This window comes from Micromonospora sp. NPDC002296, from assembly GCF_040296145.1.
In the GTDB taxonomy this organism is placed as follows: Bacteria; Actinomycetota; Actinomycetes; order Mycobacteriales; family Micromonosporaceae; genus Micromonospora.
The window spans coordinates 1-104,789 of sequence record NZ_JBEOWQ010000020.1 but is presented as its reverse complement, the minus strand read 5'-3'; the positions used below and the strand labels follow the sequence as shown (position 1 = coordinate 104,789).

General features: G+C 71.3%; 75 protein-coding genes and 1 pseudogene. 36 read left to right on the top strand and 40 right to left on the bottom strand.

Translation table 11 applies throughout. The annotated features are described in order from the left end of the window. Positions 1-252: 252 nt before the first annotated feature. Together ABT023_RS17710 and ABT023_RS17705 are read left to right on the top strand one after the other, a co-directional pair. A complete protein-coding gene (locus tag ABT023_RS17710; protein ID WP_350886668.1) occupies positions 253-861 on the top strand; it encodes a LysE family translocator in 609 nt (202 codons plus the stop codon). A 16-nt stretch (positions 862-877) separates the two neighbouring features. Then, positions 878-1,552: a B3/B4 domain-containing protein gene (locus tag ABT023_RS17705; protein ID WP_350886665.1), complete on the top strand. Its 675-nt coding sequence runs from the start codon at positions 878-880 to the stop codon at positions 1,550-1,552. Between the two features lie 90 nt (positions 1,553-1,642). Here the strand turns inward: ABT023_RS17705 and ABT023_RS17700 are convergent, their stop codons facing one another. The 6 genes from ABT023_RS17700 to ABT023_RS17675 all read right to left on the bottom strand — a co-directional run bounded on the left by ABT023_RS17700 (position 1,643) and on the right by ABT023_RS17675 (position 6,507). Then, the gene (locus ABT023_RS17700; RefSeq protein ID WP_350886662.1) at positions 1,643-2,926 is read right to left on the bottom strand and encodes an NAD(P)/FAD-dependent oxidoreductase; all 1,284 of its coding nucleotides are present in this window, start codon (positions 2,924-2,926) and stop codon (positions 1,643-1,645) included. Between the two features lie 152 nt (positions 2,927-3,078). Next, complete coding sequence (locus tag ABT023_RS17695) at positions 3,079-3,363, bottom strand: TraR/DksA family transcriptional regulator (protein WP_350886659.1); 285 nt, start codon at positions 3,361-3,363, stop codon at positions 3,079-3,081. Between the two features lie 92 nt (positions 3,364-3,455). After that, a complete protein-coding gene (locus ABT023_RS17690; RefSeq protein WP_350886657.1) occupies positions 3,456-3,737 on the bottom strand; it encodes a cation:proton antiporter regulatory subunit in 282 nt (93 codons plus the stop codon). A 278-nt stretch (positions 3,738-4,015) separates the two neighbouring features. Continuing rightward, entirely contained in the window at positions 4,016-4,219 is a 204-nt protein-coding gene (locus tag ABT023_RS17685; protein ID WP_350886654.1) for a hypothetical protein, read from the bottom strand. A 145-nt stretch (positions 4,220-4,364) separates the two neighbouring features. Continuing rightward, on the bottom strand, positions 4,365-5,561 hold the full coding sequence (locus tag ABT023_RS17680; RefSeq protein ID WP_350886651.1) for a PucR family transcriptional regulator: 1,197 nt from the start codon (positions 5,559-5,561) through the stop codon (positions 4,365-4,367). Positions 5,562-5,922: 361 nt separating this feature from the next. Then, on the bottom strand, positions 5,923-6,507 hold the full coding sequence (locus ABT023_RS17675; RefSeq protein WP_350886648.1) for a pyridoxamine 5'-phosphate oxidase family protein: 585 nt from the start codon (positions 6,505-6,507) through the stop codon (positions 5,923-5,925). Between the two features lie 494 nt (positions 6,508-7,001). Between ABT023_RS17675 and ABT023_RS17670 the strand changes: the two genes are divergently transcribed. Beyond that, positions 7,002-7,517, top strand: a complete 516-nt coding sequence (locus ABT023_RS17670) for a winged helix-turn-helix domain-containing protein (RefSeq protein WP_350886645.1) — start codon at positions 7,002-7,004, stop codon at positions 7,515-7,517. Between the two features lie 90 nt (positions 7,518-7,607). On the opposite strand, the gene ABT023_RS17665 is transcribed toward ABT023_RS17670, so the two are convergent. Further along, positions 7,608-11,888 (bottom strand): S8 family serine peptidase, encoded by a 4,281-nt coding sequence (locus ABT023_RS17665; RefSeq protein ID WP_350886642.1) that lies wholly within the window; start codon positions 11,886-11,888, stop codon positions 7,608-7,610. A 395-nt stretch (positions 11,889-12,283) separates the two neighbouring features. Here ABT023_RS17665 and ABT023_RS17660 point away from each other — a divergent pair, with 395 nt between their 5' ends. The 3 genes from ABT023_RS17660 (at position 12,284) to ABT023_RS17650 (ending at position 15,565) form a co-directional block, all read left to right on the top strand. Further along, complete coding sequence (locus ABT023_RS17660) at positions 12,284-12,844, top strand: winged helix-turn-helix domain-containing protein (protein WP_350886639.1); 561 nt, start codon at positions 12,284-12,286, stop codon at positions 12,842-12,844. Positions 12,845-13,367: 523 nt separating this feature from the next. Continuing rightward, positions 13,368-13,547, top strand: a complete 180-nt coding sequence (locus ABT023_RS17655; RefSeq protein WP_350886635.1) for a hypothetical protein — start codon at positions 13,368-13,370, stop codon at positions 13,545-13,547. A 314-nt stretch (positions 13,548-13,861) separates the two neighbouring features. Then, entirely contained in the window at positions 13,862-15,565 is a 1,704-nt protein-coding gene (locus ABT023_RS17650; protein ID WP_350886633.1) for a tetratricopeptide repeat protein, read from the top strand. Positions 15,566-15,852: 287 nt separating this feature from the next. On the opposite strand, the gene ABT023_RS17645 is transcribed toward ABT023_RS17650, so the two are convergent. The 3 genes from ABT023_RS17645 to ABT023_RS17635 form a co-directional block, all read right to left on the bottom strand. Beyond that, positions 15,853-16,107 (bottom strand): superoxide dismutase, encoded by a 255-nt coding sequence (locus ABT023_RS17645; protein ID WP_350886630.1) that lies wholly within the window; start codon positions 16,105-16,107, stop codon positions 15,853-15,855. A gap of 5 nt (positions 16,108-16,112) precedes the next feature. Then, positions 16,113-16,727 (bottom strand): superoxide dismutase, encoded by a 615-nt coding sequence (locus tag ABT023_RS17640; protein WP_350886627.1) that lies wholly within the window; start codon positions 16,725-16,727, stop codon positions 16,113-16,115. A 299-nt stretch (positions 16,728-17,026) separates the two neighbouring features. Continuing rightward, entirely contained in the window at positions 17,027-17,890 is an 864-nt protein-coding gene (locus tag ABT023_RS17635) for a hypothetical protein (RefSeq protein WP_350886624.1), read from the bottom strand. 214 nt (positions 17,891-18,104) lie between these two features. Between ABT023_RS17635 and ABT023_RS17630 the strand changes: the two genes are divergently transcribed. The 9 genes from ABT023_RS17630 (at position 18,105) to ABT023_RS17590 (ending at position 25,916) form a co-directional block, all read left to right on the top strand. Further along, positions 18,105-19,052: an ABC transporter ATP-binding protein gene (locus ABT023_RS17630; RefSeq protein ID WP_350886621.1), complete on the top strand. Its 948-nt coding sequence runs from the start codon at positions 18,105-18,107 to the stop codon at positions 19,050-19,052. Continuing rightward, positions 19,049-19,825, top strand: coding sequence for an ABC transporter permease (locus ABT023_RS17625; protein WP_350886619.1), 777 nt, complete (start codon positions 19,049-19,051; stop codon positions 19,823-19,825). Before ABT023_RS17630 ends, ABT023_RS17625 begins: the two co-directional genes overlap by 4 nt. 86 nt (positions 19,826-19,911) lie before the next feature. Further along, positions 19,912-20,652, top strand: coding sequence for an ABC transporter permease (locus tag ABT023_RS17620; RefSeq protein WP_350886616.1), 741 nt, complete (start codon positions 19,912-19,914; stop codon positions 20,650-20,652). A gap of 55 nt (positions 20,653-20,707) precedes the next feature. Next, positions 20,708-21,721, top strand: a complete 1,014-nt coding sequence (locus ABT023_RS17615; RefSeq protein ID WP_350886613.1) for a hypothetical protein — start codon at positions 20,708-20,710, stop codon at positions 21,719-21,721. Between the two features lie 34 nt (positions 21,722-21,755). Beyond that, a complete protein-coding gene (locus ABT023_RS17610; RefSeq protein WP_350886611.1) occupies positions 21,756-22,667 on the top strand; it encodes a class-II aminoacyl-tRNA synthetase family protein in 912 nt (303 codons plus the stop codon). Then, positions 22,664-23,791: a nucleotidyltransferase family protein gene (locus ABT023_RS17605; RefSeq protein WP_350886608.1), complete on the top strand. Its 1,128-nt coding sequence runs from the start codon at positions 22,664-22,666 to the stop codon at positions 23,789-23,791. Before ABT023_RS17610 ends, ABT023_RS17605 begins: the two co-directional genes overlap by 4 nt. 20 nt (positions 23,792-23,811) lie before the next feature. After that, positions 23,812-24,081, top strand: a complete 270-nt coding sequence (locus ABT023_RS17600) for a phosphopantetheine-binding protein (RefSeq protein ID WP_350886605.1) — start codon at positions 23,812-23,814, stop codon at positions 24,079-24,081. After that, the gene (locus tag ABT023_RS17595; RefSeq protein ID WP_350886602.1) at positions 24,078-24,899 is read left to right on the top strand and encodes a putative capsular polysaccharide synthesis family protein; all 822 of its coding nucleotides are present in this window, start codon (positions 24,078-24,080) and stop codon (positions 24,897-24,899) included. The genes ABT023_RS17600 and ABT023_RS17595 overlap by 4 nt, the downstream gene beginning before the upstream one ends. A gap of 15 nt (positions 24,900-24,914) precedes the next feature. Further along, positions 24,915-25,916 carry a methyltransferase gene (locus ABT023_RS17590; protein ID WP_350886599.1) on the top strand — a complete coding sequence of 334 codons (1,002 nt, stop codon included), beginning with the start codon at positions 24,915-24,917 and terminating at the stop codon, positions 25,914-25,916. A gap of 26 nt (positions 25,917-25,942) precedes the next feature. Here the strand turns inward: ABT023_RS17590 and ABT023_RS17585 are convergent, their stop codons facing one another. The 6 genes from ABT023_RS17585 to ABT023_RS17560 all read right to left on the bottom strand — a co-directional run bounded on the left by ABT023_RS17585 (position 25,943) and on the right by ABT023_RS17560 (position 33,613). Then, on the bottom strand, positions 25,943-26,983 hold the full coding sequence (locus tag ABT023_RS17585) for an aminotransferase class I/II-fold pyridoxal phosphate-dependent enzyme (RefSeq protein ID WP_350886596.1): 1,041 nt from the start codon (positions 26,981-26,983) through the stop codon (positions 25,943-25,945). A 77-nt stretch (positions 26,984-27,060) separates the two neighbouring features. Continuing rightward, a complete protein-coding gene (locus ABT023_RS17580) occupies positions 27,061-28,545 on the bottom strand; it encodes a condensation domain-containing protein (protein WP_350886593.1) in 1,485 nt (494 codons plus the stop codon). A gap of 4 nt (positions 28,546-28,549) precedes the next feature. Then, the gene (locus tag ABT023_RS17575) at positions 28,550-29,323 is read right to left on the bottom strand and encodes an SAM-dependent chlorinase/fluorinase (protein ID WP_350886591.1); all 774 of its coding nucleotides are present in this window, start codon (positions 29,321-29,323) and stop codon (positions 28,550-28,552) included. Positions 29,324-29,389: 66 nt separating this feature from the next. Beyond that, positions 29,390-30,586 (bottom strand): hypothetical protein, encoded by a 1,197-nt coding sequence (locus tag ABT023_RS17570; protein ID WP_350886588.1) that lies wholly within the window; start codon positions 30,584-30,586, stop codon positions 29,390-29,392. Then, positions 30,583-32,352: a PEP/pyruvate-binding domain-containing protein gene (locus tag ABT023_RS17565; RefSeq protein WP_350886585.1), complete on the bottom strand. Its 1,770-nt coding sequence runs from the start codon at positions 32,350-32,352 to the stop codon at positions 30,583-30,585. The genes ABT023_RS17570 and ABT023_RS17565 overlap by 4 nt, the downstream gene beginning before the upstream one ends. A 298-nt stretch (positions 32,353-32,650) precedes the next feature. Further along, entirely contained in the window at positions 32,651-33,613 is a 963-nt protein-coding gene (locus ABT023_RS17560) for a tryptophan--tRNA ligase (protein ID WP_350886583.1), read from the bottom strand. A 239-nt stretch (positions 33,614-33,852) separates the two neighbouring features. On the opposite strand from ABT023_RS17560, the gene trpS reads away from it, so the two are divergent. From trpS to ABT023_RS17540, 4 genes are all read left to right on the top strand, one after another. Further along, positions 33,853-34,938 carry a tryptophan--tRNA ligase gene (trpS, locus tag ABT023_RS17555; protein ID WP_350886580.1) on the top strand — a complete coding sequence of 362 codons (1,086 nt, stop codon included), beginning with the start codon at positions 33,853-33,855 and terminating at the stop codon, positions 34,936-34,938. Between the two features lie 72 nt (positions 34,939-35,010). After that, positions 35,011-36,303: a condensation domain-containing protein gene (locus ABT023_RS17550; protein WP_350886578.1), complete on the top strand. Its 1,293-nt coding sequence runs from the start codon at positions 35,011-35,013 to the stop codon at positions 36,301-36,303. 201 nt (positions 36,304-36,504) lie between these two features. Beyond that, positions 36,505-37,578: a GNAT family N-acetyltransferase gene (locus ABT023_RS17545; RefSeq protein ID WP_350886575.1), complete on the top strand. Its 1,074-nt coding sequence runs from the start codon at positions 36,505-36,507 to the stop codon at positions 37,576-37,578. A 9-nt stretch (positions 37,579-37,587) separates the two neighbouring features. Further along, on the top strand, positions 37,588-37,827 hold the full coding sequence (locus ABT023_RS17540; RefSeq protein WP_350886572.1) for an acyl carrier protein: 240 nt from the start codon (positions 37,588-37,590) through the stop codon (positions 37,825-37,827). A 3-nt stretch (positions 37,828-37,830) separates the two neighbouring features. On the opposite strand, the gene ABT023_RS17535 is transcribed toward ABT023_RS17540, so the two are convergent. The 4 genes from ABT023_RS17535 to ABT023_RS17520 all read right to left on the bottom strand — a co-directional run bounded on the left by ABT023_RS17535 (position 37,831) and on the right by ABT023_RS17520 (position 51,330). Continuing rightward, positions 37,831-42,648 (bottom strand): non-ribosomal peptide synthetase, encoded by a 4,818-nt coding sequence (locus ABT023_RS17535; RefSeq protein WP_350886569.1) that lies wholly within the window; start codon positions 42,646-42,648, stop codon positions 37,831-37,833. Beyond that, a complete protein-coding gene (locus ABT023_RS17530) occupies positions 42,635-43,594 on the bottom strand; it encodes a quinone oxidoreductase family protein (RefSeq protein ID WP_350886566.1) in 960 nt (319 codons plus the stop codon). Before ABT023_RS17530 ends, ABT023_RS17535 begins: the two co-directional genes overlap by 14 nt. 175 nt (positions 43,595-43,769) lie before the next feature. Continuing rightward, complete coding sequence (locus ABT023_RS17525) at positions 43,770-45,953, bottom strand: lantibiotic dehydratase (RefSeq protein WP_350886563.1); 2,184 nt, start codon at positions 45,951-45,953, stop codon at positions 43,770-43,772. After that, complete coding sequence (locus ABT023_RS17520; protein ID WP_350886560.1) at positions 45,940-51,330, bottom strand: type I polyketide synthase; 5,391 nt, start codon at positions 51,328-51,330, stop codon at positions 45,940-45,942. Before ABT023_RS17520 ends, ABT023_RS17525 begins: the two co-directional genes overlap by 14 nt. Before the next feature lie 119 nt (positions 51,331-51,449). On the opposite strand from ABT023_RS17520, the gene ABT023_RS17515 reads away from it, so the two are divergent. Then, the gene (locus ABT023_RS17515) at positions 51,450-52,514 is read left to right on the top strand and encodes a thioesterase domain-containing protein (protein ID WP_350886557.1); all 1,065 of its coding nucleotides are present in this window, start codon (positions 51,450-51,452) and stop codon (positions 52,512-52,514) included. Here the strand turns inward: ABT023_RS17515 and ABT023_RS17510 are convergent. From ABT023_RS17510 to ABT023_RS17475, 8 genes are all read right to left on the bottom strand, one after another. After that, the gene (locus ABT023_RS17510; RefSeq protein ID WP_502890701.1) at positions 52,471-53,529 is read right to left on the bottom strand and encodes an LLM class flavin-dependent oxidoreductase; all 1,059 of its coding nucleotides are present in this window, start codon (positions 53,527-53,529) and stop codon (positions 52,471-52,473) included. The two genes, ABT023_RS17515 and ABT023_RS17510, sit on opposite strands and share 44 nt — an antisense overlap. Before the next feature lie 2 nt (positions 53,530-53,531). Beyond that, on the bottom strand, positions 53,532-56,582 hold the full coding sequence (locus ABT023_RS17505; RefSeq protein WP_350886553.1) for a non-ribosomal peptide synthetase: 3,051 nt from the start codon (positions 56,580-56,582) through the stop codon (positions 53,532-53,534). A 532-nt stretch (positions 56,583-57,114) separates the two neighbouring features. After that, positions 57,115-57,534 (bottom strand): VOC family protein, encoded by a 420-nt coding sequence (locus ABT023_RS17500; protein ID WP_350886551.1) that lies wholly within the window; start codon positions 57,532-57,534, stop codon positions 57,115-57,117. Positions 57,535-57,673: 139 nt separating this feature from the next. Then, positions 57,674-58,891: a PP2C family protein-serine/threonine phosphatase gene (locus tag ABT023_RS17495; RefSeq protein ID WP_350886548.1), complete on the bottom strand. Its 1,218-nt coding sequence runs from the start codon at positions 58,889-58,891 to the stop codon at positions 57,674-57,676. A gap of 199 nt (positions 58,892-59,090) precedes the next feature. Continuing rightward, the gene (locus tag ABT023_RS17490; RefSeq protein ID WP_350886547.1) at positions 59,091-59,480 is read right to left on the bottom strand and encodes a hypothetical protein; all 390 of its coding nucleotides are present in this window, start codon (positions 59,478-59,480) and stop codon (positions 59,091-59,093) included. 161 nt (positions 59,481-59,641) lie between these two features. Next, positions 59,642-60,298, bottom strand: coding sequence for a response regulator (locus ABT023_RS17485; RefSeq protein WP_350886544.1), 657 nt, complete (start codon positions 60,296-60,298; stop codon positions 59,642-59,644). Continuing rightward, positions 60,295-61,569 carry a sensor histidine kinase gene (locus ABT023_RS17480; RefSeq protein WP_350886541.1) on the bottom strand — a complete coding sequence of 425 codons (1,275 nt, stop codon included), beginning with the start codon at positions 61,567-61,569 and terminating at the stop codon, positions 60,295-60,297. The genes ABT023_RS17485 and ABT023_RS17480 overlap by 4 nt, the downstream gene beginning before the upstream one ends. 139 nt (positions 61,570-61,708) lie before the next feature. Continuing rightward, complete coding sequence (locus ABT023_RS17475) at positions 61,709-63,769, bottom strand: serine hydrolase domain-containing protein (RefSeq protein ID WP_350886538.1); 2,061 nt, start codon at positions 63,767-63,769, stop codon at positions 61,709-61,711. 341 nt (positions 63,770-64,110) lie between these two features. On the opposite strand from ABT023_RS17475, the gene ABT023_RS17470 reads away from it, so the two are divergent. The 4 genes from ABT023_RS17470 to ABT023_RS17455 all read left to right on the top strand — a co-directional run bounded on the left by ABT023_RS17470 (position 64,111) and on the right by ABT023_RS17455 (position 71,038). Beyond that, positions 64,111-65,433, top strand: a complete 1,323-nt coding sequence (locus ABT023_RS17470) for an NAD(P)/FAD-dependent oxidoreductase (protein ID WP_350886536.1) — start codon at positions 64,111-64,113, stop codon at positions 65,431-65,433. 23 nt (positions 65,434-65,456) lie between these two features. Continuing rightward, positions 65,457-67,019: an aminotransferase class I/II-fold pyridoxal phosphate-dependent enzyme gene (locus tag ABT023_RS17465; protein WP_350886534.1), complete on the top strand. Its 1,563-nt coding sequence runs from the start codon at positions 65,457-65,459 to the stop codon at positions 67,017-67,019. A gap of 242 nt (positions 67,020-67,261) precedes the next feature. Next, positions 67,262-68,152 carry a universal stress protein gene (locus ABT023_RS17460; RefSeq protein WP_350886531.1) on the top strand — a complete coding sequence of 297 codons (891 nt, stop codon included), beginning with the start codon at positions 67,262-67,264 and terminating at the stop codon, positions 68,150-68,152. A 144-nt stretch (positions 68,153-68,296) separates the two neighbouring features. Then, on the top strand, positions 68,297-71,038 hold the full coding sequence (locus tag ABT023_RS17455; RefSeq protein WP_350886528.1) for a cation-translocating P-type ATPase: 2,742 nt from the start codon (positions 68,297-68,299) through the stop codon (positions 71,036-71,038). Between the two features lie 93 nt (positions 71,039-71,131). On the opposite strand, the gene ABT023_RS17450 is transcribed toward ABT023_RS17455, so the two are convergent. Beyond that, a complete protein-coding gene (locus ABT023_RS17450; RefSeq protein ID WP_350886525.1) occupies positions 71,132-73,225 on the bottom strand; it encodes an amylo-alpha-1,6-glucosidase in 2,094 nt (697 codons plus the stop codon). A 3-nt stretch (positions 73,226-73,228) separates the two neighbouring features. Next, on the bottom strand, positions 73,229-73,594 hold the full coding sequence (locus tag ABT023_RS17445) for an SCP2 sterol-binding domain-containing protein (RefSeq protein ID WP_350886523.1): 366 nt from the start codon (positions 73,592-73,594) through the stop codon (positions 73,229-73,231). A gap of 304 nt (positions 73,595-73,898) precedes the next feature. On the opposite strand from ABT023_RS17445, the gene ABT023_RS17440 reads away from it, so the two are divergent. Continuing rightward, complete coding sequence (locus ABT023_RS17440) at positions 73,899-74,633, top strand: SDR family oxidoreductase (RefSeq protein ID WP_350886520.1); 735 nt, start codon at positions 73,899-73,901, stop codon at positions 74,631-74,633. Between the two features lie 93 nt (positions 74,634-74,726). Here the strand turns inward: ABT023_RS17440 and ABT023_RS17435 are convergent, their stop codons facing one another. Both ABT023_RS17435 and ABT023_RS17430 read right to left on the bottom strand, forming a co-directional pair. Next, positions 74,727-76,946, bottom strand: a complete 2,220-nt coding sequence (locus ABT023_RS17435; protein ID WP_502890700.1) for a S8 family serine peptidase — start codon at positions 76,944-76,946, stop codon at positions 74,727-74,729. Positions 76,947-77,334: 388 nt separating this feature from the next. After that, on the bottom strand, positions 77,335-78,261 hold the full coding sequence (locus ABT023_RS17430) for a quinone oxidoreductase family protein (protein WP_350886517.1): 927 nt from the start codon (positions 78,259-78,261) through the stop codon (positions 77,335-77,337). A 376-nt stretch (positions 78,262-78,637) separates the two neighbouring features. Between ABT023_RS17430 and ABT023_RS17425 the strand changes: the two genes are divergently transcribed. From ABT023_RS17425 to ABT023_RS17410, 4 genes are all read left to right on the top strand, one after another. Then, entirely contained in the window at positions 78,638-79,117 is a 480-nt protein-coding gene (locus ABT023_RS17425; RefSeq protein ID WP_350886514.1) for a MarR family winged helix-turn-helix transcriptional regulator, read from the top strand. A gap of 249 nt (positions 79,118-79,366) precedes the next feature. Then, on the top strand, positions 79,367-79,864 hold the full coding sequence (locus ABT023_RS17420; protein WP_350886511.1) for a SigE family RNA polymerase sigma factor: 498 nt from the start codon (positions 79,367-79,369) through the stop codon (positions 79,862-79,864). Next, positions 79,861-80,751 (top strand): hypothetical protein, encoded by an 891-nt coding sequence (locus ABT023_RS17415; RefSeq protein ID WP_350886508.1) that lies wholly within the window; start codon positions 79,861-79,863, stop codon positions 80,749-80,751. Before ABT023_RS17420 ends, ABT023_RS17415 begins: the two co-directional genes overlap by 4 nt. A 476-nt stretch (positions 80,752-81,227) precedes the next feature. After that, positions 81,228-84,065: a M48 family metalloprotease gene (locus ABT023_RS17410; protein ID WP_350886505.1), complete on the top strand. Its 2,838-nt coding sequence runs from the start codon at positions 81,228-81,230 to the stop codon at positions 84,063-84,065. 108 nt (positions 84,066-84,173) lie between these two features. Here the strand turns inward: ABT023_RS17410 and ABT023_RS17405 are convergent, their stop codons facing one another. Next, positions 84,174-85,160 carry an Lrp/AsnC family transcriptional regulator gene (locus tag ABT023_RS17405; protein ID WP_350886502.1) on the bottom strand — a complete coding sequence of 329 codons (987 nt, stop codon included), beginning with the start codon at positions 85,158-85,160 and terminating at the stop codon, positions 84,174-84,176. 133 nt (positions 85,161-85,293) lie between these two features. On the opposite strand from ABT023_RS17405, the gene ABT023_RS17400 reads away from it, so the two are divergent. Genes ABT023_RS17400 through ABT023_RS17375 form a run of 6 tightly spaced genes read left to right on the top strand, consistent with a single transcriptional unit; the run spans position 85,294 to position 93,357 of the window. Continuing rightward, the gene (locus ABT023_RS17400) at positions 85,294-86,631 is read left to right on the top strand and encodes an alkaline phosphatase family protein (protein WP_350886500.1); all 1,338 of its coding nucleotides are present in this window, start codon (positions 85,294-85,296) and stop codon (positions 86,629-86,631) included. Positions 86,632-86,665: 34 nt separating this feature from the next. After that, a complete protein-coding gene (locus ABT023_RS17395; protein WP_350886497.1) occupies positions 86,666-88,042 on the top strand; it encodes an ABC transporter substrate-binding protein in 1,377 nt (458 codons plus the stop codon). Next, the gene (locus ABT023_RS17390) at positions 88,039-88,995 is read left to right on the top strand and encodes a carbohydrate ABC transporter permease (RefSeq protein WP_350886494.1); all 957 of its coding nucleotides are present in this window, start codon (positions 88,039-88,041) and stop codon (positions 88,993-88,995) included. The genes ABT023_RS17395 and ABT023_RS17390 overlap by 4 nt, the downstream gene beginning before the upstream one ends. After that, complete coding sequence (locus ABT023_RS17385) at positions 88,992-89,852, top strand: carbohydrate ABC transporter permease (protein ID WP_350886491.1); 861 nt, start codon at positions 88,992-88,994, stop codon at positions 89,850-89,852. Before ABT023_RS17390 ends, ABT023_RS17385 begins: the two co-directional genes overlap by 4 nt. 53 nt (positions 89,853-89,905) lie before the next feature. After that, positions 89,906-91,207, top strand: coding sequence for a Gfo/Idh/MocA family protein (locus ABT023_RS17380; RefSeq protein ID WP_350886489.1), 1,302 nt, complete (start codon positions 89,906-89,908; stop codon positions 91,205-91,207). A 2-nt stretch (positions 91,208-91,209) separates the two neighbouring features. After that, a complete protein-coding gene (locus ABT023_RS17375) occupies positions 91,210-93,357 on the top strand; it encodes an alpha-N-acetylglucosaminidase (protein WP_350886487.1) in 2,148 nt (715 codons plus the stop codon). 121 nt (positions 93,358-93,478) lie between these two features. Here ABT023_RS17375 and ABT023_RS17370 read toward each other — a convergent pair whose 3' ends face one another. Continuing rightward, the gene (locus ABT023_RS17370) at positions 93,479-94,126 is read right to left on the bottom strand and encodes a CHAP domain-containing protein (protein ID WP_350886485.1); all 648 of its coding nucleotides are present in this window, start codon (positions 94,124-94,126) and stop codon (positions 93,479-93,481) included. A 504-nt stretch (positions 94,127-94,630) separates the two neighbouring features. Between ABT023_RS17370 and ABT023_RS17365 the strand changes: the two genes are divergently transcribed. Next, positions 94,631-97,291: an ATP-binding protein gene (locus tag ABT023_RS17365; protein WP_350886483.1), complete on the top strand. Its 2,661-nt coding sequence runs from the start codon at positions 94,631-94,633 to the stop codon at positions 97,289-97,291. An 83-nt stretch (positions 97,292-97,374) separates the two neighbouring features. On the opposite strand, the pseudogene ABT023_RS17360 reads toward ABT023_RS17365, so the two are convergent. The 6 genes and pseudogenes from ABT023_RS17360 to ABT023_RS17335 form a co-directional block, all read right to left on the bottom strand. Further along, positions 97,375-98,088 (bottom strand): annotated as a pseudogene (locus ABT023_RS17360) (YoaK family protein). Between the two features lie 275 nt (positions 98,089-98,363). Further along, positions 98,364-100,001 (bottom strand): ribosomal protection-like ABC-F family protein, encoded by a 1,638-nt coding sequence (abc-f, locus tag ABT023_RS17355; RefSeq protein WP_350886481.1) that lies wholly within the window; start codon positions 99,999-100,001, stop codon positions 98,364-98,366. A gap of 309 nt (positions 100,002-100,310) precedes the next feature. Beyond that, a complete protein-coding gene (locus ABT023_RS29140; RefSeq protein ID WP_502890699.1) occupies positions 100,311-101,387 on the bottom strand; it encodes a T3SS (YopN, CesT) and YbjN peptide-binding chaperone 1 in 1,077 nt (358 codons plus the stop codon). After that, positions 101,374-101,733 (bottom strand): hypothetical protein, encoded by a 360-nt coding sequence (locus ABT023_RS17345; RefSeq protein WP_350886479.1) that lies wholly within the window; start codon positions 101,731-101,733, stop codon positions 101,374-101,376. Before ABT023_RS17345 ends, ABT023_RS29140 begins: the two co-directional genes overlap by 14 nt. Positions 101,734-102,293: 560 nt before the next feature. Further along, complete coding sequence (locus tag ABT023_RS17340; RefSeq protein WP_350886478.1) at positions 102,294-104,024, bottom strand: ABC transporter ATP-binding protein; 1,731 nt, start codon at positions 104,022-104,024, stop codon at positions 102,294-102,296. Next, the coding region (locus tag ABT023_RS17335) for an ATP-binding cassette domain-containing protein (protein ID WP_350886476.1) at positions 104,021-104,789 on the bottom strand (769 nt) is incomplete at its 5' end. The genes ABT023_RS17340 and ABT023_RS17335, both read right to left, overlap by 4 nt.

Genomic DNA, 104,789 nt, shown 5'->3' with positions numbered 1-104,789 from the left:
CCGGCAGCCGCCCGCCGACGGGGAGCCGCCCGCCGGCGATGGCCTGCCGGAGCTGGGCCGAGAGCCAGTCGGCCCGGCCGCCGGGTGGGGCGTCGGCGATGTCGAGGTGCAGGAAGTCCGACCCGGCAGTTATGGACCTCTGCGGCGATGGTTCTTTGGCCCTGCCCATCGGGCCATCATGACAGCAGAGTGGTGGTGACGACAGCCTGCGGCCCGGACCAGGGCCGCGGACAACTCACCGGAAGGACTGTCGTGACCATCGCTTTCCTGATCGCCGCCCTCGTCGTGGTGGTCACCCCGGGCGCCGGGGTGTTGTACACCGTGGCCACCGGGATGGGCTGGGGACGCCGCGCCGGGCTGGTCGCCGCGGTCGGCTGCACCCTCGGCGTCGTACCGCACCTGGCCGTCGCGCTGGTCGCCGTGGCCGCGCTCCTGCACACCGCCGCGCCGGCCTTCCAGGCCCTGCGGTACGCCGGCGCGGCGTACCTGGTCTGGCTCGGATGGACGACGCTGCGGGACCGCGGCGCGGCGGACCCGGACGCGACGCGACCCGCGCCGTCGGCCCGGCAGGTGGTCACCGGCGCGGTGCTGACGAACCTGCTCAACCCGAAGCTGACGATCTTCCTCGTCGCGTTCCTGCCCCAGTTCGTCGGTGCCGACGACCCGCACCGGCTCGTCCGGATGCTCGGCCTCGGATCGGTGCTCATGGTGCTCACCCTCGTCGTGTACGCCGGTTACGGCGTCCTCGCCGGCACGGTGCGCGACCACGTGCTCGGCCGGCCCTGGGTGAGCACCTGGCTGCGGCGCGGGTTCGCCGGCTCGTTCCTCGCCATGGGTGCCGCGCTGGCGCTCACCCGCTGATTCGTCAAGGAGTGTCATGCGTTTCGAGCACGCGCCGCAGATCCGGTCGGCGTACCCGGAGTTGGTGGCCGGGACGATCACGGTCGACGGGGTCGACGCGGACGCCGACGTGACCACGGCGGTGGCCCGGCACCTGGCGACGGCCCGGGCCCGGTTGGCCGGCGGCACCGAGGCCGGCTTCCCCGAGATCCAGGCGTGGCGGCGGGTCTTCGCCCGGATGGGGCTGCCGCCGACCCGCTACCGGTGCGCCGCGGAGTCGCTGCTGCGCCGGTTCCGCCGCGACGGCGCCCTGCCCCGGCTGCACCCGCTGGTCGACCTGTGCAACGCGGTCTCACTGGCGTACGCCATCCCGATCGCGGTCCTGGACGTCGAGCGGATCGACGGAGACCTCGCGGTACGGCCCGCCCGGGGCGACGAGGAGTACCTGACCCTCGCCCGCGAACCCGAGCACCCCGAGCCCGGAGAGGTGATCTTCGCGGACGACGCGGGCCGGGCGCACTCCCGGCGCTGGACGAGCCGGCAGAGCGGCTGGTCGGCGATCCGGGCCACCAGCCGGTCGGTGCTGATCGTGGTCGAGGGGGTGCACGCCCGCGCCGGGACGGACGTGCCCAGCCTGCTGGACACCCTGGTGGTGGAGCTCGCCGACGCCTGGTCGGTGCGGGGTCGTGCGGCGCTGCTCCCGACCGGGTGACCGTCGACCGGGGGCGGCGGGGCTGCCGGAGAGCACCACGCACGCCCGTACCCGGGGTAGGTGGCCCGGGTACGGGCGTGGGCGGCGTGCTCAGCGCAGCGGGTCGAACGGCGCCAGCTCCGGCGGCACCTCCCCCTTGAGCACGGTCTGGGCCATCAGCTGTCCGGTGATGGGGCCGAGCGCGATGCCCCACATGCCGTGGCCGCCGGCGACGAACACCCGGGGGGAGGCGGTGACCCCGGCCAACGGCAACCCGTCGGGCGTGCAGGGCCGGGAGCCGACCCACTCGTCGCGCCGGTCGTCGAGGTCCACGCCCGTCAGGAACGGGCGGACGGCGTCGACGATGGCGGTGATCCGCCGCGGGTCGAGGGGGTCACCGGGACGACGGAACTCCATCATCCCGGCCACCCTCAGCCGATCGCCCAGCGGCGTGCACGCCACCCGTTGCTTCGGGAAGTAGAGCGGGCCGCGCGGCATCTGCCGGACGGGCACGCTGAAGCTGTAGCCGCGGCCCGCCTGCACCGGCTGCCGCACGCCGAAGCGGGTGGCCAACCCCCCGAGCAGCGCGCCGGTGGCGACGACCACGACGTCGTGCTGTCTCTCGCCGGCGCCGGAGAGCACCGAGACGCCACCGGCCCGGGGCCGCAGGTCAGCCACCTCGACGCCTTCGACGATCTCACCGCCGCGCTCCCGCACCGCCTCGGCGAGGGAGCGCACGAACTCGGGCGGGTCCAGGTAGCGCTGACCGTAGATCTGGATCGCGACACCCACCCGGTCGGTCAGCGCCGGCTCCAGGGCGCGGGCCCGCCAGCCGGTGACCGGGTGGAAGCTGACCTCCTGACCGGCGTCGCGGATCTGCTCCAGCTCGGCCAGCAGGCCCCCCGCGTCGCGTTCCCCGGCGAAGCAGGCCAGAAAGCTGCTCGCCCGGTACGTCTGCGCGGCCACCCCGCCCGCGGCCAACACGTCGAACGCCTCCAGCGCCCGCTCGTTGAGCGGCACGTAGGCGGCCATCCCCCGCCGCCACCGCCGCGCCGTGCTGTGCGCCACGAAAGAGGTGAGGAACCGCAACAGGCCACGGTCGGCACGCAGCGGCAGGTAGACCGGCGACCGGGGACTGAGCACCGCCCGCAGCCCGTACCGCAGCACCGCGGGCTCCGGCAGCGGCGCGGTCAACCCCGGCGTCAACCAACCGGCATTGCCCCAGGAGGCCCCGGCACCCACGTGGTCCCGCTCGTACACCGTGACGCGCACGCCCGCCTCCTGCAGGAACCAGGCGGTGGACAAACCGACCATCCCGGCCCCGACGACCGCGACGTCACGCGGTGCGTCGGTCACGAACGCCGGCGCGTGCTGCTGATCGGGTTCCGGTGACATTGCCTGCTCCTTCCCTGGGGCGGGCACACGCCCGCGTCGCAGATGGGCCAACCATGTCCGGCGCCACCCGCTCCGGCCAGAGCCGCCGCCGGTCAACCTGGGCCTGCCGCCTTGCCGACGCCCGGCAATCTGGGCCGGCAGCGCCGGCCGGCTCAACGGCGAGTGGACGCGGCGTCGCAGCGCGGGCAGAACCTCGCGGCGGGCCGGTGGGCCAGGCACTCGATGGGAATGTCGGCCCGGCATCGTCGGCAGGTGCCGTACCGGCCCTGCTCCAGGTGGCGCAGGGCGCGGGCGAGGTCGTCGAGCGCGCGACGCGACGCGGCCGTCACCGCAGAGGCGGTGTCCGTGCCGGCGGCCGGGTGGTCGGGCCGGTCGCCCTGCCGGGCGAGCAGGGCGAGTTGCGTGTGGTGTCGCGCGTACTGTTCCTCCAGCACCATCCGCAGCACGTCGAGCTCGCCCTGTCGACTGACCGGACGCCTCCGCGTCCCGTTCTCCTCTCGCGGCCGGCGGGGAGCACGCGGAACGGCGGTCACGATCCGGGTCCGGTCGGCGGTTCGTGGTCGGCGCCCCTCCGAGCCGGGCCGGCGGCCACATCGACGATGTCCAGGATGCCGAGCAACCCGGCGAGCGCGATCGCCTCGGCGCGGGTCAGGGTCAGGCTGCAGGCGCTGTCGGGGTCCATGCCGTCGTCGTGTACCAGGTCGCGACGGCCGCCGGCGTGGTGGGTGACGACACCGACCCGGCGCCCGCGCTCCGTGGTGAAGCAGTGGCGCAGGCCGATACCGGGCAGTGGGGTGCGTTCGAACTCCATGGGGCAGCTCCGCAGAAGGTGTGACGGGTGAGGCGTCGGTCCGCCGGGCGGCCACGCGGGGCTCGCCGACGGTCGCGCTGAACACCCGGCTGACGTGCCGAGACCGATGAGTGGCTGAGGACTTCGGGCCGGAGGGCCGCCGAGGTCCGACAGGTCAACGGGCCGGCAGGACGCGAGCAACCGGCAGCGCCGCGCGGGCAGGTGTCGACGCGGGCCGTCGACGTCGCCGGCCCGGACGACGATCGGCCCGGTCGCGGTCGGTGCGCGGCGAGCAGGTGTCAGGCGACGGCGAGCTGCGGCGGGGCGCGGTCGGCGGACCAGGCCGGCACACAGCCGGGCACGGCACGGCGGCCCAGTCGAAAGACGATGCACAGGCCCACCGCCAGTGCCGCGCAGAGGACGACCACGAGCACGGCCAGCACGAACAGCGTCGACAGCGGTCTACGCTCGCCGACGCCGACGTAGGCGTGCCCGGCGTGCATGCGGCGACTATAGCCCACCCCCTCGGGCCGTACCCGATCGCCGTTTGCGCTGGCGGGAGCCGCTTCGTGTCCGCCGCAGCCCGTCAGGCGACCCGAACTCCGGGCCGGGATCCCGGTGCAGCGCCGGCCGGCGGGTCGGCGACGTTCAGCCGGAGGTCGGCAGGGGTCGCGCCGGCCAGTTGAGGGCCTTCGCGCCGAGCACGGCCGCCTGCAGGGTGAACCGGTGGGCCGGGTCGGCGGGGTGGTAGCCGGTCAGCCGCCGGACGCGATCGAGCCGGTAGGTGACGGTGCGTACCGACACGTGCAGGCGCTTGGCCGACTCGGTGGCCACCGCCCCGGTGTCGAAGTACTCCCGCAGGGTGTCCAGCAGCGGCTGGGCGCCGCCCCGGGCGTCCACCAGCGGACCGAGCACGGCCTGCACCAGATCGACGATCGCCGGCTGATCGCGTAGCAGCACCCGGTACACCAGCAGGTCATGGGCGTCGACCACCGGGGCGGTCACCTGCAACCGTCCCGCCATCGACAACGCCTCGCGCGCCTCCTCGTACGAGCGGGCGATGCCGTACAGCCCGGGATGGGCCCGGCCCACCGCGATCCGCCACGCGTCCCCGCGCGGCAGCCGGGTGAGTTCCCGGTGCATCAGCCGTCCCAACTCGCCGCTCGGCTCGGGAGACGGCGCCACCCGTTGCCCGGTGGTCGCGTCGGCCGGCGCGATGACGACCAGCAGGCCCTCCTTGGTGGCCACGAGCACGTCGCGGTCGCCGAGCCGGTCGAAGATCACCGCTTCCAGCGCGCTGATCGCCGCATCGGCGTCGGGCAGCCGGCTGCTCGGCGCGGCCAGGGCCACCCGGTGCGCCCGGGCCAGGTCCAGACCGAACGGCTCGGCCCGTTCGACCAGCGCGCCCAGGTCGGAATCACCGCGCAGCAGGTCGTCGACGAGTTCGCGCCGCAGCGTCTCCTCGCGGCGCACCAGGTCGCGCCGCGCCACCGCGTAGCCCTCGGCCAGGGTCGCCACCGCGTCGTCGACCACCTGCAACACCGCCGTCGCCGCGACCCGCACCGCCTCGCAGTCGCGCGCACGCGCCACGGCCGGCAGGTCGTGCCACAGCCGGCGGGCCGCCGACAGGTACAGCTGCACCACCCGCCCCGCCGATATGCCCTGTTCCGCGGCCCGCCTGCCGAGCGCCTCCACCCCGTCCAGTTCCGCGCGCCGCGGACGGCGTCCGTGCACCGCCGCGTCGGCCAGCATCGGCAGATACTCCCCCAGCAGTTGCACGTCAACCCCGCCGGCATCGCGGCTCGCGCCCGCCGCCACCTCGGCCAGCCAACGGTCCTCGGGCACGGCGGCAGCCTCGGGGCGCCGGCCGGTCGGCCGAACGTTGTCCGCCACTCCGCCTCGCCCTCACGCGTGACCGCCACAGGCCCGCCGCGTTCCCGGCGGCAGCGCCGCCTGCGGTCCCGGACGACCACGGTCGGCCCGGTGGGCGAGACCGCCCGGACGTGCCCGGCGCTTCATTGCCGTGCACCGGCAGTCTAGCCCCGGCCGCGGTGCCTCTGCCGGGGTTGTCTCGGCCAGAGGACCGCGGCGCGGTCCCCGCGTCCGCGCGGTGCTCGACGCGCAGCGCCCGGGCCGTGGGTCTCCCGTCGCCGGAGCGTCAGCCCTGCGCCGTCGGGGGCGGAACCCGTGGCGCTCAGCACCCTGGTCAGTCGACGGGAAGCGGCGAGCTGCCGGCCCCTCCGTGGGCGGGGTTGTGGGCGGGGGCGTTGATCTCGACCGGCGGCGGGAAGCGCGTCACGAAGTCGCACAGCGTGATGTGGGTCGGGACGATCGTGACCACCACCATGTCCGTCGTGTGCGCGCGCTTCTGGCTTTCCCACCCCGGCGCCAGGCTCTTGTCCGCGAACATCCGCCAGGATGCCTCGACGTGCTCGTCCGGGACCCCCGGCCGAAGCTCGATCGACGCCGTGCCGCGCACCAGCATGACGACGGGCGTGTAGTCGGCGACCGGCTCCGCCCCGAGCCTCGCCGCCACCTTCCTGCGCACCTCGGCCGAGTACGTGTCGACGCTGAAGGACACCTGCGGGTGTGCCGCGATCGCCTTGACCTTGTACGCGGTCGTGGGGCTGGCGAAGACGAACGCCTTGCCGTTCCACAGGTAGGCGACCGGCACCGTGCGCGGGTGGCCGTCCAGCCCCACGTACCCGAGCCGCATCGCGACCGGCGACTCCAACAGGGTCTGTGCCACCGGGTCGGTGTTCACCAGGTGCACGATGTCCGCGTAGTCCACGGCTGTCCCTTCCTGCGAGCGGATGCCGGCACCCGCTCCGTCATGGTGCTCACCCTGGCGGCCGCGGTCTTCCACGTCACCGGATGTAGCCTGATCACTACATGGCAAGTATCTGCAGCGCGCTGCGCCCACGTCTATACGGCTGATTGCCATTACGGTTGCAGGGGCCCCAGCCGTAGCCGGCGGAAGCGATTGCCGCAGCCGAGCAGAGACGCCCGTGCCGGCAAGCGCCGACAGGTCAGCCATCCGCATCGATGCCGTCGCTCCGCGCCCGCCGGGGCATTTCGGGGCAACCGGCGCGGGGCGTTGCCGACTGCATAGACGTGCATTACTATACCGATGCTCGGGAAGCGATCACGGCGTCACCGGTCCACTGCGGACCGTTGGCGCGCCGACCGGCTTTGCCCCCGTTTCCACCACACCGCCACCACCGGGCGATCGAGCGGCGTCAGGAAGACACCATCGCGCGAGCGGTGAATGGGGAAGGGCGAAGGTTGAGCGGGATCGCGTCCCTGGTCATCGGCATCGCCTCCGCACCGGCGCATCGCCGGCAACTCGCGCAGTTGTTCGGCGGCACCGAGGCGTTCCTGATCGTGTCGAGCGTCGACCAGGCCCGGCGGTTCCTCGGGGTGGCCCGCCGGCCCGACGCCGCGGAGCCGGTGGCGTCCGCACCGACCGAGCGGACCGAACCGGCCGAGCGGGTGGCCGTCGGTGGTACGCCGACGCCGGAGCTGAGCATCGACTCGGACCGCCGGGTGCTGTGCTGGCGGGGCCGCGAGGTCGACCTGACCCCGCTGGAGCACGACTTTCTGCGCTGCCTGGTCGGCACTCCCGGCCACATCTGGAGCTACCAGCGGCTGCACCGTGAGGTCTGGGGCACCGAGCACCTGGGACGGGGCTCCGACCTGCACTCGGTGGTGCGCAGGGTACGGCGGAAGCTGGTCCGACTGGGCGCTTCGGCGACGATCCACACGGTGCGTGGGGTCGGCTTCCGCCTCGCGGCGTCCTGACCGCGAGACCGGATCGCCATCCCCTGGACGGGTCCGGCCCGCCCGGTCGGGTGACCAGGCGGGCCGGATCTGTTCGTCAGCGGTCAGTTGTCAGCAGCGGACCGGGGACAGGGCGAAGTTCTCCACGGTGGGCGTGGCGGTAGTGATCTTCGTCTGCCGGGTCTGCGGCTTCCAGTTGTCCTTGGCGACGATCATGGTCAGCGGGTTGTTCCGCTTGTCCAGCCAGTAGGCGTACCGGCCCTCGGCGTCGGTGGTGAAGGTCAACGACGTCGCCCACGAGTCGACCTGGACCAACGCGCCGGCGATCGGCGCGCTGGCACCCTGGCAGCTCGTCCCGGTGACCGTACCCATCAGCTTGCCCCAGGTGGTCGGCTGCTGCGCGGTCATCTTCACCGACACCGGCTGCACCGTGTAGGGGGTGTCCTCCTTGATCAGGATCGACGCCGAGTAGGTGCCCGGCTGGTCCACGGTGGCCGCGATCCCGACGGTGAGCGTGACCTTCTCGCCCGGCGCCAGGGTGGCCGCCGTCTTGTCGATCGTCAGCCAGCTGACGTCCGCGGAAGCCTCGGCACACTCCTCGAAACCGGGAAGGGCCTCGCTGTCCGCCGTGGCCGTGAAGCCACCGGACGAGCCGCCGACCTTGTAGAAGCCGCACGCCGCGCCGCCGCGGTACCGGGCGGTGTTGGCGTTGGGCAGGTTCGACCACGAGTTGGCGGTCGGGTCGTAGGCGAAGCCGGCGTTGGTGATGGCACCGCCCTGCGAACCGCCGACGACCAGGAGCTTGCCGTTGGCGACGGCGAACGAGCTGGCCCAGTTGTCGACCGGCGCGTCGGCGATCGCGGTCCAGGCGTTGGTGCCCGGGTCGAAGGCGTAGCCGGCCTTCTGCGCCGCCGTTCCGTCGTTGCCACCGGCGCAGTAGACGATGCCGCCGATCGCGCCACAGGACAGGAAGGCCACCGCCTTCGGGTAGTCGGGCAGCGCCTCCCAGCTGTCGCTGCCCGGGTCGTACCGGACGACGTCGTTCGACATCGGCGTGCAGCTCGCCGTGGTGCACCCGCCGATGGCGTACAGCTTGCCGTCGGCGACCGCCTGGCCGGCGGCGGACCGCGGCGCGGGGTTGTTCGCCTTCTTGGTCCAGGTGTTGGCCGCCGGGTCGTACGACCAGGTCGCGGCGTCGGGGCCGGAGGCCCCCCAACCGCCGGTCACGAGGATCTTCCCGTCCACGACGCCCGCCGTCACGGCGTTACGCGCGCCGGGGAGGTCGGCGATCGGCTTCCAGCTCTGCGCGATCGGGTCGTAGACGTAGTTCTTCGCGCTCGACGCCGAGCCGTTGCCGCCGGCGATCGAGTACACCTTGCCGTCCAGGTTGACCACCCGGTTGTCCATCACGTTCGTCGGGTGGTCGGCGATGTCCGTCCAGGGCTCGGCCTGCGGGCCGACCGGGGCGGAGGTGGCCGTGCTCGCCTTGTCCGACGCCCGAGCGGCGAACGACGTGGCGGCGGTGAGCCGCTGCGGAGGCGCGCCGACGGAGCCCAGGATCTGCTGCTTGGTCAGCCGGGACCCGTCGGCCCGCAACAGCTCGAAACCGTCGTCCCGCTCGCTGAACTTGACGTTGACGGGGGCGCCGCCGGTGTTGGTCACCGTGACGGTCTTGGTGGCCTTGCCGCTGGGCATCCGGACCGTGGCGGTGACCGCCGCCGGCTGCACCGACAACCGGCCGGCAGCAAGCTGGAAGGTGACGGGCGTGGCCCAGTCGGTCTGGACGTCGACCGGCTTGGTCTCGCTGACGTAGTTGCTGGCCTTCGCGGTGAACGGGTGCTCGCCGGTCTGCGACGAGAACAGCCAGAAGAAGCCGTCCGCCAGCTTGGTGTCGTCGGGGGTGGCCACGGTGGTGGCCGTCTCCGTCGGCTTGTCGCCGCTGGTGACGGTGGCGCCGTTGACGTAGCCGTTGTCGTTCTTGTCGCGCACGTGCCCGAGCACCAGGCCGCCGTTGGTCGGCTTGCAGGTGACGGCGCTACCGATCAGCACGTTGTCGACCTGCCACCACCACTCGTAGGAGGCCTCGTAGTAGTGGAACCGGACCTTGACCTCCGACTTGCCCGCAGCCTGCGGGATCGGCACCTGGGTCACCCGGGGGCCGCGGAAGTCCGCCGCCTGCCGGAGCACGTTGGCCCAGGTCGCACCGCCGTCGAGGCTGAGGTCGACGTCCGCGCGGTCGGAGTTCAGCCAGTTGTAGTCCTGGTTGAACCGGATCACCGGGGTCGCGACGTCGGTGAGGTCGACGACCGGGCTGACCAGCGAGGTGTCCTGCCGGCCACCGGCTGCGTAGTTGTCACTGTCGATGATCGCGAAGTTGCCGGAGCCGCCGGTGAGGTTGCCCCGGTCGCCGGCGTCGGTGAAGTCCCACACCTGACCGGTGCCGGCGTTGTCCACCACCGACCAGTCGGTCGGCACGCGGTTGCCGTCGAAGGTCTCGTACACGCCGTCGGAGCCGTACTTGTAGCCGGGCGCCGTGGCGCAGGCGGTGGGGTCGACGGGCACCGCGACGTTGTGGACGGCGTTGCCCGAGCCGACCACGACATCCTTGGTCACGGTCTGGTAGCCCGCGTACTGCGGCTCGACCTTGACCTGGTACGTCGCGCCGGCGGGGAGCTTGAAGCTGTACCGGCCGTTGGCGGGCGTGGTGTAGTCGGACGCCGACAGACCCACGACGCTGACCTTGGCGTACAGCGGCCAGCCGTGGCCGGAGCCGTCGGTCACCGAGCCGCTGAGCGTCACACTCGGCACGGCGGTCAGGGCGACGTCGATCGTCGTGGTCACGTTCTTGGCGACCGTCGCCGACACCGTCTTGCGCGCGTAGCCGAAGGCGGTCACGGCGGCCTGGTAGTCGCCGACCGGGAGCAGGGTCGAGTACGTGCCGTCGGTCCCGGTGGTCAGCTCGCGGGTCGCCGGGCCGGTGAGGGCCACCGTGGCGCCCGGCAGCGGGTTGCCGGTGTCCGCGTCGGTGACCTTGCCGGCCAGGGTGCCGGTTTCGCCGATGGGGGCGGCGTCGAGCAGCGCGAGCGCGTCGAGCCGGCCCTCGCCGTACACGTTGTTGTCGTCCGCGGTGCCGCCGCACTGGGTGTCGGCCTTGTCGATCGCCGAGTTGTCCAGCAGGGCGCGCGTCGCGGTGACGTCACCGGCCAGCGCGGGTGCCGCCGACCACAGCAGCGCGACCGCACCCGCGAGGTGCGGCGCGGCCATCGAGGTGCCGCTGTAGCTGCCGTAGCTGCTGCCCGGAAGGCTGGAGCGGATGTTGACGCCGGGCGCCGAGATGTTGGGCTTGATCCCGCCGTCCTGCCCGCTCCCGCGGGAGGAGAAGCTGGCGATGTTGTTGTTGACGTCGTACGCGCCGGTCGAGTAGTTGCTGGTCCGGCTGCCCGGTGAGCCACTGGTCTGGCAGGCCGGGCCCTTGTTGCCGTTGGACCAGGTCCCGAAGATGCCCGACGCGGTCCAGGCCAGCGTCACATCTTCCATGAACGGGTCGTTGGAGGGCAGCGTGGTGCCCCACGAGTTGTTGATGATGTTGGGCCGCTTGCTGGCGTCCGGGTTCTCGCCGTCGAGGTCGGTGGGCTCCAGCATCCACTGGCCGGAGGTGACCAGCGCGGCGTCGCTCGGGCAGCAGCCGTTCGCCGCGATCCACTTGACCCCGGGCGCGACACCGATCTGGTTGGCGCCGGCGGCGCCGGCCATCGTGCCCATGGTGTGCGTGCCGTGGCCGTCGCTGTCGCAGGGCGCGGTGGCGCACTCGCCGGCGGCGTCGAACCAGTTGTAGTTGTGGTCGAAGGTGCCGTCGCCGTTGTTGCCGCGGTAGGCGCCCACCAACGCCGGGTGGTTGTACTGCACCCCGGTGTCGATGTTCGCCACCGTGATGCCCGCGCCGGTGACGCCGTACTCGGACCAGACGTCGTCAGCGTTGATGTTGGCGATGCCCCACTCGAGGGCGTTCGTCGCCTTCGCGTCGGCGTCCTTGGTGACCTTGGGCACCTCGTAGGCCGTCGAGGCGTAGATGCCCTCGACCTCGGCGTGCTGGGCGAAGTTCTGGGCCATGGCCAGGGAGCCGCTGCTGACCTTGATGGCGTTGGTCGCCCAGAAGGACTGGTACTTGGCACCTGATCCGTCGAGCTCGGAGCGGACCTTGGTCTGGCTGTCGACGGCGGTCTTGCGCAGCGCGTCGGCGACCGCCGCGCCCCGCTCGGTCCAGTCCTTGATCGCGCTGGCCTTGCTCAGGTCGGCCCGGTCGGTGAAGCGGATCCAGAAGTCGCTCTCGCTCTTCGCCTGGAGCTGGTTCATCAGGTCGGGTCGGATCTTGTCCGCCGGTGCGGCCTGCACGCCGGAACCGGTTGTCGCCAAACCTGCTGCGGCGAGGGCAATCGCCGCGCCTGCGCTCGCCAAGCGCCTGAACAGGCGCGTCCCGTGTGGACGTCTCAGCATCGGTGCTGTCTCCTCCAGAAACGACCCGCGGTTAATCAAGCCATGGCGAAGGGTGCAAAGACCCATCTCCTGTCTGGATCACACCGGAATGAACGAACCCCCCAGGCCCCAGGCGCCGTGCGGGTCACGCCGGCTGCCTGTGTGGACACTATGATCGAAAAAGATGAACGATCAAGCACGGCACGTGAGCAACTTGTCGCTAGGAGTTGCCCGCCTGGCGGCGGGTTTGACAATTACTGTCACGGCCATGACCAAGTCGGGCAGAAACTGCCCAACGCTTCCGGGTGGGTGCGGTGACCGAGGACGACGACAGCACGGTGCCTGCCGGGTTCGACGAGACCGGCAGCCCGTTCCCCCTGGTGATCGCGGTGACACCGTCACCGGCCGAACGGATCCGGCTCGCCGAGCACCTCGACGGCATCGCGCCGCTGCTGCTGGTGGCCGACCTTGACGAGCTGCGCAGGCTGATCGCGAGCGCACACCCACAGCCCGGGGCGGTGCCTGCGCAGCCCCCCGCCGCCGCGCAGGCGGCTCCGGACGACACCCTGCGGATCGACCCGGCCCGGCTCACCGCCCGCTGCCGGGACCGCGAGGTCCCCCTCACCCGGCTCGAACACGACCTGCTGGCCTGCCTGATCAGCGAGCCGGTCCGGGTCTGGAGCTACGCCGAGCTGCACCGGTCGGTCTGGCGGGCCGAGGGACGCCAGCGCACGGCGGACGTGCAGTCCCTGGTGAAGCGGTTGCGGCGCAAGCTCGGCGAGCTCGGCACCGGCGTCACCATCGTCGCGGTGCGCGGTGTCGGGCTCCGGGTGACCGATCACCGACGGCCGAGGGTCAGCGGCGCCGACGGCTGACCCTCGCCCGGCAGCCGTGGGCCAGCCGCCCGTGACAGCCCGACGGGCGGGCGCCCCGTCGCGGCTGCGCGACCACCTCGCCGACCGGACACCGGCATCGGCCGGATCACGCCCCGAGGCCCGTGGTCACCCAGGGCCGGGCTCGGGGTGACCACGACCGGCTGGGCCCACCCCGGGAGCACGGGAACCGCACCGGCCTCCGTCAGCGGCCCGCCGGATCGGCCAGCAGGGCGGCCACCGTACGGGCCATCACCGCGCGGGCCTGGTCCACGCCCAGACCCGGACCGTCCCGCAACATCGACCCGGCCGACCGCATGCTCGCCGCCGGGTACGCAGGGAGATGCCGGCCCGCTCGGCTGCGAACCAGGGGAAGCCGGCGCGGCAGGCCGCCCCCGAGCCGCCGGGGCCGAGCCATGTCCCGCGAGAGTCGCCGATCGTGCCTGTGGGCGAGCGCGGCGTCGTAGCGTTGTCGGTGGGCACGCCCCGGTCACGGGGCCGGAGACTGAGCAACGGGAGGCGACTGATGACCGAGCCGGAGGAAGAGCAGGAGAAGAGCGCCAAGACCGACCGTGTCCTCTTCTCCCCCGACGGCGACCCGCACCACACCCTCGCGGAGGCGAAGCAGCCGGACGAGCACCTGGCCGTGCGCTACCAGCACGACGGTGAGATCGAGACGGTGGGCGACGACGAGCAGCGGCCCTGACCGCGCCGGCCGACCAGGTCGGCACCGACCATCGTCAGCGGCTACGCACCGCGCACCCCACCTGGCGGTTCCTCGGACGGGCTACCCCAGAACAGTCGCGAGCGCTCTTCATATTCCTCTTGATCGGGTTTACGCTCTGCCTCAGTCCTGAAGCGACTCATAGTGGAGGTTCCCCATGAAGAAGATGACTGTCCGCCGCACGAGCGCGCTGCGCCTGGTGTCCGGTGCCCGTCGGCTCTGGATCGAGTGGTGCTGGTAGTACCCGGCACGGCGGGCGCCCTCGGGCGCCCGCCACTGCGGCGACGGGCCCGGCCGTGACCGGCGATCCGGGCGGCTACGACTGCCACCGCGCCTACGGGCCGTACGCCGGGGTCGCGGACTTCCTCGGCCGGATCGCCGCCGAACAGCCCCGCCTGGCGTCCCGCCACGAGGTCGAGCTGCACTCCATCGCGCCCCGGCTCGACCACGCGGCACGCCCGGCCGCCGAGGAGGAGCCGATCCGGTTCCATCCCGCCCGGCGCACCGCCTGCCTGGCCTACGGCGCGACGGAGTTCGTGGCTGCCTGGGCGGGCAAGCTCCGACGCCCGGTCACGGTCCGGTTCGACCACGTCGCCGGCGCCGACGAGACCACCCGCGAACTGCTGGACGCCCTGGCCCGCCGGCTCGGGTCGTCCCCGGTACGCCTGGACCTGCGCGACGGCGGCGACCGTGAACCGGCCGCGGCCGACCCGACGCCGGAGGCGACCCGCACGGCCCTCGGCGAGGGCCTGGCCCGCGGCTTCTACCACCACGCGGCCCGGGTGGCACGGCGCGGGCGCGCCACGGTGACCCCGGACGGCGACCTGCCGCACTGGTGGGCGTTCACCACCGGCCTGGCCACCGCCCTGGCGGCGCTGGGCGAGGCCACCGAGGCGCTCGACCTCTACCGGGAGGCGCGCGCCGCCACCGACGACCCGAAGATCACCATGTCGGCCGCGTACGCCACCGCCATGCTGTACGCCCGGCACCTGCCGGCGGCCGACCAGGACCCGGCGCAGGCGCGGCAGTGGCTGGAGCGGGCGGTCCACCTCGCCGCCGGCCTGGACGACCCGCGGCAGCGGATGCTGTCCACCGTCTTCTACGAGCAGGGCCTGGCGCTGCTGGACAGCAGGGCGGGCGAGCCCGCCCGCGCGCTGCGGCTGATCGACGACGGGTTGGCCAGGCTGACGGCGGCGCTGGGCCCCGGCGAACGCCCGCAGGACCTGGCCCGGCTGCGCCACAACCGGGCGCAGGTGCACCTGGCCCTCGGCGATCCGGCGCAGGCGCTGGCCGATCTCGACACCGTGATTGCCCACGATCCCGGCAACTGCGAGTACTACGTGGACCGGGCCGCCCTGCACCGCGCGGCGGGGCGGGCCTCGGCCGCGATCAGGGACTACGACACCGCGATCCGCCTGGGACCGCACCTGCCCGAGGCGTACTACAACCGGGCCGTGCTCCAACAGGAGCGGGGCCGCACCGAGCGGGCGCATGCGGACCTGGACCGGGTGCTCGCCATCGACCCCGGGCACCTCGACGCCCGGATCGCCCTGGTCAACCTGCACCTGGAGCGCGGCGCGCTCGACGCGGCCGAGGCGGGCGCGCGGGCCGGCCTGGCGCTGGTCCCGCAGGAGCCGGCGCTGCTGTGCACCCTCGGTTTGATCCGTTCGGAGCGCGGCGGCCTCGCCGAGGCCGACGAGCTGCTCACCCGGGCCCTGGCCGGGGATCCGGAGCTGGTCGAGGCGTGGACGAACCGTGCCGCCGTCCGGTTCGAACGCGGCGACGTGGCCGCCGCCGTGGCCGATCTGGACCGGGCCGTGGCGCTGTCGGCCGCGCCGGTGCCCCGCTACAACCGGGGCACGGCGCTGATGCGGCTGCGGCGGTGGGACGAGGCCGCCCAGGACTTCACCCAGGCGCTCGCCCAGCCCGGCCTGGACCGGGCGCTTCGGCGCGACCTGCGCGCGGAACTCGACCGCTGCCGTCGCGCGATGGCCGGATGACGGCGAGCAGAGCGGGTTGACGGTCACTACCGCGGCACCACCGGGCGCAACCACCCGGGCGGCGCACCCGCCCGCAAAGCGCTTGCTGCGCGCGGCGGGCTCCGGGAGGGTGTGTCCATGACGTTCTGACGGACCGCACCCAGTTGCTCCACGGCCGCACGGCGCCGACCCCCGCCGTCATGCCGTCCGTCCATGACCGCTTTCGGCGAAGTGAGCGTCCTTGTCTCAGCCACCCTCCCGGCGGGGGTCCCTGCCGGGGTCCGCCCCGGCCCCGGGTTCGGCCACCGTCATGGCGCCTGCGCGCGCTCGGCCACGAGCAGCGACAGCTCCCGGACCAGCTCGTCCATGGTCTGGCCGCTGTGCGCGCGGACCAGGCTGAGGGCGAGGTCGGCCAGGAGGTAGAACCCGAGGGTGCGGGCCTGCTCGGTGGGAAACACCGAGAGCAGTTCCTCGGCGCCGGCAGGGTCGCCGCGGCGGGTGGCCGCGACGACCCCGGCGGCGCGTTGGACCAGTTCCGCCGCGTCCGGGACGGGGCCGGTCACGCCGGTCAGGGCCTCGGTGCTGCGGCGCGGGCGGCGTCGAAGCGGGCGGTGACGTCGGCCCAGTCGACGATGTTCCACAGCCGGTCGACGTAGTCGGGGCGTACGTTGCGGTACTGCAGGTAGTAGGCGTGTTCCCAGGCGTCGAAGACCAGCAGAGGGGTGGTGCCCTGCCCGACGTTGCCGTGGTGGTCGTAGACCTGTTCGACGATCAGCCTCTGCCCCAGGGGCTCCCAGGCGAGGACGCCCCAGCCGGAGCCCTGCACTCCCTTGGTCGCGGCAGACAGTTGGCCGGAGAAGCCCTCGAACGAGCCGAAGTGCTCGTCGATCGCCGCGGCCAGGTCGCCGTCGGGGCGGTCGCCGCCGTCCGGGGAGAGGTTGTTCCAGAAGATCGAGTGCAGTACGTGCCCGGAGAGGTTGAACGCGAACGTCTTCTCCAGGCCGACGAGACTGCCGAAGTCGCCCTTGTCACGGGCCGCGGCGAGCTGTTCGAGGGCGTCGTTGCTGCCCTTGACGTACGCGGCGTGGTGCTTGCTGTGGTGCAGCTCCAGGATCTCCCCCGACATCGCCGGTTCCAGCGCGCCGTAGTCGTAGGGCATGTCGGGCAGGGTGTAGGCGCCCACCAGCAACTCCTCGCATCGCAGCCGTAGGTCAGGTACGGACGGGGCTCGAACGAAGGCATGGACCATCGGGCCGAACCAGCCGCCACTGATGCCAGGATTGCGTAGTTGCCAAGATTTGGCAATAAGACTCGCCAGCGTGTCGGCCTCGGGGGTGACGTGGCCGAGTTCGTGCGGCTGCTCCTCACAGCCGGTGCGGCACCCGACACGGAAAGCGGGCGAGGCCAGGAGGGAACGCCCCTGTCGTCGCCCGCCGGACAGGGTGCTGCGTCACGCCTCGCGGACGACAGGCCCCGCGTCCGTCACCGCGACGAATGGGCGGGCGGGAACCCGGTCGCGTCGCGGCTGCGGCCGGCCAACAGCCGCGTCACCAGGTCGGCCGCCTCCTGGTTGCGGAGCAGCTCGACCCGTGGCGTGTCGAGCTGTCGGGCGTCGACGCGTTCCAGCTGCCGCGCGTCGGCATGTTCCAGCAACGCGGGCGGTACGGGCTCGTGCGATCGCAGCACGAGCGCCGGTGCGCGGCCCGACGACAGCGGCGCGGCCGCCGCGATTGCCAAATACCGGAGGTACCCGGTCAGCCGGCTGATCAGCTGTTCGGCGAACTCCACGTCGACGCCCAGTTCCTCGCAGCCGCGCGGCGCGAGTTCGGCGTAGGACTCGCCGAGCCACCGGGCCAGCTCCTCGACGCTGGTGGCGGCATCGGCCCGGGCCCGGGCGCGCTCGGTGGCCTGGTCGACGACGTCCTCCCCGAGACCCGGCGCCAGCTGCGTGACGGCTTTCGCGTACTCCTGCCAGAGCGACTGCGGCACCACCGGCAACGGGTCGAAGAGGACCACCTCGGGCGGGATCGGGCCGGCGATCCGGTCGGCGAACGCGACGGAGAGCCGGCATCCGGCGCAGTACCCGAGCACGGCCACCACCTCCGGCCCGAACAGGTCGGCCGTCGAGAGCCACTCCTGAAGCCGGGCGCTCGGGTCGACCGCGCCGTCGGCGTCGTCGGTCCAGGTGGTGCGGCGCGGCGCCTGGACCGTGTAACGGTCGGGAAGCAGCGGGACCAGATCGCTGAACCCGGCGGCCTCGCGGCCGGCGTCGGCACTGAAGTCGACCACGAGCACGATCTCGCTGCCGGTACCGACCCTGAGCGTATGCCACATTGGATTGTTCACGCGTTCCGCCCTCCCGCGCCGCCAACAGCGGTTTCAGTATCGCAAGAATTGCGCTGAGTAACTCCCGATGCAGAAGTCGGGACGACAGTATCAGCGACTTCCCAACCCCCGCGCCGCCGTCTATATTGGCCAAGCCAACCGGGCCGACTGTCAGGACGGCGGGTGCCCACGCGGCGAGCGCCGGACAGACCAGTAACGCGACAAAGGAATCTGGATGCCAGCGGTTGTTGAAATCCGCGAGTTGGTCCGCACGTACCGAACACGGCGCAAGGCCGAGGAGACCGTCGCTCTTGGTGGCGTCACGCTGACTGTCGATGACAGCGAGGTCCTCGGCCTGCTGGGGCCGAACGGAGCAGGTAAGACCACACTTGTCAAGATCCTCTCCACCGTCCTCCTGCCCACCTCCGGTACCGCGAGGGTGCTCGGGAAAGACCTGGTCACCGATCCGCAGACGGTCCGGGAGAACGTCGGTGTCGTATTCGGTGGAGAGCGGGGGCTGTATCCCCGGATCAGCGCGCGACAGAATCTAGCCTTCTGGGCCGCGCTTTATCGGCTGGACCGCCGTACCGCCCGGACTCGCTGCTCCGAACTGCTTGAGCGGATGGGGCTCGCCGACCGGGCGGATGAACCCGTGGAGACATTCTCCCGCGGTATGAAACAGCGACTGCACCTTGCTCGTGGGCTGATACACGGGCCCCGGATTCTGTTCCTCGACGAGCCGACCACCGGTATGGATCCGGTCGCCGCCCGTGATTTCCGCGCACTCGTGCGGGAACTGCGGCAGGAAGGGCGTACCGTTTTTCTCACGACGCACGACATGGCCGAGGCCGAGGCCCTCTGTGACCGGGTCACCCTCATCGACCGCGGCCGGCTCGTGCTCGATGAACCGACCAGACACATCGGCCGGTACCTGGATGCCCGCGAATGCGTCGACTTCACCTGCGACGACCCGGCGGTGCTGGCCCAGGTGCCGGAGTTGGCGTTCGTGGAGAGCGTCGAACCACGTGACGGCGGCCACCGGGCACTGCTGAGGGACCCCGCGGATGTGGCACGGCTGCTGATGTGGCTGATCGAGCGGGGTGTGCTGTCGGCGCGCCGGAGCGAGCCCACGCTCGAGGACGTGTACCTGCGACTGATCGGCACGAGAGCGATGTCGGTGTGAACGCGCTACGTGTCATCGCCGCGGCCTTCCGGTTGCAGCTCGCCATCACCCGGCGCAGCCCGGGGCACCTGATGATCCTGCTGACCTCGCCGCTGTTCAGCGTCATTTTCCTGTCCCTTGTCGTGAGCGGCCAGCGGTCGGGGACGCTGGTGAACGGCGTACTCGCGCCCGGTTTGATCGGGCTCTGGCTGATGTCGCTGGACCTGGCCGCCTCGATCATCGAGGAGGAGCGGTGGGCCGGGCGGATGGAGCTGCTGGTCGCCTCGCTGACTCCGGTGAGTCTCGTGGTGTTCGGGCGGATCGGAGTCGTCATCCTGGCCGGCGCGCTGACCTTCTTCGAATCGTGGTTGGTGGCAGTCGTCGGATTCGGAGCCGACGTACCACTCGAACGACCTGGCGTGTTCGTCCTGGCCATCCTGGCCACCTGCTTCGCGATGGCCGGCACCGCAACCCTGCTCGCCGCCGTGTTCATCAAGTCACGCGCGCTGCACGTGTTCCAGAACGCGCTCACCTACCCGTTCTACATTCTCGGCGGGGTCCTGGTGCCGGTCGCGCTCCTGCCGGGCTGGCTGGAACCGATCAGCCGGGTCATCTTCCTGTCCTGGAGCGCCGATCTGCTGCGCGGCTCGATGAGTGGGGACCTGCCGGAGGCATGGCCGGCCTGGATCGCCATGACGGTCGGTCTCGGCGCGGCAGCGCTGGTCGCCGGGGCCCTGCTCATCAACCGGATCATCGATCAGAGTCGCGAGACCGCACACGTGGGCCACGCATGAACAGTCCTTCTTCTTTCCGAGCTTCTTCGTGGGGTACCGGATGGCTGCGCCTCGGGCACCAGTCGCTGCTGTTCTCGATCGCGGAGATGCGAACGGTGCACACGTGGCGCACCTGGCTGTTCGGCTGGGTGGCCCGGCTGCTGACCCAGGTGACGTTCTTCGCGTTGATCGGGAAGTTCGTCGCCGACGACGCCACCATGCAGTTCGTGCTGGTGGGCAACATCGTCGCGCTCTCGTGCCTGGAGTCGATGATCGTCGTGCTGACGATGGCCGGTGAGCGCCGGCTGGGCACCCTGCCGCTGCTCGCGATAGCCCCGGCCAGCCACGTACCCGTGTACCTCGGGCGCGGTCTGCACTGGCTCGCCAGCGGCATCGCCAGCTCGGTCATCGGCTGGCTCGTCCTGCCGCCGGTGCTGGGGGTACCGCTGCCGTGGCCGGAGGCGTTGCCGGCGGTGGCGATCATCCTTCTCGTCGCGCTCAGCTGCTACTGCTACGGCTGTTTCCTGGCCGGTCTCGCCGTGCGCTACCGCAGCCTGCAGGTGATCGTGCTGAACCTCGGCTACCTGCCCATCATGGCCTTCTGCGGCGTCAACGTTCCGATCTCCTTCTGGCCCGCCTGGCTGCAACCGGTTCTCCACCTGTTCCCGTTGACCAACGGACTGCAGGCCATCCGCGCCGTTCTCGCCGGTGGCGCCTGGTCCGAGGTGTGGCCGAGGCTCGCGCTGGAGGCGCTCGTCGGCGTCGGCTGGTTCGCCCTGGCCACCGTCTCGATCAACCGCGTGGTCACCAAGGGTCGCGCCGACGGCAGTCTGGAGTTCGGAAGTTGAGGGCACAAGTGCAGCTGCGACAAACGGGTGCGGGCCGGAGGCTGAAGTGCACTCGATGAACCTGACGTCGAGCCGGGGCGTCGTCACCGCCGATCTCCCGGGCCTGCCTGCGGACGACGGGCTCAGGGTCTTCGCCGACGTCCTCTCCCAACTGTCGACGAGCATTGCGACCGACAACAGTTTCACGATCGATCTGTTGCTCAGCGACGATGTCGACGAGGACTGGCGCGGGCTGGTCGACGGTTTCGAGCCCCCGTCGGGAGGCGTCCTGGCGCAGCTACCCACGCCCGCCCACATCGCGATCCGTGAGCGCGGCGACGTGAGCGCGGTCCGGTGGCGGGACGGCGGGGTGGTCCATGGCACCCGGGGAACGGACCGGGTCCAGCTCATCGCGTCGCGCGACGCCACCGACCTGGCCTGGCTGCTGCGGTATCTCATGGCGACCCCGTTGGTGCTCTGGGGTGCGCTCGACGTCGCACACGGCTGTCTGGTCGAGTGGCAAGGGCACAACCTGCTCATCGCCGGGCCGAGCCACAGTGGCAAGAGCAGTCTCAGCATCCTGTTCGCCCTCAACGGGGGCGTGATCAGGACAGAGGACGTCACCTACATCGACGACGCGGGGCGGGCCGCGCCGGTGTCCACCAGGACGATGATGACGATGCGGCAGGGCACTTATGACGCATTCGCTCCGCGACTGAGGCAGGTGCTGGGCGAGGCCGCGGTGGCCGCCCTCGGGGCGACGATGCCGTCCGGCCGTTTCGACCTCTCGCCGTTCATGAACGATGACTGCCGCACGGTGCGTCCGATCGACGCGGTTGTCTTTCCCCGCATCGTGCCCGCCGCGTCCGACGTGCGAACCGTGCCGCTGACCGACGCGACGCAGGTCAACGCGCGATGCTTCGAACGGGACTTCCCCTCGGTCGTCGAGTGGCTCGGCGTCTACATGAGCTCCGACTGGGCGTATGCCTCGCGAGGGGACGTGGGACACCACGCTCCCGCATTCGACCTGGAACTCCCGCTCAGCTACCCGCACCGATTCCAGGAGATCGTTGCGTCGCTGGGACTTTGATTCCACGACTTCTGCGAAAGATGGTGACTGCAAGTTGGAGAACGAAGCACCGATCGCCGACGCCTCGCTGAGAGAGCAGTTGTGCGATGAGAGCTTCCTGCTGCCCACCGGCGTGCCCGGCGTGTTCGGCTACGGGAGACCGATGGTCCTTGCCCTCGCGGCCGTGCGGCAGGCCATCGTCGACGCCTGGGGCGAGCCGACGATGACCGTGACGGAGTTCCCGGCGGTGATGTCCCGGGCCACGTTGACGCAGGCCGGCTATGTAGCATCGTTCCCGCACCTCGTCGGCAGCATCCGCGCCCTGCCCGCCGGCGCCGGCGAGCCGGAGGCCGACGGCGAGGCCTGGGAGAAGGCCCTGGCCGCCACGGACTACGTCCTCGCCCCCGCGTCGTGCTACCCGGTGTACCCGCTGCACTCGGGGAAGCTGCCCGCGGCGGGTGCACTGGTCCAGGTGACCGGGAACTGCTTCCGACACGAGCCCTCCGAGGACCCGGACCGGCTGGTTTCCTTCCGGCAGCTTGAGTTCGTCCGCATCGCCGACCGCGACCAGACCACCTCGTGGTTCGAACAGGGCCGCGAGAAGATGCGGCAGATCGGGGTCGGCCTGGGATTCCAGGCGACGGTCGACAGCGCCAGCGATCCGTTCTTCGGGCCCGCCCGGCGGATCCTGTCCGCGATGCAGAAGAACGACGGGTCCAAGTTCGAACTCCTGACCCGGGTCGGGAAGCGGGACGACGTGGCGGTGGCGTCGGCCAACAGCCACCTGACCCATCTGACCCGCAAGTTCGGCATCCACACCGCCGACGGCGAGGAGGCCACCAGCGCGTGTGTGGCGTTCGGGCTCGAACGCCTCGTGTTCGCGCTGGTGACGCAGCACGGAACGGATCTGCGTGACTGGCCTGCCGGGTTGGGCGCAGCGAACACGGCGGGAACGGGAAGACCATGAGTGATGTCGTAGTCTCGCCCGGCTTCGAGAAGCCGGAGGAGCGGCTCCTGCTCAGCCTCGCCCGCCCGACGGTGCCGGTTGAGGATGGGCCCGCCCTCCGGGAGTTGCTCGCGTCACACCCCAGGTTCGACTGGGCGTTCTTCCATGACCAGGCGATCCGCCACCGGGTGACGAGCATCGTGGCCCGCAACATCGAGATCCACGGGCTGCCGTACCCGTCGGCGGCACTGCGGGAGAGCTTCAGAGCCAACTGGATCTACAACCGGCAGCGGAACAACGCACTCTGCGAGGAGGCCGACCAGATCCTCGCAGGTCTCCACGGTGCCGGAATCCGCCCGATGGTGCGCAAGGGCCAGTACCTCGCCCGTGCGCTCTACCCCGAGCCAGGCCTGCGCCCGATGAGTGACCTCGACCTGATGGTCAGGGAGAACGACATCGGGGCCATCTCGTCGATTCTTCGCGAGCTCGGCTACGCGCAGGGACGCGTCGCCCCGAGCCTTCGGACGATGCAGCCCCTGACCCGGTTCGACGAGATCTACTGGAAGATGAACGCGTCTTCCCAGCCGCCGTTCGTCCGACTGACCAGCGACCAGTTCGTCCAGGCGTTCGTCGTCGATCTCAGGCAGGGCATCCTGGAGCCGGCGAGCAACCGGTCGGTCGACGTCTCGGAGTGGTTCGACCGGGCCGTGCTCGTCGACCCGCGCCTGGGCATGTACGCGCCGGGCGTCGAGGACTTCCTCATCGACATCTGCGTCCACCTGCATCGGGAAGCCACCACGCTGACGGCCATCGAGGGGCGCAAGGACCTTTGGCTGCTGAGGTTCATAGACATGTTGTTGCTGTTCGGGCAGGAGCAGCTCTCGCCGAATTCCCTCGCCGCCCGCACGCTTCACTACGGCGTGGCGGCGGAGGTCGGGTACGCCCTGGCGTTGTTCACGCAGCTCTACGAGCACCCCGGAGCGGCGGAGACACTGCGGGCGCTCCCCGCGGTTAGCGCCGAGTTCCTCAACCAGTACGGAGCCCTGGACGGCGAACCGGCACAGTGGTCCGCCGACTTCAGGACGCGACTGTTCGACAACTACCGCTTCCTGGAACCTACTGCCACGGCAAAGCTGGTTCCCTGACCGGTACGGAGGAGAGTGACATGAAGTCCCCAGAGGTCGTTGCCAGGGTTCGCCGTGTGCTTGCCGCGAAGACACGGCTGGTCGGCGTCGACGAGATGGCCGTCGACCAGGATCTGTTCGCGGCCGGGCTGGACTCTCTCGGCGCGGTGAACCTGATCATCGGGATCGAGGAGGAGTTCGACGTCGTCATCCCCGACGACATGTTGAGCCGGGAACGCACCGGCTCGATGGCGCGCATCGCCGAACTCGTCGACACCCTGCTGAGCGCATCGAGCGGGAGGACACCGTGAAACACGGCGGCGCGGTGACGGCGCCACCGATCCTCATCTACCAGATGGGCAAGGTGGGCTCCACCTCTCTGTGGGAGACGCTCACGCGTTCGGGGATACCCAACCCGGTCTACAAGGTGCACTACCTGTCGGACCACGGCATCAGGGAAGGCGGGGCAGTCTTCACGCACCTGCTCGGCGTGCCGGGCACGCTGCCGCACTCCGACGCGGTGCGGGAGGTCCGGGAGTTGCTCACGGACGAGCCGGACCGGCCGTGGAAGGTCGTGTCGGTCGTGCGTGACCCGATCGCCCGGGATGTGTCCAGCTTCGTCCAGCTCGTTCACTTCGCGCATCCCGAACTGACGCGGCCGACGATCCAGGAAGACAAGATCGCCAGAGCGGCGTCGTTGCAGTTCGCGATGTACTCCGAGTCGGACAGCTACCACAGCCGTTGGTTCGACACGGAGATACGCGACATGTTCGGCATCGACGTGTTCGAGACCCCGTTCGATCACGAACACAGGCGGCTTCGCGTGTCGCGGGGCAACGTCGATCTGATGGTCCTGCGGCTGGAGGACCTGACCGCAACGCTGAGCGGGAACCTCTCCTGGTTCCTCGGGGTGCCGCCCAGCGACATCCCCGCCGTGTACGCGTCCTCGCGGCATCCGGAGAAGCAGGCTCCGGCGTACGACCCGGACGTCTACCGCCGGATCGTGAAGCGGGTGCGTGTCCCGCTCGCGCGTTCACGACCGATCTATGAATCACGATTCGCGCGCCACTTCTACACGGACGACGAGATCGGCAGGTTCGCTGCCGGTTGGGCCGAGGGCAGGGACTAGGAGAGTGGTCCGGCAATGAACCAGCTAATCAGCGACCCCCGTCAGCTGGCCGACACGATGCGGGCGTTCTCGCTCAGCCGTGTGCTCACGACCGCGGTGACCAGTGGGGTCGTCAACGCCGTCGCCGAGGCGGAGCCGGCAACCAGCGCGCGGCTCGCCACGAACCTCAAGTTGGCCCCGCCCCACCTGGACCGGCTGGTGGCCGCGCTCGTCGCCGTCGGCGTTCTCGAACGGCACGACGGCGACGCCGTGAGCCTGACCCCGGTGGGCAGGCTCCTCGCCGACGGCGAGACAGGCTCGCTGGCCCCGATGGCGCGGATGCTGCACGAGGAGGGCTGGTCGGCGTGGGCCGACTTCCCCCGGTGGCTGGAACAGTCCGAAGCCGGCGGCGACGTGTTCGACACCTTCGACGCGGAACCGGAGACGTACGAGGTCTTCGAGCGGCAGATGCTCACCGGCACGACGCGCCACGCGGCGGGTGTGGCGGCGGCGGCGGGGCTCACCGGTGACGAGTCCGTCCTCGATGTGGGGGGAGGATCGGGGGGGATGGCACGCGCGTTCCTCGCCGCGTACGAGGGCGTGCACGTCACGGTCGGGGACCGTCCCTATGCGCGCGCCGGCGCCCTGGCGTACCTCGGCGATGTCGCTCGGGACCGGTGGCGCTTCGTCGACCTCGACTTCTTCGACACGGTTCCCCCCGGGCATGACGTCTATCTGCTGTCGCGGATCCTGCACGACTGGAGTGACGACAAGTCCCGCCGGATCCTACGGGCCTGCGCGGACGCCATGTCGGACGAGGGCCGCCTGCTGATCTTCGAGCGTTCGGTGGAGGGTGCCATGACGGCCTCGTTGGCCATGGCCGACCTGAACACCGGCCTCATGTGCGGTGGCCGTGAGCGGGGCCTGGCCGAGTTCTCCGACCTGCTCGCCGCCGAGGGGTTACGGGTGGTACGCACCGTCGCCGTCTCCGGCGACCACTGGCTCATCGAGGCACGCGCCGGCGCGGCCGGACGGTAGGCGGTCGGCGGTCGGGCGTCACGACGTCAATGGGCACCCAGGCGCTCCACCGCCGCCCGCAGCAGGGCCGGGTCGGTGGCGTAGTTCCAGCGGACGAAGCCGTCGTAGCCGGAGCCGAACTCGGTGCCCGCGACGACTTCGACACCGCGCTCGGCGAACCACCTGTCAGCGGGCCCGGACGTATCCAGGCGGCGGCAGTCGATCCAGGCCAGGAAGCCGGCCGTGGGCCGCATGACCGTCAGGCCGGGGACCGTCGCCAACTCGGCCAGCAGCGTCGCCCGCAGCCGGCGCAACTGTCCGAGAAGCTGGTCGAGCCAGGCGGTCTCCGCCGTGTACAGGTGCACCATCATCGCGTCGGTGATGAGGGAGCCGGGGTGCACTCCCCAGGTGTTGAGCTGTCCGCGTACGGCCCGGGTGACGGCCTCGTCGCCGCCGATGACGAACGACGACGGCACCCCGGAGACGTTGAAGGTCTTGCCGGGGCTGGAAACGATCACGACCTCGGCCCCGGATCGGACGGAGGTGGCCGGTGTGTGCGTCCGGTCCTCGTCCAGTACGAGATCGCTGTGGACCTCGTCGCTGACGACGGCGACACCGTGGCCGGCGCACAGTCGTAGCAGCTCGTCGAGCTCCGCGGCGTCCCACACCCGCCCCAGGGGGTTCTGCGGGCTGCACAGCAGGATGGCCCGTGGCCGGTGCCTGCGCAGCACCTCGTCGAGCGCGGCGAGATCCCGGCGGTAGGTGCCGTCGACGAGCGACAGCGGCGCGGGCACGCAGGAGGCGCCGACGGCCACGGCGGCGTTGCGGAATCCGCCGTAGACCGGGGGCTCGACGACGACCGCCCGCCCACCGCAGCCCAGCGCGGCCAGCACCGCGCGAAGCACCACCTTCGGCGGCAGGGCGGCGGTGAGCACGCAGTTCGGCGCGACGGCCACCCGGTGACGGTCGGCGTACCAGGCGGCGACGGCTTCCACCACCGCCGGATCCTGGTACGTGTATCCCCAGGTGGACTGCCCCAACGCCCGTGACAGCGCCGGCCCGAGGCCCGGCGGGCTGCTGATGTCCATGTCGGCGATGGTGAACGGGAGATTCCGCGGCTCGCTCAGGAAGTCCCACTTCACCGAGCGAGTCCGCCGACGGTCGTTCACCTGCCTTCCGGGGAGAGGACCAACCGCCGCGCCAGCGACCGCACCAGCTCGTCGAGGTCGGCGGCACTGATCGTGTCGGCGCGGCCGACGGCCTCCAACCGGAGTTCGCGCTCTCCGAACCGCAGCCACACGCTGACGTCGAAGAGTGCATCCTGCGGCAGGGCCACGCACGGCCGGAGGGACACCTCGCCCAGCCGAAGCCGCGGATCGCTCTCGGCGGCGAGGTACAACAACCGGGGCGGCTTCTCCGCTCCGAGGGCCCGTCCGATCTCGTTCAGCCGTAGCCCGGTGTGGGCGCGTCCGTCGGTGACCGCCTGCTTGACGGCCTGGTCGTTGGCGGCGACCGGTCCCGCCGGGTCGACCTCGACCCGGATCGGGACCACCGTCGACAGGTTGCCGACCACGTCGGCGAAGGCCTCGATCGGGCGGCCCGCCACCGGCGTCAGCGCGAAGACAGGGCCCGGCCCCAGAGTCGCCCGGAGGTGGTACGCCGCCGCCCGGACCAACAGCATGGGCGCGGTCAGCTTGGTGTCGGCGATCTCCCGCTGGAGCGCGTCCCGCAGGTCCGTGACGTCGAGGGAGGCACGCACCGCGGTCGTCCGCCGCGAATGCGGCTGGCCGCGCCGGATCGGTTGGTCGGGCACCGACCCCAGGTACCGCCGCCAGAAGGCGACGAGTTCCTCCTTCGCCGCCGGGGTGTCCCAGTGCGTGCGGCGCCAGGCGAGGTAGTCGGCGTACTGCCACGGCGACGTGCCCGTCAGCGCGTCGCCGTCGCGGTAGAGCTGCTCGAGCTCCTGAAGGATGACGAGCATGGAGACGCCGTCGACGGCGAGATGGTCCGCGTCGACGAACAACACGTCCCCGTCCGGGCCACGGACGACACCCCACCGCAGCATGGGGCCCTGTTGCAGGTCGAAGGGCCCGGCCGCGTGCTCCCTCAACCAGCCGCTGAGCCCTCCGGGGGGCAGGTCCGGCGGCTGCGTCGTCAGGCTGCCCGACACCGGCTCCGCGCCGCGCACGACCACCTCGCCGGTCTCGTGATGCAGCACCGTGCGCAGGATGTCGTGCCGTGCCACGATCTCGGTGAACGCACGGGTGAGCCGATCGAGGTCCAGGCTCTCACCGGCGGTGCGGAACGCGACCTGGACCGCGGAACGTCCACCGGTGTCGGGCTTCCGGAGCAGCCGGAGGTGCCGGTCCGACGCCGCTCCCGGGCCTCCTGGCACCGGCCTCGGCAGCTGCCGCAGGGGCCCCTCGCGGTCGGCGGCCAGACTGGCCACCCGGGACAGGAACTCCTCCCGACGAGGGCGGTCGAGCACCTGGTCGATCGTGACCAGCAGTCCCAGTTCCCGGCGTATCCGGGTCGCCAGCAGCGCGGCGGTCAGCGACGGGGACCCGGCCTCGAAGAGGTCGTCGTACGGGCCGACGACCTCTCCCCACAGGACGCCGACCCGTTCGACGAGGTCGACCGAGGCAGGCACCGACCTACTCCCCCTGCGCCGCGGGGCTGTCGAGAGCCTCGATGGTGAGGACCGTGCCGGGCGGGGCGTCGGCCGCGCTCACGCCCCGACCACGCACCTCGCCCAGCTCCCACAGGTCGAGCGAGCTACCGGGGTAGATGATCCACTCGCCGTCCTCGCGTTCCATCATCCGCCGCCAGAGCACGGCCTCGACGCTGTGTCCGGGCCAGCTCACCCGGTAGCGGCGTCCCTTGTTGTTGATGTCGCCCTCCGGCCAGGGGAACTTGAGGTTGCCGAAGTTGTCGACGTGCACGACGAGCTTGCTCGTCCGCTCGACGCGGCGCAGCCGCTCCAGCGGGAACGGGTTCCCGAGGTCGGCGAGAGCCGCGCCGGCGGCCAGCTTCCCCACGGCCGGGGCGTGGACGTACTTCCCACCGAACGGGACGAAGCCCGGGTCGTGCAGCTCGTACAGCTCCTCGCAGCCGAACTCGTCCACCAGCCAGCCGGCCACACCGGTGTTCGTACCCTCGAAGAGGATGTCCTTGTCCTTGGTGCGGCCGACGATCCGCTCGGTCCGGAGCTTCAACGGGTTGACGACGAAGCTGATGATCGTCTCCGGCGGGTAGGCCTCGGCCATCATGCGCACCGCGAACGCGGCGTTGATCACGGACATCGGGTGGGTGAAGACGGTCGGTTCGATCGCCAGCGGCGCCCCGCCCGCCGCCGCCCACATCGCGCCCCGCATTTCCGCGAAGGCGAGATCGTTGCAGTCGGTCACAAGCACAATGGGTCTGGTCATCGTTCTACTTCCGAAGCTGAGAGGTTGTTGACAGGTGATCGCGTAACTGTGGTCGTGGTGCGTGCGTCAGTCGGACGCGGAAAGCCGGCTCACCGCAGGCCTTCCCCGGCCCTCCGCCGCGAACATGTCGGCCAGGAGCAGGCCCGCGTCGACGCTGTCGGCGCCGACGTCGGCCCAGCGGCGACCGGGAGTGGAGCGCAGGAACGCGCGCAGCTTCTCCCACCGCCTGTCGGCCTGCCCCTGCACGACCTGCCCCAGAGGCTGGTGGCCGGCGGTCGACAGCAGTGTCGTGAGCCGGCTGATCCACTCAGTGACGAATGGTCCGAGTGAGCCGGTCGTGATCCTGGCGTCGGGGTGGGCCGAGAGTTTCTCCCGTAGCTGCTCCACCGCGCCCGCGCCATCGGTCGACGGCCCGAGCGCCGCCGCCTGCATCGCCGCCAGCAGGTCCCGCTCGTCACCGGAGGACAGCAGGATGTCGGCCACCGCGCCGGCGACCTCCTCCTTGGTGATGGCGCCCATCATGGCGGGGTGGGTCATCAGCAGGATCTCCTGCAGCGAGTAGACCTTGCCCTCGCCCGCCGCGACGAGGCCGTCCGTGCTGGCGCCCTCGAAACCCACCGCGGCGGCCGGCACCACCAGGTGGACCCGGCCCGGATACGAGCGGGCCATGGCCCACAGGCCGTGGTGCTCCACCCCGGATATCTGCAACTTCCGCCACAGCGCCGTCGACATCACGGATTCGTTCTCGTCGCCGTGGGTGAACGGGAGTTCGAGGCCGAGCCCGCCGAGCCCGGTGGTCGAGACGCGGACGTACCGGAGTCCGGAATCCTCGCGAAGCAGCCGGTTCAGCGTGGTGAGCCGGCCGCACAGCCCGTTCAGCACGGCCTCGATGCTGGAACTCTGATGCTGGCCGCCGAGTTGGGTCGCGACATTCGTGGCGTCGACGATGTCGTCGGCCGCCGTGGCGGCGATGACGGCGGCGAGCAGCCCGCCCGGCGCGTCGGCGACGATCGGCGCTCTCCCACCGTCCAGGAAGGTCAGGTCCGGACCGGACATCATGTCCCCGTACCCGATCACCGCCCGGCCCGAACCGGTCTCGTTACGTACCCAGTCGACCTCCGCCAGCCGGGTCGCGGAGTCCCGGGTGCGGGTGACCATGACGATCTGGGACCACGCCCTGCCGAGCAGTTCCCGGCTGACGGCTGCGCCGATCTGTCCCGCGCCGATCACCAGGGCCCGACGGGACGTGGCCGCCCGACTCACCACGGGCCTTCGTCCACTCGCACTTCGCCGGCCGCCACCGCGGCCCGGTCCGGGAACAGGCAGTCGTCGAGCGACAGGCCCAGCTCCGCGAAGATCTGCACGCCGTCGGCCACGCGGAACCGCGCGTCGAGCTGGTGGCCGAGCTCCTTGATGGCCGTCTCGACCATCGCCCCGTCGGGGCCGTCGATGCCGACGTAGCAGCGCCGCGACGTGGGCCAGCGCATGAACGAGAACGTGCATCCCGCGAAGTGGTGAACTTCCAGGGCCCGTTCCTGACCGGGCATTTCCGTGAGACCGAGCCGGCCGAGGTGTTCCCGGGCCGCTGCCAGGGTCTCGACGTGGACGTGCACCTCGTAGTCGTGCCGGAAATTGCCCACCGGCTTCAGCGCTCGTTTGTACTGCACCCGAACGGTGTCCCCGGTGACTTGGGCCCGGACGCTGTAGGAGCAGTACTCGCGGGGAAGGTAGTCAAAGGGAATGATGTTCTGGACGCCGCTGAACGCCGGCGTTCCGATACTGCGCAACCGGGCGAGAATGGCGTTGACGGAGCCCTCGTCGAAGAGAACCGTCTCGACCTTCTCCTCGGTGCTGCAATTCGCCCGCCGCGCAGATCGCGCCGACTCGAAGATCAGTTGCTTGGCGTTTGTCGGCGGCACGTCGGCAAGTCGGCACAGGGTGCCCGAAACCGCATCCACCACGACTACGTCGCCATCGACCACGTCCGTGTCGGCTATTCGCAGCGCGGGTCGACTGATTTCCCGCACCACCGTGGCAAGATGACTGAGCACACCGCCGGAGGTCAACAACACTCCCGCGCCGGACCAGACCGCGTCGACGATTCCGTCGACCGACTGGTCCTCGACCAGTACCACGCTTTCGTGAAATGAGCCCGCGCCGGGATAACGACGTACCGGTCCCACCGCGATTCCGCGCGAGACAGCCACAGCCGGAAGGGACTTCTCCGTGACCGGGGCGGGCAGCTCGAAGGCGTACGGGTCGATGGGCGCCTTCAGCGTGATGTCCCGCGACTGGAATATGTAGAGCTGTCCGTCGGAAACTCCCCACTCGATGTCCTGAGGCGCACCGAAGGCCTCCTCCAGCCGAAGCCCGACGGATCGCAACTGCTCCAGGCCGGGGTCGCGGCTCTCCTCGTCGCGGGAGAACCGCACCCGGAGCGGCTCCCCGCTACCGGCCACCACCGGCGTTCCGAGGCCGGGCACGGACTCGGCGATCATGACCTCCGTGGACGCCACCGGGTCGCGGGTGAACAGGACCCCGGCGTGGTCCGGCCACACCATCGCCTGGATGATGACTGCCATTTGCTCCAGACTGGCGTCCACGCCGTGGAGGTCCTGGTACCTGCGGGCATTGCGGGAGTTCAGCGAGGCGTAGCAGTCAGAAATGGCTGCCACCACTTCCTCGGCGCTCGTGCGATTGAGGAACGAGTCGTACTGGCCGGCGCAACTGGCAAAAGCGTTGTCCTCGGAAAGCGCCGAGCTGCGGACGACGACGGGAGTGCCCCGAAAAACGGTGTCATACACTTCCGTCACCGCATCGACAAGCTCCGGCGGAAGGTCCGGCTTTCCGGCCAGGTCCCGCGAGTCACCCATTTTGTTGTGGGCCAGCACCCGACGGTAGGACTCGAACGGCAGAATCCACGACGGCGGGACGCACTGTCCGGCTTGAGCAATCAGTCGCAGCCGGTCCGCCTTCCGCCCGCATTCTGCGGGCGCTTCGGCAATCGGCACAAGCCATGCGTCAGACATTCGTCGCCTTCCGTTGACGCTAGTCGAATCCGGCTAAGTCGATTCGCGGGGTGCGACGATGCTACCAACGCGGCGGGGACCTGCATAGTTGCGGCGATCTTGGTTTATTCGTTCGTGATCACCCTCACCACGAAAGGCGCACGTACGGTCACCCCGCACATCCGGACCGGTAACAGACGACGGACGCGGCTACTCTTTGTGCGCGCGCCGGTTGCTGGGAGTTCCCAATAATTGCGAATCCCAAAACCATGCCGATATGACAAACTGTTCCGGTCAGCTCACCGAGCGCACAGGCGAATTATCTGACACCGAAGTGCAGTGCTTCGCGAACCTGCTCGACGGTGGCTCCGGTGAGGGCCTCGGCACGCTGCGCGCCGGCGCGGAGCACATCACGCAGGTGGTCCGGCTCCCACGCCGTACGGCGGGCGCGGATCGGCTCGAGGAACGCCTCGAAGGCCCGCGTCACCAGGTCACGAGCGGCATTCCACGACAGGGTTCCTGACTCGAGGCCGACCCGGACCTCCGCCGCCGACTCCGGCGAGCCGATGACGTCGAGCAGGGCCGGAGCGAGCAGTTGGCCGTCCGATCGCCGGTAGGCCATCGCATCCACCGCCTTGGCAACGTCCTCAGAGGTGGCCGAGAGTTCGATGGCGTTGCCGAGGCTCTTGCTCATCTTGTTGGCACCGTCGAGACCGATGAGATCCCTGGTCTCGCGGAACACCGCGGTCGGCGCGGTGAGGTGCAGTCCGAACTCCTGCCCCAGCTCCGCGACGACCTCCCGCGCGATCGTCACGTGATCGACGTTCTGGTCGCCGACGGCCACATCGGTCGCGCCGAGCCCGATCACGTCCGCCGCCTCGAGCACCGGGTAGCCGAGCAGGCCGAGCGCCGCGTCCTCAATGGCGCGATCGCCGAGCATGGCCTTGAAGCTGGTCTGATCCCGCAGCGCCCGGACCCGAACCAGGCTCTGGATGATGGCGTACAGGCGAGCCTGGCTGGGGACGTCGGACTGGACGTAGAAGGTGCACCGGTCCGGGTCGAGACCCACCGACACGCAGTCCGCGACCAGGTTGAGGATTCGGTCCTGGATGACATCGGTCGAGGATCGGGCCGCGTTCGTGGTGAACATGTGCAGGTCCGCGACGACGAAGAACAGTTCGGAGTTTTTGTCGTCGGCCTGCCGCACCAGCGAGTCCAGCATGCCGTAGTAGTGCCCGACGTGAAGTGATCCGGTCGGGCGTGCGCCCGCAAGGAACCGCATCTGTGCTCCCTTTCCCTACGCGCGAGTCGCTTGATGCGCGCAGGCCACTGCACTTGCGCGACCGGAGGCGTCACGGCGAGGTTTTCATTACGTTGGGTGATGGGGCGGGAACAGATTCCCGACGCTGCCTGCCGCCCTGCTGGGCCAGCCTGCCGGGTGCCAGCCCGCGAATGGCAGGCACACCCTACCTGACCACCCTCCCGTCGACCACACCTGAACGACACGATTACACTTGCCTGATGACTGAGGCCCCAAATGCCCCGCTCGCTGCGGCGATAGCCCGTAACCCCGCCCTGGTGCGGGAGATTTCGGAACATCCCGAGCGGTTTCGGATGCTGACGGGGGAGCGCCCCACCGGCCGGCTGCACGTCGGTCACTACTTCGGCACACTGGAGAACCGGCTCCGCCTGCAGGACCTCGGCGTCGAGCTGTTCGTCCTGCTCGCCGACTACCAGGTCTTCACGGACCGTGACATCAGCACCGAGCTCGGCCAGAACGTTCTCGAATGCATGGCCGACTATCTCGCCATCGGGCTCGATCCCGAGCGGTGCACGATCTTCGCGCACAGTTATGTACCTGAGCTGAATCAGTTGATGTTGCCGTTCCTGAGCCTGGTTTCGGTCAGTGAATTGCAGCGGAACCCGACTGTCAAGGAGGAGATTCGTTCCTCCAACCGGCCGCAGGTGAATGGCTTGATGTTCACCTACCCGGTTCACCAGGCCGCAGACATTCTGTTCTGCAAGGGAAACCTGGTGCCCGGTGGGAAGGACCAGTTGCCGCACGTGGAGGTGACCCGGGACATCGCCCGGCGGTTCAACGAGCGGTTCGGTGCCGGTGAGGCCTACTTCCCGGAGCCTGAGATCCTGCTCAGCAACGCCCCTCTGCTGTTGGGGGTCGATGGCAAGAAGATGGGCAAGAGCCTCAACAACTCCGTCAACCTCGGCGCCACGGCCGAGCAGACCGCAAAACTGATCAAGGGTGCGAAGACCGACTCGATCAGGGAGGTCACCTACGATCCGGATCAGCGGCCGGAGGTCGCCAACCTGGTGCTGCTGGGCTCCCTGGCGGCGGGCCAGAGTCCCGAGGAGTTCGCGGCGGCCTGCGCCAACGGTGGCGCTGCCGGGCTGAAGAAGGCCGTGACGGAGGCGGTGAACGAGTTCTTCCGCCCGATCCGCGAGCGGCGCAGCGCGCTGCTGGCTGATCCGGGCCACCTGATGTCAGTCCTCAGGGCGGGCAACGAACACGCTTCCGGGATCGCCCAGCAGACCCTCACCGACGTGCGCCGGCTCATGGGCACCGACTACTACCCGTTGGGGAACGCCTGACCCTGGTCCGGGCCGCCGGACGTCGCTTCGGACCTCGCAGAACCCGCACGGTGGCACCACGAAGGAACAGCGTTGGATCATTACGGGTTCACGCCGGCTCAGGAGATGTTTCTCCGGCACGGGCGGACCGGCAGGGCCGAGGGTGTCCTCGATGTGACGACGTGGTTCGCCGGGCACATTGACCGCGGCCCGGGTGCGGAGGCGATGTCACGCGCGGTTTGCGCGTTGCTCCGCCGGCACGAAGTCCTGCGGTTACGCCTGGCGCGGGACGGTGATGCCCTCGTCCAGCACTTCGAATCGGGCCCCGACGACGAGATCGTGCGGTGGTGCGACGGCGGAGCCGGCGCGCTCCGCGCCATCGACATCGATCGCACCGGCCCCCTCGCGGTCCTCATCGAGCCCGATCACGAGGGCCGGGGCGCGCTCGCCCACGTCGGACTGCACCACCTGGCCTACGACGGTTGGTCACTCGCCACGATCAAGCGCGAGCTCTCGGCCCTGTATGCCGCCTGCGTCGCGGGTACTGACCCCGCGGACCCGCCTCCGGTCAGCTACGCCTCGCTCCTGCCGAGGACGACCGGCCCCAGCGGCCTCGACGAGGCGAGACTGGGCTATTGGAAGTCCCAACTGCGCGGGGCTCGGCCGTGGCGGCTGCCGCGGCGTGGCGTGCCGGCGTCCACCGGCCTCGCCGTCCGGCCGATCCCCGGACAGGGGGTCGGCGACTTCGCGTCGGCCGCACGACGGTTGGGCGAGCCACCGTCGGTGCTGCTGATCGGAGCCGCCGTGCTCGCCTGCGCCGCCGTCACCGGCGACGACGAGGTCACCCTGTCCCATCTCTACGGTGGGCGCGGGCCCTCGACCCCGCCGGTGGTGGGCCCACTGGGGCTCAGGCAGATCTATCTGCGGCAAGGGGTTCCCCGGGATGAGGACCTGGGCACGTTCCTTCGTCGGCTGCACACGGGCTGGTTGGGGGGCATCCTCCGGTCGGAGCCGCCGTACTCCGCGCCGCGCCTGTTCCGCATGTTGGACCAGGGGAACGACTTCGCGTACCTCGGTGACTCGACCTGCGTTGGTGGCGGCGAGGTCGTGGTCAATGTCTCCGGATCGGTTGGCCACCACCGTCGTGGTGCCACCGACGAGATCACCTGGTTCGGAGGCGGCGGCGCCATGGCGACACATTCGGCGGCCCCGCTGTTGATCGACGCCGACCTCGGCGCATTCGAGGAATCACTGCGCGTCCACTGGCGTACCGACGTCCATGCCGCAGCGGATGTCGAGCGTTACCTCACCGCTCTCACGCAGGTCGTCGCCATGCTTCAACATGCCGAAAGCGTTACGCCGGTGGCCGCGCTCGTCAGTTCCTGATGCAGACCGATGCGATCGGGAACTCTTTGGCAGGCCCCTTTCCGGGTCCTCGCTTTCGTCTTCGAGGTCGCACCTCTCCCCCAGCCGTCGCTAACCCAACGCACCGGCCCCGTCACCGGATAATGAGGCGTTCTGGAATACGACCCACGATGTGGGTGACATCATTGACAGTGCCGAGGGCAGACCTTAGCATTTCCCACAATGTCGCAGCCTGATGATAGCCATGTAACAGTCAGCACTGATTTGTTCACGGTTCTGCGTGACGTGGGGCCGGCGTTGGTGGGTCAAATCGACCAGCTCGAAATGACGCGGGTGGACAGCGCCCTGGCGGCCATGGGCCACGTCGCGAGGTATGTCGTCGTCGGGGCCGGGAAGCCGGGCCCGAAGGGCCTCCTTCCGATTTATCCGGTCGGGCAGCCGTACGCCGTGGCGCCTCATCCTCGGCTGGTGCTCGACGGCTCGGAGGCGACCCGGGGATGGCGCACGGGCTGCTACCTCGGTTCGCTCGGCCGGGCACCGGCGATGGCTGCGGTGAGCCCCGCCGCCGAGTCGGGCCCCGTGCGGGCCGCCCTGCTGAGAACCGGCTGGAAGCTGGTGACGGAACAGTCCGAGCGGCTGGACTTCGCGTGCTTTCCGCTGTTGGACGACGATCTGCTGGCGGCGGTGCTGCCGTTGGTCGCGGCCGACGACCCGGTGCTGGTGGAGAGCAACGAGGCGTTCATCCCGGTGTCCTTCGACTCCTTCGCGGGATACCTGACGGCGCAGTCCTCGAGTCGGCGGGAGATGATCCGCAAGGAGCAGCGGCGGTTCCGGGCGGCGGGATTACGGGTCGTCGAGGTCGATCTGTCGGCATGGCACGGACGTCTGGCGCCACTGCTGCGGAATGTGGAACTGAAGTACGGGGTGGCCGGCACCGTCCAGGACTACGAGAACTACCTGGCCAGCATCGCGCAGACGCTGGGCGATCAGGCGACCTGCCTGGCGGTGTTCGGCGACGACGATCCGGACCGCGGCGACCCGGTCGCGTTCACGATCGTCTGGCGGCAGGACAAGATGTGGCGGGTGCGGTGCTGGGGCTGTGACTACGAGCGGACCGCGGGCACCTACTCGTACTTCAATCTGGTCGTGTACGAACCGCTGCGCCTCGCGATCGAGGCAGGGGCACAACGGCTGATACTCGGTCGCGGAAGCCTGGAGGCGAAACTCGCACGAGGCGCCGAACTCCTGCGACTGACCAGCGTCGCCGTGCCACTCGGCACAATGAGCACAAGATAGAGGGAACCCATGTCTGGCGATGTCACTGCACAACTGGTCACCATCTGGCGAACGGCGCTGAAGAACGACGCGCTCGGCGCGGAGAGCGATTTCGTGGAATTCGGTGGCACGTCACTGACGGCGGTGCGTATCCGGGCCCTCATCCGGACGGATCTGGCGAAGGACGTCGATCTGCTCGACATCCTCGACTTCCCCACCCCGGCGACGCTGGCCCCCGCCGTCGCGGCGGCCCCCGCCTGGAGCGGGTAGCGGTCAGGTGGCCAGCGCCGCCGCGAGGCCCGCGATCGTCGGATAGCGGAACAGGTCCAGCAGCGCCACCTCCCGCGACAGCCGACGGGACAGCTCCGTCTGCACCTTCAGCAGGTCGGCCGACGTACCGCCGCAGTCGAAGAAGTTGACCTCCGGCCCCGCCGGTCGCGTGCCCAGCACCGTGCTCCAGACCTGCGTGATCGTGGCCACCAGCGCGGCGGCTCCCTTGACGGGAGTGGCCGGCGCGCTGGTGGCGGTCTTCGCGATGTCCACCAGCCGGGCCAGGTCCGGCTTGCCGTTCGGGGTCAACGGGAACGCCGGCAGAACCATCACCCGGGTCGGCACCATGGTCGGCGGCAGCCGCTCCGCGAAGTGCCGGAGCACGGTGTCGCCGGTCAGCGCCCCCGGGTCGCCTTCCACGAAGGCGATGACCTCGGTCGATGACGACCGGACCGCCGTCGTCACCACGCAGTCGCGCACCAGGGGGTGTTCCCGGGCGACGAGTTCCAGTTCCGCCGGCTCCACCCGGAGACCGTTGACGGTGATCTGCCGATCCGCCCGCCCGCTGATCACGACGGTGCCGTCCGGCCGGGTGTGTCCCACGTCGCCGGTGCGGTACTCGCGCACACCGTCGCTGAGCCGGAACTGTCGCGCCGTCCGGGCGGGGTCGCCCAGGTAACCCAGGGCGAGGTACGGGCTGCGTACGACGATCTCGCCCGCGCCGTTCACCGGTGCCGGCGCACCGGAGGGCGTGACCACCGACACCTGCGCGGTCGGTCCACCGGAACCGATGCCCGCGTCGGTCCCCAGGTCGGCCACGCTCACCACCTGTGGCGTCTCGGTGGTGCCGTAGTACGACATCAGCCGCGCCTGCGGGAACAGGACCCGGGCATCGGCGGTTCCCACGCGCGTCATCGCGGCGCCGCCGAACCCCACCAGCCGCACCGACGGCAGCGTGATTCCCTCGACGACCGCCGCGGCACTCAACAACCGTGCCAGTGCGGGTGTCAGGTGCAGGACCGTCGGCTCGATCCCGGCGAGCCACCGCACCATGGCGAGCTGTGACTCCACCGCCGCCCGCGGAGGCACGAAGAGCCGCGCGCCGATGGACAGCGGCGTGAGCACGTCGCGGAAGAGCGGGTCGTGTCCGACCCCGGACAACAGGACGAACCGGTCCTGCGCGGTGAGGCCGAACCGCGGCACGTACCACTGCAGGAATGCCCGCAGCGGTTCCTCTCCGGCGGCGATGGCCGTGGGCGCACCGGTGGTGCCGGACGTGAAGGCGACGTACGCGGTGCCGTCAGCGACGTCGGCACCCGCGTCCCAGTCACAGCCGTCGAGCTGCCCGACCAGTTCCGGGTACTGCCCGTCGGTGGCGTCCCACCAGTGGCTGAGCCGCGCCTGCGCGATCATCCGGCGCAACCGGGCGAGCGGCTGCGCCGCGTCGAACAACACGAACGGAACGCCGGCGGTGAGCGCCGCGAGCACGCCGACCGGCAGCGCGGGGGTCCGCCCCGCCACGATGCCGATCGGCCCCTTCCCGCGCCAGCCGGCGGCGAGCTCCGCGACCGCCGCGTCCAGCTCCGCGTACGAGTACGAGTCGTCGATCGCGGGTGCCGCCCCGTCCCGCGCCGCGGCCTGCCGGAACCGGTCCACGATGCGCGGGCCCGGCGTGACGAACTGTCGCGGTGCCCGGCCGGGGTCGTGCAGTCCGAAGTCGAGGTCGCGGATCGCCCCGTCCGGCGCGGTGGCGGCCAGTGGCAGCAGCGTGCGCAGGTGCTCGGCCATCGCCCGGGCGTGGCCGGCCTCGAAGAGCTCCGCGTCGTAGACGACCTCGACGTTCAGGCCCGCGCCGTCCTCGACGAAGTACCAGGACAGGTCGAACAGCGCCCCGGCCAGCGGCACCGGCAGCGGCTCGACCACACAGCCGGGCAGCCGCAGCGGCGCCGGCGGGTAGGAGAGCATGTTGCACCACATCTGGAACAGCGGGTTCGCGCCCGGCGTACGGGGGGCGTTGACCTCGCGTACCAGCACGTCGAACGGGACATGCGGGTGCGCCAACGCCCCCATGAGCCGCTCGTGCGTGGCGGTGGTCAGCTCCGCGACCGTCGCGTCGTCGGCCACCTCGCAGCGCAGCGCCAGCGAGTTGTTGAAGAACCCGACCGCGTCCTCGGCCCGCAGGTCGTCACGCCCCGCCACCGGCATGCCCAGCAGGAACTCGTCGCGACCGCTGTACCGGGCGACGATCACCTGGACGCAGGCGACGAGCACGGCGAACACCGTGGTGTGCAGCGCCCGCGCCAGTTCCCGGACGGCGTCCATGGTGGACTCCGGCACCGGCACCGTGACCCGGCCGCCGCGAAACCGTGGCCGGGCCGGCCGTACCCGCTGCACCGGCAGTCGCAGCGGCGCCGGGATCGCGGCCAGTTCCCGCCGCCAGAAGTCCAGCTCGGCGGTGACTGTCTCCTGGTACCCGGGGGTCTGCTGCTCGGCCGCCAGGTCGATGAACTGCGCCGGCAACGGCTCCCACGCCGGCGGCCGACCGGCCCGTACGGCCTCGTACGCCAGCCCGAGATCGCGCTGGATCACGTTGAACGACCAGCCGTCGGTGACGATGTGGTGCGCCAGCAGCAGCAACGCGTGCTGGTCGGCTCCCATCCGGAACAGCACCGCCCGGAACAGCCGACCCCCGGACAGGTCGAAATCCGCCGCCGCGACCTCGGCCGCACAGTGCTTCGCCAGCTCCGCCTCCGGCACCGTCACCACCGGCAGGTCGATCGGCTCGTGGTCGACGACGCGCTGGACGTCCCGGTCGGCCACCGTCGTGATGATCGTGCGCAGCGCCGAATGCCGTTCCACCAGCAGGTTCAGCGCCGTCGAGAGGGCGGCGACGTCGAGGTCACCGGTCAGGCGGTGCGGCACCGCCAGGGTGTACGCCTGGCAGTTCGGGTACAGCCGGTGCAGCAGCAACAGCGCCTGCTGCGCCGCCGAGAGCGGCCCGATCCGCCGGCTCGGCCGCGCGGCGCTCGGCACCGCGGTGGTGGCCGCCTGAGCGTCGACGGCCGCGGCGACGGCGGACACGGTGCGGTGCCGGTAGACGTCGGCCACGGTCAGGGTGACCCCGAAGTCGCGTCGGATCCGCCCGCCCAGCCGCACCGCCGCCAGCGAGTGCCCGCCCAGCGCGGTGAAGTCGGCGGCCACGTCGATCGCCTCGACGCCGAGCACCTCCGCCCACAGGCGGGCCAGCGTCGCCTCGGTCGGCGTCCGTGGCGCGTTGTCGCTGGTCGCAGCGATCGGCGGAGGACGCCGGGCAAGGGCTGCCCGGTCGAGCTTCTCGTTCGCCGTCAACGGGAACTCGGCGACGAAGACCGCCCAGTTCGGCACCATGTAGTCCGGCAGCAGCTCCCGCGCGTGGGCGAGAAGGGAGTCCGCGGTGCCGGCACCGGTGACGTAGGCGCAAAGCGTCTCGGCGGCCGACTCCGGCTGCACGACGACGACGCCCGTCACGCCGGGGTGGCGTTCGAGCACCGCCTCCACCTCGGCCGGTTCGACGCGGAATCCGCGCAGTTTGATCTGCCGGTCGGCGCGTCCGCAGTAGACGAGGTTGCCGTCGGGGCGGTGTCTCACCAGGTCGCCCGTGCGGTACAGGCGGGCGGATCGGGCGGGGTCGAAGGGGTCGGGGACGAAGCGTTCCCGGGTGAGTTCCGGCCGCCGGTGGTACCCGAGCGCCACCTGGACCCCGCCGACCCACAGCTCGCCGACCTGCCCGGGGGCGACCGGGCGACCGTCGGGGTCGAGGACGTGCGTGGTGACGCCGCGTACCGCCGTGCCGATCGGGGTCCGGCCGTCGTCCGGCTCGGGGTCGTCGCCGGTGATGTCGTACGCGGTGGCGATGACGTGGGCCTCGGTCGGCCCGTACGAGTTGATGATTTTCAGCCCCGGGACGGCGGCAGCGATCCCGTGCAGCAGCCGCTGCGGGATCGGCTCCACGCCGACCATCAGCCGTCGCGGCGTGAGCGCACCCGGGTGCGCGTCCACCCACGTGCGCAGCGACGGCAGGACGGCCGGTGGCAGGTAGGCGGTCGCCACCGCGTGCCGGGCCATCAGCGCGAACATCGCCCCCGGCTCCAGCCGCACGTCGTCGGGTACGACCAGCAGGGTGCCGCCGGCGAGCAGCACCGAGAAGATCTCGTACACCGACGCGTCGAACCCGACCGACGACCACATCGTGCCGACCGCGCCCGGGGCGAGCGGCTGCCGCGCCGCGAAGTCGGCCAACAGGTTGATGATCCCCCGGTGGTGGCAGAGCACCCCCTTGGGCGTACCGGTGGAACCGGAGGTGTAGATGAGGTACGCCGGATCGTCCCCGTGCGCCGTCGGTTGCGCCACCGGGGCGTCGGCCGGCGCCGCCGCCCAGTCCAGGTCGATGACCGGCGTCGTCGTCCCCGGCAGGGGGGACGTGGGTGCCCGCAGGACGGCGGCCGGCGCGGCCTCCTCGAGAACGGCGGCGACCCGGCCCGGGGGCGTGTCCGGGTCGATCGGCAGGAACACCGCGTCGGCGGCGAGCGCGGCGAGGATTCCGAGGAGGTACTCGGTCGACCGCCCGGCGCAGACCGCGACGACGTCGCCCGGCCCGACACCGACGGCGCGCAACTGCCCCGCCAGCCACGACGCGGTGGTGAGCAGCCGCGCGTAACTGATCGACCGGCCGCCGGAGCGGATCGCGGCCAGCTCGGGGTCGCGCTGCGCTGCCGCGCCGATCAGCGAGAACAGCCCCTCGTCGGTCGGTGACGTGAACGGTTCCCCGTCAGCCGGTGACATCGAGGATGAGCTTCCCTGTCGTCTCCCGGTTGGCCAGCGCCGTCAGCGCCCTGCCCGCCTCGGCCAGCGGATACACGTGCTCGGTGACCGGGGTCAGGGTGCCCTTGCTGATCATCGCGAACAGACCGGTCATCGTCTCCGCCGTGATCCGCGGATAGCGGGTGACCAGGTCGTTCGCCCAGAAACCGACGACGCTGCGGGAACCCTGCATCAGCGACTCGGAGCGGATCGGTGTGCTGCCCCGGCCCGATGCCGCGCCGTAGGTGACCAGTCGGCCGAGCCGCCCCAGCGACGCGAGCGCGGTGTCGAGGCCGGCACCGCCCGACATCTCCAGGTACAGGTCGACCGGCTTGCCGTCGTTCGCGGCGGCCAGCTCGTCGGCGAGGTCCTCGGAGGTCGGGTCGAGCGCGACATCGGCGCCGAGCCGGACCGCGAGGTCACGTTTGGTCCCGGTGGACGCGAGCGCGATCACCCGCTTGGCGCCCCAGGCCCGGGCCAGCTGCACCGCCAGCGATCCGACGCCGCCGGCGGCGGCGGTGACCACCACGGTGTCCTGCCGGGTCATCCGGCCCGCGGTACGCAGGATGTGCCACGCCGCGAACCCCTGGTTGGCCACCGCGAGTGCCTGCAGGTCGGTGATGGCGTCGGGCACCGCGACCAACGTCGCGGCGGGTGCGGCCACCCACTCCGCCCACGCCCCACCGGTACGGGGCAACGCGACGACCCGCCGCCCGTCGGGGTCGGTGCCGACCGCCTCGATGCCCGGGATGTACGGCAACGAGGGCCGGTAACTGTAGGAGCCTTCGACGACGTGCTTGTCGGCGAAGTTGACGCCGGCCTTCTCCACCCGGACGAGAACCTCGTTCTCACCCGGTACCGGTTCGGCGAAGTCGGTCGCCGAAAGCGACTCCGCGGGGCCGAACCGCTCCACCACGACGGCTTTCACACTGCCTCCCACCGAAACACCAGCACCACCGCACCCTGCGGCCGATGATCTGACCAAACAGCGTCGCCGCCACCGACCGTTCGGTGTCGACGGCGAAGAACCGAGCCCCGGTCGCGGCACGGTGCCGCGCGGCCGGGCGGGCCGCGGCGGGCGGCCGGCGTCGTCAGGTGCACGCTCATCGGCCGAGCCGATCCACGCAGACGAACCTGAACTCCCCGGTGTACCGCCGGCCGTGGGCGTCCTTGAGCCACAGCTGCTCCGGCCCTGGCAGCATCTCGCTGAACCGGAGCTGGGCGTTTCCCCGCCGTCGCAGTCGGTGGTTGAGCACCGCCAGTGACATCGGGTTCGACAGGTCGACATGGAACGGCTTGCGTTCCCCGGCGATGGTGGCGAAGACGTGCCGGGGCAGGCCCAGCTCGTCGCGCAGCCGACCGGCCGCGGCATGCGACACCCGGGCCGCACCGTCCAGGCGTCCCGCCGGAACCGTCCACGACTCCCGCGCCACGACCAGGTTGTCGACCGTGACCCGCGGCTGGTGGGGGCGGGTCGGCAACATTCCGAACCGCTGCGCCGCCGCGTGCGACAGGAAGTCGCCCAGCACCTGCACCGCCGGTGCCTCGAAGTCGCCCCGCACGTCGGTCACCACGAGTCCCGCGTCGCCGCGGCGCAGCCGTAGCCGGGAGGCGGGCAGCAGCCTGTCGGCCGGCCCGTACGGCGCCTCCGCGGTGAGTCCGAGGTAGCGGTACCTCGCCGACAGGTACGTGTCCGGCGGCACCGTGCGGGAGTTGAGCACGCCCGAGCCGAGCTGGTAGAGCGGCATGACCCGGTCGTCGCCCATCGCCTCGTCGATCAGCGCGTACAACGCCGGGCGATCCGGATGGAACTCGTACGCCGACAGCACGTCCATGGTCTGCATGGCCGGATGCACCTCGCCCAGCACGGTCAACGCCCGGCCGGCGCGCACCTGTTCCAGGTCGGTGGCCGCGAACATCAGGTCGGGGCTGTGCCAGCGGGCCTGCGCCCACAGCGGCGGGCCGGCCGGGAACGCCGCCTCGACCCCGGCCCGCAGGCCCTCGCTGGTCAGCTGCACCGCCCTGGCGTCGGGATCGGGCACCAGCAGGCTCTCCCAGCGGCGCCGCAGCTCCGCGGCGGCGGCCTCCGCGGGCGGCGACGAGTCGCCGTACGTGGCCGACCTGCCGACCATGTCCATGACGTTGAGCAGCGGCACCCCCGCCACCGGGTCCACCTGCGGCGTGAGCCACGCCTCGTACTCGGCGGCGGTGCGGCGGCAGTACCACGCGGCCCCGGCGAGCACGAGGTCCAGCGCCGGTCCGACGTCGTCGAGCAGCCGGGTGCTCAGCGAGACGTCGAGGTCGCCCAGGCAGTCCTGGAACAGCACGGTGCGCCCGGCATAGAAGTCGCCGGCCCGGTGGTACGCGTTGCCGCTGGTCAACTCGACGACCCGGGCGTCGAGGTCGGTCAGTGCGGCGTCGAGCGCGGGCGGGTCCTCGCGTACCGCGGCCACCCGGTCCCGCGCCTCGACGACCCGGTCGAGGTCGGTCAGCGCCGCCGCGCGTCGGGCCGGGTCGGTCACCCGCAGCAACTGGCCCCGCAGCGCACGCTCCGGTCGCACGCCTCGGATCACCGCGAACCCGCTGGTCAACAGCCGCATCGTCCGCAGCCGGTCGATCTCGGCGAGCACCGTGTCGCGGTCGGCGTCGGCGACCTCCGCCACGACGTCGTCGACGGTCCGACGGCCGTCGCACAGGTGCAGCACCCGGCTGCGCAGCGCCGACAGCCGCAGTTCGGTGCCGTCGGCGAGCAACAGCGTCTCGCCTTCCAGGTGGGTCACCGGCGCACGTCGCGGTACGGTCCAGCGGCTCAGGTCGTGCCGTTCGTGCAGGGCGTCGGTGACGGCGCGGATCGCCCACGACTCGAAGAACGTGCCACGTTGCCGTGGCGGCCGGCCCGCTTCGCTGACGTCGGTGGGCCCGTCGGTCCACCGCCCCCAGACGACCGGGCCGAAGAAGCCGATCATGTCGTTCTTGGCGCAGTACCGGGAGGCGTACGCCCACAGTGCCCGGTCCCGTTTGCGTTGCTCGCTCGGCTTTCCCGCCTTCTCGCGGGCACGGTACCGGCGACGGTAGACCGCGGGATTCTGCCACAGCAGCGCCTCCCGCAGCCGTGGCTGCTCGTCGACGGCCGCCAGCGCCTGACGGGCCGACTTCTCGTCGACGTCGAAATCGCCGGTCGCCTCGATCTCCAGCCAGTCGAACGGCATTCCGGCGGTCCGCGCCACGAGGGTCGGCCACACCCGCCACCGTTGTCCGTGGCCGAACTCGTACTCAGCCGATGGCATTGGCGGTCCGGTCGGAATCCGAATCCAGCAGGCCCGCCAGTTTGCGAATGGTCGGGTACTCGAACATGTCCGCGGCGGAAAGCTCCACCGTCAGCCGTTCCCGGATCCGCGACGCCAGCTGCACCACCGTCAGCGACGAGCCGCCGAGCAGGAAGAAGTCGTCGTCGATACCGACCTGGGTCAGCCCGAGCGACTCACACCACAGCCGCGCCAGCTCCCGCTGCACCGGGGTCTGCGGCGCCACGAACGTCGTACCGATCGTGCGTACCGGCTCGGCGACCGTCTCCGCCGCCTCGACCGCCTGCTGGTTGAACGTACGGGCGATCGCCAACCGCTCCGGCAGCGATCCGATCGACGTGATGACCTGCGGCCCCGGTCGCAGCCGCATGATCCGCCGGAACAGTTCGCCGCCCTCGGCGTTGGTCAGCATTCCGGCACCGCGAGCGGCCTGCTCGACCCCCGGCGCCGCAACCGCGACCGCCGCCTCGTCCACGCTGCGCAGCGAGTACCCCTTCACGACCACGCAGACCGCGCCGTCGGCGTCGACGATGGCCTCGTCGATCTCCATGAACTCCGGTCGCGTCGGGTCGCTGTGATAGGTCTGCACCACCCAGCACCGTTCCGGGATGCGGCGGTACACCTCCACCGACCGGTACAGGAACGGCAGGTAGCGGCGACCCTCGACGCCGGACAACCCGTAGACCGCCCGGTCCAGCAACGCCGGATGCAGCGCGTACCGGTCCGCGTCGTCGCGCCCCACCGCCGGCAGCTCCAACTCGACCAGGCCCCGGTTGTCCTTCGCCCAGTACCGGCTGACCGCCTGGAACCGCTGCCCGAACGCGACGAGCCCCGAGTACGGCTGGGTCGCGTCCTCCTCGACCAGTTCCTCCCGGAACTCCGCGATGTCGATCCGCTCGGCGGTGCCGTCCGGTACGGCACGGACCTTGCCGCGACAGTGCACCGTGGCCGACTGGCCCGCGAGGGCGAAGCTGATCGCGAACTCGAATCCGCCCGCGTGCGCCGGCGACAGCGTGATCGTTCCGGTCGCCGCCGCCGTGACACGGACCGGGTCGATGAAGACGACGTCCTCCAGCCGTACCGGCACCTCACCCCACACGTGCCGGGCAGCCGCGTGGACCATTTCCAGCAGGCTCGTGCCGGGCAGCACACCGACGCCGCCGATCCGGTGGTCGGTCAACACCCAGTGGCTGTCCACGTCCAGGTCGACCTCGAAGGTCCAGCCGTCCCCGTCGCGCGACGCGCGGTGCACCAACGGGTGGTCCAGCGCCGTCACCGCCGAGCCGCCCCGCAGCCGTCGCAGGGTGCGGAACCCCTCCCCGGCGCGGTCGGTCGACACCATGCCGACCTCCTGCCAGCCCCACCAGTTGATCGCCACCACGTACGGCGAGCCGTCCGCGTGGGACGTGGCGTACGCGTCGAGGAACGTGTTCGCCGCCGCGTAGTCGCTGTGCCCGTAGTCGGCCGAGACGGCGACGATCGACGAGAAGAGCGCGATGAAGTCCAGCTCGGGCAGCTGACCGGCCCGCACGAGCGCGTCGAGCACGAGCGTGCCACGCACCTTCGGCGCCAGCACCCGGTCGGCCGTCTCCGCGTCGTGCAGTGCCAGCAGTTGTCCCCCGGCGATCCCGGCAGCGTGGATGATCCCGGTGATCGGGCCCAGCTCGGCCTGGCTGCGCCGCACCACCGACGCCATCGCGTCGGCGTCGGTGACGTCGGCGCGCAGCACCAGTACCCGGGCGCCGCTCGCCTCGATCCGCCTGACCGCCGCGATCTGGTCCCGCACGCCGTGCGGCGTACCCGGGTCGTCCCAGCGCTCCCGGTCCGGCAGTCCACCCCGGCTCACCAGCACCAAGTCCGTCGGTTGCCGCTCCGCCAGGTCCTGCGCGATCGCCAGGCCGAGGCCGCCGAGCCCACCGGTGATGAGCAGGACGCCGCTGCCGTCGACCGGCCGCGGCACGCTCACCGGCTCGTTCGGGATCGACGCGTGGTGGTGCACCCAGCGCCGATGTCCGCGCAGCGCCACCAGTTCCGCGTCGCCGCCGGCGCCGATCTCGCCGACCACGGCCACCGCTACCGCCGCGGCGGTCAGCGCCGCGTCGACCTGCCGCACCCGTACCGTGCTCAGCTCACGCGGCAGGGTCCGCAACGGACCGGCGACGGTGGCGCCCTCGGGCCGCGCCGGCTCGCCGTTGACCGACCACACCCGGTCGGTGACCGCCACCAGCTCCACCTCGGCCCGGAAGGTCCGCAGCATCGCCTTGGCCAGCGCCGCCATCCGGTGGTAGCCCCGCATCGCGACCAGTTCCGGGTCGACGGCCGGGCCGCCGTCGAACACCGCGTAGACGATGCGGTCCGGCAGCAGACCCGCCTGGTACACCGCCTCCACCAGCAGTTCCACGTCGTGACTGTCGTCCGGGTCGAACTCGTAGCCGTCCGGCGTCGACACGAACCCCGGGCCGGCGTACGCGGGCAGCACGAACACGTCCCGCCGCCGGGCCTCCGCGATGATCTCCGCGCTTACCGGGTCGTCGCCCGCGAGGACCAGCCACGTCTCGCCGAGCAGGCTCCCGCCCCGGCGCGGCACCGGCTGCGACCGCCACGCCGGCAGGTACAACGGCGTGAGCAACGGGTCGTTGGGCACCTCGACGTCGTCCTCGACCACGCCCGGGCGCACCGGATCCGGGTCCACCCAGCAGCGCCGCCGCTCGTAGGGGTAACCGGGCAGGCTCACCCGCCGGCCGCCGTCGGTCGTCCGCACCGCCGAGAAGTCCAGGTCGACGCCGGACACCCACAGCCGGCCCACCGTCGTCGCCAGCACCGTCACGTCGGTGGCGGTCGTGTCGTTCGGCAGCGCCATCGTGGTCAGCGCGCTCGTCGACCGGCCCTGGCTGGCGGCGTACTGGCGGGCGAAGACGCACATCGACTGCCCCGGCCCGGCCTGGACGTGCACCGCGTCGGCCAGCTCGTCGAGCCGCGCCAGGCAGTCCTCCAGCCGCACTTCCTGCCGTACGTGCGTCGCCCAGTACGCGGCGCTCGTCGCCTGCTCGTCGGTGATCCAGTCGCCCGTGACGTTCGACAGGTACCGCAGCCGTGGCGCCTGCCGGGGGAAGCTGTCCACCAGCGCCGCCAGGTCGTCGCAGATCGGCGCCATCATCCGCGAGTGGAACGCGTGCGACGTGCGCAGCAGGGAGCCGGACAGCCCGATGTCGGCCAGTTCCTGCGCGAACTGCTCGACCGCGGCCAGCTCACCGGACACGACGCACGACGACGGCGAGTTGCTCGCGGCGATGTCCAGCTCGCTCGGCAGCATCGCCCGTACCGCTTCCGCGCCCAGCGACAGCGACAGCATGCCGCCCGGCGGCAGCGCCTGCATCAGCTGTCCCCGCCGCGCGACCAGCCGCAACGCGTCCGGCAGCGCGAACACGCCGGCGACCGTCGCCGCCACGATCTCCCCGATGCTGTGGCCCAGCAGCGCCACCGGTTCGATGCCGAACGAGCGCAGGAGCTGCGCCATGGCCCATTCCACGGTGAACAACGCGGGCTGGGTCACGGCGGTCTCGTTGAGCTTCGCCGCGGCCTGCTCGTCGGTGACCTCGGCGTTCAGCAGCTCCCGCAGATCGAACCCGAGCAGCGGCGTCAACTGGTCGGCGCAGGTGTCGACGGCGTCCCGGTAGACCGGCCAGGTCCGGTACAACTCGCGCCCGGAGCCCGGGAACTGCGCGCCCTGGCCAGGGAACAGGAACGTCACCTGCGGCGACCCCGCGACCCCTGCGACGGTGCGTACCGTCGGCTCGCCGGCCAGCTCCGCGACCGCCGCCTGCGGGTCGCCGGCCACCACCAGCCTGCGGTGCGCGAACGCGGCTCGCCCTTCCTGCAACGTGAACGCCACGTCGGCCGGGTCGTGCCCGGCGTCGCCGAGGTGCTCGGCCAGCGCCGCGCAACTGGCGGCGAGGGCGTCGGCGGAACGGGCGGACACCGGCCACAGCTGCGGTGCCCCCGTCGTCCGGGCCGGTGGCTCCGGCGGCGCCGGTGGCTGCTCGACGATGACGTGGGCGTTGGTGCCGCCGATGCCGAACGAACTCACCGCGGCGATCCGCGGCGCGTCCGGGTCGCGCCACTCGGGATTGGACCAGTGCCGGACCTCCCTGGCCAGCCGGAACGGGGAGTTCGCGAGGTCCATCGCCGGGTTCGGCTCGACGCAGTTGATGGTCGGGGTGATGACGCCGTCGCGGACCGCGAGGATCGCCTTGAGCAGGCCGACCGTGCCGGCCGCCGGGCCGAGGTGTCCGAGGTTGCCCTTCGCCGAACCGAGCCAGCAGTACTGGCGGCGTTCGGTGCGCTCCCGGTATGCGGCGCTCAGCGCCGCCACCTCGATCGGGTCGCCGACGACCGTGCCGGTGCCGTGCGCCTCGACCATCCCGATCGCCTCGGGATGCACCTGGGCGTCGTCCAACGCCGCCCGGACCAGCTCCAGCTGGCCGTCCACGCCGGGCGCGGTGAACCCGGCCCGCCGGTTGCCGTCGTTGTTGACCGCGGAGCCCTTGATCACCGCGTACACCTGGTCGCCGGCCGCCGTTGCCGCGGCCAACGGCTTGAGCACCACCAGCGCGCCGCCGTCGGCGAAGATCGTGCCGGTGGCGTCGGCCGCGAACGGACGGACGTGCCCGTCCCTCGACAGGATCCCACCCTCCAGGTACGGGTAGCCGCCGCCCAGCGGCAGGTCGACCTGCACACCCCCGGCGACAGCGACATCGCACTCGCCGCGGCGCAGCGCCTGCATCGCCTGGTGCACCGCGACCAGGGACGTCGAGCACGCGGTGTAGACGGACACGCTCGGCCCCATGAACCCGAGGCGGTACGACACCAGCGGGGCGATGTAGTCCGGGTTGTTGCCGGTGCTCATGCTGGTCAGGCCGGCGGCGCGACTGACGGCGCGATTACGTTCGATGTAGTCGGTCCGGTACCGGTTCGTGGTCGCGCCCCCGAAGACGCCCACCCGCTGCCCGATCCCGCGCGGGTCGTAGCCGGCGTCGGTGAGCGCGGTGTAGGAAAGCTCGAGGAACAGCCGGAACTGCGGATCGCAAAGCTCGGCCTCACGTTGCGTGAATCCGAAGAACTCAGGATCGAACAGGTCGAGATCGGCGGCGGTGCTTGTCACCGGTTGGAAACCCGGCGCGTCCGCGGCTTCGGGCGGCAGTTGCCGTGCGCGCGCCACCTCTGGGTCGAGTCGCTCGACAGACTCCACACCGGCTTGGAGGTTGCGCCAAAACTCACGGACATTGCGTGCGCCCGGTAACCGTGCCGCCACTCCGACAATAGCTATGGCGTTGTCGGATGCGCCGTGAGTGTCTGTCACCAACACTCCCTTACATTACTTTTGGGCCAACCAGCCTCCGGGACGATAGCCGCGCGTCCAGGGCCTGTCAACGGCCACTGCGCCACGCCTCCCCCATCGGTTCCCAGCTACACTGACGCGTGCCACAAGACTCCCTGAGCCGCTTGAGTAGCGAATTTGCCGATTACGCGACAGTCGGCAGCCAAATGGTCATCGCCGAGGCGATGGGATTGTTACAGCTGCCGCCGACACACGTCACTCTCGGTGAGTTGGGCATCATCGACGGGGAATGGGAACGCATCCGGCGCGACCTGTTCGAGATTTTCCACCTTCGCGTCGACCCGGCGGCACTCAGCGTGCTGACTCCGGCACAGCTCGGCCAGTTCATCGCCGACCAGCCGATCAATCGGCCCGGCCCACAATTGCGCCTCGCCGGTGGAAGCGGCACCGCGACGTGGTTGGTGCACGGCGCCGACGGCGAGGTGAGCTGGTTCCTCAAGCACCTCGACGGGATCGGATTGCCGACCCCCCTGATCGGTCTGCGCGCCCCCGGGTGGTACGACGAGCCCACGCCCGCGTCGATCGAGGAACTCGCCGTCCGGTACAGCGACCAGATCCGTGCCGTCCAGCCGGCGGGTCCCTACCGGCTCGCCGGGTACTGCGCCGGCGCCGTCATCGCCGTCGCGGTGGCGAACCTGCTGGAAGGCCAGGGGGAGACGGTAGAACGGATGTTCTTCATCGACCCGGACCTGCGGCACCTGGCCGCGTCGAGACGCGACGCCGTCATGTTCCGGCTGCACCAGCTCAAGCGCCGTCCCGAACCGGCCGCGCGCCTGCTGCGCAAACCCGCGGCCGAGACACCGCTCGCCCAGGTGCTGGACCGCATGGACGATCCCCGCCCCCACCAGGACCCGGTGGAACGCGTCCTCTACCGCGGGCTCGGGGTCGTCGCCGACCTGATCGGCCTCACCGGCGGCGACACGCTGGCCCCGGTCGCCACCACGGCGACCGCCTGGTTCACCGACTCCTACCTGACCTCGATCGCCGAGAGCAAGGACAAGGTGATGGCGCACCTCACCACCATGTTCAGCGGCGGCGTCGACATCCGGTACAGCTCCTCGCACACGGAGATATTCGCGACCCCCGAATTCCGTGACTGGCTCATCCGGTACGCCGCAGCGGAAAACCACAACGCCGCCAGATAGCCGCCATCTCCCGCAGTCCGGCGATTCGCTCGTTTATCGTGGCACCGCGTGGCGCGACCGACAACGTGCCGAGACCGGCTTCGGCGTACGACCGCACCTTGGCCTCGATCCGCTCGGCGGGGCCGATTAGGCACGTACGGTCGAGGAATTCGAACGGTACCGCCGCGAGCGCGTCCGGGTCGCCTTCCTGGAACAGTTTCCGCACCCTGTGCGCCGCGTCGCCGTAACCGAGTCTCTCGGCCTGTTCGACGTAGAAGTTCCGGGCCGTGCCACCCACGCCCAGGAATTGGGCGGCGTACGGCCTCACCCTATTCGCGCACGCCTCCAGATCATCACCGATCGCCATTGGCAAAGTGGCGACCAGATCGAACTCGGACTTGCCGCCCGACGCCCGGTCCCGGCCCGTCGCGATATGCGCGAGGGTCTCCGCGACGCCCTCCGGCGGCAGGAAGAGCGACAGTGATCCGTCGGCGATCTCCCCGGCCAGTTCGAGATTCTTCGGCCCCAACGCCGCCAGATAGATCGGCAGGTCGCCCCGCAACGGGCGCATCGTCAGCCGCTGCGGCTCGCCCGGCGCCCCGGGCAGCGGCAACGTCGTGTGCCGCCCGGCGAACCGGACCGGCCGGCGGGTGAGTGCCGCACGGACCACGGCCACGTACTCCCGGGTACGGGTCAACGGCTGTCCGAAGGGCACCCCGTACCAGCCCTCCGACACCACCGGGCCGGAAATCCCCAGCCCCAGCCGGAACCGGCCGCCGCTGGCCAGGTCGAGCGTCGCCGCGGTCATCGCCGTCATCGTCGGTGCCCGCGCCGGAATCTGCATGACCGCGGCGCCCAGGTCGATCCGCTCGGTCTGCGGAGCCAGCCAGCCCAGCAACGTCGGCACGTCGCTGCTGTACGCCTCGGCGACCCACAGCGCGTCGTACCCCGACCTGTCCGCCACCTGCGCCAACGCCAACAGATCATCGAGACTGGTCCGGTCGTGCAACATACCGAGACTGAGTCCGAGCCTCATCGTCACGCCCCATCCGATTGCTGGTTCAGCACGAACCCGGCCAGCGCCTGCGGTGTCGGTGCCGAGAAGATCGCGGCCAACGGCACATTCACCCCGGTCGACCTGGTGACCTGTTGCGCCAGTTTCGCGGCGAGCAGCGAATGACCGCCGCTGCGGAAGAAATTCGACTGCTCGTGCAGCTGCGGTGCCCTGAGAATGCTCCGCCACAACGCCACGAACTCACCGACCAGGCCGTCGACCACCGGAGCGCCCTCCGCCGGATCGGCCCTCCGGGCCGCCGCCCGCTGTTCGGCCATCGCGGTCAGCGTCGGATAGTCCACCTTGTCGTTGCCGGTCGTCGGCATCGCTTCCAGCACCGCCACGTCGGTGGGGACCGCGTACGACGCGAGCTGGTCCTTCGCGAAACGCCACACGTCGTCGGCGATGTCCGCGTCGGCACCGCGCACGAAGGCCATCAGAGCGCCGTCGGCGCTCGGATCGCCGGCCAGCACCACCGCGGCGGCGCTCACCCGCGGATGCTGCTCCAGCACCGCCTCCACCTCACCGAGCTCGATCCGGTGGCCCCGCAGCTTGACCTGACGGTCGGTGCGTCCGCGCAGTTCGAGCGTGCCGTCGTGACGCCAGCGGCCCACATCGCCGGTGCGGTAGAACCGGCCCGCACCGAGCTCACCGAACCGCTGCGCCGTCAACTCGGGACGACGCAGGTAGCCGATGGCGACGCCGTCGCCGCCGATGCACACCTCGCCCGGCATTCCGGGCGGCTGCGGCCGGCCGTCCCCGTCGACGACCACCACGGTGGTGTTCGCGATCGGCCGTCCCACCGCCACGCCCCCGTCGACGTCGGTGACCAGCGCGCTGGTGGACCAGATCGTCGTCTCGGTCGGCCCGTACACGTTCCACAGCGTGCAGCCGGTCGCGAGCAGCGCCCGTGCCAGATGCGCCGGCAGCGGCTCACCACCGCAAAGGACCCGCCGCCCCCGCAGCCGGCCCTTCGCGTCCTGGACCACCAGCCGCCAGGTCGTCGGCGTCGCCTGCAGCACCGACACGTCGTAGCGCTGCACCAGGTCGAGCAGGACCGCGCCGTCGCTGCGGGCGGCGTCGTCGGCGACGACCACCCGGGCGCCGGCGACCAGCGGCAGGAACACCTCGAGGGCGGAGATGTCGAACGCGTAGGTCGTCAGCCACAGCAGGGCGTCCCGGCTCGTCACGCCGATGTCAGCGATGAAGTGCCGCACCACGTTCGCCAGGTTGGCGTGGCTGATCACGACGCCCTTCGGCAACCCGGTCGAGCCGGAGGTGTAGATGACGTACGCCGGATCGGTCGGTGCCGGCGCCTGCCAGCCGCGCTCATCCGGATCCACCGCGCCGAGCTCGATCACCCGGCAGCCGGCGGGGACCACGCCCGGCGGTGGCTCCCGGTCCGCCAGCAGCACGGTGACCTCGGCGTCCGTGAGCTCGTACGCGAGTCGCGCGGCCGGCTGGTCCGGATCGAGCGGCAGGTACGCCGCCCCCACCTGCCAGATGCCCAAGGCGGCCACCGCACACGGGAAGCCCCGTTCGGCGTAGAGGCCGACGATCGCGCCCCTTCCCACCCCGGCCCGCGCCAGCAGCGCGGCGACACCGGCCGCCCGCGCCACCACGTCCCGGTACGTCCACGTCACGCCGTCGCGACCGATGATCGCCGCCGCTTCCGGCTGGGCCGCCGCCTGCGCGGCGATTTCCTCCGCCACCGTTCGCGGAGGGCCGTCGACCGTCGTCGCGTTGGCGTCGTCGACCACGGCCCGATCCGCGGCACTCCAGACGTCGAGCCCACCGATCGGCCGGTCGACCTGAGCCGGCAGGCTCTCCAGCACCGCCTCGTACCGCGCCAGGAGCGCGGCGATGTCGTCCGCGTCGTGGACGTCCGAACCGTAGACCGCCTTCAGCGTGACGCCGTCGCCCTCGCGCATCACCACCAGTTCGAGGTCGACCCTGCTGTGCCCGCTGTCGATCTCCCACACCTCCGCCGCCAGTTCGTCCCGGCCACCGGTCATCGGCTCCGGGGGCGGCCGGTAGTTGAACATGTGGCGGAACGGCGGCACCCACCACGCCGCGTCGTTGCGCGTGTGCGACGTCTCCAACCCCTCGTAGGAGACATCGGCGTGGTCCATCGCGGTGACGAACAACCGACGGACCTCCCGCACCAACTCGTGGAACGTGCGTTCCGGTGCCACGTCCAGCCGCAGCGGCAGCGTGTTCATGTGATAGCCGACCGCCCGGCGGGCCGCGCCGTCCCGCAGATCGACCGGGACCCCCACCACCACGTCCTGGCCCGCGCCATGCCGCATCAGCAGCACGTAATACAGCGCCAACAGCACGATGTTGTCGGTCGCGCGGCACGCCCGACGCAGGTCTCGCATGCCGGCGAGCGCCGCCGCGGACAGTCGCCGGGTGACGGTGCCGCCGGCGAACGTCGGCGCCGCCGGGTCCGGCCGCCCGAACTCCAACGCCGCCGGAACGCCCGGCAGGTCCGCGAGGTGCCGCTGCCAGAAGGCGAGCGCCTCCGCCGTCGGCTCGGCGAGATCCTGGACCGGTCCGGGTCCGGCGAGCGCCGCCGGCGGCCGTCCGTCGGCGAGCATCGCCGGATACAGCGCCGCGAACTCCTCGATCAGCACCGCGCCCGACACCGCGTCCACCGCGAGATGGTGCAGGCACAGGCAGATGAACTGCCGGTCCGGGCTTCGCACCAGGACCGCGCGGACCGGGATGTCACCGGCGAGGTCGAACGGCCGCCCCGTGACGGCCCGGCACACCCGACCAGCTTCCTCGGACGCTGCCTGCACCACCTCGAGCGGCACCGTCGCGGACTCCGCCACCACCCGCGTCGGTAGCCCGTCGACCTCGACGAACCGGGTCCGCAGCGCCCGATGCCGCCGCGCCAACCAGTCCAACGTCGCCTGTACCGCCGCGGTGTCCAACCGTTCCGTCGTCACCAGCGCCAGCGGCACGTTGTTCACGCCGGTCTCCGGCAGCAACCGCTCCAGCATCCACAGCGCGTTTTCCTTCGCGGACAACACGGTTCACCTCACCCGATCGACGTCGAGGACGTCATGGCAGTCGTCTGATGCGGTTCGCCGAGCGCGGGCGGGGCGACCCTCCAGCGAGGACGCGAGCGACCTCTGCCGGTGACAGTCAGTGACCCGCCTGTCCGGATCGCAGGTGGTGTCGAGGCGCGCCCGCACACCGTCGGAGGCCGCCGCCCGGACCAGGTGAAGCATTGCGGCTTCCGGCACACGAACCCCCTGAGGCGCGACTCCGAGCCGCCCGCGACGAATGATCCTCGACAGGCTACGGCGCACGTCACGTGGCATCAAGCGCGTGCCGCACGCGGATACGGCCCCGACCGTCACACCGCACCGCCGGCCCCGAACCCCGGCCCCGGGCCTCCGCCGCGGCAGCGATGTCGAACGGTTGGCAGAACCGACACAGACTCGGGCAACACGGGGCCCGCGGACTACCAGGGTCACTCAACGTCAGATTGTCGGCACTCCGTCGTCAGGCCGAACGCGGTCGGCCGTCGAGCGCCGGCGCGACGGAGGCCGCCGCTCAGCGGTCCGGTGCGTTCTCCGCGAGGTACATCTCGAGCTGGATGTTGTCCGGGTCCCGGAACGCGATCAGCGTGAAGCCCATCGGTGGCGTAACCGTGATCCCGGAGTGCGCGACGCCGGCATCGGTCAGCCGGGCGGCCCACGCCTCCAGCTCGGCCCGCGTCCGCACCGCGAACGCCAGGTGGTCGAGTCCCGTCCGACGTTCACTGAACTCCGCGCCGGCATCCGCGTGCCTGTGCGTCGTCAACCCGATGACGACCCCGCTCGGGTGGCGCATCAACTGCCGGTCGAAGCTGTCGGTGTCCCACCGGAACAGCGGTGCGAAGTCCAGGACGTCGCTGTACCAGCGTACCGAGGCATCGAGGTCGCGCACGTTCAGCGCGATGTGGTGGATCCCTGAAAACCCTGCTACCGCCACGTCTCACGCCTTTCGCAACCGTCGGCCCCCGCTGAACAGTAAGGCGGATGCTACGGCGCGGGCCGGAGCGACGCACACGCCGGCCAGCCTGATCACGTCACCCGATCGCCGCCGTCGGTGCCAGCGCCCGGTTTGCAGGTCAGGGTTGATCCCGGCGGGTCGAGTGGATGGCGAGCAGGGCGATGTCGTCGGTGGCCTGCTCGGCGGCGAGGGTGGTCATGATGCGGGCGCAGACCGATTCGGCGGGACCTGGCTCGATGGCTGAGCAGAGCCGTCGGATGCCGATGTCGATGACTTCGCCGCGGCGTTCGACGAGCCCGTCGGTGTAGCAGATGAGGGCCGCCTCGGGCGGGAACACGACCTCGGTGTACCGGCGGGCCGGCTGACGCGGGCCCGTACCCAACGGAAGATCGACCGGATTGTTCAGCGCGATGGCCGGCCGGCCCGGCGCGGCCAGGATGGGTTGCAGGTGCCCGGCGAGGGACAGTTGGATGGTGGTGCGGTCCGGGGAGATCATGGCGTACAGGACCGTGGCGAGGCTCCCGGTCTCGAAATGGTGGACCTTTCGGTCGAGCAGGGTCAACGCGCTGGCCGGGTCGTCGCAGACCAGGGCGTAGGCGCGCAGCGCACTGCGCAGCCGTCCCATCACCACTGCGGAGCGCAGCCCGTGTCCGGAAACGTCGCCGATGACGACCCCCAGCCAGCCGGAGGGCAGCGCGAACACGTCGTACCAGTCACCGCCGACGCCGGCGTCGTGGCCGGGGACGTAGCGGGCGGCCATGTCGACGCCGGGCTCGTCGGGCAGGTGGGTGGGCAGCAGGCTGCGTTGCAGGGCGAGGGCAGCGGCGCGGTCGATGCTGCCGGCCCTGGCCTGGCTGGCGAGGCTCGCCCTCTCACCGGCCAACTGAAGCAGCTTCACATCGTCATCGGTAAATCGATGCGGCTTGAGACAGCCGACGTGCAATACGCCGATCACCTCGCCGCCGGTGAACATGGGCACACCCAGCAGCGAGCGGACCCCCGTGCCGAAGAGGATCGGGCTGACCACGTCGGCGGCGGTTACATCGTCCAACATGACGGGTTGCCGGTCCCGAGCGATCCGGCCGGCGAATCCACTGCCGACGGAGATCCGGACGCCCCTGCGGACCTCCTCCTCCAGCCCTTTCGCCGCGGTGACCACAAGCTGCTGGGCGTGCGCGTCCAGCAGCAGGATGGCGGCGGTGTCAACCCTGAGCACCTCTCGGAGGCGGTCAAGGAGCTCGTCGAGGAAGTCGGTGACGCCGAGCTGGGACAGCGCGGCGTCGGCGACCGCCTCGATCCGACGCAGCCGCTCGTCGCTCCCACCGCCCCGCGCCATCACCGGAAGCGTAGCCCTCCCCTGGCCGGAAGAATCGCCGGGAACGACCCGGGTACGGACCAGGCCGTTGGCCACCGCCCGCCAGTCGACACAAGGTGGATCGGCGTGACCTCAGAGGGCCCGGCCGGCCGAGCCGAGCCGGCGGCAGTGTGTCAGGCCGAGGCGGCCGGGCCGCCGCCGACGTCTTCTGCGCGGCGGCCTACGCCCACCAGTTGCTGGAGGTGCTGTCCGCGCCCTGGGCGTCGTCGGTCATCTGCGCGTTCACGATGACCTGGTGGAAGGACTGCCACCCGAATCCGCTGAAGATCAAGATCTCCCAGGCAACCGGACCGCTCGCGCAGGGCACGTCCATGGACGCCATCCCGAACGAGAACGGCATGACCTGCGTCGCCGACACGCTGATATGCGCGGCACCGGTCGATCCGGTGCAGGTCACCGTGCCGTTGACCTGGAGCTGGTCGACGGTCACCGCACTGGCCGAGGTGACGGTGATGTCGGCCTGGGCCGCCCGCGCCGGCGCGGCGACGGCCAGCCCGGCCGTGGTGAGCACGGCGACGGTCAGCACCCCACGACATGCCCGTTCGATCATGGTCATCATCCCCTCGAGATTCGCGAGACTGGCGGGACAGGCCGGACCAGCCTAACGAATACATCCACAAATATGAATCTCCCATGACAAAAGTACTGACCGTCGCGGCGGCGAGGGGACATTCGAGCGTGCGGCGCGGAGACGTCCGCGAGGGTGCCCGGTCAGCGCGGGACCAGACCGTTCTGGTACGCCCAGACCACGGTCTGCAACCGGTCGCGTACGCCGATCTTGGCCATGGCCCGCCCGAGATGGGACTTGACCGTGCTGGTCTCGATGAACAGCTCACCGGCGATCTCGACGTTCGACAGGCCCTGGGCGAGCAGCCCCACGATCTCCTTCTCCCGCGCGGTGAGCTGGTGGGCCGCTGCGGCGTCGGACGGTGGCGTCGGCCTGCGCCGCGCGAACTCCGAGATCACCCGATGGGTGACGGCCTGGTCGACGAGCCCGTACCCGCCGGCGAGGCGGCGGACCGCGTCGATGAGGTCGTCGGGCTCGCAGTCCTTGAGGATGAATCCGCTCGCCCCGGACTCGAGCGCGCCGAAGACGTACTCGTCGAGGTCGAAGGTGGTCACCACGAGCACGGCCGGCGGCGCCCCGGTGACGTCGGCGACGATCTGGCGGGTCGCGGTGAGCCCGTCGCCGCCGGGCATCCGGACGTCCATGCAGATGACGTTCGGGTGCAGCCGGCGGGCCAGCTCGACGGCCGAGGATCCGTTGGACGCCTCCGCCACGACCTCGATGTCCCCCGCCTGCTCCAGGATGACGCGGAAACCGGCCCGCACGACCGCCTGGTCGTCGACGAGCATCACCGTGATCATGCCGGGTCCTCTCCCTTCGTGGCCGTGGCCGTCGAGCCGGCTGGCGCGTCGTCGCGTCCCGTCGGCAACGCCACTGTGACAGACCACCCGCCGGTCGGCGTCGGCCCGGCGTCGAACCGCGCACCGATCAGCTGTGCGCGTTCCCGCATGCCGACCAGGCCGACTCCGCCGCCGGTCCGTGCCGCGGGTTCGGGCGCTCGCGTGGGGGGTCCGTTCGACACCCTGAGCGCGACCTCGCGCGGCAGGAAGCGGAGCTCCACGTGCACCGGGGCGCCGGGGGCGTGCTGCCGGGCGTTGGACAGGCACTCCTGCACCATCCGGTACAGCGCGACGTCGGCGATCGGGGACACCTCGCGCCGCGGTCCCTCCCCGACGAACTCGACGGGGGTGCCGAGGTCGCGTGCGGTGCGCACGAGGTCGTCGAGGCTGACCAGTCCCGGCACCGGGGCGTTGTTGTCGTCGTCGTGCCCGGCGCTGGCTCCGTCGACCCTGTCCACCGACCGCCCCCGCAGCACACCCACGACGAGTCTCAGGTTGTCGAGGGTCTCCTTGCCCTGCCCGCGGATCCACGCGACGCCGGCCTTCGCCGCCGCGGGGTCGCGGTCGATCAGCCGCTCGACCGCCGCCGCCTGCACCACCATGCCGGACAGGTGGTGGGCGGCGACGTCGTGCAGCTCCCGGGCCATTCGGGCGCGCTCCGCGCCGATCGCCGCCCGCACCTTGTCCCGGTGCGCCCGGAGCTCGTCGTCCGCCCGCACCCGCACCAGTTCCAGGTAGCGCCGGTGGGTGGCGACGTAGCTGCCGACGAAGGTCGCCCCCAGGTAGGACAGGGCACCCGACGCGAGGTGGCCGAGCGCCGCGACGAGGATGTCGGGGGCCATCCCGGCGGTGACCGCGATCACCCCCGACGCCTCGGCCACCGCTGCCGCGCCGGCCAGCGGCAGCGCCGTCCTGGCGGGGAACAGGGTGCCGACGGTGTAGGCAGCGACGAGCGGTGCGACGCCACGGACCGTCGCTTCGGACGGGACCGCCGCGGTGACGACGACCTGCAGGCCGACGACCAGCCCGAGGCAGAGCCGCGGACGTACCCGACGCAGGCACAGCACCAGCGCCTGCACGCAGGCGGCGGCGACGAGCACCCGGGCCCGCGCCGGGTCGACGGAAAGCCCTTCGACGGGCGCGGCGAACCGGAGGAACGTCGTCAGCATCGCGAACGTCGCCACGGTGACACCGGCCGCCAGCAGGCAGTCCCGCGCGAACCGTCCGGTCACTCCGAGCCTGGTGAGTCGTTCGTCCAACCGCCGGGTCAGCCCTGGCGAGCCGGGTGTGTCGGCGGGCGCTCGGCCAGCACCGGGGTGATCTGCCATGGCGATGAGCATCCTTCGTCGGGGATCGGCGCGCGGCGGCGGGTCAGTAGGAGATGTCCGGGGCGAGCAGCATGAACTCGACGGCGAACCACCCCGTACCGGCGAGCGCGAGCAGGATCAGGCCGCTGGCGGCCCTCCGGTGCCAGCCGGCACCGCGGCGGATGTCGTCGACGAGCCGGACGGCGGCGGGCAGCACACCGAGCAGACCGATCAGTTGTAACGCCTGCACGGCCCGCAGGGCGGCGCTCGGGACGTCCTGGAGGCCCATGATGCTGACGATGCTCAACCCCCAGCCGACGAGTGCGAGGAGGGCGCCGGCGACGGCGAGGCGGCTCAGGACCCGCGCGGTGCGCCCGGCGGGGTCGCGGGGGGCGCGGCCGAGGCGGCGGCGGGCGACCGCGCCGACCGGCCAGGACAGGACGGCGAGGAGGAGCACAACCGCCGACGCGGCGATCACCGGGACGGCGAGGGTGGAGCTGCGGGCCGGCTCGACCGGCAGGAGGGCGAACGCGGACTCGAAGCCGATCGCCTGCACCCTGCCGTCGACCGCCCGCATCGAGAGAACGCGCTGCCCGCCGACCTCCCGCCAGACGTGGGGGGTGATCTCCTCGTACAGGGCGGGAGAGTCCGACAGCGGGCCGGGCTCGAACAGCAGCCGTCCGCCGTCCTGGACGCTCACCGTCGTACGGCCGACCAGGCCGATCGCGGTCAGGAAGGTGCTGCGCATCGCCCGCGAGCTCTCGTAGGTGCCGGCGGCCATCGCGGCGTGCTCGGCGATGGTCGCCGCGTCGACGGTCCGGACCGGCAGGGGCTCGGTCGGCGGGAAGTAGCGGTCGGCGAACCCCGACAGGACCGCCTGCCGCAGCTCGTGGCTGTCGATCGCGCCGCGCCCGTTGCTGTTGAGCGAGATGAAGATGCCGGCCCGGTCGTCGGGGTAGATCTGCAGGTGGGAGTGGAAGTACGAGGTGTCGCCGCCGTGGCCGAGGATGCGGTGGCCGTTGCGGTTCTCCTCGAAGAACCCGAGAGTCATCCGGGGGCCGCCGGCGAGGGTGCCGAGCGAGGCCGCGTCGAGCGCCGGCCGATGCATGAGTTCGAGGGTCGCAGGGCTGAGCAGGGCCGCCCCACCGGCCGGTGCGCCGAGGTGGGCGAGCATGAAGCGGGCCATGTCCGTCGCCGGTGCGCTGAGCGCCCCGGCGGGTGGGACGCCGACGGTCTCGAACGGTACGGCCGGGGCGGAGGCGTCGTCGTATCCGTTCGACAGGCGGTCCCGCAGGTGCGGCGGCAGCGGCTGGGCGAAGGTCGACGACGTCATGCCGGCGCGGCCGAGGACGTTGCGCCCGACGTACTCCTCGAAGCGCGTTCCGCTCACCCGCTCGACGATGTACCCGGCGAGCGCGTTGCCGTAGTTGGAGTAGGCGGGCACGGTGCCCGGCTCGTAGATCTGCTCGGGCGGGTCGGTCGCCAGCGCCTTGCGCAGGTCGGCTCCGGTGCCCGCCAGGTCGATCAGGCCGCCGACCCGCTCCTCGAACCCGGCGGTGTGGGTCAGCAGGTGCCGCAGGGTGACGGCCCGGTCGTAGCTGCGCGGCGGGGTGAAGTCGAGATATCCGCGAATGTCGGCGTCGAGGTCGAGCCGGCCCTTCTCGACGAGCTGCATGACGGCGGTCGCGGTGACGAGCTTCGACACCGATCCCACCCGGAACAGGTGCCGGTCGGGGTCGACGGGCACGGGGACCGCGCCGTCGTCGGTGCCCGTGTCGGCGTGGCCGTAGCCCCGTGCGGTGATGATCTTTCCGTCGCGGACGACGGCGACCGTGGCTCCGGCGATGCCGGCCCGTTGGAGTGCGGCCGGGAGCAGACCGTCGAGCCAGGCGTTGACGTCCCTGCTGTTCAGGGCGGCCGGGTCGGTCGACGCGCCCGGGGCGGCCGGGGCGCCGACGGGCGGGGCCGGGTTGGTCGGCGACGGGCCGGCGCCGCAGCCCGCGACCGCCGTCGCGGCGACAGCGAACAGTGTCGCCAGGAACGCCGCGCGGCGCAGGGGGCGGGACCCGGATCGGGGTGGGCGGGGTCGTGGGGTGAGCCGTTCGGGGGTGTCTGCGTGGAACATGGTTGTCTGCTGCCTTCCGAGGCTTTCGGGTGTCCGGAGGAGGTCCGTTCGGCGTCACTCGAATGCCCTTGGCACAGCCTGCTGGAGCAGCGCCGCCGCGCCATCTGGCGCAGGGACGCAATCGGTTTGCGACCTGAGTGGGAGACGGTGGCGTCACGAGCCGGCCGCAGGGCAAGAAACCCGACCGCTCGGCGATCCCCTTCGGTCCACTGTGTACGGTGGCGGTCTAATTCCCGCTCGGCCGGCGACCTTCTGGGCGGTTGCCGGGCCGTACCGGTCGCTGCCGCGCCGGATGGTCGGCCGGCTGAGCAGCCGAACCCCCATCGGAGGAACTGCGAATCATGTACGACGCGATAGTGGTCGGCGCCCGCTGCGCGGGTGCCTCCACCGCCCTGCTGCTCGCCAGGCAAGGGCACCGGGTGCTCGTGGTGGACCGGTCGTCGTTCCCCAGTGACGTCATCTCGACACACTTCCTGTGGCCGCACGGGATGTCCTACCTCAACCGCTGGGGCCTGTTGGACCAGGTCGCCGAGGTCACCCCCACGCACACGACCATCGACATCGTCAACGACGGCATCCGACTGACCGGATCGGTGCCGACGGACCTGCTGCGCGAGTACTTCCGGGACCTGCACGGCGACGACTCGGGCGTGGTGCAGAGCTACGCCTCCGTCCGCCGCCGGGTGCTGGACGAGATCCTCGTCGAGGCCGCGGCCAAGGCCGGTGCCGAGGTCCGCACCAACTGCACCGTACGGGAGCTGATCGTCGAAGACGGCCAGGTCGTCGGCGTCCGGGGACGAGCGGCCGACGGCCAGGCGTTCGAGGAGCGGGCCCGGATCGTGGTCGGCGCCGACGGCCGGAACTCGTTCGTCGCGCGCGCCCTCGATCTGCCCAAGTACGACGAGCGGCCCCGGTGCACGTTCGCCTACTGGAGCTACTGGTCCGGGTTCGATCTCGGGTCCGGGCAGATCCACCGGCGCGGACGGCTCGGCTGCGCGGTGGTGCCGACCAACTTCGCGCAGAACATGGTCCTGGTCTGGGGGCCGAGCGAGTGGTCCCGGGAGTTCCGCGCCGACGTGCCGGGCAACATGGAGCGGGCGCTGGACTTCGTCAGCCCTGAGCTGGGCGATGTGGTCCGCACCCGGGGGACGCGCCAGGAGCGGATCTACGGCACCCTGGACCAGTCGGCCTTCCTCCGGCCGCTGCACGGGCCCGGCTGGGTACTGGTCGGCGACGCCGAGTCCGCGAAGGACCAGTGCACCGCGATCGGCATGACCCACGCCTTCCGCGACGCGGAACTGGTCAGTGCCGCCCTGGACCGGTGGCTGACCGGGGAGATGTCGATCGACGAGTCGATGGCCGCGTACGAGGGCCGCCGCCGCAGCCAGAACGCGGCCGCCTACTACGACTACGTGTGCACGTTCGCGGAGATGCGGCCGTACCGGCACGACGAGCTGCAACTGTTCCTCGCGTTACGCGGCAACCAGGAGGAGACCGACCGGTTCATCGCCACGCACGCCGACGTCGCGCCGGTCTCGGAGTTCTTCCAGGCGTCCAACCTCTTCCTGCTCAACGACGCCGCGAAGGAGTCCTCGGCCGACTACGCGGTCTTCGACGACTTCGCCGCGACGTCCCGCATGTACCAGCAGAACCCCTTCGCCTGATGCCGCACCAGGGAGCCGACACCGTGACCACCACCGACCTGCACCAGCGTGACGACGGCGAGCTGATCGAGGTCATCCTGCACGCGGCCCGGCGCGGCGACGTCGAGGCGATGACGCGCACCGCGGCCGAGGTCTCCGAGATGACCCGCAACTGGGCCGCCCACATCCCGTGGGACGACTTCGCGACCCTCGACCGGTCCGGCGCCGACGGCGAACTCGCCCAGATCGTCGCGGACCTGACGGAGATGTGGGAGCCCGCCCACCTGCGCAACCCCGTCGACCCGGACGAGGAGTACGCGCTGGACAAGAACGCCTACGACTTCTACCGCCCCGCCGGCCGGAACCTGCTCGCCCGCACCGAGGACTTCTACGGCTGGGTGCAGGCCCGCCGTCGTACGGAGACCTGGCAGTACTCCCGGGTGCTGGAGGCGGCCCCGGACAGCGTCGCCCAGATCACCAACGACCTGGGCCGGCGGACCCGGGGCATCAACTTCAACTCGCAGGACTACCTGTCGTTCAACACCCACCCGGCGATCCGAGAGGCGGCGGCCCGCGCGATGCGCGACTACGGTCCGCACAGCGCCGGCTCGCCGATGGTGCTCGGCAACACCCGGATCTCCGACGACCTCGAGGCGGCCCTCGGCGACCTGGTGCGACTCGACCACGTGACGCTCTTCCCGACCGGGTGGGCGGCGGGCTTCGGCGCGGTGGTCGGTCTGGTCCGCCAGTCCGACCACGTGCTGATCGACCGGCTCGCGCACTCCTGCCTTCAGCAGGGCGCGCGGGCGGCGACCCGCAACGTGGTGCGCTACGAGCACCTCAACGTCGAGGCGGTCCGCCAGCACCTGGTCGACATCCGGTCGCACGACACCCGCAACGGCATCCTGGTGGTCACCGACGGCCTCTTCTCGGTGGACGCCGACTGGCCGGACCTGGTGACCCTCCAGCGGGTCTGCCGGGAGCACGACGCCACCCTGCTGGTCGACGTCGCGCACGACCTCGGCTCGATGGGGCCGGGCGGTACTGGCGTGCTGGGGACGCAGAACCTGCTCGGCGAGGTCGACATCGTCATGGGCGCGTTCTCGAAGACGTTCTGCTCCAACGGCGGTTTCGTGGCGTCGAACTCCCCGGCCCTGAAGCAGTACATCAAGATGTTCGGTGGTAGCCACTTCTTCTCCAACGCGCTCTCCCCGGTGCAGACCGCGGTGGTCCGGGAGGCCACCCGGATCATCCGGTCCCCCGAGGGGGACGCGCTTCGCGCCCGGCTGTTCACCGCGATCCATGCGCTCCGCGACGAGCTGACCAACCGGGGCCTGACCTGCATGGGGGAGCCTTCGCCGATCGTCCCGCTGCTGATCGGCAACGAGAAGCTCGCCCGAACCGCGAACCGGCTGCTCTTCGACCGGGGGGTCCTCGCGTTCATGGTGGAGTTCCCGGTCACGCCGACCGGATCGTCCCGGTTCCGGCTCCAGGTGCAGGCCGGTCACGGGCCCGAGGAGGCCCGGGAGGCGGCCCGCATCATCGAGGGCGCGATCACGGACTCCCGCGCGTACCTGTCCAGCGCGTTCGGCAGCGCCCCCCGGTAGTCCGTCGGGCGGGGCACCGGGGCCGGTGGCTGCCCGGCGCCCCGCCCGGCCTCGTGGAAGCCCACCGGTGCCCACAACTGACATCGATGACGGGGCGACGGCCGGGAGTTGACCAGGTCACCCCGGTCGGGACGGCGGCCGTTCACCGCCCGTGAGCTGGGTACGCTGGTTGACCAGCCTGATCAGCGCCTGACCGGCATCAGGGCGAGTTGGGACAGCAGGAGCGAAGGAAGGGAGCTGTCATGGACAGCAGTGCCCCGGTCGTGGTGGGTGTCGACGGTTCTGCCATCGCGCTGGACGCGGTCCGCACCGCTGCTCGGGAGGCGGCCAGCCGCCGGCGCCCCCTGCGGATCGTGCACGCGTTCATCTGGCCGCTGATGCGCGTCACGGTCGATCCGGCGCCCGGCGCCCCGGCCGGTGCCGGGCTGCGCAACCAGGCCGAGCGGCACGTCGCCGAGGCGGTGGCCGAAGCTGGCAGGATCGCCCCGGAGGTGGAGGTCACCGGCGCAGTGGTCGACGGTTCGCCGGCTCCGGTGCTCCTCGCCGAGTCGCGCGACGCCTCGTTGCTGGTGCTGGGCAGCCGCGGCCTGGGCGGCTTCGCCGGGCTGCTGATCGGCTCGGCCACTGTGCAGTTGTCCGCCCGCGCGGCGTGCCCGGTGCTCGTGGTGCGCGGTGAGTCGCGCACCGACGGGCCGGTGGTGGTTGGCGTGGACGGTTCCGAATTCTCCGCCGGGGCGGTCGAGTTCGCGTTCGAGGAGGCGGCCCGCCGGGGTGTCCCGCTGGTGGCGGTGCACGCCTGGCTCTACCCGGCGCCGCTCGGCCCGGGTGACATCCTGCCGCTGGTGTACGACCTGGAGGCGCTCGCCGCGGAGGAGGAACGCGCCCTCGCCGAGTCCGTCGCCGGCTTCGCGGCGCGGTACCCGGACGTGCCGGTCCAGCAGCGGCTGACGCGGGGCTCACCGGCCGGGGTGCTGGTGGAGGAGTCGAGGACGGCCCAACTGGTGGTTGTCGGAGCCCGCGGCCGAGGCGCGCTCGCCGGCCTGCTGCTCGGCTCGGTCAGCCACGCCGTGCTCCATCACGCGCACTCTCCCGTGGCCATCCTCCACCACCGGGGAACCACCGCCGGGAGCTGATACCCCCTGCCCCGATCCAGCACCGGCGACCAGGAGCGGACACGGGCCGACGAGGCGATCGGGTCACCGCAGCGGTCGATGCCGGCCGACAGCAGTCTTGATCTGTGCGGGGTACGGAGGGATATGGCCGGGAATAATGGGATAATGGGCCAGTCAACGACGCAGGCGCACGCCTGGTACGCCGTTCCCGCCGAGCGCGTCGTCCGAGAGTTGGGCGTGGACCCCGCGACCGGCCTGTCGGCGGAGGAGGCGGCCCGCCGGTCGGAGCGCCACGGCCCGAACCGGCTGACCGAAGCGGCGCGGGAGTCGCGGTTGCGCGCGTTCCTGCGGCAGTTCCAGGATGCGTTGATCCTGATCCTGCTCGTCTCGGCGCTGGTCAGCCTGATCGTGAGCCGGGAGTGGGAGACACCGGCAGCGATCGCCGTGGTGGTGCTGTTCAACGCGACGATCGGCTTCGTTCAGGAGTCGCGGGCGGAGGCATCGCTGGAGGCGTTGCGGCGGATGCTGGTCACGACCGCGACGGTTCGCCGGGACGGGCGGCTGGTGCGGCTGGACGCCGCGCAGTTGGTGCCCGGGGATGTGATCGCGGTGGAGGCGGGCGCCCGGGTGCCCGCCGACAGCCGGTTGCTGACGTCGGCCTCGCTGGAGGTGCAGGAGTCGTCGCTGACGGGCGAGGCACAGGCGGTGGCGAAGGCGGCGGACGCGGAGATCGACGAGCGGGCCCCGTTGGGAGACCGGGCGACCGCGCTGTTCATGAACACCATGGTCACCCGGGGCCGGGGGGCGGCCGTGGTCACCGCGACCGGAATGGCGACCGAGACCGGCCGCATCGCCGGCCTGCTGCAACAGGCGAAGCCGGGACCGACGCCGTTGCAGCGACAGATCGACACGCTCGGGCGAACCCTGGCCCTCGTCGCCGGCGCGGTCATCGTGATCGTGTTCGTGCTGGGCCTGGTGCGCGGGCAGGAGTTCGGGGACCTGTTCATCAGCGCGGTCTCGCTGGCGGTGGCCGCCATCCCGGAAGGGCTGCCCGCGGTGGTGGCATTCACGCTGGCCATGGGAACCGGTCGGCTGGCCAGACGCGGCGCCATCGTCAAGCGGCTGGCATCGGTGGAGACGCTGGGAAGCACCTCGCAGATCTGCACCGACAAGACCGGCACGTTGACCCTCAACCAGATGACGGCCCGGGAGGTACTGCTGGCGGGTCGGCGGTTCACCGTCTCCGGGGAGGGTTACCGCACCGACGGACGGATCCGCACCACCGACGGTTCGCCGCTGCCCGGGACACTCGACGAAGCCTTGATCGCCATGGCGCTGTGCAACGACGCCGTGCTGCGTGACGGCGACCTGGTCGGCGACCCGACCGAGGGCGCCATGGTGGTGCTCGCCGAGAAGGGCGGCATCGACGTGGCCGGCCTGCGCCGTGAGCGCCCCCGGCTGCTGGAGATTCCGTTCGACGCCGACTACAAGTTCATGGCGACGTTCCACCGGTGGACCGACGAGCACGGCCGCGAGATGATCCGGTCCTTCGTCAAGGGCGCCCCGGACGTGCTGGCAGCCCGTGCCGACCGCCACCTCGGCGGTGCGGAGATCCTGCCCTTCGACGACGCCGCCCGGACCCGCTACGACCAGGCCAACGCGACGCTCGCCGAGCAGGGCATGCGGGTGCTGGCGGTCGGCGCGCAGGACTTTCCGGCGGAGGGGTTCGAACCCACCGATGACCCCAAGGACATGCTCGATCGGGTGGTCCTGGTCGCGCTGGTGGGGATCGTGGATCCGCCCCGGCCCGAGGCGCGACAGGCCATCGCCGAGTGCCGGGCCGCCGGTATCCGCGTCCGGATGATCACCGGGGACCACGTCGTCACGGCCGGCTCGATCGCCGCCGAACTGGGCATCCCGGGGACGGCGGTGAGCGGCACCGACCTCGATCGGATCGAGGACGACGCCGAGCTCGCCCGCCGACTCGACGACATCGGGGTGATCGCCCGGGTCTCCCCCGAACACAAGATCCGCATCGTTCGGACGTTGCAGGCCCGCGGTGACGTGGTGGCGATGACCGGCGACGGGGTCAACGACGCCCCCGCGCTGCGCAGGGCGGACATCGGTATCGCGATGGGCCGCACCGGGACCGAGGTCACCAACGAGGCCGCGACGATGGTCCTCACCGATGACAACTTCGCCACCATCGTCCGCGCCGTCCGCGAGGGCCGCGGCATCTACGACAACATCGTCAACTTCACCCGCTTCCAGGTGTCGACCGCGTTCGGTTTCGTGCTGACGTTCCTGGTCGCGTCGCTGACCGGCATCGCCGGCGGTACGCCGTTCACCGCCCTGCAGATCCTCTTCGTCAACCTCGTCATGGACGGCCCACCGGCGATGTCCATCGGCGTCGACCCGATCAGTCAGGACGCGATGAGCCGGCCACCACGGCCCGCCGGCGAGCGGATCCTCACCCGGCACCGGCTCGGGCGGATCCTGCTGGCCAGTGCGGTGATGGCCGCCGGAACCCTCGCGGTTCTGGTGCTGGCGCCCGGCCCCGAACCCGCGCCGGGGCTGGCCACCGTCGCCGGCACCATGGCCTTCGCCACCTTCGTGTTCTTCCAGGTGTTCAACCTGCTCAACGTCCGGCACTTCAGCCGCAGTGTCTTCGCCCGGGAGACACTGCGGAACCCGTCGGCGTTCATCGCCGTCGCGGTCGTCGTCGTGCTTGTGGTCCTGGTCGTCGAGATGGATCCCCTGCGCCGCTTCTTCTCCACCGTCGACCTCACCTCCGGCCAGTGGCTGGCGTGCGTGGCGGCGGGCTCCACCATCCTGATCGCCGGTGAGCTCGGCAAGGCCTGGACACGCGCCAGGCTGCGCCGCCGGAGCGCGGCCTGGGCTTCCTGACCGACTGAGCGGACACCGGGTGCACGCGATCACCCTTTGGCGAGCCGTTCGGCGAGGGCGCTGATCGCCTGCGCGCTCGCCCTCGCCTCGTTCCTACTCGAGTGAGGGTGCGAGGTGGTGGCCGGTGTCGTCGGTCGGCAGATGGTCCGGGCGGTGACGGGCGAAGGCGTCGACCTTGCCCCAGCGGCCGGGGATGTCCAGCAGCGCGATCCGTCTGAAGCCGGGTGGCAGCACGGGGTCCACGGCGAGATGGTTCTCGTGGGGGTCGATGCCGAGCATGGTCCGGATGAGCAGCATCGAGGCCCCGCTGGACCACGCCTGGGGGCTGCCGGCGGTCGGGTAGCGGACCGGGTATCGGGTGGTGTCGCGGGCGAAGCCGCCGAAGGCTTCGGGAAGCCGACCTTGGAAGTAGGCGGCGGCGTCGATGATGCCCTCGGCGATGCGGCCGGCCTCGGCGGCGAATCCGTAGCGGCGCAGACCCCAGGCGATGAACGAGTTGTCGAACGGCCACACGGTGCCGTTGTGGTATCCGAGCGGGTTGTAGCGGCGTTGCCCCTCGGCCAGGGTGCGTACCCCCCAGCCGGAGAACAGCGCCGGACTCATCAGGTGCTCGACGACCTGCCCGGCCCGCTCCGGCGGGACGATGCCGCTCCACAGCAGGTGTCCGATGTTGGAGGACAGGCTGTCGACGGGGGTGCCGTCGCGGTCGAGTGCGAGGGCGTAGTAGCCGCGGTCGTCGATCCAGAAGTCCCGGTTGAAGCGGTCCTTGAGCGCCGCCGCCTCGCGTTCCAGCCGGTCGGCCAAGGCCGGGTCACCCCAGAACGTACGGGCCAGCCGCGCCCCGCGGATCTTGGCGTCGTAGGCGTAGCCCTGCACCTCGCAGGTGGCCCTGGGGAAACCCGGCAGCCTGCCGTCGGCGTAGGAGATGCTGTCCCAGGAGTCCTTCCAGCACTGGTTCTCCAGGCCGGTGACCCGGTTGCGTCGCTCGTACCAGACGTAGCCGGTGGACGTCAGATCCGCGTACTGGTCGATCCACGCCAGGGCCGCTCGGGCCTCCTGCTCCAGCTCGATCACCAGCGCCGCGTCGCCGCTCCACCGTTCGTACTCGTCGAGCAGCACCACGAACAGCGGCGAGGCGTCCACGGTGCCGTAGTACGGCGAGTGCGGCTGTTCCTCGAAGGCGGCCGACTCGCCGTAGCGCAACTCGTGCAGGATCCGGCCGGGGTCCTCCTCCAGGACGTCGTCGGTCCGGGCGCCCTGCAACGAGGCGAGGATCCGCAGTGTCGGCGGGGTCAGCGACGGTGTGACGGGCAGGGTCTGCAGGCAGGTGAGCAGGCTGTCCCGGCCGAACAGGGTCATGAACCAGGGCAGACCGGCCGCGGGTACGGTCGCGCCACCGAGGGAGAGCGGAGCGAAGCGAAGCGCCGCCAGGTCCACCAGGCTGCGCTGGTACACCTGCTGCAGCGCGGTGTTCTCGGTGTCCAGTTGCGGGGCCGCCGCGACCCACGCGCGCACGCTCTCCGGCAGGGTGGACTCGTCCGGGCGCAGGGCTCGTACCGCGGAACGGAGGTCGACGCCGTCCGGGCGCAGCGCCCGCATGACCACCCGCAGCTGCGTCGACCACTGCTGCCCGGACCGCACCCGAGGCCTGAACCGGAGACCGCGCGGATCGAAGGTCGTCGGCTCACTCGCCGACACGGACACCTCCCGCTGGAACGTGCCGCGCCGATAGCCCAGACGCAACTCGTCCGGACCGAGGTGGGTGTAGTAACTGCCGGCCTTGTCGCGGATGTCGAACTTGATGTCGAAGATGTCGGCGAAGTCGGCCGCCACCTCCAAGCGCACGTCGAGGTCTACGTCCTGCTCGCCGTAGTTGAACACCGTCAGCGACTCGGTCAGATCCGGCCCGATCCGCCGCCGCCGGATCGCCGACACGTCAGCCTCCACGTAGTCGACCCGCCCGCCCGGCACCACGAAGAACGCCACCTCGTAGTACCGGCTGTCATCCACCGACAGCGCGGTCAACCGCTCGCCGTTGACGGTGAGCACCCATCGGGACAGGAAACGGGTGTCGGCGGCGAACAACCCGACCGGGGAGGCGGGCGAGGCGTCCACATCACCGCTGGCGTCCGACACGATGAAGGTGCTTCCGTCGATGCACGACACGGTGCCCGGGGTGTCCTCCATCGGTCACTTTCCTCCGTGGTGGGCGACTGCTCGCCGCGGTGAAGCAGGCGGCACCGGGAACAGCCGACCGATCCGCAGCGCCAGGCCGAGGTCCCCGTCGACCAGGATCTCGCCCCGCGTGATCGCGGCGAGGCCGTTCAGCTCACCCCGCGCCATCGCATCCGCCACGTCCACGGACGTGGTGATGACGGTCCCGGCGGGACCACCATCCCGCGTCACCCGCAGCCGTCCATGATCAATGTCCAGCAGCCACTGCTCCACCCGATCCCCGTCCCGGATGTCGAACCGGACGCTACCGCGCACCTTGCAGAACCGTGCGTCGTGGCCGACGTTCGTCAACCGCGTGAAGAAGGCGCTGATCGCCGTCATACGACCTCCACAGGCGCTGGTAAGGGCGCACGCCGCCTACCCAGCGCACGCGGGTCCTAACTCTCGTCGGACGGCGGGAAAGCGCGCCGCGCGACCGTGGGAGTTCGCCGCCGCGCCACGAATCGCCGCCGTCGACGAGCGAGGCGGCGAGGCGCGCCGTGCGGGGCGGTCTGCCGATGGTCGACCGCACAAGCCGGAAGGGCAGGTGGGGTGGCCGTGCACATCAAAGGTCTTCGTTTGATCTAATCCGGTCTCCGGCGCAGCCCCACCGCGACGGCCCCTCAGGGATCAAGGAGAGCTAATCATGACCGTCTCGCAGCGTGTCGCGATCGTCACCGGCGGCTCCCATGGTATCGGCCGGCGGACCGTGGAACGGTTGGCGGCGGACGGCTTCGCGGTGGTGCTCAACTACGCCACGAGCAAGGTCGAGGCGGAGCAGGCCGTGGCCGAGGTCATCGCCGCCGGCGGAGACGCCGTCGCGGTGCAGGCCGACGTCGCCGACGAGTTCGCGGTGGCCGATCTCTTCGACACCGCCGAGCGGACGTACGGCGGGATCGACGTCGTCGTGCACTCGGCCGGGATAGCGATCCACTCCCCCGTAGCCGAACTGGATCTCGCGGACCTGGACCGGGTGCACCGCACCAACGTCCGCGGCACCTTCGTGGTCGACCAGCAGGCGGCCCGCCGGGTCCGGCCAGGAGGCGCGATCATCAACATCTCCAGCACGACGCCCCGGCTGTCCCTGCCCGGCTACGCCGCCTACGCCGCGAGCAAGGCCGCGATGGACTCGATCACCCTGATCCTGGCCCGGGAGCTACGGGGACGCGACGTCACCGTGAACGCGGTCGCGCCCGGCGCCACCACCACCGCGCTCTTCCTCGAGGGCAAGGACGAGCAGGCGATCGCCCAGATGGCGGCGATGTCTCCGATGAACCGGCTCGGCGACCCGAGCGACACCGCCGACGTGGTGGCCTTCCTCGCCGGCCCGGCCCGCTGGATCAACGGCCAGGTGCTGTACGTCAACGGAGGAGCCGCCTGAACCGCCGGAGCAGGGCCGCACGCGTCGACCCGGAGCCCCGGCCTGGGCCGGAGCTCCGGACGTCGGGACCGGCGGGAACCGGTCGGCGTGGTGTTACAGGCCCACCGTCCAGCTGTTGATGTAACCGACGTCCCCGGCGGCGGCGTCCTGCACCCGCAACGTCCAGGTGCCGGCACGGACCTCACTGGCGAGGTTGACCGTGTACGTCTGGTTGATGTTGTCGGTCGATCCACCGGTCCGGTTGTGCAGGGCGTAGACCGAGCCGTCCGGCGCGACCAGGCTCACCACCAGGTCACCGATGAACGTGTGCACGATGTCCACCGCGACCGTGCTCGTCGCGCCGGCGTTGCCGGCGCAGCCGGCGATCGCGATGGTGCTGCTCACCGTGCTGTTGTCCGAGATCGTCACGTCCGTGCCGTTGGTGCCGTTGCAATCCGGGGTCACGAGGCCGTCGAGCTTGAGCGCCCAGCTGTTGAGGTAGCCGACGTCCCCGGAGGCCGCGTCCTGCACCCGCAGCCGCCAGGTGCCGTTGCTGGTCTCGCTGGAGAGGTTGACCGGGTAGGTCTGGTTGATGTTGTCGGTCGAACCACCGGTCCGGTTGTGCAGGGCGTAGACCGAGCCGTCCGGCGCGACCAGGCTCACCACCAGGTCACCGATGAACGTGTGCACGATGTCCACCGCGACCGTGCTGGCCGCCGAGGCGGGGCCGGCGCAGCCGGAGATGGTGACCGAGCTCTCCACCGTGCTGTTGTCCGAGATCGACACGTCCGTGCCGTTGGTCTGCGAGCAGCCCGGCGGGCCGTTGACCGTCAGCGCGTACGAGGTGCTCTGCGTGGTCTCCGGGCCGGCGCCCCTGATGGTCACGGAGTAGGTGCCCGGCACCGCCGTGCCTGCGGTGCTGAGCATCAGGGTCGCCGAGCCGCCCGAGGTGACCGACGACGGGCTGAAGCTCGCGGTGACGCCGGCGGGCAGGCCGGAAGCGGTCAGGGCCACCGTCTGCGGGCTGCCGATCGTCGTGGTCGTGCTGACCGTCGCGGTGAGCGAGCCGCCCGGGTTGACCGCCCCGGCGGCCGGCGCGACCGCGATGCTGAAGTCCTGGGTCGGCGGAATGATGTTGCCGGTGTAGAGCAGCTTGTTCGGCGAGCCGGTGCCACCGCCGGTCACCACGTCGCTGGTGGCGTCGTTGTACAGCTTGTCGCGTACCTGCTGGGGGGTGTACGACGGGTTGGCGGCGAGCACCAGCGCGGCGGCGCCGGTGACGTGCGGGGCCGCCATCGACGTGCCGCTGATCGTGTTGGTCGCGGTGTCGCTGGTGTTCCAGGCCGAGGTGATCGACGATCCGGGGGCGAAGATGTCCAGGCAGGTGCCGTAGTTGGAGTAGCTTGCCTTGGCGTCGGTGGAGGTGGTGGCGCCGACGGTGATCGCGGTCGGGGTGCTGGCCGGCGACTTGGTGCACGCGTCGGTGCTCTCGTTGCCGGCCGCGACGCCGTAGCTGACGCCGTCGGCGATCGAGGCGGCGACCGCGTCGTTCAACGCCTGGTCGACGGGACCACCGAGGCTCATGTTCGCCACCGCCAGTTCGCCCGGGTCGTGGTCCCCGGTCACCCAGTCGATGCCCGAGATGACCTGTGCGTAGGTGCCGCTGCCGGCGTTGTCCAGCACCCGCACCCCGACCAGGGTGACACCCTTGGCCACCCCGTGGGCGGTGCCGCCGACGGTACCGGCCACGTGCGTACCGTGCCCGTTGCCGTCGTCGGCGCTGCCACCGTCGATGGCGTCGAACCCGGTGACCGCCCGGCCGCCCAGGTCACTGTGGGTGAACCGGATACCGGTGTCGATGATGTACGCCCGTACCCCCGCGCCGTTGCTCGGGTAGGTGAAGGTGTTGTTCAGCGGGAGGTTGCGCTGGTCGATGCGGTCCAGCCCCCAGGACGGGGTGGGCGTCTGGGTGCCCGCGATCGACACGGCGTGGTTCTGCTCGACGTACTTGACCGCCGGGTCGGCGGCGAGTCGACGGGCCTGCTGCGCCGACAGTCGCGCCTCGAAACCACGCACAGTGTTCTGGTACGTCCGGGCCACTGTGCCACCGTGCCGGGCGGCGAGGTCCCTGGCACTCTCGACGACCAGGGAACGGGTCACCGCGGTGTCCCTGAAGACCACGATGTACGAGTCGGCGACGGCGGTGGCACCACCCGCATGGAGGATCTCCCCCTCCGCCGGCGCCGCCATCGCCGGTGTCCCGAAGGCCACCGCGGTGGTGGCCGCGGTGGCCGCCAGTCCAAGGCGCCAACGGCGCCGAGACGATCGTGTCATCTTTTCCAGCCTCCATCCGATCCCCGGTCGACACGCTTGTGACACATCGACCGACGACTCTGCATCTGCCTGACACAGATGCTAGGGCCAAGAGGCATCGATGTTTAGGCATGTGATTCGGACTCGCATTGCCGTACGCTGTCCTCCGATCACAGAAATCCTGGATGGCCGATCGGAGTGCGTACCGTTACGGCTCATGAGGGCCGTGCCCGCAGGACTGTGGACCACTGATGATGCGGGCCGGCGCGGCGCGACAGTGCATGCCGAACTCGCACTGGATCCGGGATCGGCCAGCCTTCACTGCCCGAGGCAAATAATGGACGTTCGGCAAAGGCATGATTGCCGAGCCATTACGCGGCAGCCGCGCGATCTGCATCCTCCGGGCGAACTACGGCACCAGGACGATGCGCTCGTCCGTCTCGGCGGTCCACGCCTGCGAGATCTCCGCGAGTGGGATGCGCCGGGCCCGCACCTCGATCGCGCCCTCGGCCACCGCGGTGGCCAGCTCCGGCAGCTCTCGAATGAAGTCGCGGGGGGAGACGGAGCCGATGCCGCTGCCGATGATCTGCAGCTGGGCGCCGCGCAGGGCAGCGGACGGGACCAGTGCGAGATCGCCGGCGATCGACCCGATCTCGATCCAGATCAGCGGGACGCTGCGGTCGGTGCGAGCGGTGAGCAGACGCATCATGGCCCGGCCGGTGGGTTCGCCCCAGACGTAGTCGAGAACGACATCGACGTCGGCCGCCTGCTCGATCTGGTCGAACGTGATCACCTCGTCGGCACCGAGCGCGGGCAGGGTGGCCAGGCGCGCGGCGTCGCGGCCGGCGGCGATCACCTCGGAGGCGCCGAATCGCTTGGCGATCTGGATAGCCATCCGTCCGGCGCTGCCGGTGGCACCGAGCACGAGGACCCGCTGCCCCTTCGGGAAGTTGATGCGGCGGCGCAGCGCGACCCATGAGGACATCCCGGGGTTCATCGCGGCGGCGATCTGCACGGGATCGATGTTGTCCGGCAGGAGAACGCTGCGGCGCGGGTCGATCACGGTTCGATCGGCGAACGTGCCCAGGGCCGTGTCGTCCAGCGCCGCATAGCGAAGCCGCCCCTGGTCGTCGCGCACGACGCCGTCGACGCCGGGCACGAGCGGCAGTACGCCGCTGCTGGAGTAGTGCGAACCGTCGGCCTTTGCCCTCGTCAGGTGGTGCAGTCCGGCCGCGAGAACCTCCACGACCATTTCATTTTCGCCGGTGGCGACCGGTTCGGGGTGCTCACCGTAGATCGGCGGGGTGTTGAGGGCGGTGATGACAGCGGCGTGCATGCGATCCTCCTAGGTCGTTGGCATTACCAACAAGTGCGATAATGGTTGGTAATACAAACGATGTCAAGGGCGGATGCCGTACCACTCGATCGGTGCCGACCTTCCGAGTCACCGCGAGCGAGGGCGGCGGTTGTGATCGGGGTGGCGGCGGGGGCGCCGTGCGGCGATGCCACAAGGAGGGAAGCCGCGGCCGGAGGGCCGACGACGTCGCCGAGGGGGTCCGGGTCGATGGTGCCAGGTCCGGCCGGAGGATCGCCGCCAGGCGGATGCCGTCGCCAGGGCGGCGACAAGCACGATGACCTCCGCTGGGTAGTTCGTCTTACCAACTTTCGACACTTTGGTTGGCATTGCGAACCATGTCAACTAGCATGCGGGCATGACTACCGACGGGCCGGCCGGCGCCTCCGCGGACCCTCTCGTGGACGCCCTCGTCCGCAACGCCTTTCAGGTGATGGGCGTGCTCACCCGGGTCGGCGCCGAGCACGACCTGTCGTTGACGCAGCTGCGGGTCTTCGGCCTGCTGCGCGATCGCAGGCCGCGGATGACCGAGTTGGCCACGTTCCTCGGCCTGGACAAGTCGACGATGTCCGGCTTGATCGACCGTGCCGAGCGCCGTGGGCTGCTCGCACGTGGCAAGAGCGCCGAGGACCGCCGAGCCGTTGACGTTTTCCTCACCGCGGCCGGACTTGAACTGACCGAGCGGCTTTACGACGAGGTCAGGGCCGCGCTGCTGCCGGCAACCGGCCGTCTGGACCCGGAACAGCGCCGTCGGCTCACCGACCTGATCGAACCGGTCCTCGATCCTGTCACTGGCGCCGGGGAGCCATCGCCGAGAATCCCGGCACGCCGCGCCTGACCCCAGGACCAGGGCCGCGGCCTCGGCCTCGTCGACGGTGAAGTCAAGGTGGAGCTGCTGCGGCACGCCTTGGTCGGGCCAGGTCGGTGGCCTCCGCGTCGGTCTTGCGCTCGAACAGCTTTTCCCGGGGCTCTCCGGCGGCGTCGGCGTAGCGCACCCGCCAGCCTTCGTTGTCGAAAGCTCGGCTGCGATGCAACCCCGCCGGGAGTGCGCTCCGTCGTGCGAGTGGAAGCGATGGAGAGGAGCAGCGTGAAGAAGTCCGAGGAGGACGACTTTCGGGCGTTCGTCGGTGCTCGCATGGACCAGTGGCGGCGCGCGGCGTACCTGCTGTGTCATGACTGGCACGGCGCGGACGATCTGGTGTCGATCGTCGTGGGCAAGCTCTACCGGCACTGGCGCAAGGTGACCTCGGCCGACAACCCGGACGCGTACGCCCAGCGGGTGTTGACGAGGTCCTGGCTGGACGAGCGCCGCCGGCCCTGGCGGCGGGAGCAGTCAGTGGAAGATCCACCGGAGACCGGCTGGACGCACCCGGACCGGGTCGACGACCGGGATCAGCTGACAGGGTTGCTGGCGCAGCTGGCGCCGCGGCAGCGAGCAGTCGTTGTGCTGCGCTTTTACCTCGACCACTCCGTCGAGGACACCGCGGGCCTGCTGGGCGTCTCCGCGGGAACGGTCAAAAGTCAGTCGGCGCGGGGGCTCGAGACGCTACGCACCCTGGCGTACTCATCTGGGGGCATCGCATGAATCAGCAGATCTTCGACGAGCACATCGGGACCGCACCGCCGTCGACGGTCGACGTCGACCGGATCATCCAACGCCAGCGGCGCGGGAGCCTGCTGCGCCGCTTGGCGGGAGGTGGCACCGCCTTGGCGGCGACCGGCCTCGCGATCTCGGTCGGCGTCGCCCTGAGCGGGGGCACCCAGCCTCAGCCTGGGCCGTCGGCGGCGGCTCCCGCCAGATCGGCACCCGCCGTTCCCTCGGCGTCCCCCTCGGGTCTACGGCTCGACACCAGCAATCCGAAGGCGATCCAGCAGACCCTCAGCCGGCTGCGGGTGGTACTCGAAAGGGAAGTCGCCGGGGCAGCGCCCGACGTCCGATGGATCTACATGCCCGACGTCCCAGGTGAGAGGCGCCTCCCGGACGGTCATCCGGCAATGTACGCCGAGCGGAATCCGGTCGGGTGGGCCGCCCGATCCGGTGTGGCCCGCCACGGCAAGAAAGCCGGCTTGTACATGTGGGTCCGGCCGGACAACTGCGGCTCGCAGGGCGGCGGCGGCCTTGATCCGGACGGTCCGCTCCCGCGCAGGAGCAGTCCACAGGCCGGCGGCGGCCCGCGCGTCTGCTCGTACATGCTCGAGTGCGAGCACGGCACGAAAGCCGGCGCCTGCCAGGCGTCGACGACCGGGGGCCTCGATGTGGTGGAGAGGACCGAAACCAGCCCGGCGAAGAACGGCAAGCTGTACCGCTTCTACCAGGTGCAGGTCAAGCTTCCGCAGGGCTACTACCTGCGCTTGTCGGCGGTGAACTACTTCGGGGGCGACGGCAGCGGGGTCACCAGCGAGACTCCGCTGCTGACCAAGGCCGAGCTGCGCACGGCCGCGACGGCCATCGCCGCCCAAGTCGTCAACTGACACCCACACAGATGGTCCCGGATGTTGTCCCTTCACTCGCAGGCTTGAGGACACCGTCCGGGATCGCTCCCGACCACGCCGGAAAGCCGGCGGTCGTCTGTGTCGGGTTCGACGCGGAGTCCCGGTGCTTCCTCGGCGCGCCCGGCTCAGCCTCGGCCTCTCCCGCCGAGCCCTCCGCGAGGGCTGAGCGTCCCGCCGGACCGCGGTCGACAGCACCCCGACCGGCAAGCTCGTCGCCCTCGGCGCGGAAACGCCGGTGTGCCTTCTCGACGCCAATCAATAGAATCAGCGGCGGCAGGTGACGGCGACACCACGGGGGTCGGAGATGGGGCCGGTAGCGCGACCCGGGGACGAGCGGGTCGACACGGGCCGCGCGGCCGGTGGCCGGCTGTCCCTGGCCGGCGACGCCCGGTCGGGGTCGGTCGACCGGGCCGGCGGGCGGTAGCCCCATGATGTCGGCGCCCCCGCAGCCGGCTATGCCAGCGGAGCCGCCGCCCGCGCACCAGCGGCTGTCGAACGCGGGTACCCTCCCGCGGTTCGTCCTGTTGATCGTCCTCTTCGTGGGGATCGCCGCGGTCATCACGGCCAACCTCATCAGGGCGCGCACCGACCCGAACGGCGTACGGGTCGGCTGCGGGCTCGCGGCCGGAGGCGATCCGGGCCTGAGCGACCTCGACGTGAGCTTGCGGACGGTCGACCAGCAGTCCGCGTTCGAGACCTGCGTGGACCGCTTCGTGCCGGCCCCGGCGTGGTGGTGGAATCCTGCGGCGCTGCTGCTGCTGGTGGTCTGCGCGGCGGTGCTGTACTGGGTGCTGCCGATGTGGAAGGGGCGGCGGGGCCGGGTCGTGCCGGTCGAGCAGGTCGACGGCGACGGCGGACTGACGGCCACCCTGGCCGAGTTGGTTGCCGTGGCCGGGTTGCGCCGCCCACCCCGCTTCGTCATCGTTCCCGCCGTGCCGACCACCGGCGCTGTGGTCTTCGGCCGACTGCGCCGTTACACCGTCTGCCTGGACGGTGGCCTGGTCGCCCAGCGCCACCGTGAGCCCGAGGGCTTCCGGGCGGTGGTGTTGCACGAGTTGGCGCACCTGCACAACCGCGACGTCGACATCACGTACGCGACCGTCTCGCTGTGGCGGATCCTGCTGGGGGTGGTCGTCCCCCTCGACCTGGCGTACATCGCGGCCGTGAGCCTGCCGGACACGGCCGGCTCGTACATGGCGACGCGGGAACAGTCCCGGGTGGCGCACCACGTGGCGATGCTGGCCGTCACGATCGTCCTGGTCTACCTGGCGCGCGCGGACATCCTGCGTACCCGTGAGTTCCACGCCGACCTCACGGCCCGGCGCTGGGGCGCGGACGTACGACTCTGGGAGGCCGCCGCCGGGCCGGAGGTGACAGAGCGGGCCGCCTCCCCCCGGTTCGCCACGAGGCGGCTGGTGGCCGCCGGGGCCTCGCTCTGGCACACCCATCCGAGCTGGGAGCAGCGGCTCAGGTCGTTGGCCGATCCGGGGGCGTTGTTCACGCCACGGGCGCTGCCCTTCTTCCTGACGGGCGCGACGGCGACGATCGCCGCCACCAGGATGCCGGCGCTGCTGTCCCTGCTGGGGGTCACCGGCAGTTGGGAGAGCTGGACCGTGGCGGTGGTCGTCGCGGTCCTGGTCACCACGACCACCGGGCTGCTGCTCTGGCCGGCCGTGACCCACGCGGCGCTCACCACCGGCCCGGCACCGTCCGGGCTACCGGCCGGCTGCTGGCTGGGGGTCGGCCTGGTCGTGGGTGAGCTGGCGGTCGGTCGCACCGGCAGCGTCTGGGACCTGTTCCCCGAGCAGCCCGTCTTCCTGGTGCTGCCCGTGCTCGCGGGGCTCGCGGCCGTCTGGTGGACGGAGGAGTACGCCCAGGTCTCGGCCGCCGGGACGACGGGTGCGCGACGACGCTGGCCGCTGCTGGTGGGGCTCGGCGTGAGCTGTTTCGTGCTGGCCCTGTGGTGGCGATGGTGGGAGGCCCAGGGCACCATCCTCGCGGGCGGTCTCCTGTCCTTCAGCGGCGATCTCGTCGACGCACACGAGCAGAGCCTGACCGGCGGCCACGGGTTCGAGGGACCGCTGCTGGCCTCCGCTCCCGGGCTACCGGTGCTGCTGGCCCTGAGCAGGAGCCCGGAGCTGCTCTGGACCACCGGGGCACTCTGGGTCCTCCCGTTCCTGGCCTGGCTCCCCCGCGCCACCGGCCCCGCCCGGCCGCGGCCGGTGCTGTCCGCCGCCGGGATCGGTGCGCTCTGTGCCACGGTGGCGGCGGTGGCGGCAACCGCCGCCCTGCGGGTGTGGTCGCCGGTGATCGCCGGTCGGGAACAGACCCACCTCGTCGCCTACGTGACGTGGCTCATGGTCGTGGTCATCGGTGTCATGTGGCTGGCGGCCGGGGTGACCGCCGCGCTGGCGGACCGCTGCCCGCTGATCCAGGCCCTGGTCGTGGCGGGAGCCACCGGGCTGGCCGGGCTGGTCACCACCGCCGCGCTGGCCTCGGTCGACGGTTGCGTCCGTCCGCTCACGATCCTGGCGTCGTCGTGCCGGCCCGATCCCCTGGGCAGCTGGTCGTTGTTGACGTTGCTTGCTCCGACGACGTTGGGCCTGGGTGTGTTCCTCGCCGTCGCGGTCGCCGCCGTCGGCACGCTGGCAGGCAGGACGCTCCGCCGGTTCCGCGCCCGTGCCGCGGTCGCCCGGCGGGCCGGGGACGACTCCCCCGCCCCGGTCCACCACAGCCGGCTGGCACCGCGCCGGGCGTCGGTGGTGGTGCCGTGTCTGTTGATGACGGCGTTGACCGTCGCCGTTACCGTGGCCGACCTCCGGTCACCTGCCTCGACGCCCACCGCCTCCGCCGCGCTGGCTCCCGTGCTCAGTGCGCAGGCCACCTCACCCACGGTGCGGGCGGCGCAGGTGCACGCCTGGCGGGCGCTCGGCGGGGACGAGCGGGCCGACGAGGTCCTGACCGGCCTGCTGGATCTGCTGCGGCGGCTCGATCAGCTCACCGCCGCCGGGTCGGACCGGGCACTGACCGACTGGGCGTTCATCGACACCGAGGTACGGCCCCGCTGCGTCGACCTCTCCGAACGGGTCGCCGGCGCCCGCCGGTACTTCCGCTATCCCGACCCGCAGGGCCAGGCTGCCTGGAATGCCCTGCTGACCAGGGCGGAGCGGGCGGGCGGCGCCTGTGACCTCGCCATCGGGCAACGGGACCGGGGCGGGTACCTCACGGCGATCCGACAGCTGCTGTCGCTCGGGCGGGACGTGCCCGACATGGGAAAGGCGATCTTCCGCTGAGCCTGCCGCCCGGCCGGGAGACGCCGTCGCGCATCGGCTCGCGGCTGTCGGCCGACCACGGTCACCGGGCCCTGAGCCGGTCGACGCGCGGACCGTCCTGACGTCCGGTCAACGAGGGCCCGGCATGAGTGGCAGGACCATCCCCGCCCGCTTGACGGAACGTAGGGCAACGGCGATGTCCGCGTGTTGCAGGCCGGGCAGCTGGCCGATGGTGCCGGACAGGAACTCGTAGAGCGCGGCGTCATTCTCCAGCGCGACCTCGCCGCACAGGTTCCGGTCCCCGGTCGTTGCGGCGATCATGAGGACGGCGGGGTGCGCGGCGAGCAGTTCACCGGCCTGCCCGAGCTGGGTGGGGTTGATGCTGAGGAAGATGAACGCGTTCACCGTGAGCCCGACCACGCTGGGCTCGACAACCGTCCGCATGCGCAGGAATCCGGCCGCCATCATCGCCTCGGCCCGCCGCCGTACGGTGGCAGGGCTCGCGCCGCACCGTTCGGCCATCTGCTGCCAACCCTGGCGGCCGTCCTTGACGAGGCTGGCGACGATCATCTCGTCGAGCGGGCTGAGCCGCTGCGGCGCCTCGACGAGCGACTGCTCGTCCCATCGGTCCGTCCGTTGCGCCCGCAGCCTGTCGACCACCTCCGCCGGCAGCAGGCTCGGGCTCCAGTTGTGTGGGGTGGCAAACCTGCGGATCACCTGGTTGCTCCAGACGGCGAGGACGCCGTCCAGGCCCGGCAGCTGCTTGAACATGAGCTGGAGCAGGTGCTCGTTGGAGGTGTAGGAAACCTCGGCCAGGCAGTCTACGCTGCCGGTGAGCAGCTTGACCGATCCGCATTCCTCCCACCGGGCCAGGTGTTCGGCCGAGCGGCTGGCGGCGTCCGGGCGGCAGCGCAGCCGGACGAACAGCGATCGCGCCCGGCGGGTCGCCTCGCCGTCCATGACGCCGATGACCCGGACCGCTCCGCTGCGGAGAAGTCGCGGGATCCGCCGGGACACGGTCGCCTCCGAGGTGAACACCGCCTCGCCGATCTGCGCGTGGGTGGCTCGCGGGTGAGCGAGCAGGGCGCCGACGATCCGGCGGTCGAGTTCGTCCAAGGATCCGTCGATACCGTCACCTGAGCGGTTCTTCATACCGGAATCTTGCATCTCACACCACGATCTTGACAATCTGCCTCGTGCCTCCGGCAGACTCTCGTCCACGGCTACCAAGGGGTTGAGGAGGCAGAAGGTGGCGCATCCCATCAGGCGCTCGAACGCGGCCAGAGGCATCGCGGCGGGTACGGTTGCACTGCTCGCGGCGGCTGCGCTGCCGGCGGCTACGGCGTCGGCGTCGTCCGACACGGCGAAGAGCCCGACGCGGCCCGCGCAGCACGTGATCATGTTCGACTTCGACGGGTTCGACCCCCGTTTCCTTGAGGGGCGCTACGCCGACCTGGCGGAACTGCCCAACATCCGGGCACTGATCGAGAATGGCGCCCACGGCGTCGCGGACGGGTCGTACTCGTCGTATTCCAACTCGTCCCGGACGACGACGGCGACCGGCGCGTACCCCGCCGTGCACCGCAACACCGGCTACTACTACAACCACGAAACCAACCGTGGCGTCTCCCAGGAGCGGTACATCGAGCCCGGCGTCGAGACGATCGCCCACTCGCTGAAGCGGCAGGGCCGCACCTCGGCCTACCTGCAGTGGTACGCGGTGCAGAACTACGGCGCCACGTACGGTGACCCCGCCGCGCTCTACACCCAGCCGGGCGGAAACTGCGAGACCCGCGCCGATCAGGCGATCGCGCTGCTGCGTGGCGAGCCCGTCAACTCCGGCGGCACGATGGTGGACCCGGCCGCGATCCCGGACCTGATCACCGTTTACTGCGACGACGTCGACGGCGCGCTGCACGACGACGGATTCGCCGACCCCGACCTTCCGGCCGCCCTGGCCCGGGTGGACGCCCAGATCGGGCGGGTCCGCGACGCCGCCCGCGAGGCCGGCATCCTGGACCGGACGGCCTTCCTCGTCACCGCCGACCACGGTGCCCGGGAGTGGACCGTTCCGCTGCTGCCCGAGGTGCTCGACCGGCTGTCCGTGACGGGCCTCAAGGTCCAGGTCATCTCCTCCTCGGGCGGCGTACCGGACCCGACGAGCGAGATCGTCATCGTGGCCTCCCCGCGTACCGCCGACATCACCCTGAGCGGCAGGGCGGACACCGCGAAGAACGCGCGCCGGATTGCCAAGATCATTAAGGGCATCCCGGGGATCGCGGCTGTCCATGACGAGCGGGACCTGCGCCGGATGAACGCCAGCGACAAGCTCGGTGACCTCGTCGTGGAGCCGGTCGAGCCGTACCACCTGTCCACGCTCACCGACGGCGCCCCGCGCGCCTCGCACGGCGCCCTGCCGGAGTCGCACGTCCCGATGGTGCTCTCCGGCGCCGGGATCCGTCGCGACGTCCCACTGCGCAACGTCGGCCTGGTCGACGTGGCCGCCACCATCAGCGCACTGCTCGGCGTGCAGCCGCCGGCCACCTCGCAGGGGCACGTCATGCGCGGGGCCATCGAGCGGTCCTGATCGTCACCACACGCACATCAAGGAAAGGCACGACATGACCCACCTGACCAAGCGCCGGTTCGCGGCGGCGATCGCCGCCGCGACCGCGCTCACCACCCTCGCCGCCTGCGGCGGATCGGGCGAGTCGGAGGCGGAGAAGGCCAAAGAGATCACCTTCTGGACGCCGCAGACGACCCCGCAGCGGGTCGCCGCGCAGGAGAAGGTCGCGGCCCGGTTCACCGAGAAGACCGGCATCGCAGTGAAGGTCGTTCCGCTCAGCGAGACCGACCAGAAGCAGTCCCTGGCGACCGGTGCCGCCTCCGGGGACGTACCGGACGTGATGTTGCACGGCGCCACGACGACGGCCGCCTGGCGGTCCCAGGGGCTGCTGAACACGAAGGCCGCCGAGGAGGTCGTCCAGGAGCTCGGCGCCGAGACGTTCAACGCGAACGCCCTGAAGGCGTTCAGCCTGGACGGCAAGGTCGGCGCCGTGCCGAGCGACGGCTGGGTGCACCTCCTGGTGTACCGCAAGGACCTCCTCCAGGCCGCCAACGTCAAGGTGCCCGCCAGCCTCGAGGAGGTGGCGAAGGCCGCCACCACGATGAAGGCGACCGGGGTGACCGGCATCGCCATGGGCACCCAGGCCGGCACCCCCTCCGGCACCGAGGGCATCTACTCCATGTTCCAGAGCGCGGGCTGCCAGCTCGTGCAGGACGGCAACGTCAAGATCGACTCGCCCGAGTGCACCCGGGCGGCTGAGCAGTTCAAGGTCCTGCGCGACTCGAGCGCGCAGGGTGACTTCGACGTGACCAGCGCGCGGGCGGCGTACCTCGCCGGCAAGGCCTCGATGCTGCTCTTCTCGACCCACATCCTCGACGAGCTGGCCGGCCTGGACAAGGCCAACCCGCCGACGTGCTCGCAGTGCAAGGCCGACCCGGCGTTCCTCTCGAAGAACTCCGGCTTCATCACCGTGCTCGACCGGAACCACCCGGCGCAGTACGGCGCCACGCTCGGCTACGGCATCCCCGAGGGCGCCAACACCGCCGGGGCGAAGGAATTCATCAAGTTCATGATGGAGGAGGGCTACTCGGACACGCTCGCCTCGGCGACCGAGGGCCGGATCCCGCTGCGCAACGGGACCAAGGCCGACCCGAACGCCTACCTCGACGCGTGGGGCAAGCTCGGCATCGGACCGGAGGCCAAGAGCTCCGTCGCCGAGCTGTACGGCCCGGAGATGGTCACCCAGATCCGCGACGGCGTCAACGCCGTGAGCCTGTGGGGCATGGGCACGAAGGACTCGCCCCTGGCCGGGGCGGTCACCGCGGAGAACGTGCTCGCGCAGTTCCTTGAGCGCCTCTACGGCGGGGAGTCGCCGGCGCAGGTGACGAAGGGGATGGCCGAGGAGGTCAAGAAGGTCCAGGCCGGCCTGTGAGCACGCCCTCAGGCCGGTTCTCCCGCTGGGAGCGGCTCAGCCGCTCCCAGCGGGAGAACCTGAACGGCCAACTGCTCACCGGCCCGACCCTGCTGCTGATCGCCCTGGTCGTTCTGCTCCCCTTCCTCCTGGTCCTCGTCTTCGGGTTCTCCGACACGAGACTGATCGACATCCCCCGGTTGTCGCCCTCCACCATCGAGTGGACGTTCGACAACATCGTCGACGCCTGGCGGTCGGAGGCGTTCTGGGGGGCGCTCTGGACCACCGTCATCTACGCGACCCTGACCACGATCGGGTCCATCGGCGTCGGCCTCGCCCTCGCCCTCGCCCTGCGCCGCCCCTTCCGCGGCCAGGGGATCGTCCGCGCGCTGCTGCTGATCCCGTACGTGCTGCCGGTCGTCGCGGCGGCCATGATCTGGCGGACGATGCTCAACCCGCAGTACGGCATCGTCAACGCGATCGGTCAGGAATACCTCGGCTGGCAGAATCCCGTCGGCTTCCTCAGCACCACCTCGACCGACGTGGCGGGCCTGCCCGTCCCGGTGTCGCTGCTCGTCGTCATCGCCTTCGAGATCTGGAAGTCGTTCCCGCTCGCCTTCCTCTTCGTCACCGCGCGACTGCAGAACGTGCCGGGCGGGATCGAGGAGGCCTCGGCGCTGGACGGAGCCTCCCGGTGGCAGAACCTGCGGCACATCATCCTCCCCCAGTTGCGGGGGGTGCTCCTGCTGTTGCTGCTGATCCGGTTCATCTGGTCGTTCCAGAACTTCAACGACGTCTACCTGTTGACCGAGGGCGCCGGCGGCACCCAGGTCATGGCGATCAAGGTCTACACCGAGCTGGTCACCCGGTCCGACATCGGCAGCGCCGCGGCCTACGGACTGTTGATGTCGCTGGTTCTCTGCGTGCTGCTGGCCGGCTACGTCCTGCTCTCCCGGCGGAAGGAGGCGTTGTGAGTTCAGCCATGCGGCCCTCGCGCCCGGTCAACGTCCTGCGGTGGACGCTCATCGCCGTCGCGCTCCTCTGCGCGGTGGGGCCCGTGCTCTACGGGGTGCTGCTGTCGCTGCGCCCGTACTCCGCGGTGCTGCTGGAACCTCTCGACATCGTTCCCGGTCTCGGCGAGATCGACCTGTCCAGCTACGTCACGGCGATGAAGGACGAGTCGGCGGGCGGCTTCGGGCTCGGCCGGTTCGTGCTCAACTCCCTCATGGTCGCCCTCGCCACCGTCGTGGTGTCGATCGTCGCATGCATCTTCGGGGCGTACGCCGTCGCGCGACTGCGCTACCGGGGCCGCCGGTTCACGAGCGGGATCATCCTCGCCGTCTACCTGTTCCCGGGCATCGTGCTCGCGGTGCCGAAGTTCGTCATCCTGAGCCGGTTGGGACTCTCCAGGTCGCTCGTCGGGCTGCTCGTCGTCTACGTCGCCGCCACCGTCCCCGTCGCGCTGTACATGATGCGCAACTACTTCCTCGCCCTGCCGGAGAGCGTCGAGGAGGCGGCGCTGCTCGACGGGTGCTCGTTGCCGACGATGCTGCGCAGGGTCGTGCTGCCGATCGCGCTGCCCGGCGTCGTGGCGACCGCCATCTACGTCTTCATGATCGCCTGGAACGAGTACTTCTACGCGTTGCTGTTCCTCGTCCAGGACCGGTCACGATGGACGGCTCCGCTCGGTCTCGCCCAGCTCACCGACTTCCAGGTGCCGGTGACCGTGCTGCTGGCCGGCTCCATCGCGGTGACCGTGCCGGTCATCGCCATCTTCTTCCTCGCCCAGCGCTACATGGTCGCCGGCCTGACGGCGGGGGCGGACAAGTGAACACCGAAAGGATGATCGACGTGACAGGCCCTGTGACACCGGGATCGGGTCCAGTGCGACTGCTCGTACTCGGCGCGGGAGGACGCGGCGCCCACGCGTACGCCACGTGGTGCCTGGAGCACCCCGAGGCCGCTCGGGTCGTCGCGGTCGCCGAGCCCGACGCGGAGCGCCGCGACCGGCTGGGTGACGCGCACGCCATCCCGGCCGCCCAACGGTTCACCGACTGGCCGCAGGCCCTTGCGGCGCGTGGGCCGTGGGACGCCGTCATCGTCGCGACACCAGACCGTGATCACGTCGATCCCACCCTCCGCGCTCTCGAACTGGGCCACCACGTCCTGCTCGAGAAGCCCATCGCGCCGACGGCCGAGGAGCTGAACAGGCTGACGGCCGCGGCCCGCGACAGCCCCGGCACGGTGACCGTCGCCCACGTGCTGCGCTACACCCCGTTCTTCGGCACCCTGCGCCGCCTGCTCGACGAGGGCCGGATCGGCGAACTGCAGGGCATCTCGCACATCGAGAACATCGCGTACTGGCACTTCGCGCACAGCTACGTACGCGGCAACTGGCACCGTGCCGACCAGTCGAACCCGATGCTGCTGGCGAAGGCATGCCACGACATCGACATCCTCCGGTGGCTGGTCGGGTCCCCGTGCACGTCGGTCGCCTCATTCGGCGAACGCCGCCACTTCCGGATCGAGCACGCGCCGAAGGGTTCGACCGAACGCTGCATCGACGGCTGCGCGGTCGCCGACACCTGTCCCTACAACGCCGAACGCCTGTACGTCGACCAGCTCGCCGCCGTCAACGGGCCGCCCGTCACGGTCGTCACCAACGACACGAGCGTGGCCGGCCGCCGGCACGCCCTGCGGGTGACCGACTACGGGCGGTGCGTCTACCGGATGGACAACGACGTCGTCGACCACCAGACGGCGGCGCTGCGGTTCGGCAACGGCGTCACGGCGTCGCTGGTGGTCTCGGCGTTCACCGCATGGAACACCCGGACGATCACGTTGATGGGCAGCCATGGACAGATCACCGCGGACATGCGCACGGGCCGGATCAACCTGACGCCCTTCGTCGAGACGCCACCCAGCCTGGAGGACCACCGGGCCGACGAGACGTTCCAGGTCGACGCCGGTGACCAAGGGGGCGTCAACGATGTCACCGAGGCCTTCACCGGACACGGGGGCGGAGACGCCGGGCTGATGAAGGACTTCACCGAGCGCGTCCGGCGCGCGCTGGCCGGCGAGGATGTCGAGGCGGCGCCGAGCTCGTTGGAGGAGAGCGTGGAGAGCCACTTCGTCGCCTTCGCCGCCGAGCGGTCGCGGCTGAACCACACCCTCGAGGAGCTGTGAGGGTGGACGAGGTTCGCGCTCTCGTGGCCCGCGTCGCCGGCACCGCCGACGACGTACGGGTGGAGAGGGTTCCCGCCGGCGAGGACGCCGCCGTCGCCGGGTACGAGTGCCGCGACGGCGTCCTCACCCTGCGCGGGTCGGACGCCGTCGCGGCGGCGTCCGCGTTCTCGCAATACCTCAAGGCGCACGCCGGCCGCCAGGTGACCTGGGAACAGCCACGGCTCGACCCCCGGCCGCAGCCGTGGCCGGAGGCACCCGCGACCCGACTGGCCAGCCCGTTCCCGGTCCGCTACTACCTCAACGCCGTGACCTACGGCTACTCGGCGGCGTACTGGGACTGGGACCGCTGGGAGCAGGAGATCGACTGGATGGCGCTGCACGGCGTCACCCACCCGCTCATGCAGGTCGGCCACGAGGCGGTGCTGGCGGAGATGTTCCGGCGCGCCGGGCTCGACGCGGCCCGGATCGACGAGTGGATCGGCAGCGCGGCGCACTTCCCGTGGACGTGGATGGGCAACACCAACTCGTTCGGCGGGCCGCTGCCGGCGGACTGGATCAGTCGCCACGTCGAGCTGGCGCAGCGGATCCTCGATCGGCAACGCTCGCTGGGCATGACGCCGGTCCTGCCGATGTTCGGGGGGCACGTGCCTCCGGAGCTCGCCGACCCGTCGGCCGGCGAGATCGAGTGGCAGGGCTGGCTCACCCCGATCCTCGGTCCCGACAGTGAACGGTTCGCGTCGTTGACCGCTGAGTTCATGAGCATCCAGCGGGAACTGTTCGGCACCGACCACCACTACGCCGTCGACCCGTTCATCGAGTCGGTGCCGCCGTCGGGCGAGCCCGGCTACCTGGCGTCGGTCGGCCGGGCGGTCTACCGGGCGATGACGGACGGCGACCCGGAGGCGACCTGGGTGCTCCAGGGCTGGCCGTTCCACTACCAGCGCGACTTCTGGCGGCCGGAGCGCGTGCGCGCGTTCCTCTCCGGCGTACCGCAGGAGCGGCTCGTCCTGCTCGACCTGTGGGGCGAGCACGCCCCCATGTGGCGTCGCGACGACATGTTCGAGCGGCGCTGGGTCTGGTGCGCGATCCACAACTTCGGCGGTCGCTTCGCCCTCTTCGGCGACCTGAGCGGGCTACGCCGCGACGTCGACGAGCTGAGGCGCACACGGCCGTCCCGGCTTGTGGGCATCGGGCTCGCGCCGGAGGCGATCGAGAACAACACCGTCTTCTACGAGCTGGCCACCGACCTCGCCTGGGACGTACCGCAGCTCGACGACTGGCTGCGCTCGTTCGCACAGCAGCGCTACGCGGCCGGGCACGACGACTTCGCTTCCGCCTGGCAGATCCTGGCCGACACGCTCTACGGGCCCGGGCGGACCCGATCCATCCCGTCGCCGGTCATCGCCCGGCCGTGGTCGGCCGAGACACCGTTCGCCGCCCAGCGCCTCGCCGGCGAGTTCGTGCCGCAGACCGAGGAGCCGCAGCGGCAGTCGGCGAACATCGACGCCGAGAACGACCCGATGGTGCTCGGCGGCCTGCCGCGGATCGCCGAGGCCGCGCGGTTGCTGCTCGGCCGGGCGGCGGAAGCGGGGGTTCGGGGTCAGGTCGAGCGGGACGTCGTCGATCTGGTCGGCCACGTGGTGGCGCAAGGGTGCCGGGTCCACATCCGCGGCATCATGACGGCCTTCGCCGAGCGCGACGGAGACGGGGTCCTCAGCCACTTCGCCCGGTTCCGGACGGAACTGCTCGACCTCGACCAGCTCGCCGGCACGCGCGCGGAGTCGCGCGTCGGCCAGTGGATCGCCGACGCCCGCGCGTGGGGCGGTTCGCCGGCCGAGGCCGATGTCATGGAGCGGGACGCCCGCAGTCTCATCTCCGTCTGGGGACACCAGTCGAGTGGACTGCACGACTACTCCGCACGGCACTGGGCCGGCCTGATCCGGGACTACTACCTGCCCCGTTGGGAGTTGTGGGCGAACTGGCTGGCCCGGGCCGCCACGGCCGGGCAGGAGCCGGACGTCGGCGTCCTGCGGGCCCGCATCGTCGAGCACGAGGAGACCTGGCGGGGGGCGATCGGGGGCTACCTCGCCCTCCCGGAGGGGAACACCCTCGACGTGGCGGCCCGGATCCTCGACCGGCTCGGACACTGACGCCAGGCGGCCCCTGAACCCGGCGTACGGCTGGGGCCGGACAAGGGCACGCTCGCCCGGCGGGCTCGGCGCCTGATCGCAACAGCGCCTCCGCCACCGGACGAGCGTGCCCTTCCGTTGTCTACTTCGGCGCCGGCGAGGTGAAGCCGACGACGGATGCCGCCTTGTTCGACGTGCCGAGGAAGTGCTGCACCTTGTTGGAGCGGTTACCTTCGATGGAATTGAAGGTGCCGTCGGTGTTGGTCTCGTAGAACGACGTGACAATGCCGACGTGGTCGATGACCCCGTCGCCCTCCCAGTCGTACACCACCGCGTCGCCCTTGCGCGGGATGTAACTGCCCTTCGAGTGCCAGGTGCCGTTGTTCACACCGTAGGTCTTGAAGCTCGAGGCGAGTGCGTTGAGTCCCGTGTACTTCGCGGTGCCCCAGTAGAAGGCGAACTTCGCGAAGTCGGCGCACCACGCCCGGGCTCGCCAGTTGACCGTCACCCAGGACTTCGTCCCGTCCCGGTACTCGTACCCCATGCTGGAGTTTCCACAGGTGGAGGCCGGGTTGTTGTCGTACCGGTCGTTGCTCGGGTCGGCCCAGAAGCCGGTGTAGAAGTTGCAGTTGGTGCCCTTCTCGGACAAGCGTTCCAGCACCTCGGCGTTGTCCGAGTAGACCTGGTTGTACGCGATGTTGCCGACGTCGATGCCCAGGTTGGTGTCGGCGGCGTGGGCGGCGGTCGCCGGAATGATCACGCCCGCGCCGGCGGCTGTCACAGCCACCACCGCGGTGACGGTCCTTCTCACGATGTTCATCGGTCCTCCAGGGATGGGCCGCAGCCTCTGCTGCGGCGTGCAGTGAGCGGTCTGCGCTCAACGACATGCGCCTCGACCGGACGCACCGGGTCGCCGCCGATGCGGATGCGCAACCCGACGCGCTCGGTCACAACGGATGCGTTGCCTTTCTAGCATCGGAACCACCGTTCGGAAGTGGTTCGGAACAGACCCAAACAACCTCGAACGATTCGGATCGGCGATTATCGGCGAACAATCCGTCCGATAAGGCGGAACGCGGCTAGGAACCATTCGGAGCAACCTGGTGACTGTCCTCCTCACAGGATTTCCTGTCGTTATCCCGATCTGTTCCGAACACTTCGGAGTGCTCGGACAACGGAATTTCCCACCTGGGATCCGGACGGGAACCCGGGCGGCCCGGCCCGCTTCGGGCACGGAAGGGTTCGCCACCGGCACTACGATGGGCATCGACCCTTCCTGTGCCGGAGGACGGACATGACCCAGCTCAGTCTCAATCCGCCGCGCCCCGAGCAGCCGGCCACTCCGGCCGAGTTCATCGCCGCGCTGCGCGCGCTGAGGCTCTGGTCCGGCCTGACCTTCCGGCAGTTGGCGGCCAAGGCGGGGGCGTCGGGCGACCACCTCGCGGTGAGCACACTCGCCTCCGCGCTGAGCCGGTCCACGCTCCCGAGGCGCGAGGTCGTCGAAGGATTCGTCCGAGCCTGCGGGCTGGACGATCGGGCCGTGACCGAATGGGTGACGGCCCGCGACGCGCTGGTGGCCCGCTTCGGGCAGCCGGGCGGCCAGGGCCCGCCCGCGGCGGGGCACGAACCACCGGCGACGGCTGCCCGTCCCGGCCGTTCGACGCCCGGCATGCTGCCACCCGACATCGCGGACTTCACCGGTCGCGCCGCACAGGTGGAGACCCTGCGGGATTTGCTCGCCGGGGCCCCGGCCGACGAGGGCGGCCCCGGCGTCCCGGTGGTCGCGGCGGTCTCCGGCATGGGCGGCATCGGCAAGACGACGCTCGCCCTGCACGTGGCGCACCTGCTGGCCGGGGCGTACCCGGACGGCCAGCTCTGGGTCGACCTGCGCGACGCGGAGGGTTCCCCGCTGGACCCGGGTGACGTGCTCGCCCGTTTCCTGCGGGCCCTCGGGGTCGACCCCCGCGCCGTCCCCGACGGTCAGAGCGAACGCGCCGAGACCTACCGCACTCTCCTGGCCTCCCGCCGGGTGCTGGTCGTGCTGGACAACGCGAGTTCCGAGCGGCAGATCCGCCCACTCCTGCCCGGCGCCCCGACGTGCGCCGTGGTGGTCACCAGCCGGCACCGGCTGACCGGCATCGAGGGCGCCCGGCACATCGAGCTGGAGCTGTTCACGCCGGTGGAGGCCATCCGGCTGCTCGCCCGGATCGCCGACGGCGAGCGCGTGACGCGGCACCTCGAACAGGCCACCGAGATCGCCGAGTACTGCGGCGGGCTGCCACTGGCCGTACGGATAGCGGGGGCACGGCTGGCGGCCCGCCCGGCCTGGCGACTGGCGCACCTGGCGGCGCTGCTCGGCGACGAACGTCGGCGGCTGGACCGGCTGGCCACCGGCGACCTCGCCGTACGGGCGTCGCTGGCGCTGAGCTACCGCGAGCTCGACGAGGAGCCCCGGCGGCTCTTCCGCCTGCTCGCCCACTTCGACCTCCCCGACTTTCCCACCTGGCTGGCCGCGACGGTGTTGAACTGCCCGTTCGAACAGGCCGCCGAGCACGTCGAGACGCTGGTCGACGCCCAGCTCCTCACCGTCGCCGGCACCGACGTGGCGGACCAGGTCCGTTACCGCTTCCACGACCTGGTCCGGCTGTTCGCGGTCGAGTCCGCCGCGGCGGACGAGTCGGCGGAGACCATCGCCCGGGCAATCGTGCGTGGGCTCGGCGGTTGGGTCGCGCTCGCGGAGCGGATGGTGCCGGCGATCCCGGGCCCGTGTTTCGCCCTCGTCGCCAGCCCCGCGCCGCGTCCCTCGATCGACTGGGCGGAGGAGCACGTGCTGGGCATCGAGCCCCTGGACTGGCTCGACGCCGAACGTGCCGCGCTGCTGTCCGCCACCCGCCAGGCCTGCCGGCTCGGCCTGGACGACCTCGCCTTCGACCTCGCGGGCCTGCTGGAGAAGTACTTCGACCTGCGCGGCATGTACGCGGACTGGACCCGCCTCAACACCGAGGTGATGGCGGTCTGCCGGCAGGCCGGCAACCTGCTCGGCGAGGCCGTCATGCTCCGCGGTCTGATCGACGTCACCACCTGGAGCGCCAACCAGAGCGACGACGCCGCGATGGCCCAGCTGCACGCCGACTCGTTCCGGCTGCTGGAGATGTTCGGCGACCTCGGCCACGATCAGGGCAGCTCGGACGCGGCCGTGATGTGCTCCTGGGCGTTGACGGCGGCCGGCTCGTACCCGGAAGCCGTCACGATGGGCGAACGGGCGCTGCGCCTCGCCTCGCGGTCGGAACACCTCGGCGGTGAGGCGCGGGCCCACCTCGCGCTGGCGGTGTCCACCTTCGAACAGGAGCAGTTCGACGCGGCGGCCACCCACACGGCCGCCGCCCTCGACCGGGCCCGGAGGCTGGGCAATCCGCGCTGGGAGGCGACCGCGCTGCAGTTCTCCGGCATCGCCCACCGAGAGCTGGGCAACCTCGACGAAAGCCACCGGCTGCTCACCGAGTCCCTGACGATCTCCCGCGCCTACGGGGACGACTACACCGCGGCGCTGACCCTGCTGGCCCTGGCCCAGCTGCACTTCAAACGGGGTGCTCCGGGCGCGCGGGAGGCAGCCGAGATGTCGCTGGCGCTGAGCCGCGAGTACCACCTGACCCACCACGTGGCCGAGGCACTTCGGCTCCTCGGCGAGATCGAGCTGGTCGAGGGCCACCCGACCCAGGCCGTCCCGTACCTGGAGGAGTCCGTCTCGTTGTGGCGTACCCGAGGCTGGCATTCCTTCCAGGCCGCGACGCTGACCACCCTCGGCCGGGCCCGGCTGGACTCCGACCGGCGGGCCGCGCGGGAGGCGTTCCAGGAGGCGCACGTGTTGTTCACCCGTCTGGGCAACACGGACAGGGCCGCCGAGCTGGAACTGCTGATCCGCGCGGCGGACGGTGACAGCGGTGTTCGACCGTGATCCGCGACCGCGTCCGCCGCCCGGTCTCCCCTGCTGCCCGGGGCCCGGCGTAACGGCACGACCGGCCGGGCCACACGACAGCCCTACCTGCGCCTCCTCCGGGCGCCCGCCGACGCCGCGGCGACCAGCACCACGCCGACCACCAGGGCCGCCGCCACGACGGGGGCCCACAGCGGCGCCGCCCGCAGCGTCCAGGCGCCCAGCACGGCGCCGCCCAGCAGTCCCAGCAGCCGGCTGACCCCGCCCGCGCCCGCCGCGAACCGGTGCGGATCGAGCACCACGCTGCGGACCACGGTGGTCAGCGAGCCGGTCAGGTACGTCGTCGATGCGCCCCGCACCCCGGAGCTGATGGTGACCACGCTCTGCATCCCGCTGGCCGCCGCGGCGGCGAGGAGAAGCGCCAGCCCGCCGGCCTACCCGGGACGCGCTCCGGTGCCCACCCAGCCGCCCGCTACGCCGACCAGCAGCACCGCCTCGGCCACCGCGACGGTCCCGGTACGGCGCCCCCACCCCGGCCTGACCCGCCGCAGGTACAGGGTGGCCCCGGCCACCCCGAGCGCGTAACCACCCACCGCCGCCGCCCCACTCGCCAACACCCGGGCGTCCGCCGTGGCGACCGCCTGGCCGGACTGCACCAGGTTGCCGGTGATCACGCTCGCGAAGAAACCACCGAGTCGGGTCAGACAGAACACGTCGAGGCAGCCGGACGCGGCGGTCAACACCACCAACAGCCGGACCACCAACCGCCTGGGCAGGATCGACCCATCGGATTCGTCCCCATCGCCGGGTCCGGTCAACCCCGGCCCCGGATGCCACCCATACGACTGCTCTCCCCGGCCCGTGTCACGACTGCGCCCAGCGCTTCATTCCCGCCACCCCGCCGTCCATGCCGCCGGCCGGGGACTTACGGGCCCGCGAACCAGGACCGCCCAGCCGCACACGGGCGCTGTCACCGCGCCCGGGCACGCCCCGGCGCGGGCGGTCCGGTGCGCCCGGGAGCAGGCGCGGTCGACGGATCGGGCGTGGTCAGCGGGCCGAGAGGGCGGAACCGGACGGGTCGGCGTGGGTGCCCTCAGCCGGCCTGCGGGGCGCCGGTCTCGGTCAGGTGCCCGTCGGCAAGCCTCAGCCAGCGGGTCACCCCGATCTCGGTCAGGAAGCGCTCGTCGTGGCTGACCACCACGAAAGCGCCCTGGTACGCGACGAGCGCGCTCTCCAACTGGCCGACGCTGACCAGATCCAGGTTGTTGGTGGGTTCGTCGAGAAGCAGGAGCTGGGGCGCGGGTTCGGCGAACAGGATGCAGGCGAGCGTCGCCCGCAGCCGCTCACCGCCGGAGAGCACCCGCACCGGCAGGTGGACGCGGGAACCGCGGAACAGGAACCGGGCGAGCAGGTTCATCCGGTCGGCGTCGGGCAGGGCGGGCGCGAACGCGGCGAGGTTCTCGGCGACCGTACGGGCGGAGTCGAGCAGGTCGAGCCGCTGGGACAGGTACGCGACGCGGCCGTCGGCTCGGACGGCGGTGCCGGACACCGGTGGCTGGTCGCCGCTGATCAGCCGGAGCAGGGTGGACTTGCCCGCACCGTTGGAGCCGGTCAGGGCGATCCGTTCCGGTCCCCGGATGGTCAGGTCGACGCCCTCGCCGGCGAGGACCGGGCGGCCGTCGTACCCGGCCCGCAGGTGCTCGCCCTGGAAGACGGTGCGCCCGGCCGGCACGTTGGTGGCGGGCAGCTCGATCGCGATCCGGTCGTCCTGTCGGGCGGCGCGGCTGGCCTGGTCCAGGCGGGCCTGGGCGTCGCCGACCCGGTCCGCGTGGGTCTCGTTCGACCGGGCCGCCGAGACCTGGGCATCACGCTTCAGCCCGCCGGCGATGATCCGGGCCAGGCCGGCGTTGGGCAGGTTGCGGGACGCGTTCGATGCCCGGCGGGCGGCGCGCTCGCGGGCCTGCTGCATGTCACGTTTCTGCCGCTTGAGGTCCTGCTCGGCGTTGCGCACCTGGCGTTCGGCTGCCTCGCGCCGGCCGCGCACGGCCTGCTCGTAGTCGGTGTACGTGCCGCCGTACCACTCGATCTCGCCGAGTTCCAGGGCGGCGATGCGGTCCACCTCGTCCAGCAGCGCCCGGTCGTGGCTGACGACCAGGAGGCAGCCGGTCCACGCGCGCAGCACCTCGGTCAGCCGGTCCCGCCCCTCGCTGTCGAGATTGTTCGTCGGCTCGTCCAGCAGGAGCACGTCCGGCCGCTTGAGGAGCTGGGCGGCCAGGCCCAGGGACACCACCTGCCCACCGCTGAGGGTGCCCAGTTTCCGGTCCAGGGTGAGACCGCCGAGGCCGAGCCTGTCCAGCTCGGCGCGGGTGCGCTCCTCGACGTCCCAGTCGTTGCCGATCGTCGTGAAGTGCTCCTCACTCGCGTCGCCGGCCTCGATGGCGTGCAGCGCGGCGACGATCCGGTCGACGCCGAGGAGCTGGGCGACGCTCTGCCCGCCGGTGAAGGGCAGATGCTGGGGCAGGTAGCCGAGCACGCCCCGCACCGTGACGGATCCGGTGGCTGGGCGCAGCTCCCCGGCGATCAGCCGCAGCAGCGTGCTCTTTCCCGCCCCGTTGGCCGCCACCAGTGCGGTGCGGCCACCGGGCACGGAGAAGGAGAGGTCGCTGAACACCGGGGTGTCGTCCGGCCAGGCGAAGGACAGGGCGGAGCAGACGATGTGACCGTTGGACATGGTGGAATCCTCAGAACGCGTGATCCGGGCGCACACCCAATGGGGCGCCCGGCAGGAAACAGGGACGACAAGATGGCCGCGGCGACAGCGCGATCACGCGCCTGTCGGCGGCCGGTCCGGGATCTCACCCGGAGATGTCGTCGTCACCTGCCACGTTCACTCCGTTCTCCGGCAACTCGGGCAAGAATAACGCCCGGTCGCTGCCGCGACCATCCTGGCGGCGCGGCGTGCCTCTGTCCGGCAGTCCTGTGCTGTCGACTGCCAGCCCGCCGCGCTGCCGGGCAGCGAGGCAACCCGGACGACCTTCGGCTACGCCTGGTGACCGTCCGGACGCTCGTCGGAAGACGAGTCGCTCCGGGCCGCCCACCGGCGCAGCAGGTCGATGCCCTCGTCGAGCCGGCCGCGCTCGGTCAGCAGCGTGACCAGCAGCGGCAGGGATCGCCGACTGCCCTGGTCGACGGACCTGCGGAGCAGGTCGATCGCCTCGTCCGGGCGACCGGCGGCGGCCAACAGGGCGGCCAGTTCGTCGTACGCCCGCACGTCGCCGTGGTCGGCTGCGACCCGCCAGTACCGCTCGGCCTCGTCGGCCTGCCCCCGCTCGGCCAGGAGAGCGGCCAGGCGGGCCGCGGCGTGCCAGTCGCCGTGGTCGGCGCGCAGCCGCAGCTCGTCGGTGTGCCCCCGGTCGGCCAGCAGGTCGACCAGGACGCTGCCCGCGCCCATCGCGCCGGCGGCACCGGAGTCGGCGAGGTCGCGCAGGTAGCCGGTGGGGTCGGGCACGGGGGTCAGCCCGGTGGCCTCCGACCCGAAGAACCGGCTGCCGCCGAACTCGTGGCGCAGCCGGTCGTCCAGGTCGTCGGCCAGCGCGATCATGGCGCGTACGGCCAGCAGCAGGTGGGTGGGGACGAAGTCCTGCCCGAAGACGGGGATCGACGCCCAGACCGTGCCGCCGGTGCAGTAGACCCGGCCGACGACCAGCCCGTTGGTCAGGTCGGACAGCCGCTGGTACAGCTTCTCCGTCGGCTCGACGCCGGTGAGCAGCGGCGAGAAGACGTCCACCAAGGGCGGGTCGTCCTGGGCGCGTACGAAGATCATGGCGGAGCCGGCGCGGATGCCCACGTCGCCGTCGGCGTCGACCCGGAGCTGGTCGGCGGTGACGCCGAGGACGGCGGCCAGGATCCCCTTCACCCGTTCCGTCAGCTTGCCGTCGCCGGCGTGCTGATCGGCCGGCCCGGCCACCTGCGGGCGGCGCGGGGCGGTGACCGGCCGGGCCGCCAGCGCGGCGGCCAACCTGGTGCGCCGGGGCACCGGGGCGGTGGTGACGGTGACGGCCGGCCGGGCCGCCAGCGCGGCGACCAGGCGGTTCCACCGGGTGTCACGCGCCGTCATCGTGCTCACCGCCCGGGTCGCCGGCGGGCGGGTCGGCCGGCGGCTCCACCGTCCGGATCTGGTCGAACATCTTGGCGATCACCAACGGCGCGGCCACCCCGAAGGTGAAGCTGGCGAAGGCGGTCTCCGCCAGGCCACCCGCACCGGCCGCGGCGGCCAGGCCGGTGCCGGCCACCGCCCGCAGCAGGACGGCGAAGACGACGATCGGCCGGTCCCGGCTGTCCCGCCACGGCCACTGCCACCGGCCCTCGGACTCGGTGGTCGGGCGCATCATGCCGTAGAGGTTCAGTGCCTCGGCGACGGCGCTGCCGACCATTCCCCACATAGCGGCCATCCATAGAGACACGTCCCTACCCTAGCGATCGAGAGATCCACCACCCGCACCGCCCTCCGCGCGGGTGCCTACGTTGTCGCCGACGGTAACCGGCCGACACAAATCACCGTCGTCTGAGGACGGACCGGGCCGGCGGATCACCTCGTCGAGGGGCGGCCAGTCAACAGCCTGACCGCCAAGCCGATGATCTTCGTGCGGCGGGCAAGGAAGCGATGCGCATTCTTGGCTACCACCGGCCTCCGGCCCCACCGCGGCACTGGCTCTCACGGTCTCGACGGCGTGATCCGAGGCACCTCGTCAGCCCCTGGGTGAACCGCGATTCTTGGACAATTCTCGCCCCCTGTTCACGGTACCTGTCCACAATTCGGGGGCGGCACCGCCGAACTCCAGGCAGCGACAGAGACGAGGCGGCGTTCGGCGCGAGGTGGTGATGCGGCGTCGCGGCCCCACCATTGACGCCGGCCCGGGCGTGCAGAGGGCAAACGGTGGCGCCGACGACCGGCGCCGCCCCACCCAGCCACGCCCATCGCCGCTTGACGAAACCATCGATCGGGACGGCCGTCGCCGGATGGTCAGTGGTGCCAGGAGCGCCATAGTGCCGCGTACGCCCCGTCGGCGCGGACCAGTTCGTCGTGGCTGCCCAGCTCCGTGATCCGGCCGTCCTCCAGCACCGCCACCCGGTCCGCGTCGTGCGCGGTGTTGAGCCGGTGCGCGATCGCGATGACGGTCCGCCCCGCGAGCACCGCCGCCAGGGCCCGCTCGGTACGCCGGGCGGTGGTCGGGTCCATCGCGGCGGTCGCCTCGTCGAGGATCAGCGTGTGCGGGTCGGCGAGCACCAGCCGGGCCAGCGCGAGCTGCTGGGCCTCGGCCGCGCCGAGTTGCCGGGCGCCGTCGCCGAGCGGGGTGTCGAGGCCGTCAGGCAGGTCGGCGTACCAGTCGGCGCCCACGGCGACCAGCGCGGAGCGCATCCGCTCGTCGGAGGCGTCGGGCGCGGCGAACGCGAGGTTGTCGCGGACCGAGCCGATGAAGACGTGGTGTTCCTGGGTGACCAGGGCGATCCGGCGACGCCGCTCGGCCGGGTCCAGGTCGGTGACCCGGCAGCCGCCGATGCTCACCTCGCCCTCGCGGGGGGTGTCGATGCCGGCGAACAGCCGGGCCAGGGTGGACTTCCCCGCCCCCGACGGGCCGACGACGGCCAGCCGCTCGCCGGGGCGTACCTCCAGGTCGATGCCGTGCAGGACGTCGCGGCCGTCGGCGTACGAGAAGCGCACGCCGCGCGCGACGAGCCGCTGCCCCGGCGGCGCGGTGACCGTGCCGGGCGGTTCCGGCGGCACCTCGCCGACGCCGAGCACCCGGGCGTACGACGCGATGCCGCGCTGCGCCTGCTCGGTCCACAGCAGGATCCGGTCCAGCGGGTCGATGGCCTGTTGCAGGTAGAGCGCGGCGGCGACCACCTCCCCCAGCGACACCGCTCCCCGGGACAGCAGGTAACCGCCGGCGAGCAGCACCGCGGCGACCGGCAACGGATAGCTGGCCTCCACCACCGTGAAGAACACCGTCCGCAGCGCGAGGGTCGCCCGCCGGGTGGACCACAGTCGGGTGATGCGGTCGGTGCCGTGCCCGATCCGCTGGTCGGCCAGCCGCAGCGCCTCGACGGTGCGGGCGCCCTCGGCGGTGGTGGTCAGCGTCTCGGTCAGCTCGGCGGTGGCAGCCCCCTCGGCGAGGTAGGCGGGGCTGGCCCGGCGCAGGTACCAGCGGGTCACCGCCCAGATCGAGGGCAACCCGGCCAGGGCGACCAGGCCGAGCAGCGGGTGCAGCAGGAAGACCGCCCCGAACAACAGCGCCAGCTGCGCCGACGCGATGAGCATGGTGGGCACGACGTCGCGGACGGTGGTCCCGACGGTCGACACGTCGACTGAGCTGCGGGTCGCCAGGTCGCCGGAGCCGACCCGCTCGACGACGGAGACGGGCAGGGCGAGGGTCCGCCGGACGAACTCCTCGCGCAGCCGCGCGACGGCCCGCTCCCCGAACCGGTGGCCGGCGTACTGGGCGTACCGGGAGATCAGCGCCTGCGCCAGCACGCAGCCGACGATCGCCAGCGCCAGCCGGTCCACGGTGGCGACGCCGGTGCCCGCGCCGACCTGGTCCACGATGCGGCCGAGCAGCCACGGCGCTGCGAGCCCGGCGACCGTGGCGGCGACGTGCAGCGCCAGCACGACGGCGACCGCCCGTCGGTCCCGGCCGACGAGGTCCACCGAGGCCCGGCGTACGGCGGCCCGGTCCGCCACCGGCAGCCCGCTCACCGCAGCGCTCCCTCGACTCCGGTGGACGGGTCGAGGTCGGCGGCGTCGCCGTCCCGGGCCACCAGCGCCCGGTAGCCACGGTCGCGGTCGAGCAGCTCGGCGTGGGTGCCGGTGGCGACGATCCGGCCGGCGCGCAGGTGGGCGACGGTGTCGGCGTGGCCGAGCAGCAGCGGCGAGGTGGTGAGCAGGATCGTGGTCCGGCCGGCCCGCGCGGCCCGCAGTCGCTCGGCGATTTGCGCCTCGGTGTGCGCGTCCACGGCGGACGTCGGGTCGATCAGGATCAGCACCTCCGGCTCGGCGAGCAGCGCCCGGGCCAGCCGGACCCGTTGCCGCTGGCCGCCGGAGAGCGTGCGGGCGCGGGTACCGAGCGGGGTGTCCAGGCCCTCCGGCAGCGCGTCGACGACCTCTTCGGCCGACGCTGCCCGCAGTCCCGCCGTCAGCCGCGCGTCGTCGCCGGCATCCGCCGGGTGTTCGTCGCCCCGGCCGTCGCCACCGACCCGCCGGGCCCGGTCGCCGACCCTGCCGGCCTGGTCCCCGGCCCGCCCCGCCCGCAGGACGTCGCGGAGCGTGCCGGCGAAGAGGTAGGAGTCGTGGTCGGCGACCAGGATCCGGGCCCGCACGTCGTCGAGCGGGATGGCGGCCAGCGGCACGCCACCCCAGGTGACGTCGCCGGGGACGTACCGGCCGAGCCGGTCGGCGAACGCGTCGGCCTCGCCGGGTTCGGCGGCGGCGATGCCGATCAGCCGGCCGGCCGGGGCGGTGAGC

Bases quoted from the DNA above. Each gene is read 5' to 3' on its own strand.
- ABT023_RS17485 (WP_350886544.1), bottom strand. From the start codon at position 60,298: ATGATCACGGTGATGCTCGTCGACGACCAGGCGGTCGTGCGGGCCGGT.
- ABT023_RS17565 (WP_350886585.1), bottom strand. From the start codon at position 32,352: ATGTCTGACGCATGGCTTGTGCCGATTGCCGAAGCGCCCGCAGAATGC.
- ABT023_RS17695 (WP_350886659.1), bottom strand. From the start codon at position 3,363: ATGGTGCTGGAGGAACAGTACGCGCGACACCACACGCAACTCGCCCTG.
- ABT023_RS17560 (WP_350886583.1), bottom strand. From the start codon at position 33,613: ATGCGGTTCCTTGCGGGCGCACGCCCGACCGGATCACTTCACGTCGGG.
- ABT023_RS17705 (WP_350886665.1), top strand. From the start codon at position 878: ATGCGTTTCGAGCACGCGCCGCAGATCCGGTCGGCGTACCCGGAGTTG.
- ABT023_RS17590 (WP_350886599.1), top strand. From the start codon at position 24,915: ATGAACCAGCTAATCAGCGACCCCCGTCAGCTGGCCGACACGATGCGG.
- ABT023_RS17600 (WP_350886605.1), top strand. From the start codon at position 23,812: ATGAAGTCCCCAGAGGTCGTTGCCAGGGTTCGCCGTGTGCTTGCCGCG.
- ABT023_RS17415 (WP_350886508.1), top strand. From the start codon at position 79,861: ATGAATCAGCAGATCTTCGACGAGCACATCGGGACCGCACCGCCGTCG.
- ABT023_RS17615 (WP_350886613.1), top strand. From the start codon at position 20,708: ATGAACCTGACGTCGAGCCGGGGCGTCGTCACCGCCGATCTCCCGGGC.
- ABT023_RS17655 (WP_350886635.1), top strand. From the start codon at position 13,368: ATGACCGAGCCGGAGGAAGAGCAGGAGAAGAGCGCCAAGACCGACCGT.
- ABT023_RS17435 (WP_502890700.1), bottom strand. From the start codon at position 76,946: ATGACACGATCGTCTCGGCGCCGTTGGCGCCTTGGACTGGCGGCCACC.
- ABT023_RS17365 (WP_350886483.1), top strand. From the start codon at position 94,631: ATGACCCAGCTCAGTCTCAATCCGCCGCGCCCCGAGCAGCCGGCCACT.
- ABT023_RS17700 (WP_350886662.1), bottom strand. From the start codon at position 2,926: ATGTCACCGGAACCCGATCAGCAGCACGCGCCGGCGTTCGTGACCGAC.
- ABT023_RS17475 (WP_350886538.1), bottom strand. From the start codon at position 63,769: ATGTTCCACGCAGACACCCCCGAACGGCTCACCCCACGACCCCGCCCA.
- ABT023_RS17605 (WP_350886608.1), top strand. From the start codon at position 22,664: ATGAGTGATGTCGTAGTCTCGCCCGGCTTCGAGAAGCCGGAGGAGCGG.
- ABT023_RS17525 (WP_350886563.1), bottom strand. From the start codon at position 45,953: ATGCCATCGGCTGAGTACGAGTTCGGCCACGGACAACGGTGGCGGGTG.
- ABT023_RS17450 (WP_350886525.1), bottom strand. From the start codon at position 73,225: ATGGAGGACACCCCGGGCACCGTGTCGTGCATCGACGGAAGCACCTTC.
- ABT023_RS17620 (WP_350886616.1), top strand. From the start codon at position 19,912: ATGCGAACGGTGCACACGTGGCGCACCTGGCTGTTCGGCTGGGTGGCC.
- ABT023_RS17510 (WP_502890701.1), bottom strand. From the start codon at position 53,529: ATGAGGCTCGGACTCAGTCTCGGTATGTTGCACGACCGGACCAGTCTC.
- ABT023_RS29140 (WP_502890699.1), bottom strand. From the start codon at position 101,387: ATGACGGCGCGTGACACCCGGTGGAACCGCCTGGTCGCCGCGCTGGCG.
- abc-f (WP_350886481.1), bottom strand. From the start codon at position 100,001: ATGTCCAACGGTCACATCGTCTGCTCCGCCCTGTCCTTCGCCTGGCCG.
- ABT023_RS17690 (WP_350886657.1), bottom strand. From the start codon at position 3,737: ATGGAGTTCGAACGCACCCCACTGCCCGGTATCGGCCTGCGCCACTGC.
- ABT023_RS17630 (WP_350886621.1), top strand. From the start codon at position 18,105: ATGCCAGCGGTTGTTGAAATCCGCGAGTTGGTCCGCACGTACCGAACA.
- ABT023_RS17410 (WP_350886505.1), top strand. From the start codon at position 81,228: ATGCCAGCGGAGCCGCCGCCCGCGCACCAGCGGCTGTCGAACGCGGGT.
- ABT023_RS17455 (WP_350886528.1), top strand. From the start codon at position 68,297: ATGGGCCAGTCAACGACGCAGGCGCACGCCTGGTACGCCGTTCCCGCC.
- ABT023_RS17460 (WP_350886531.1), top strand. From the start codon at position 67,262: ATGGACAGCAGTGCCCCGGTCGTGGTGGGTGTCGACGGTTCTGCCATC.
- ABT023_RS17495 (WP_350886548.1), bottom strand. From the start codon at position 58,891: ATGGCGCGGGGCGGTGGGAGCGACGAGCGGCTGCGTCGGATCGAGGCG.
- ABT023_RS17575 (WP_350886591.1), bottom strand. From the start codon at position 29,323: ATGACCAGACCCATTGTGCTTGTGACCGACTGCAACGATCTCGCCTTC.
- ABT023_RS17395 (WP_350886497.1), top strand. From the start codon at position 86,666: ATGACCCACCTGACCAAGCGCCGGTTCGCGGCGGCGATCGCCGCCGCG.
- ABT023_RS17470 (WP_350886536.1), top strand. From the start codon at position 64,111: ATGTACGACGCGATAGTGGTCGGCGCCCGCTGCGCGGGTGCCTCCACC.
- ABT023_RS17535 (WP_350886569.1), bottom strand. From the start codon at position 42,648: ATGTCACCGGCTGACGGGGAACCGTTCACGTCACCGACCGACGAGGGG.
- trpS (WP_350886580.1), top strand. From the start codon at position 33,853: ATGACTGAGGCCCCAAATGCCCCGCTCGCTGCGGCGATAGCCCGTAAC.
- ABT023_RS17585 (WP_350886596.1), bottom strand. From the start codon at position 26,983: ATGGACATCAGCAGCCCGCCGGGCCTCGGGCCGGCGCTGTCACGGGCG.
- ABT023_RS17685 (WP_350886654.1), bottom strand. From the start codon at position 4,219: ATGCACGCCGGGCACGCCTACGTCGGCGTCGGCGAGCGTAGACCGCTG.
- ABT023_RS17540 (WP_350886572.1), top strand. From the start codon at position 37,588: ATGTCTGGCGATGTCACTGCACAACTGGTCACCATCTGGCGAACGGCG.
- ABT023_RS17490 (WP_350886547.1), bottom strand. From the start codon at position 59,480: ATGATCGAACGGGCATGTCGTGGGGTGCTGACCGTCGCCGTGCTCACC.
- ABT023_RS17545 (WP_350886575.1), top strand. From the start codon at position 36,505: ATGTCGCAGCCTGATGATAGCCATGTAACAGTCAGCACTGATTTGTTC.
- ABT023_RS17430 (WP_350886517.1), bottom strand. From the start codon at position 78,261: ATGCACGCCGCTGTCATCACCGCCCTCAACACCCCGCCGATCTACGGT.
- ABT023_RS17440 (WP_350886520.1), top strand. From the start codon at position 73,899: ATGACCGTCTCGCAGCGTGTCGCGATCGTCACCGGCGGCTCCCATGGT.
- ABT023_RS17425 (WP_350886514.1), top strand. From the start codon at position 78,638: ATGACTACCGACGGGCCGGCCGGCGCCTCCGCGGACCCTCTCGTGGAC.
- ABT023_RS17445 (WP_350886523.1), bottom strand. From the start codon at position 73,594: ATGACGGCGATCAGCGCCTTCTTCACGCGGTTGACGAACGTCGGCCAC.